The following is a 110,166-nucleotide window of genomic DNA, read 5'->3' on the forward strand; positions in this document are numbered from 1 at the left end:
TATGGCGGCCGCCTCTCCCGCATCCGAGCGGTCGATTACGAGCACATCCAGAAAATCGGCGTAAAGTCTGGCCACCTGGGTCGAAGAAGCCTCCATTCCGAGTCCTCTCATGAGCTTGTCCGCCGGACCTTTAAGGGGTTTTCCGCGCATAAGGGGGCTCACGGCGACCTTGAGTCCCGGCGCAGCGACTAGCCTTTCTCTCACTTCCTTTATCTCGAGTATGGGGCCTATGCTGATTATGGGATTGCTCGGGCATATGATCACCAGATCGGCGCCGTCTATCGAGTCAAGAAGCAGCGGGGCCGGAGAAGCCTCGCGCGCGCCCTTTATCTTGACTCCCCGCACCTCGGGGCGCATTGCGTGCTTTATGTAGTATTCCTGGAAGTGCATCTCGCCCGCGTCCGTCTCTATCCATGTCTCGACCCTGTCGTCGCTCATTGGCAGTATGCGCATTTCCCCGAGGCCGAAGCGCTGCGCTATCTTTGAAGTGGATTCGCTGAGGGTCCCACCCCCGTCGCTGACGGCTTTTCTGAACAGGTGAGTGGCGAGGTCCCTGTCCCCGAGCCCGAACCACGTCGGGAAACCGAACCTTGCGGCGGCGCCCAGAAACTCGAACGTGTCGCCGCGGAGTCCCCACCCTTTTTTTTCGTCTATGCTTCCCGAGAGCCTGTAGATTATGGTGTCTATGTCCGGAGAGACCCTCATTCCGTAAAGGTCCATGTCATCCGCAGTGTTAACTATTACGGTGAGTTCGGACAGGGGAATTATCCCCGTGAGTCCCTTGAGAAATTTCGCGGCTCCGCTTCCGCCGCCAAGCGCCGTTATCATCTGAGTTTCTCCGTGCCCCCGGATATTTCACCTGTAAGCTATTTGAGCCCCTTATCCGTGTCAAGCCGGGGACCGCACGGCCCCCTCCGGCAGCTTGAAAGTTGATACCGGCTCATATAGAGTTTAGTTCGTCTTTTCAAGGAAAACCCCGTTGGCATTCGATACCATAAAAAACAGACAGGGCCTTCTCACTAAAGCCCTGCTTCTTCTGCTCGCCCTTACCTTCGTTATCGGCTTCGGATACGTGGGAGGAATAAGCATAGGAGGGAGAGGCCCCAGCGGCGGAGCCGCGGTAGAGGTAAACGGGGACAAGGTTTCCCTCGCAGAGTTCTATAATCTCAGGGACTCGATGCTTGACCGCCTGCGCCGCAGCGACCAGGAGATCTCGGACGAGCTTTTCGAATACGTGAATTTTTCCGTGATCGACTCGCTGGTTAACAAGAAGCTTCTCGCCCAGAAGGCCGAGGAACTGGGGATCAAGGTAAGCCAGGAGGAGCTTTCAGACGCAATAAGAAACGATCCGGGGTTCCAGGTGGACGGCGCTTTCGTGGGGTTTGAACGCTACCGGGACTTTATTTCAAGGGGACTTAACCGCACCGTGAAGGATTTCGAGGATTCCTACAGGGAGGATCTCCTTGTGGAGAAGCTCGTTTCAGTTCTTGACAGTTCCGTAACGGCAAGCGACGAGGAGCTTTTAAGCATCTACAGGACGCGCGAGGAGAAAATCGACCTTCACTACGTCTCGTTTGCGGCCCGGGATTACCTTGAGGGCCAGAAACCGAGCGAAGAGGAAATCGCCCGGTATTACAGAAAAAACACCGATCTTTTCTGGGAGCCGGAGAAACGCGCGGCGCGCTACGTAAAACTCACTCCCGGGGATTTCACCGAGGATGCCGAGGTTTCCGACGAGGAAATCGAGGCCTACTACACTACTTACCCGGAGGAATTTCTTTCCAAAGGGACCCCGAAACCATTTGACGACGTAAAGGGGGAGATAAAAAAGCAGCTTGTAGAGGGCAAATCAAAGCTTCTCTACAACCAGTTCCTTGAGGAGTTTCTCCGGAAAAGACGTTCCTTCTCAGACCTTCTTTCCGAAAAAAGCTCGCTTGAGGTGAAAGAAACCGCGGAGTTTACTCTCGGAGGCGCGGGCGGAGACGTCCCCGGCGCCATAAGAAGAGAGGCCTTTTCTGTAAAGAAAAAGAAGCTTTCAAACGTGGTACTTCGGGATTTCACCTGGTTTTTCGAGGTAACCCGGGTTCAATCCTCGAAGCGGTCGGGAATTGAGTCCGTGCGCGGGGAGATTACCGAGGCCTTAAAAAGGGAAAAGGGCATCGATCGGGCCAGGGAATCCGCCGGGAACAGTCTCGCGAAAATAACCGCCTCGGGCAAAGGTTTCTCCGGGGTGACCAAGTCCATGGGTCTTTCGGTGGAGCGCACCGGTTTTTTCTCAAGGTCCGAGGATCCTCTGGACGTCGAATCGGGGGATTTCATTTCAGATGTATTCGGGCTGAGAAGCAACCGTCCTACCCCCAATCGTGTTTACAAGTCGGGGGAGACTTTCTACATAGTGTCGCTTGCGAAGACAAAGCCCGCCGACAGCGGGTACTTCGGGATCGAGAAGGATTCTCTTAGGCGCCAGGAGGTCTCGTTGCGAAAGATGCTTGTGGTTGAACGCCTGCTTGAGAACCTCAGAGAAAGCTCCAAGATCTCACCCAACAAGAACCTTCTTTCCCAAGGAGGATAATTCCCCGGGAAGTTTTCTTCCGAACGAGATGTAAATCCGGTATACTAAATCCTTAGTATTTTACTGTAGGCCTACCGTTATAATTCATGATAGTGAACCGCTGTCGAAGGAGAGCGAGTAGCTTCCCAGATCCGGTCGCGTGCTAGGAAAAACGGATCAAGAAACTTCAGATGAAAAGACAAATTTCTTTGGGGCCGTCTTTTTCCTGAACTTTCGCTGAACTCTTTAAGCCGATTTTTTATCATGGAGTTCCGGGATTATCGAAATCATTTTTTTGCGGTCACCGCCTCCTTCCATAAGATTTTTTTATTTTCTCTGAGAAAAAAAATTGACTTTTAGCAAATATCGTATAGCATTTAATCTTAACTGAACTAATAGTTCAGACGTTCTTTGACAACACCTTCAGGATTGGACTCGTCGAAGACCAAGCTTTTAGCTTGGTCGATGCGTACGCATCTTAACAGAAGCAGATGGCGAGGGTAGAGGGATCTTCATCTTTGAAACTTGTAGAAGATAGGTTCTCTCCCGGATCGTGTTATACCGGCGTTTAGGCGTGTGAGCCCTTGAGACCTGTGGAAGTATAGTTCGCATGATAGTATGCGACTGAAATAAGAGGATTGCGGAATTCGCTGTGTTTTTTTTCGGTCCAATCGCATGGCGACTGGGCGAGAATGCCCGAAAAATTTTGCCCAAGGAGGTGAGTAAAATGCTTTTAGATAAGCAGTTGTTAAAGAAGATGCTGAATACTCTCATAGAGCTAAAGGCGTCTATCCGTAACACAGCGGATTCCAGCGTTAATATCCGACTGGATGAGGTTATAGGCCAACTCCGGTCCATGATAGAAGGCAAAGAGCCTGAAGACGCGAACAAGATCTTGAATGGTCTTGGCAAGTTTTTGAAGATGCTACTAAGCATTGAGGCTTTGATAAGTTTCCTGTCTGATGATTAACGCAACAATCCTTTTTATTTTTTACAGCCTGATCATGAATCTTGGTGCAACTATAAAACAGTGTCGGAGTTTGCGTAAGATGACTCAGTCTCAGCTGGCCGATGCAGCCGGTCTGTCTGTTTCTCATCTTTGCCTTCTGGAAAAAAACGAGCGTCAGCCCAGTATTTCAGCTATAGAGTCAATAGCGCGAACTCTGGAAATACCTCTAAGCGTTCTTATTTTCTTGGCTGCGGAAAAAGAAGAAGTCCCCGAGTTAACAGCAAAGCATATTGAAGACCTGTCAAGACACATAATAGGTTTAATGAAATTACATGCCCAGAGATAGACATCCCGTTATAAACATTTCCCCTATCGCTAAGGTTTCCTCTCTGGCTTCATTACTTTCGATCAAGGAATCCGATTTGCTGTATATTGCCGCAAATGTGGATCGGTTTCACAGGCCGGGGAAGGAGCTTAAAAAAAGAAACGGGGAACCACGGCAAACCCATGACGCGGAGCAACGGCTGAAAATCATACATGGGAGAATTAACAACCGAATACTTAAAAAAGTCGATTACCCATACTATTTACAGGGTGGAATAGCAGACAAAAAACGGTCTCGAGGCTGTCGTGCTAACGCCATTATTCATTCCAGAAAGAAGTTGATTATCACTGAGGATATAAAGGATTTTTTCCCCTGTACAAGCAAAAGAATTGTTAAAGGAATTTGGCAATACTGCTTCCGATTTCATCCCGAAATAGCCGATATCCTGACCCGTCTGACCATCTACCAGAACCAACTCCCCCAAGGCTGGAAAACCAGTTCATACTTGGCGAACTTAGTATTTTGGGACAAAGAACCGGATTTGGTGTCTTTACTTGAGCAACGGGGTTATTCCTACAGCCGTTATATGGACGACATTACCGTATCAAGCGGGCATTATATAAACAACCACCAAAAGAACTACATAATATCAAAAGTTTACGAAATGCTTTTTTCCAAAGGGTTCGCACCAAAGCGCAGCAAGCATGAAATAGTCAGTCAGAGTCAGCGAATGGATATTACGGGCTTGGTGGTAAACAGGAAAAATCCGACGGTCTTAAAGAGCAAACGCAGGGGAGTGCGAGTAGGCGTATTCAAACTGGAGGAACTGCCAATAAATAATCGTTCAGATGCTGATTATCGTGAATGCTGGGAGCATTTGTCTGGATTGGTAAGTTATATAAGCGCTTACCATCCTAAAGAAGGTAAAAAGCTACGTGCTCGGTTACGTAATATAAAGCCGAATAGGTAGTATCTGCCAGAAGACTCTGTTTTCCTCCGAATTATTTTAGGGCATAATCAGCAGCAACTACCTTTCCTGCTATCTGTTTATGAATCAACATACTGCGTTCCTTTGTTTTTAACCTAGTACACAGCAATTAACTGTTCCCACCGGGAAGTTGTAAATCCTCTAGATATTGTGGTATAATTCAAACTGACCGGAAGGCCTTGATCGATAAGGAATCTTTTTCACGTACTGCCGAAAGCATCATCCCGGCAGCTTTCTTCAAGATTCTGGCCCTGTCAGGGCTTCTATAATACGCATGCGGGAGCTTTAACTTTCCCGGTTACGGCGAGGGGTTTGCGTAAAACGGGCGGCGGCGCGCGTGAACGCAGCGATGCCGGGCCGCGATTCTCCCATGAGAATTAAAGCACTTGAAATAGCAGGTTTTAAATCTTTTTACCTGAAGACGAGAATAGATTTCTCCGAGGGGATAACCGCGATAGTCGGTCCCAACGGCTGCGGAAAATCCAATATTCTCGATGCCATCAGGTGGGTAATCGGCGAACATAACCCGAGACAGCTGCGCGCGGGGGGCATGGAAGACGTTATCTCCAACGGGAGCGCCGAGCTCAAGCCCCTGGGCATGGCCGACGTGTCTCTGGTTCTCGAGGAGGTCGAGGGTTTCGGTTTCGAGGAAGTCAGAATCCGGAGGAAACTTTACCGCTCGGGAGAGAGCGAATACAGCATAAACGGGGTCAAATGCCGTCTCAAGGACATAACCGAGATGCTTCTTGACACCGGAGTGGGTGCGAGGGCCTATTCGATTGTCGAACAGGGCCAGGTTGAATCCTTCATACTGTCGAAGCCCGATGAGAAAAGAAAGTTCATAGAGGAAGTAGCGGGGATCGAGAAGTACAAACTCAGAAGAAAGGAAACCAGAAGCAGGATAGAGTCGACCAGGGAGAACCTCTCCCGCGTCCTTGATATGAAGCGCGAGGTCTCGGACCGTATTGAGGCCGTGGCGCTTCAGGCAAAGCGCGCCAGAGAATACGAGGAGCTTACCGGGCGGGCCCGCTCGCTTGAATTTGATGTTCTCTCGGCCAAGCTCTCAGGCTCGCGGCAGCGCAAAGAAGCGCTTCTTGAAAAAAAGCTCGGGGCGGAGCAGTTCGTTGTCTCGGCAGATACCGAGCTTGAGCAAAAGCGCGGACTGCTTCAAGAGGCGAAGGAGAAAAACTCCGTTTCAGGCCAGGATCTGGGTTCCCTTGAGAAGGAGATCTACGAGCTTCGGGCACAGAAAAGGGAAAACGAGTACCGCAGGGCCTCGATCGAACGGGAGATCACCGGGATTTCAAGCTACGTAGGGAACATTGAAGCCGAGATAGAGAGCCTCGGGCGCGAAGTTTCGGAGATGGAGGAGAGAAGCAGCCGCGCCGGGCTCCAGTCAGAGGAGCTTAAGAACACGCGTCTTTCTGCTTCCGAGGAAATTTTGCGCGAGGAACAGAACCTCGTGACCTTAAAAAGCGAATGGGAGCAGGACAAAAAGGAACTTGAAGAAACTGCAGACCTGGTCTCTGACGTGATGACCAGAAGAAGCTCGCTTGGAAGCACGATAGGCGCTTTCTCAAAGGAGCTTGAGGAGCTTGAGGAGAAAAAAGAGGCACTTGAGGGGGAGGCTTCCGCCTTGGGACTTGAAAAGCTCGAGTGCGAGAAAAGACTTGCTTCGCTTCGCCGCCGGGAAGGGGAAATAAAAGACGAATTCACCTCGGCCGTCAAGGAAAAAGAAGAAATCGATTCGCGTCTTTACGACCTCAGGGTTGAGCATGAGAAGAAACTCGGCGAACTGAGGGGTCTTGAAGGCAGGAAAAAAGACTGCGTCTCTAGGGTGGAGGCCCTTAACAAAATACAGAGCAACTACGAATGGCTTCCTGACGCCACGCGCAAGTTCGTGCTCGAGCGCAAGCAAAGAGGAGTGCTGGGGGTTGTTTCCGATTTCGTCTCCGTCCCGAGAAACTACGAAAGAGCGGTCGAGGCGGCCTTCGGGGAAAAACTCAACTGGATAGTGGTCGAAGGGAGCACGGAGGCGGTCGCCGCGGTCGAGCTTCTAAGGGAGTTTGATGCGGGAAGGGGAACCTTCATACCGGCAACCGACCGGTTCGCGGCAAACGGCTCGGGCAATGGAAACGGGAGTGTCAACGGAAGCGGCAAGCCGGATGCGACCTCCCTTAACAGCCTCCTTGACGTGAAAGTGATAGAGAAGAGCCTTGTTGACTCGATGCTGCAGGAAGTTTACATCACTTCCGATCTGCGGGAAGCCATCAGTCTTAAGGACCGGACGGGAAACGGCGCGTGCTTCGCCACCCTCGAAGGGGACTACGTCGATTCCCACGGGGCCGTGACGGGCGGAAAATCCCTGGCAGGGGTGTTTGAGAGAAAAAGGGAAATCGAGGAGCTTGAGGGGCAGACACAGACCCTTTTGGCCGACATAGAGAAACTGGAGTCTGTCTGCAGGACGCTTAGAGAGGAGATGGATGCGCTTGAGAGCCGCCGGGGGCAGGTAGAGGAACTTCTTCGGCGCTGCGAGATAAGCTCGGTTGAGAACGCAAAGGACCGCTCGAACGCAGAGACCAGGATAGAAGAGCTGGGGGCGAGAATCGGGAACCTTGAGGTGCAGCGCAACGAGCTCGAGCGCAAGCTGGGGAGCAAAAACCGCACCGTCGAGGAGATGGAGTCGCTTATAGAGCAGCTTGACGGTCAAAGAAGCGCCCTTGAATCAAAATACGGGGAAATCGAAAAACGGGCTCTCGGGTTTGCCGAGGAGGAAAAAGCTCTTCAGGAGAAAGTGACGAAGCTCAGGATAGAGAACGCCGGGGTTCTTGAAAGGGAAAAGGCCCTTGAGCACGAGATATCGGAAGCCGAGAGAATAAAGGCGGTTATAAACGAGAAGCTTTCCCTTAGAACAAAGGATGGGGAACTTAAAAAACAGGAGAGCGAAGCGCTTGCCCTGTCGAGACGCCAGGCGGAAGAGGAGTTTGAGAAGATCTGCAGCGACCTAGGCTTAAGAGAAGAGTCCTTCGGGGAACTTAGGGAAAGGGTGTCGCACTACGCAGAGGATCTCCGCAGAAGCGAAGAGGAATTCGAGGCCGCATCACAAGAACTTTCCTCGCGAAGAGAGCGGCTTGCCTCGGCCCAGGCGCAGCTTGAGCGTGCGGAGGATGAGTTTGAGTATCTGAGCGAACGGTACGCGGAGACATTCGGCGATGCTACGCCCGATGCCTCGCAAAGCCCGAATCTCTCCCATGTTTCGATACCCGATGCGGAGAGGGAACTTAAGACGCTTCGGCGGCGCGTAGAGAATTTCGGTCCCGTGAACCTGCTTGCGCCCGAGGAATACGAGCAGCTTGAAGAGAGAAACGGGTTTCTCCAGCGCCAGACCGATGACCTCGCCCGGGCGCTTGATTACCTCGAAGGCGCTATAAGGAAGCTTGACAGGGAGTCAGTTTCAAGGTTCCGGGAGGCGTTTGAGACCGTAAACGGGAAATTCAGTGAAACCTTCTGCAAGCTTTTCGAAAACGGAGAGGCTCGCCTTGAGCTTACAGACCCCAGGAACCTGCTTGAAACCGGAGTGGAGGTCATGATCAGGCCCGGAGGAAAGCGCTTCCAGCCGATAAACCTGCTCTCGGGAGGGGAAAAGGCGCTTTCGGCCATAGCGGTCATAATCTCCGCATGCCTGGTAAAGCCCGTTCCCTTTGTGTTCCTAGATGAAATAGATGCCGCGCTTGACGAAGTGAACACGGTAAGATTCAACAAGATCCTGAGCGAGATAGCGGCCCATTCCCAGGTGGCCGTCATCACGCACAACAGAAAAACCATGCACGAGGCTGACGCGCTTATAGGAATAACCGCGGACGGTACCGCCGCTTCGAGGGTCGTAAGCGTGAAGCTTGACGCCTGAATCCAGAAATTCCTTGTCTATTTCCCACGGATTATTAGACTGTTTTAGGAGGGTTGTTCCCGGACGTTCCGGGAACCGCTAGCTAAAGGAGACCGCTTCGGCGCATGATTTCTTACGTCCTGAAAAAGATAGTCGGCTCGCAGAACGAAAGAGAGGTAAAGAGGCTCGGCGTTCTGGCAGAGAGAATAAACACCCTTGAAGAAACGCTGGTTAAGGTTCCCACAGCGGAACTTCGCGCAAAGACCTCGCAACTCCGGGAACTGATACACTCCCGTGTCGGCACAAACGGAAACCCGTCCGACGAGAAATATTTTGCCGAGATGGAAAGGGTTCTTGAGGATATCCTGCCGGAGGCGTTCGCCGCTGTGAGGGAAGCGTCGAGAAGAACGATAGCCATGAGGCATTTCGACGTTCAGATGATAGGGGGGATGGTTCTTCACAGAGGCAGGATAGCCGAGATGAGAACCGGGGAAGGAAAGACACTGGTCGCCGTCCTGCCCCTTTACCTAAACGCCCTCACCGGGCTCGGTTCCCACCTTATCACCGTGAACGATTACCTGGCCGCCAGGGATGCCACCTGGATGTCGCCGATTTTTATGGTCCTGGACATGAAGGTGGGAGTTATAAATCACGACGCCTCCTACGTGCTTGCCTGGGAGGACCCCAAGCGGGCCGAAGAGTCGATAGAGAAAAACCTGACCGCGTGGCCAAACGAGTATCTGGCAAACGACGTTCTTCCCGAAAAAAACCTCGACATCATAAATTCCTTCAAGACCTGCCTTGAGCCTTCAACTAGGCAGGATTCCTATCAGGCGGATATTACCTACGGCACCAACAACGAGTTCGGTTTCGACTACTTGCGCGACAACATGAAGTTTTCCCTTGAGAGCTACGTTCAGCGCGGCCACAATTTCGCCATAGTGGACGAAGTCGACAGCATTCTCATAGACGAGGCTAGAACCCCGCTTATAATCTCGGGGCCTTCGGAAGACTCGACCGATCTTTACTACAAGGTGGACAAGGTGGTGAAGACGCTCTCCGGGAAGACCGATTTCACGGTGGACGAGAAAACAAGGCAGGTGGATCTTACCGAGGAGGGGGTTTCCAAGGTGGAGAGGGCGCTTGACGTCCCGAATCTCTACGACCCCGTCAATCTCAAGGTTCTCCACCATGTTAACCAGTCGCTTCGCGCCAATGCCCTTTTCAACCTCGACGTCGACTACATGATGCAGGACGGGAAGGTGGTGATAGTCGACGAGTTCACGGGAAGGCTCATGCCGGGGCGCAGATGGAGCGACGGGCTTCACCAGGCGGTTGAGGCCAAGGAAGGGGTGGAAATCGAAAGCGAGAACCAGACGATGGCTACCATAACCATCCAGAACTATTTCAGGATGTACAGAAAGCTTGCCGGCATGACGGGTACCGCCGACACGGAAGCGTTTGAGTTCAGCCACATATACGATCTTGACGTCACCGTGATACCGACCCACAAGCCGCTTATAAGGAAGGATTACGAAGATGTTGTCTACAGGACCGAGCGCGAGAAGTTCAACGCCGCGTGCGCTGAGATAAAGGAAATGAATTCCGCCGGCCGGCCGGTGCTTGTCGGCACATCATCGATCGAGCAGTCGGAAAAACTGGGCGCCTACCTTGAGAAGATGGGTCTTAGCCACAACGTGCTTAACGCCAAGCAGCATGGGAAAGAGGCCGAGATTGTCGCCCAGGCGGGCAGGATAGGAGCCATAACCATAGCGACCAACATGGCGGGGAGGGGAACTGACATACTGCTCGGCGGAAACCCCGAGTTCCTTGCAATGGATATTCTCAGGAAAGAGTTCAGGGTCCAGCCCGAGGAAGCAGATCCAAAGCAGTACGAGGAAGCGCTTTTCGAGGCGAAATCGATCTGCGATTCTGAAAAGGAGAAAGTTAAGGAACTCGGCGGGCTTCATATCCTTTCGGTCGAAAGACACGAGGCGAGGAGGATAGACAACCAGTTTAGGGGAAGAGCGGGAAGGCAGGGAGATGACGGATCTTCAAGATTCTATGTTTCCCTTGAAGACGACTTGATGCGCATTTTCGCCTCGGAGAGGATAACGGGTGTCATGGACAAGCTCGGGTGGGAGGAAGGAGAGCCGATTGAGCACTCGATGATAAGCAAGTCGATTGAGAACGCCCAGAAAAAGGTCGAGGGAAGGAATTTTGACATCCGCAAACATCTCCTGAGATACGATGATGTTCTCAACACTCAAAGGGACGTCGTCTACAGGCAGCGCCGCGAGATTCTCGAGGGCGGTGAGAGCCTGAGAGAGATAGTTTTTACGTCTTCAGAAGATATCGTTCGGGAATCCGTGGGCAGTTACCTGGCAGGGCGGGAAGACCGCCCGGAATCTGATTTCTCCGAACTCTGCGAAGTTATCGGGAGGATTTTCGGAACGGAGATCGAGATAGAGGCCTCCGGCAAGGCGGACGGCGAAGTCATAACGGAAGAAGTCACCGGAAAGCTGATCGCCGCATACCGGGAAAAAGAGGAGAGGATAGGTTCTGAAAACCTCTCGCAGGTCGAACGCTACGTCATGCTTCAGCACATAGACTATCTATGGAAGGACCATCTTCTTAACATGGATCACCTGAGAGAAGGGGTGGGACTCAGGGGATACGCGCAGAAAGACCCCCTCCGGGAATATACAAAAGAGGGCTTCGACATGTTTGCCCTCATGATGGACAAGTTCAGGATGGACGTTTGCTCCAATCTTTTCAGGATACAGCCCGCGAGCGAAGAGCAGATCGAGGAACTTGAGAGAAGAAGGGAGCTTGAGGAGAAGAAAATGGTGCTCGGGCGGGGAGAAGGGGCTGAAGAAAAGGCCAAGACCCCGGTCAGGAGAACGCAGAAGAAAGTCGGTCGGAACGACCCGTGCCCCTGTGGCAGCGGCAAGAAATACAAAAAGTGCTGCGGTCGATGATAATATTGGATAAGGTGTCTTAATGGCTGGAAAAATCTACATTCGCAGGGGAAGAGTTCCGTTTTTCTCCCTGCCCTTCATCGCGCTTTTCGTGATCGTGGCCGTTTGCCTTTTCGCGTTTTTCGGCGTTCTGGCACTGGTTGCGCTAGGAGTGCTCGGAGCGGGGGCCTCGCTTTTGAGGAAGCTGTTTCCGGGTAGGGGCAGAAAAGCCGATCCCCGCGTGGGCGGACCTGAAGGAGATACCATTACCCTCGGAGAGGATGATTACGAAATAAGAGATGCGGACTAGCTTTCCCGGACGGTGCGAGGAGCTCGCGTCAGAGTGCCTTTTCTATTTCCCCCGCCAGACTCAGGTCCTTTTCCGTGATTCCGCCTTCGCTATGGGTTGAAAGGGTGATGGAAACCTTGTTCCACCGTATGAGGATGTCGGGGTGGTGGTCTGCCCTTTCTGAGAGAAGCGCGACCTTGTTCACAAAACCCATGGAATCGACGAAATTTCTGAGAACAAACGTCTTTTCTATTTCTTCTCCCTTCTTCTGCCAGCCCTGAAGGCCCTCGAGCGCGGAAGAAATTTCTTTTTCGGTTAAAAGTGCCATATATTTTCTCATTATATATTAACCGGGAGGAGTATTCCATTGAGCGAACCCGAAGTTTCGCCGAGTGTCGTTTTCATAGGTGTCGGAGCCAACCTCGGCCCCGTGCGCGAGAATTTCACCCGCGCGCTGAGGAGTATAGAAAAGCGCGCGCGCGTGGTGGCAGTATCCTCCCTTTACGAATCGGATCCCGTGGGACCGCAGGATCAGCCGAAGTTCACAAACGCTGTCGTTAAGGCGGAAACGGAACTCTCTCCTTTTGAGCTTCTTGATTACCTCAAGACAATCGAAAGGGAGATCGGGAGGAAAAAAACGAAGAGGTGGGGACCCAGGGTGATAGATCTTGACATAATCTTCTACGGAGACCTTGTAATAACCACGGATTCCTTGGTAATTCCTCACCCGAGGGCCCACGAAAGAAGATTTGTCCTTGAGCCCATGCTCGAGATAGACCCGGCCGCCTGGCATCCTGCAAAGAACATGGCGGTAAGGGATATATGTTCCGGCCTCGGGGATTCGCAGGCGATTTCGAAAACCGATGGCCCCGAGGTGCTTCTCTGACCCGGGTTTGGGGCTACTCGCCCAGCACCAATATCTCCGCCGCCTCAAGCGTGTTCCAAAGAAGCATGGTTATGGTCATCGGACCCACCCCGCCGGGAACGGGGGTTATGTAAGAGGCTTTTTCCTTTACGTCCTCAAAGTCAATGTCGCCGATGATCTTTCCGCTCTCGTTCCTGTTGATTCCGACATCGATTAAAACGGCTCCGTCCTTTATCATCTCCTTTTTTATGAATTGCGGATCTCCTATTGCGACTATCAGTATGTCCGCCATGGTGGTTATAGACGAGAGGTTTTGAGTTTCGATATGGGCTATGGTGACGGTGGCGTCCCTGTTGAGCATCAAGGCCGCCGCGGGTTTTCCAACTATGTTGCTTTTTCCCACGACCACTACGTGCTTGCCCAATATCTCTATGCCGTAGTAATCGAGAATTTTTTCTATTCCGTACGGGGTGCAGGAGATAGCGCTAGGATTTTCCTGGAACAGTTTTCCGATGTTCTCGGGATGAAATCCGTCGACATCTTTGTCAGGAGACACCGTTCTTATCACTTTTGCTTGGTTCATATGGATCGGAAGGGGAAGCTGTACCAGTATGCCGTGAATCTTTTCATCCGAGTTGAGGCGCTCGATCAGCGAAAGAAGCTCCTCTTCAGTGGTTTCCTCCGGAAGATTGTATTCTTCTGAAAGCATTCCACATCTTCCGCACGCCCTTCTCTTGTTCCTCACGTATATTTCGGACGCGGGATCGTCGCCGACCAGAATGGAAGCAAGACCGGGCATTACTCCCGTGCGGTCTTTAAGTTCCTGGGTCCTTTGGATGATCCATTCTTTAATGTCTTGAGAGACCTTTTTGCCATCCATGATTTTAGACATGTTCAGTTTCCTTTTTTTCGAAAGATGGCTGGTTGGAAAGTTGTTAGTATAATCGACTCCAGCGGGTTAATCCACATTGGACCGGATTTATCTGGATAGTGTCTGCCGGAGAAGTCCTTGCAGCGCCCCGGCGGGAAGTCGGCCCGATCAGAGCCGAATCTTGGGAAACGTTATCAATAACCCAAAACGCTGTAGTCGCCGTTTATGATCAGACGAATGGAGACGTAGAGCCCCAGTAGCGCGAAAAGCACCCATGGAGAATTCATCCCCCAGATGTAGATGTACATATCCCCTCGGCTGATTCGGGTTTGTCGATTGGCCGAGAAGAAGCTGACCCAATAAACTGAGGTCATGTACGTCAACTGCCAGAACAGTATTACTCCGACGATGCCCGCAACAGGGGCGGACAAAATATCGAAGGTGAAGGCAGCGTAGAGAATCAACGTCGGGATCGGGGTCACGAAGCCGTTGGCAACATCCACGCTGTAACCGTATGTACGCCGGTCTGCGTAGGAACCGTCGAACTGGGAATACGTCGCCCAGACATCCGCCCATACCGTTGGCGACAATACCTTCGTCAACGGAATCTTTGTGGTAAGGAATTCGGTGGATGGTTTTCGGCTCGTTTCCCGCCAGCGCTTGCGCCAATATTCGGTGCGCTGCTCGATATAGTCGCGTCTGAGAAACAGGCACACTTCCCAATAGCAGATCACCAGATTAATCGAAAGGAACAGAATCAACAGGGCATGAATAACGTTGAAATCCCCGCGGGTCCAGTAACGTGCGCCAATGCCCGCTAAGGTCAGAATCGCGATAACCAGCACTGTGAACAGCATCGCCGAAATTGCCAGCCTGACCCGGCGTGCCTTGGGTTCGGAATGCGCTCGGTCGGTTCGGTTTTGGGGCATGTGTTCTGATCCTCGCAAAAAGTCCGGCGTTACAACTCGCCACATTATACCCTTCGAAGCGTCCCACGTCTTGGACAAATGTGCTGTGCTCCGGATGGACACTTTCTATAGGGAAATTATATACAATAGTCAAAAAAACTTGATTTCCCTGCTGAAATTGTTCATCCAGTGAGATTCATATGCTGAAACATTTTTTGTTAATCTGCCTGTTATGCATTCCTGCAACTGTCTGGATGCTCTACAAACCAATGCGGGTTATTGTCCCTGAATTAAATGGAGTTTCATGTATCGGTGAGGATATTTGCACTGACAATGCGTTGCGCTACGAGGAAGCGATTGCATTATATGAGGAAGCTTATGAATTCATGGACTTAAAGATGTAATTACCAATGGTTTCAATCAGTGGGAGGAGAAAATCTGTGGCAAAAGGCGGGAAAGCTGTAACGATGCGCAACAGGCAAAATCGTTTAGCCTTGTGGTTCAGGTTTTTCCGAGGTGATTAAGGGGCCCGTGGCCCTTTCCTATCTCCAGAGAGTTTCTTATCGCTTCCGTCACAAAGGCTTTTGAATTCTCAAGGGAAACCGGAAGAGACATTCCCTTCGCCAGAAAAGCGCACACGGCCGCCGAAAAGGTGCAGCCGGTTCCGTGGGTGTTCTTCGTCTCGATTCTCTCGCTAACCAGTTCTTTGAATGTTTCTCCGTCGAAAAAAAGATCTACCGCCGGGTGATCTTTTGCGAGATGGCCCCCTTTTACAAGAACCGCTTTCGCTCCAAACGAGTAGATCTTCTCGGCTGCGGTCTTCATATCGCTTATGCCGCTTATGCTAACAGAACTCAGTATTTCTGCCTCGGGTATGTTCGGAGTCACTATGAGCGCCCTTGGGATAATCTCTTTTTTTAGAAGTTCCGTTGAGTCTTTTAAAAGAGTGGTTCCGCCTTTTGAACTCATCACGGGATCGACAACGAGCTTTTCAATTCCATAGAGGTCTATTTTTTCCGCCACGATCTCAATGATTTTTTCATTGGAAAGCATTCCGAGCTTCGCCGCGTCGCAGCCTATATCGCTCATCACGGCGTCAAACTGCAGTCCCACAAACTGCTCGGGAAGATCATGGATCGCGCTTACCTCCAGGGTGTTCTGGGCGGTAACGGAGGTGAGCACGGAAAGTCCGTACACTCCCAAAGCAGTGAAAGTTTTAAGGTCAGCCTGGATCCCTGCCCCTCCTCCTGAATCGGACCCGGCAACGGTAAGCGCTCTTGGGATTTTTTCCGCCACGTAAGGATTCTACAAATTCACCTGTTTTTTTACAAACCCGGACAAGGGCTTCTCTGCCAAGGGTCTTTACTGGAATTGAAAACTGTTTTCAGTTGTATATAATTTCCCTTCACGCTAAACGATCGTTTAAGGAGATAGAGTCATGAGCGAAGATATTTTCAGACCGGATTTGTTTACAACCGACGATGAGGGCAGAGTGAGGCTGATTGCGGGTTACTGCAAGGAATCCGACAACTGGACCTTCCCTAGGTACCTTGCGGACCCAGTGAGTTTTTCAGATGACGTGGAAGAGAGACTTCTCAGCCCAACAGGCATTCTGCATTCCTTTACAGTTGTAAGAAGAAGCATGCCGGAATTCACGGTGCCCTATGTTCTAGCTCTTGTTGATTTTCCGGAAGGCGTGAGGGTCATGGCGCAGGTTGAAACCGAAGATCCTGATTCTCTTGAGTTCGGAGAGGAGATGGGCATTACGGTAGGGGTGATAAAGAAAGCGCCAGACGGAACGGATGTCAGTTCCTACAAGTTTATCCCGGTAAGGGAGAGCTCCTGATCAGCCGATCTCATTGATCGTTTCCCTAAGGGTTTTTTCCACGGTTTCCCTTATTTCCGCGAGTCTTGATTCCGTCTGAGCTTCAAAACGAAGCACCAGGGCTGGCTGGGTGTTGGATGCCCGGAGAAGGCCCCATCCGTCCGGATACTCAACCCTGACTCCATCTATGTCAACCACTTCGTTTTGCTCCCCGAGTTTTTTCTTTACCGCTTCCGTTACCTGAAACTTGATTTCATCGGGACAATCCACTCTTATCTCCGGGGTTGCGAAGGTCTTAGGTAGTCCTGTAAGCAGTTCCGAGGCCTTCTTTCCCGTTTTCGAGAGAATTTCAAGAAACCGAAGTCCAGCGTAAAGAGCGTCGTCGTATCCGAAAAACCTGTTTTTAAAGAAGATGTGGCCACTCATTTCTCCACCGAGTTCGGCACCCTCCTTTTTCATCTTGTCCTTGATTACCGAGTGGCCGGTTTTCCACATGATGGGATTTCCGCCGGCTTCCCGTATCTTGGAGAAAAGATTTCCTGAACACTTAACGTCCCCTATTATGGTCGCTCCCGGGTTCGTTTCGAGAAGATCGAGCGAATAGACAAGTAGCAGCATGTCTCCGCTCATTGAGTTTCCCTGCTCATCGACGATTCCTATCCTGTCCGCGTCCCCGTCAAACGCCAAGCCCACGTCGAGACCGGCTTCCACGATCTTTTTCTTTATGTCGGAGAGGTTCTCCTCGACCGTGGGGTCGGGGTGGTGGTTCGGAAAATCCCCGTCGGGGTCCATGTATAGCTCATGAACTTCGCAGCCGAATCTTCTGAGTATCTGCGGGCAGGCCACTCCGGCGGTTCCGTTGCCGCCGTCGGCCGCGACTTTTATCCCCGGTTCTATATGAAGATTCTCCTCGAAAAATTCAAGGTAGCTCTCAATTATATCTGCCTGTTTCTTTCTGCCCTTCCCTGTTTTGAACTTTCCCTCTTCGACCGATTCTCTTATTTTCTGTATGCCTTCGCCGAAAAGGGAGTTCTGCCCGACGCACATTTTAAGCCCGTTGTACTCAGAGGGATTGTGGCTGGCGGTTACCATCACCCCGCCGTCAACGCCTGAGGTAAAGGTGGAGAAATAAACCATCGGGGTCGTTACCATTCCTATGTCGACCACGCTAACGCCGGTTGACGTTATTCCTTCGCAGAGCGCGTCCCGAAATGCCGGGGAAGACTTCCTGCAGTCGTATCCAACGGAAACCTCCGATCCCCCGTCCTCGGCCACCATGGTTCCGTAGGCTTTTCCGATTCTCTCGACGACCTCTTCTGTGATGCTCTCCCCCGCTATGCCCCTTATGTCGTATTCTCTGAATATAGCTTTGTCGGGAATCAACGTTAACGTAACTCCTTTATTTTTTAAGCCCTTAATTATAATATCCCCGGGGATTTATAAAAGGCGTTCTTCTTGACTTTAGTTTTTCGAGTCTTATCATTTCCTTCCATGGTTTCTCCCTCCTATGAACAGTTCCTAGAGAACCTCGAACACGGGAATCTCGTACCCGTATGGGAGGAAGTTCTGGCCGATTACGACACTCCGGTTTCGGTTTTCAGGAAGATAGACTCGCCCGGTTACTCCTTTCTATTCGAAAGCGTGGAGGGCGGAGACAAGTGGGCGCGCTACAGCTTTCTGGGCACGGAACCCTCGGTGGTATTCCGCTCGAAGGGCCAAAGCATCGAGATAATGTACTCGGACGGGGAAACCGAAACGTTCACGGGCGACCCGATTCTGGCGTTGCGGGACCTGCTTTCACGATACAGGCCGGTTTCTTCGGAGGAACTTCCGAGATTTCACGGTGGGGCAGTCGGTTACTTCGGTTACGACATAATCAGATTTATAGAGGATATTCCCGATACCTCTCCTGATGAGCTCAAGGTCTGGGACTCCGTTTACATGGTAATGGATACCGTTTTGGCATTTGATAACGTTACGAGCAAGATAAAGATCATCTCAAATGCCTATGTTCCCGACATTAAAAATGCGAGGGAGGAGTACGAAAAATCCCTTACGAAAATAGCCGAGCTTAAAAGCAGGCTTAGAAATTCGCTTAGCGAAAGGTTTACCAACGGTATTCCTCAAGATGTTGGCGAGGAAAAATTCAAGATCGAATCCAATTTCGAACCCGCACACTTCAAAGATGCGGTTCTCAGAACCAAGGAGTACATAAAATCAGGGGACATAATACAGGCAGTGATCTCCCAGAGATGGAAGACGGACCTGAGGGTCGATCCTTTCGATCTCTACAGGGCGCTCAGGATACTAAACCCTTCTCCGTACATGTTTTTTCTGAGGATGGGTGACGAGATACTCACAGGATCTTCTCCGGAGGTGATGGTAAGGGTCGAGGGGGAAAGAATCGCAAGCCGTCCGATAGCCGGGACGCGGCCGAGAGGAAAAACCGTCTCCGAGGACGAAAGCCTCGCGGCCGAACTCATTGCGGACCCCAAGGAGAGGGCCGAGCACATAATGCTCGTTGATCTCGCGAGAAACGATCTGGGAAGAGTTTCCAACACGGGCTCGGTCAAAGTGGACGATTTCATGATCGTGGAGAGATATTCCCACGTGATGCATATAGTTTCGAACGTGACGGCTCTGATTGCCGAGGGAGTGGATGCCTTTGACGTCATAAAGGCGACTTTTCCCGCGGGCACTCTTTCCGGAGCGCCGAAGGTAAGGGCAATGGAGATAATCGAGGAAACCGAGCCGACGACGAGAGGAGCATACGGGGGATGCGTCTGCTACTTCAGTTTTTCGGGCAACATGGACAGTTGCATAACCATAAGAACGTTCGTGATAAAAGACGGCAAAATCTACATACAGGCGGGGGCTGGCATAGTGGCAGATTCGGATCCTGAAACCGAGTACCAGGAAACGGTTAACAAGGTAAAGGCCTTGGTGAATTCGGTTGAGCTTGCGGAGGAGGGACTCTGATGACCGGGAACAAAAGGAAAGTGATTCTGATGATTGATAATTACGATTCCTTTACCTACAACTTGGTCCACTATCTGGGGGAACTCGGTCAGCAGATCGAGGTGAGGAGAAACGACAGTCTTGATTTGGGTTTCGTGGATGATCTTGACCCCGACATAATCGTAATCTCTCCCGGGCCCTGCACTCCCAAAGAGGCCGGGCTTTCGGTCGACATAATAAAAAGGTATGTCGGGGAAAAACCCATTCTCGGCGTCTGCCTGGGTCACCAGGCGGTGGGCTATGCATACGGGGCGAACATAATCCGGGCAGAGAGGCTTCTGCACGGAAAAACTTCCCCGATCCTTCACGACGGAAAAACCATCTATAAGGATCTTCCAAATCCCTTTGAAGCTACGAGATACCATTCACTTCTGGTGGAAGAGGCATCCCTTCCGTCCGACTTCGAAATTTCCGCTTGGACCAAGGAGGGTGAAATCATGGGGATAAGGCACAGAGAACTTCCTGTTGAGGGCGTTCAGTTCCACCCCGAGTCCATCCTTACGGAGTGCGGGAAGGATCTTCTAAGAAACTTTATCGATTGCTATGGGTAAAGCCGATACGGCTTTCCCTTTTTTCCCTGCTTGAGAACCCCTTTCGACTTATTAACATATTTAGAGCATAAGACTGCATTTTGACCAGCTTTTTCCCCAAATGCGGTCCTGAACCGAAAAAGCGGTTTACGGTCTGTTTTTACTTGACCACATTTCAGTGTGAGCGCAAAGTTCTGAAGGAGTTAAGTCTGTTAAGCCATGTCTGAGTTGGTTAAACAAAGAGAAGTTTTAAGAGAGCGGGATTCGAGTCCGTTTCGCAGGAGGTCAGATGGGCCTTCTGGTTGAAGCTTTCATTTTTCTGCTGGCGACGATTGTTGTTGTTCCTGTCTGCCGTAAGTTCGGATTGAGCAGCGTGCTTGGCTACCTGCTTGTTGGATTGCTGATCGGTCCAGGCGTGTTCGGGCTTGTGGGCAATGCAACGGAAGTTCTGCACTTCGCTGAGTTTGGAATCGTTCTGTTGATGTTTCTCATCGGTCTCGAACTTCGTCCGCATCGTCTCTGGACCATGCGGAGATTTCTCTTCGGGCTGGGTACAACCCAGATCCTTATCACCTCAGTCGTCATTGCGGTGTTCTGTTTCATGTTGCTGGGGATGGGGACGCCTGCGTCAATACTGATCGGGTTCTCTCTTGCTCTTTCAAGTACGGCATTTGTCGTGCAGTGGCTCGGGGAGCACAGGGAATTCAACAGGCCCCATGGACGTGCGGCTTTCGGCACGCTGCTTATGCAGGATGTCGCCGTTATCCCTGCAATAGCCTTAATAGGCATCTTGTCTTCTAAGCCCGGGGATTCGGCGTCGTTGAACTTGCTGCTTCTTATCGCTGTTGTGGCTGGATTCGTGGTTGCTCGGTTTACGCTTCGCCCCGCCCTGCGTTTTGTTGCCTCCACGGGAATCCATGAACTTTTCACGGCCGCCGCGCTTACGCTTGTGACAGGCGCCGCCTTGGCGATGCATAGCATCGGTTTTTCAATGGGGCTCGGGGCTTTCGTGGCGGGCGTTATGGTTGCCGATTCTGAGTATCGCCACCAGCTTGAAGCGGACGTAATGCCCTTTAAGGGGCTGCTTGTGGGTCTTTTCTTCATTGCGGTCGGCATGTCGGCCAACCTGGGTTTGTTGATCAGCAAGCCGCTTTTGATCGTCGGACTGACTGCGGTTCTCATGGTCGTAAAGTCGCTCGTTATATACCCGCTTGCCAGATTGCAGGGTCTTAGGCACGATGAAGCGGTAAGGACAGGACTTGTGCTTTCCCAGGGCGGGGAGTTTGCCTTTATTCTGTTTACAATAGGCGTTTCGGCGCAGCTTGTAGATCAATTCGTGGTCGATATTGCCGTTTTGGTGGTAACGTTGTCAATGGCGGCAACACCTTTTCTCGTTGCGCTCGGTTCCCGGTTCGGTGCCGAAAAGGACAGTGCACCCGCTCCTTTAGAGGAAACCCATGGATCGCAAAATTCCGTTATCATCGTAGGGTTTGGTCCGTTCGGCCAGACCGTAGCTCGGATACTGACCATACTTGAAATTCCATTCACGGTGATTGAACTCGATCCCAAGAGGGTTGACTTCGTTCGTCAGTTTGCAAGCGAAACATACTATGGCAACGCGTCGAGCCTGCGGGTTCTGCTATCTGCTCATATTGACCGAGCTCCTGCGATCGTCGTGGCGATCGACGATGTCGAATCGTCTCTGAAAATAGTCAGTCAGGTATCTAATTCCTTTCCGAACCTTAAAATTATGGCGCGCGCTAGGAATCGTTTTCACGAAATAAAGCTCCGCGAGCTTGGAGTGACCTCCGTGATTCGCGAGACTCTGCTTTCAAGCCTTGCTCTTTCAACCCAACTGCTTGAGCATCTGGGGTTACCCCAGTCCGATGCGGCGGAGATAATCCAAGCTTTTCGGGAACACGATGCCCAAGCTCTGGATAATCAGATGGCGGTTTACCACGATAAAACCGGGTTTCCTGAAGATGTGTTTGATACGACGCAGGAACTAAAGGAATTGTTCAAGGAAGATAAAAAAACCAGTCTGCGCGTCGAAAAGAAAACTTGATTAGTTTTTTACAAACTTGGGTGTTAGGCACCTACCAGAGTTTGCATATGTTGCTTCAGTTTTTCGGGCAACATGGACAGCTGCATAATCATAAGAGCGTTAGTTATAAAAGACGGTAAAATCTACATATAGGCAGGAGCCGGTATAGTGGCAGATTCGAATCCAGAAACCGAGTACCAAGAAACGGTTAACAAGGTAAAGGCCTTGGTGAAGTTGGTTGAACTTGCGGAGAACGGACTCTGATGACCGGGAGCAAAAAAGGGGATAATTTTGAGTTCTTGGATGATCTTGCCTCTGACATAATCGTGATCCCCCCTCCCCGGCCCTTGCATCCTCAAAGAAGCTGGCTTTCGGTCGACATAATAAAAAGGTACGTCGGGGAAAAACCCATTCTCGGTGTTAATCTATACTTTCATCACATAGTTTTTGAGAATAGCCAGGATGCAAGTTTCCAAGGTGTTGTGGGCAAACATCCTGTTACGAGCGCTAAGGGCACAATAGAGTTCGTGACCTCACCGGAAGTGACAATTCTTGAGTTTTCAGCCCGGTCTTGTATCCTAATCGCTTCAACTTCTTGTATATATTTGAGGAAGATATCAATGGCTTCTAAGTTGCCCTATATGGTGTCAGTAGGATTGATTCCGAAGATACTAGAAAAAGTTCAAAATGCAAAGCGCCCTGAAAGGTTTACTCAAGATTTTCTGGAGACGAAACTCGGACACAGTGGGGGTAGTGCACGACCTATTATTCCGTTACTAAAACGTATGGGGCTTCTCGGTGCAGACGGAGTTCCAACGGTTCTATACGACCAATTTCGTAATCCTGAGACCCAAGGCTTCGCCGTTGCCAAAGGGATAAAGAATGCATTTACCGAACTTTTTGACCGGAATGAATATGTCTACGAATTGTCTCGTGAAAAGTTGACAGGACAGGTAATCGAGATCACAGGTGGAACAAAGGAAGACAGTCGCACCAGAGCCATTGTTGGCACCTTTTTGGCGCTGAAAGAGTTAGCGGACTTCGAGGCGGAGGATCCCCAAAATCTAGTCTCTGAACAAAAATCGGAAGCAACTTCTTTGGCACAGCCTTCGAGTGACGCTGAAAATGTATCTCCGATTACCGATAAAGACAACATTGAGTTGAGAGTAGGATACACAATCAATCTCAACCTCCCAGAGACCAAAGATCCCGAGGTCTTCAATGCTATTTTCAGAGCTCTTAGGGAGAATCTATTGAAAAACTGATGCGCGCAGAAGAAGCAATCAAATTATTTGGGTTAAACAACCTAACTATCGAGTCGGATATTCGACAGATAGAAAGGGAGTATGATATTGATCTTGGCCACAAGAAAGACCAAGAACAAAGCATAGATCAGACTTATTACCCTCAGTTCACTGAACGGCTTCGAACCGAGGCATCTCGTATGTCAACGAATTATGCAATCTTTTACTGTCTTGAGAATAGTATACGAGAAGTGATTGTCCAGCGTCTTGAGGAAGAGCACGGTACCAACTGGTGGAGTACTGCTGTACCGGAAATCGTTCGTAAGAACGCTGAGCGAAACCGAAAGAAAGAACTATCATCGGGAGTCACCCCCCGATCAGTAGAGCTAATAGATTTCACAACCTTTGGGGAGCTAGGCGAAATCATTAAGGCTAATTGGGATATCTTCGGTGATATGTTTTGCGATGTTCAGGCAGTCGAAAGGGTCCTAGCGACGCTTAATACATTGCGTGCGCCGATAGCACACTGCAAAGCACTCGCGGAGGACGAAGAATTGCGACTACATCTAAGTCTACGCGACTGGTTCCGGCAGATGGAATAATATATTGGACATCCGGTTCTATACATTCCCAGCACGCAAACTCCAGCGAATTTTATTCTCTAGGCTATTGCCGCATTTGAGTACCATACAGATGAGATAGATACAGCCCACCTGAAAGAAGATTTGTTGAGTAATCAGGTTTCTGGTTCCGGAGATTTTCTCTAGAGTAGTCATTTACGGAGAAGCGATCCATCAATCCCGTAGCACGGGTGAATTTGTTTCGTCTTTATAGGTTATGTGACGTGCTTGAACTCTTCGAAGCAAAGATAAATCGGCGAGAACTGAGCAGATAAACACTCTGCCTAAGCCATTTGCTTTTTTCAGGTAGACTAGGGCGGTCAGAATAAGCAAGAGCTTGAAACCGTCAAAGGCGGTGATTTATATTCTGAGACTAAAATACGCAAGAGGAGAAAAATGAAACTGCCTTTACGTCCGAGAGACGAAAAATACATAGGGAAAGGGACTCTTCCAAACGGCCCCTTAGACGATACCGACAAGTGGCTTCCGATAACCAGATACCTTGAAGCTGGGGCTGAGTCATACCCAGAAAAAACGATGTTCAGCCTCGGGGATTCAGACGGCAACGTGGCTGAAAGCTACAGTTACGGGGAAACCAACGCCTGGGCGAACAGGGTGGCAAACGGTCTTGTCGGGGAGTTCGGAATAAAAAAAGGGGACAAGGTCGGTATGTACATGCTCAACTGTTCAGAGTACGTCATATCGATTATCGCCGCGCACAAATCAGGCGCCGTTCAGGTCCCGATAAACAAGGATGAAAAAGGCGACAGGCTGGCTTACGTAATAAACTACTCCGAGATGCGGGTGCTCGTGGTCGACACCCAGAGCCTTCCCTACATAACTGAAATAGCGGACAAGCTCGAGAATCTCGAGGCGGTTTTTCTTGTCTCGGAGGATGCTCCGGCGGATATAGGGGGCATAAGAGCGCTTCCTTTTTCCACTTTTGATCAATACTCATCCGAAAACCCGGGAGTCGACGTGACGATTGCCGACAAGGAAAGGTGCATGTTCACTTCCGGCACCACGGGTATGCCCAAAGGTGTTATCCGCGATCACGGAGGGGTGATCATGACTGTACGCTCCTTCATACAGCAGCAAGGGCTAAGAAGCGAGGACGTCTTGATGACGGTTCTTTCCCTAGGACACGCAAACGCCCAGGTGATGTGCCTTTTTGTCTCAATAGCCGTTGGAGGTTCAGCCGTTTTCTTCCCGAGGTTCTCCGCCTCCAATTTCTGGAAGTGGGCGGCGGGCTGCGGTGCGACCGGGGCGAACATGCTGGGAGCGGTGCCAGAATACATATGGGCTTCTCCGCTGTCAGAGTGGGATTCAAAGCATGGGATAAGGATGATGCTCTCGGGGCCCGCGCCTAAAAAGCTTCGCGAGTTCGAGGAAAGATTCAACACGAAGATAGTTGAAGGCTACGGATCTACTGAGATGGGGATGCCGCTCTGGAAGGACCCCGAGGATGAAAACCCGGGTTCATGCGGATTTCCCGTCGAGGGGTACCACCTTGAGATAAGAGATCCCCTGAACACAGACGAGATCATAGACAAACTATGGGACGTGGACAAGAATCCCGCTCCCGCCGAGGAGGAAAAAGGACTTCTTTTCATAAAGCCCCTAGTTCCGCACACTACCCTCGATGAATATTTCAAGGACGAGAGAAGAACGAAAAACGCTTTTGACGACCAGGGATTTTTCAATTCGGATGACCTGTTTGCCGCGGGAACCGACGGGAGATACTACTTCATGGGCCGCTACAGCAGGATACGCGTGTCGGGAGAGAACGTTGATCCTGTAGCGGTAGCCGATGTCTCCGAGGAACATCCTTCAGTTCGGGAGGGGGTGGCCGTAGGCATTAGACTGCCCGACATATCGGATGACGAAATCAAACTCAACCTGATACTTAAGGAAGGGGCGAATTTCGATCCTGTGGAATTCTGCGAGTGGATGGCCGAGAAGGTGATGGTGGCCATGGTTCCAAGGTTCATTGAAGTCTACGAGGAGTTTCCGCTTACCTCAACCCAGAAAATCGCGGTTTCGGAACTAAAGGGCATATCCGGTTCCACATGGGACAGGCACGAAAGCGGACTCAAGCTAAGGTCAAGGAAGTGAGCTTGAGATAAAGTAGAGAAACGCTACGTAAATTATAAGCAGAAGAACCCCTTTCTTTTTTCCGACCCTGTTTTTACCAATCTGGGTTTTCCCGATTAGTAACACGAAAAGAACTGTAAGCAGGATAAGAAATGCGAATTCGGACGCGTATCCGAACATATCCCGGTTTACCTCTATGGGTCGGATAACCGCGACGAGACCCAGATACCCGAGATTAAAGAAATTGCTCCCTATTATGTTGCCAACGACTATGTTCTGCTCTTTTCTCCACGCGGCCACGAGCGAAGCGGCAAGTTCCGGAAGTGAAGTTCCGAAGGCAACTGCCACGACCCCTATGAAAAGTTCGCTTATTCCGAGCTGTTCGGCGATATCTATTGCGCTGCTAACCAAAAGATGGGCGCTGACAGCCAGAAGCACTGAACCCGAGACTACGTAAAGAAGGATCTTCCACCCGCCGTCATCTGGCGATACGGAAAAAGCCTCGTTTTCTTCTGTGGATTTTCCGTAGGGGATGACCAAAAGGACGCCGAGCAGGAGAAACAGCAGCACTCCTTCACCTCTTTCGAGAGAGAATTCCGTGAGGCTGAGGCCGAAAGCGGCAAAAGTCATAAGCCCCATAAAAACAAGCGGAAGCCACTGCTCTTTCCACGCTTCTCTGCTTATCACTATTGGACTTATAAGAACCGTCAGGCCAAAAATAAGCCCGGTGTTGGCGATATTGCTTCCGACCATGTTTCCGACTGCTATGTCGCTTGAGCCCTCTATGACCGCCACCAAGGAAACCATGAATTCGGGAACGGATGTTCCAAACGCAACCACGATAAGTCCCGCAAAAAAGGTGCCCATGCCGGTGAACGCAGCAACCCCGGAGGCGCCTCTAACGAGAAGACGGGCTCCCTTCCACAGAAGAGCGAAACTCACGGCAAAAATCAGCAGATTCAAAATTCCCATATATCAGAAGCGGATTTCAGGCCGTATGCGGTCGGCCAGAGATTTTTTTCAGGAACCGGAAAAAAACGGGGTTTGCAATGAGACACCGATTAACCTATAATAGTCCGGGTGTTTTTTTCATTTCCAAATGTTATAAGACTGTTCAGGAGGTTACAGTAAATGCAATTATTATTCAAACCGCGCGATGGCGTATATCTGGGAAGCGGAGATCTTCCCTTCGGTAAATTTGAAGACACTTCACTTTGGCAGCCGATAACCACAAATCTTGAGAAGGGTGCCGAGATGTTTCCCGACAAGGCAATGTTCAAGGTCGGAGACAGAGACGGAAACATCGTGGAGAGCTACACTTATGCGGAAACCAACGCGTGGGCCAACAGGGTGGCAAACGGTCTTGCCCAAGGGTTCGGAATAAATAAAGGGGACAAGGTCGGCATGTACATGCTCAATTGTTCTGAGCACGTGATATCTATTATCGCCATACACAAGTGCGGCGGCGTGCAGGTTCCGGTAAACAAGGACGAGAAGGGGGAAAGACTCGCTTACGTAATCAACTACTCGGACATGAGAGCCCTCATTATTGACGAGGGGAGCATTCCTTTCATAGAGGAAATCGGCGACAGTCTGGAGCATCTTGAAGCAGTTTTCGTGACGGTTGACAATCCACCTGAAAAAATCGGAGGCATAAAGACGCTTCCTTTCTCAGAATTTGACAGTTATGACGATACTAATCCCGGGGTGGACGTTACCACTGCAGACATGGAGAGATGTATGTTTACGTCCGGTACCACGGGGATGCCAAAAGGGGTTGCCAGAGACCACGGAGGAGTGATCATGACGGTCCGTTCTTATCTGCAGCAGCAGGGAATAAGGAACGACGACGTGCTCATGAGCATACTTTCACTCGGTCACGCCAACGCGCAGGTAATGTGCCTTTTCAGCGCCATGGCGTCCGGTGGGACTGCCGTGTTTTTCCCCAGATTCTCGGCTTCCAATTTCTGGAAATGGGCGGCCGGGTGCGGCGCGACATGCGTTAACATGCTGGGAGCGGTAGCCGAGTACCTCTGGGCCGCGCCTGAGAGCGAGTGGGATCAGAAGCACAACATAAGGATAATGCTGGGCTCCCCGGCTCCGAGGAACTTGAAGGAATTCCAGGAGAGGTTCGGAGTCAGGGTAATAGACGGATACGGTTCGACCGAGATGGGCATGGTTCTCTGGAAAGACCCCGAGGATCACCGCCCGGGTTCATCCGGTTTCCCCATGGAGGGATATTACGTCGAGCTCAGAAATCCCGAAGACATCGATACGGTGGTAAGACCGTTCTGGGATTCTACCGACGACATTACTCCTCCCGACGATGCCAAGGGGCTTCTTTTCGTAAAGCCGCTTGTTCCGCATACGACCCTGAATGAATATTTCAAGGATGAGAGAAGAACCAGAGAGGCTTTTGACGATGACGGCTTCTTCAATTCGGACGATCTCTTCGCCAGAGGTATCGATGGGAGATACTATTTTGTCGGAAGGTTCAGCCGCATCAGGGTTTCAGGCGAAAACGTGGATCCGGTAGCCGTCGGGGACGAGGCGATGCAATATCCCGCGATTCAGGAAGCCATTGCGGTCGGTATAAGGCTCCCGAACGTTTCGGATGACGAGATCAAGCTCTGCGTTACGCTCAAGGTGGGCGAAGAATTCGATCCGATTGAGTTTTCCAAATGGATGGCCGAAAGGGTTATAGTGGCCATGGTGCCCAGGTTCATAGAGGTTTACGAGGATGGATTCCCGGTAACCGCGACCCAGAAGGTCAAGGTCGCCGAAATAAAGGAAATCACCGAGAATACCTGGGACAGAAACGAGACGGGCCTCAAGTTCAGCGCCAGAAAGTAGATCAGATTTTTCTTTTATCCGTGACGGGGCAGTCCGATGAAATCATTATGGCCTTGGCTATCAGGGAGGCCGAGCGGGCCGCTTCGGCAGGTGAGGTTCCGGTAGGGGCGGTCATAGTTGACGGGGGAGGCACCGTAATTTCAGCCGCCCATAACCTGAGGGAATCAGCTTCGGACGCTACCGCCCACGCCGAAATTCTGGCTATACGCCGCGCATGCGAAGTTATCGGAAACTGGAGACTTTCCGGCACTTCTATCTACGTTACTCTTGAGCCCTGCGCCATGTGCATGGGAGCCATAATCAACGCGAGAATAGACAGGGTCGTGTTCGGCGCTCCCGATCCCAAGGGCGGGGCGCTTGTAAGCAACTTCGGAATCGGCGCGGGAAGGGAACTCAATCACTGTGTGGAATTCTCGGGGGGAGTCTGCGGCGAGCGGTGCGCGCGCATTCTTGAGGATTTTTTCAGGACGCTTCGGGATTCCTGAACTCAGGCCTGAGGGCTGACGACGATTTTTTTCGAGTTGCCCTTGCTTGGAACCGTCTCGTATTTTATGTCCTCTTGCTTCTTGAGTTCTATGTAGGCCATTTTCCTTTCGTAGGATGAAAGCCGCTCGATTGAGTGAGAATTTCCGCTCTCCTTTACTTTCTGTACGGTCTCCGCGACTTTTCTCGGCACATCGGTGTCCTTTTTCTTTCCGTCATGCCCGCCGATGTTTATGGCAACCCTTTTGTTTTTCCCCTCGTTGCTGTTTCTTGAAGCTATCTTCCCCACTATGTACTCAAGGGACTTTATTACTTCCCCGTTTCTCCCTATGAGGAATTTCTTGTCTTTAACGGGCCAAACCTCAAGTATTATCCTGTTTTCAGTCTCTTCGGCCTTTACGCTCTGCGGGGATGGAAACAGAAAACCCAAGAGGGTCTCAAGAGTTTTTTTCGCCCGAAACGCCTTTTCGCTCAATCCGCCAGTTTTTATTTCCACCCTCACTATGGCGTTTTTGCTTCCTATGCCCAGAACCCCTTTGGAGTCTTCTCTTATAACTTCGATTTCCACTTCGTCTTTTGAGACTCCGAGTTCTTCACAGGCGTTCACTACGGCTTCGGAAATTGTTTTTCCTTCCTTTTCTATTACGGTAGCCATTGCTATCCTCCTTCTGGCTCCGGGACCTGTCGATTGATGTATAGTTGCTGACCGACGGAGAGAATGTTGCTTACGGTCCAGTAAAGTATAAGACCGGAAGGCAGGCCCCAGAACATTACGGTAAAAATTATAGGCATAAACTGCATGAGCTTCATCTGCAGTTCCATCGTCTCGCTTCCTGGAGCAGTCATGGGGGTGAGTCTCTGCGAGAGAAACCACGAGACACCCATCAAAAGGGGCAGCACCCGAAACGGTATTCCCAGCACGTCAAATAGGTGTTCGGGCTGGGAGAGGTCGTTTACCCAGAGAAACGAGCTGTGTCTTAGATCTATCGAATACAGAAGCGCGAAATAAAGAGCTATGAAAACGGGAAGCTGTATGAGCAGGGGAAGACATCCCCCGAGACTGCTGAGCGGGTTTATGTCGTTACTTGTGTAAAGCTTCATCATCTCTGCCTGCTGAGTCGATTTGTCGTCCTTGTATTTTTCTTTGAGAGCGTCGATTTCAGGCTTCAGACTCTTCATCTTGTTCTGTATGGCTTTCATCGACTTCATGCTTTTCACGGTAAGGGGGAAGAATATCACCCTGAGAGCGATCGTAAGCACTATTATGGAGATTCCGAAGTTGCTGAAAAAGTCGTTGACGAACTTAAGAAGCACGACGGCAATCTTGGTAAGTACTCCTGCGTAGCCGTAGTCAATCGATTTCTCAAGGCTGTACCCGGCTTCCTTGAGGTCCGGTTCATTTTTCGGACCGAAATACGATTTCCACCCGACTTTGTAGCTTTTCCCCGCAGCTATTTTTTGCTCTGGATAGGAAAAACCCGCCCCGGCAAGACCTTTTTCATCAAGGGGCTGCAGGTAAACTCCCCGGTCTCCCCCTATTTCCGGCAGAAATGCGCTGAGAAAGTACTTGTCACCGAAACCGAACCAGTTTGTCTCTCCATTGTACGCCTTGGTTTCCTTAAGGGGTTTCTTGGTCCGTTTGACCTCGCCGCCGACCATTGAGATAAACTCGTAGAGACTATTTGAACCGCTCTCGTATACCGTATTTTCCCAGCCGACGTAAACTTTCTGGTTTATCTGTCTCCGCGTTCCGTTAAGAATCTCCAGATTTTCCTTGATAAAGTATTTCCCGGGATAAAAGGAGATGGTTTTACGTACCGTAAGTCCATCGGGTTTTCTCCAGACCAGATTGACATCAAGTCCCTCGGGACCCACGACCAGATTCGTACCTCCCTTGTAGGAAAACGGGATAAGTTCCGGCATTTTTTCGTTTTTGACTCTCAGTATGGTGTCAAACGACTTTTTCTCTTCACCTATTACCGCCACAGGCACCGAGTCCGTCTCGACCGTCTTTTTGTATTCCGAAAGATCCCAGCCGACAACTTTTCCTCCGAGGGTGTCTATCTCGGCAACATAAAGGTCGGATCTGACTTTTATGATCTTGGAAGCGTAGGAAGATTTTATCGGTTCAAATTCCGTGGGAAGTTCCTGTGGGGAACCCGGTTCTTCGGAAAGATTCCCTGCGGCGGGCGCCGATGCGGGCCGATCTATTTTTGCGGGCTGTTTTTCCTTGGGGGCTTCTGCAAAAAACGCCGAGTAACCGACGATTACCAGTACCGACAATACCAGAAATAAAATGTAGTTTCTCTTGAGGTCGCTGTTCATGTGTTGTTTCTTAGGGCTTTATTGAGGATGTGGGGCGCTATCGTGATTTCTGCGAGACACCTGTGAGACTGCTCCCGTTTTCTGTGCGTAGTTCTAGCATGTAGCAGGAAACCAAAGAGTAAGAATTCATGAAAGCAATGATACACGATAAGTTTTAATAGGAATAGGGAAGTCTTATTCACCCCTTCGCCCGTTTATCGCTTTTTTTCTTTACGGGGTCATATCCTCCTGCGCTTAACGGATGACATCGCAGTATTCTCCTGAGAGTCATCCAGATTCCTCTGAAAGCTCCGTGTTCCCGCAGGGCTTCAATTGAATACGCGGAGCAACTGGGGTGGAACCTGCAGGTTTGGGGAAGCAGGGGAGAAATGGTTCTCTGGTAGGTCCTTACCAGTAAAACAAGGAATCTGACTGCGGGATTTTCTTTCATTTGATACGGCCTGCGAGTTTTTTTATCTCTAGGTAAAGTTCAGAGAATTTCTTACCCGATACGTCGTTCTTTATTACGAACACCACGTCGTTTGAGGAAAACACGGGCTTGTTCCTCCTGAAAACTTCCCTCAGCACCCTTTTCATCCTGTTTCTTCTGACTGCGCTTGCCGACGCTTTTTTGCCCACGGACACCCCTAGGCGGGGAAACCCAAGAGAGTTGGGCTTTGCGTAGAGTATGAAGTTTTCCGAGTGGGTTTTAGTGCCTTCTGAGAGTGTGTTGCGAAAGTCGCGGGATGTTTTTATCTTGAATTTTGCGGGAAACGAGCTGTCGGACTCAAACGCTACTTTTTCCATCTCCCAACCGTGAGAACGTATCTTCCCTTGGCAGTCCTTCTCCTCAGTATGCTCCTGCCTCCCCTTGTGCTCAGCCTGGCGCGGAAGCCGTGTGTTCTGAGCCTCTTTTTTACGTGCGGTTGATAAGTCCTTTTCATAGTGGGGGGTCAGAATAACACGTAAGGATTTGAAGGTCAAGGGAAAACGGGGAACTCAGAAATCCGCGGCGTGCGCATGGCACCAGGGGTTTCGCCGCAGATTGACAATAAACGAGTTCTTGTAAATAATTGATACCCATTAAATTCAAACAGTTTTTGAGATTCTTCGTCCATATATGATCCTTGAAGGCGTAAAACTCATGGTCATTGGTATGGCCATAGTATATATTTTTCTGCTTGTATTGATGGTAAGCGTGATGCTGTCTGCGAAGCTTTTTAAAGACAGCGACGTGCGTGCGCCCTCGGGTCCCGGGGCGTCCAAAAAATCCGGAAGGGACGTCATTCCGGTTATAGCCGCGGCAGTTGCGGCCTACAAGGCGAAGCATGCCGGCGACGGCTAGATCTTGAAAACTTCAGGGTCTTGTCATGAAAAAAATCTTATTTCAGGATACATCCTTTCGCGACGGGTTTCAGTCCGTTTTCGGCGCGAGGGTGCTTACAGAAGACTTCATCCCGGCGGTTGAAGCCGCTAGGGAAGCCGGGATAACCCACTTCGAGGCTGGCGGGGGGGCCAGGTTCCAGAGTCTGTTTCTTTACTGCGGGGAGTCCGCTTTTGATATGATGGACCGCTTCCGCGAGGCAGCTGGACCGGATGCTAACCTGCAGACGCTTGCAAGAGGGATCAATGTTGTTGCCCTGTCCCAGCAGCCCAAGGACATGATAGATCTCCACGCCAGGATGTTCAAGAAACATGGCATAACTCACATAAGAAACTTCGACGCCTTAAATGACGTAAGAAACCTCGAGTACTCGGGTCAGTGCATAAAGAATGCGGGTCTGCACCACCAGGCGGTGGTAACACTGATGGAGCTTCCTCCGGGATGCGAAGGAGCCCACGATGTGGATTTCTATATAGACAGGCTGAGGAAAATACTTGATTCGGGGCTCCCCTATGATTCCATATGCTTCAAGGACGCTTCCGGAACCTCGAATCCCCAAAAGATTTACGAGACCGTGAAGGCCGCGAGAAAGCTCGTCGGAGAGAACGTCATTCTCTGGGTGCACACCCACGAGACGGCTGCCCAGGGAGTCAATCAGTACATGGCCGGCATAAACGGCGGGTGCGACGGGATCTGCGTCGCGAGAGCCCCGGTTTCCGGGGGAACTTCTCAGCCCGACCTTATATCCATGTGGAACGCCCTTAAGGGGACGGAGTACACCTTGGACGTGGACATAACCAAGGTTCTCGAGGCGAATTCCGTGTTCAAGGAATGCATGTCCGGCTATTATTTCCCGCCCGAAGCCCTTCGGGTCTCCTCGGAGGTTCTTCTCTCTCCGATGCCCGGCGGAGCACTTACCGCAAACACCATGATGATGAGAGACACGGGCACCCTTGATCTTTACCCGCAGGTGATCGAGGCGATGAGCGAATGTGTTGCGAAGGGTGGATTCGGAACATCGGTTACCCCGGTTTCCCAGTTCTATTTCCAGCAGGCCTACGCCAATGTCACTCAGGGAACTTGGAAGAAGATCACCGACGGTTACGGGAACATGGTACTAGGCTACTTCGGGCGTACGCCCGTTGAGCCCGACCCGGAAGTCGTGGCGATAGCGGAAGAGCAGATGGGCAAGCCCCGCTTTGAAGGCGACCCGCTCGATATACTTGAGCCCGGCATTCCGAAGGCGACCGAGATTCTCGAAAAAGAAGGACTTCCTGTCACCGAGGAAAACATATTCATAGTCGGGGCGCTTCAAACCCAGGGCGGAAACAAAGGACTTGACTTTCTCAAGGGGAATTTCAGCGTCAACGTAAGAAAAAACAAGCCTGAAGAGCAACCTCAGCAGAGACAAGGTCTCGGCACGAGCGTAGCATCGAAGGTGTCTGGTACCGGGGAGAACTTCGTTATTACGGTTGACGGGAGAAGCTACAATGTAACTGTAAAGGAAGGGACTTCGGAAGTTGCTTCAGTAACCGAAGCTCCAGCCCCGAAAACATCCTCTGCGATGGATGAAGATTCTCCCGATGTTGTGGCCGTTACGGCGAGCGTACCCGGCAACGTGTACAGGGTTCAGGTCGGCGTGGGGGACAAGATAAAGGAAAATCAGACGCTGATCATGCTTGAAGCCATGAAAATGGAAACTCCAGTTGCCTCTCCGTGCGACGGGGAAGTGGTGTCCATAGAGGTTGAACAGGGACAGGTAGTAGAGACGGGTCAGCTTATCCTGACCATTCTTCCCTCTTGAGCGCATGAAAAAATTCATACTTATTTTCGCAGTTCTTGCGGTTTCCCTTGGAATATTCGCTACCACTCCAGACTGTCTCGGGGAGACGGTAAGCGACGTGGCAGCCTCTGCGGAGCAAACCAAGGAGCTCGCATCTTTTTCCCAGCTTTTGAAAAACGTGGCTACCAGTACCGGCATCTACGGATTTATTGCGGGCAACGCAATTTCCTGGGTTAACGGATTCGGGATGTTTTTGATGATCCTGGTAGGATTCCTTCTTCTCTACCTGGGGATTGCGAAGAAATTCGAACCTCTTCTTCTGGTTACGATAGCTTTCGGGTGCATATTGGCCAACATTCCGCTTGCGGGGATAAATGACCCCGGCGGGGTACTTTACTACGTGTACGATGTCGGCATAAAGACCGGTATTTTTCCCCTTCTGATATTCATGGGAGTGGGGGCGCTTACCGATTTCGGTCCGCTTCTGGCCAACCCCAAGACGGTTCTTCTGGGAGGCGCTGCGCAGTTCGGTATTTTCTCGACGTTGCTCGGTGCGCTCGCGCTTTCCCAGTACGTGCCCGGGATCGATTTTTCCCTAAAAGACGCGGCGTCGATAGGAATAATAGGGTCAGCGGACGGACCGACCTCTATTTATATTTCTTCACAGCTCTCCCCGAGGCTTCTCGGTGCAGTCTCGGTCGCCGCGTATTCCTACATGGCTCTCGTGCCGATAATCCAGCCCCCGATAATGAAAGCTCTTACTTCCCCTGAAGAGAGAAAAATAAGGATGAACCAGCTTCGTCCGGTGGCGAAAAGAGAAAGAATAATGTTTCCGTTGATTGCTCTTACTCTCTGCCTTCTTTTTCTTCCATCTGCCGCGCCCCTAATAGGCTTTTTTGCTTTCGGCAATCTGATGAGGGAATGCGGAGTGGTCGACCGGCTCTCGGATACGACGAGAAACGCGCTTATCAACATCGTTACGATATTCCTCGGCCTCGGAGTCGGCTCGCAGCTTCTGGCCTCCGAATTTCTCTCCCTTGAGACTCTTGGCATACTTCTTCTGGGAATTGTGGCTTTCTGCATAGGCACGGCCTCTGGGGTGTTGATGGCCAAGCTTATGAATGTTTTCTCCGAAACCAAGATCAACCCCCTGATCGGTTCGGCAGGGGTTTCGGCGGTTCCAATGGCCGCTCGCGTCTCTCAGGATATGGGGGCCAGGGAAGATCCCCAGAATGTGCTTTTGATGCACGCTATGGGTCCGAACGTGGCCGGGGTTGTGGGTTCGGCCGTAGCGGCAGGAGTGCTGCTTGCGGTTTTTGCGTAAGTTTCTGATCTGTTACAAAGGATGTTTTTGCGGAGTCTTCTATGAGATTTAAAGGACGCTCAGCGATCATTACCGGTGGAGGAACGGGAATCGGTGAAGCGACGGCACTTTTGCTGGCGCGAAACGGAGCCAAGGTTCTGATTGTCGGAAGAAGGGAAGATAAGCTAAAAGAGCTATGCGGCAGGGCAGGGGAAGAAGGATTTTCTATAGAGTACAAGGTCTGTGACGTTTCAGTCGAGAGCGACTGCGCAGCCACCGTGGAGACCGCTTTTCGCGAGCACGGAAAGATCGACATTCTTTTTAACAACGCCGGTATCATTTTTTCCGGCCCCCTTCACGAAGTCGAGATCTCAAGGTTTCAGGAGATCTTCGATATAAACGTGAAGGGAGCGTTCATGATGTGCAAATATGCCATTCCTCATATGCTTTCTGCGGGCAGAGGTTTTATCGTCAATAACTCTTCTGTTATCGGGTTAAAGGGTTTTGCGGGGCTTTCAGCCTACTCGGCGTCCAAGGGAGCCCTTGTTCAGCTCACAAGAAGCATGGCCCTTGAGTATGCGGACAAGGGACTCAGAATAAATGCTGTTTGTCCTGGAGGGGTCTGGACACCGATGTTCGATTCCTATCTTGAGAGAGCCGAAGATGCCGAAGCGGCCCAAGCTTTTATGGAGTCGCTTCACCCCATGGGACGGCTGGCCGACCCGTACGAAATAGCTGAAGCGGTTCTGTTTCTCTGCGATGATAAGGTCATGTTCAACACGGGCTCAATGCTTTCAATCGACGGCGGCATTATAGCCAAGTGATTGCAGGGGAACGGTCTCGAAAAACAGCTTTTCTGCGTTCCTCGAAAATTTACGGAGTCTCGCTAGACGTTATTTCTTTTAAGCTTGGAACTTCGAAGATCTGCTTCATGCGCCCGCCCACGGCATCGTATGTGTAGACGGAATAGCACCCCGCTCCTATGTCTCCGTTCTGGTCAAACTCGATTGGTCCTGAAACTCCCTCGTAGTCGATGTCGTCGTTAGCTGCGGTCTCATCAGTAATGGCTGCGGCGCATTCCGCGTAGCTTAAGCACCGGTTTCCTCCTCCCGTAACACCTGCCATTTCGGAGACGTATTCGGAAGGGTCGTTGCTTCCGGCGCTCAAGGCCGCGAGTGCTATTGCTACCACTGCGTCATAGGCATGGACGGCGAATCGAAGGGAAGGGAACATCTCTCGGTCAAATCGTTTTTCAAACTCGTCTTTTCTCTCGGGAGGGTCCGGCAGGGAGCACGGAGTCGTGCTTTTGAAGCCATCAACCGCGGCCGGGTTGTCCGGGTCCACGCGTTCATACAGGTTCTCAACTGCGAATGAGTCGGAGATGTAGTATCTCGCGGCGGACGAAACGACCGTGGAGTCAATCATGCCCTTTATTATCTTTCCTCCTTCGTCTATCGACAGGATTAGTATTATGGAACCTATGTTGCCGATTCCGCCTACCGCCTCGATATCGTCAAGTACGGCCTGGGTTTTCTCCTCGAACATTGGGTCGTCAGAATAGTATCGCTCGTACCAGACGACCTTGGCAGCGGGACGGTTTCGGGAAAGGAATTCCCTGTTGATCAGTTCCGTGAGCTTCACTCCGTAGTTGTCGTTTCGATGGACTATCAGCACCTCGTCCCCGTTTCGGACTTCGGTCGCCAGAATTTTCGCCTGGAACGAATCCGTCGGAACGGTTCTGAAGAAAAAGTGCGCTTTCCCGGCTTGGGAAATTTCCCTGTTTTTTTCGGTCAGGGTAACGGAAGTTGCGGAGGGTGAAACCGCGACTAGGCCGTTCTCAACTAGGAAATCAAAAATTTCAACGGAACTCTGTGAAGTTCCAGGTCCGATTATCGCCTTCACGCCCATTTCCAGAAGTTCCATGGTCGAGGCAAGAGGAGTGGCACCGTCTCCGGCGATAAGCTTTATGTTTCCGCCGGCTTCGTTAATGTCATCCCTTGCGAGTTCCGCGGCCTTTATTACCGAGGAAGGAGAATCGGTTGTCCGGAAAAGTGTTCCTATGCAGAAGGCATCTTCGCAGCCAGCGTCGACTTGCTCGTCGGTTCCATCGTCACATCCTGTGGAAAGAAGAAAGGAGGCAAAGACAAGAAACGCAATCGAAAGTGCTCCTCTCAGAATTCTCATGATGAACCTAACTGCCTCCTGCGCATGTCAAATTGAAATCACTTTTCTGGAAATGGAAACCCGAATCCATCTTTATTCCGATGAGAGTATAACCCTGAATACTTATGGGAACAAACGCTGAATGCCCTTATTCACATGGATTTTCCGGTATGCAATCACCTCGCAAATAGGCTCCTTGTTTTCCGCGGTTGCGTCTTTTTAATTTCGGTTTTTGTTCTTGACGGTTCGTAACAAGCGATTTAGAATAAGAGCTAATTGAAAATCATTCTCATTTAATAATTCTCATGACGAAAGATTTTGAATGCACTCAGGAATCGTATGCCAGAGAAGTTCTGCGGGAAAAGGGACTCAAGTCCACAGCGCAGCGTCTAGCCGTCGTTCATGTTCTTCACACGAGCGGGAAATCGCTTTCGGTCGGCGAAATACACGACAGGGTGAAGGATATGCTCGGCACCACGGGGCTTGCCACCATCTACAGAACCCTTGAGATGTTCGAGGACTTGGGTATCGTGAACCGCCTTCATTTTCCCGACGGCCGTCACGGTTACGTGTTCTCCCAAGGCGAGCACGTTCATCATATGGTGTGCGTTGACTGCGGAGGGGTTTTCGATTTTCCAGAGTGTCCGGTGGAGAGCTTTGATTACGCTTCGATTGAAAAGCAGGGATTCAGAGTGAAGAATCATTTCGTACAGCTTTTCGGCCAGTGCTTAAAGTGTGCGGAGGCGGCTTAACGATACAATGAACCAGGTAAGAATTCAGAGGCTCACCGATTACACCTCGATATCCCTTGCGGGCATCTGCGCCATCCACTGTTTTTTTACGCCGGTGGCTCTCATACTGTTCCCGGTCGTGGGTTCGACATTTGTGTTTGAAGATATTTTCCACGAGTTGATGCTTTTTATGGTCATTCCCGCAAGCGTGGTCGCCATATTTCTCGGCTGCAGACGTCATAAGGATTTCAGCGTGATCATGCTGGGGGGCGTGGGACTCTATTTTCTCCTAGTCGGAGCTTTCGCCGCTACGGGCTACGTAGAATCGATTCTTACTCTTATCGGCGCTTTTATCATGATTTCCGGTCACCTGCGCAATTTCAGGCTTTGCAGGAAAGATGGCTGCGATCACTGATTCCCAAAGAAATTTAAATTTTTTCTTGAAAACAGTTTTTTTTCGTGGATAATAACCATTCACTTTTTCGGGGGTTGCAATGGGAAAGTCGTTAAACAGAGTACTTGTCAAGATGAAAAGCACCGAGAGTCCTTACATCTATTACACGAAGAAAAACAAGATGAATACTCCGGACCGTCTTGAACTGAAAAAGTACGACCCGGTGATAAGAAAGCACGTCGTCTTTAAGGAGACCAAGTAGTCAGAGGATATACCCATGGCACGTCGCTGCGCTATAACAGGAAAAAAACCCCTTTTCGGAAACAACGTCTCCCACGCGAACAACCACGTTAAAAGACGCCAGAATCCGAACCTGCACTGGAAGAGAATCTACGTTCCCGAGCTAGACAGGTACGTGAGAATAAGGATTTCTGCCCGCGCGCTGAGAACGATCACCAAAAAAGGCCTTATGCCTTACCTTAGGGACGAGGGTCTTACCCTCAGAGACATAACCCGCTGACCTCTCACTGATTTACCAGATACGAAATAACGAACGGAAGAACCAATAGGGAAACTGCCGTTCCGGCCACTATTATTGATGCGACCGTCTCGGAGTCCCTGCCGTATTTCTCCGCGAGCACGAAGTTAAAAACCGCGGGAGGCATTGCGCACTCCAAGATAACCACTTTTGCCTCCACTCCCTTCAGGCCGAATGCGTTTACGAACAGCGCTCCGAGAATTACGCCGAGAAATATTCTGGCGGAGCCGAAGAAAAAGGAAAGCCAAAGTCTGGAGACCTTCATTTCGGAGAGTTTGTACCCGAGCGAGAAGAGCATCGCGGGTATGGTGATATCCCCGAGAAGGGCTACGGGCCTCTCGATAACTACCGGGATCTGAAAGCCGACCGAGTTTATGATTATTCCGGCTACGGTGGCGTATATCAGGGGAAGCCTGAATATCTCGCGCAGATGATTCTTTCCGGACCCGAGGATCATAATTCCCACCGTGTAGTGAAGCAGCATGGTCGAAACGACACAGAGTATCGCGATGTTGAACCCATACTGTCCGAACGCGAAAAGACAAAGGGGAAGTCCCAGGTTTCCCGTGTTTGCGAAAACCACGGGAGGCAGATATACCCTCGAGTCAAGCCGGAGTGCTTTCGTAAGTGCCCCGCCGATTATTATGGTAGAGAAAATGACCGCCGATATCGAGAGAAACAGCTTCGCCGTCACAGACGGGTCCATTGTAAAATCAGAGAGGGACGAGATTATTAGACACGGCGTGGTCACGTAGACCACAAGATCGTTAATCGAGGATATGTCTATTTTTTTCGTCCTGCTGAAGAGAAAGCCCGCGGCGATTACAAGAAACGCCGGCAGGACGATGTTTGCAAGCTCTGGGATTGAGGAAAGAGTCATGTTCTGCGTTTTGCTGCGAAGAAAGCGAGCCGCATTCTTGACAAGCCCGATGCGGCGCCATGGAAAGTGCTCAGAATCTTACCACCGAAGCGGCCCAGGTGAAGCCGGCTCCGAAGGCTGCGAACAGCACAAGGCTTCCTTCTCCTACGCTTCCCTGGCGAACCGCCTCGTCAAGGGCGAGTGGAATGGATGCCCCAGAGGTGTTCCCGTATTTGTCGAGGTTCGCGAACACTTTTTCCTCCGGAAAATCAAGCCTTTTCCTTACGGCTTCCAAAATCCTGTAGTTTGCCTGGTGCGGAACGAAGAGATCAATGTCCTTGGGAGAGACGTTTGCCTTGGCTATGGCGTCCACGGTTGCTGACTCCATGCTCTTGACCGCGACTTTGAAAACGTCGTTTCCCTCCATCTTTATGTACTGCTCTCTGGTCTTAAGCACTTCCTCGTCAATCGGAGTTCTCGATCCTCCAGCCGGGACGTAGAGAAGGTCCCAGTGGCTTCCGTCCGAACTGAGAATGGATGAGAGAATTCCAGGTTCGTCAGAGGCAGTGAGGACAGCTGCGCCCGCCCCGTCACCGAAAAGTATGCAGGTTGAGCGGTCCTCGAAATCGGTGACTTTCGAGAGAACGTCCACTCCTATGGCGAGAATTTTCTCCGCGCCACCCGACTTTATTATTCCCTCGGCAACGTGAAGCGTGTAGAGAAATCCCGAGCAGCCGGCCATAAGATCGAAGGCATAAGCCTTCTTCGCTCCGAGGCGGTTCTGGAGAATGCAGCCGGTTGAGGGGAAGATGAAATCCGGGGTTATGGTTCCGACTATGATCACGTCGAGTTGCTGCGGGCTTACGCCGGCGGCCCTCAGCGCTTTTTCGGCGGCTCCATAGGCGACATCGGAGGAGGCGGTGTTTTTATCCGCGATTCTGCGTTCCTTTATTCCTGTTCTGGATGTGATCCATTCGTCAGAGGTTTCTACCATCTTTTCCAGATCTGAATTGGAAAGTACGGTTTCGGGAACCGAAGAACCGGTTCCTATGATCTTTGCGTATTTCAACTTGGAATCTCTCTCCGAAGCGGTAAGCGCAATAATAGTTTAAAGCCCTAATTTTGTCAACCAGTCTGTATTTGCGCGGCAACGATCTTTTTAAGCGGTTCTATCTCCGTCTCGGTCATCTCCGCCGTAATCGCACAATGCGTATCGTCGCAGAGAAAAATAAGGGAGAACATCCCGAGTCTCGCCAAGGTGGAGAGGAAAAAGGTCTCCTCCGAAGACTCGGTGAGGAAGAAGTACTCATACTTCAGCCTGAGATTTTTGCCCGTCGTTATTCTTATTTCCATGGCGACCGAGGGAAATTCCTCTTTCTCGACCGCAAAAAACCGAGTTGATATTTTCCGGATATCAGCAAGCGTGGCGATTTTTTCCGGGCTTTCCTTGAAAATCATCAAACATTCCTCTTCCGTTGCGTGCGGTACGCAGCCGTAGAGGATTTGGGAGAGCGCTATCTGCAGTTCTATATCCTGCTCAAGCGCATCATATGTTGTTTGAGGCGTTGAAAAGATGCTTGACATATTGTTTCATGAATCAGTATCATTAAAAGTAGGATTAGGGTTTTTGCGGGCTTTAGATTAGTGGGCCTGGCATAGTAGTATAAAGAGTATCAGGAGGATAGATAGTCTCATGACAATACAAGGCAATGAGTTAGTGCTGTTAGCTATCGTAATTCTTATCATAGGGATAGTCCTTATGTTAAATGAAGGAGGAGGAGGTGGGCAGCAGGCTGCCGAACCACCCGCTCCGCCTGAACCCCAAGAGGCCCAGAGCGATGTGGATCCTTTTCAGTCCGCACAGGGGGCGCCTCAGGAGGCGAGTGCCGCAGCTCCCGCAGCTCCCTCAGGAGACGCGGATCCCTTTCAGGCCCCGCAATAACCGAAAAAGTCTGCAGGTGGAAATGATTTTTCACGCTTAGAACCGAGTTGGCCTTCGGTCATTGCGTGAATATATGTGGGTGGGTGACACTCCCCAGTAGTTCAGTATTTTTAATCACAGGAGTGTTTGTTATGTCAAATGGAGGAGACGTAGATCCTTTTCGGTCTGCGGTAGCATCCGGAAGTGCTGAAGTTTCTTCAGATTCCGAGGCTGCCCCGGTTGAAATAGATCCTTTTCAGGCTCCGAAATCTTAACCGAGAAAAGTCTGCAGATAGAAATGATTTTTCACGTTTAGAACCGAGTTGGCCCTCGGCTGTTGCGTGAATATGTCGGAGTGGATTATTCTTGCCAGCAGTTCAATTCCGTCGACGATCCGGGGGGACGGTCTACTGAAATAGGAGTTAGCGTCCACTATGTAGCAGTGGCCTTTTTTTACCGCGCGTAGCGCATGCCATTGCCTTACCCCGCTTGTCACATCCTCTATTCCATCAAGCGTTTTCTCTACGTCAAACCCGCAGGGCATCAGGATCAGGTAGTCAGGCGATGACTCAAATATCTCATCCCAGGTTGTTTTAAACGAAGGTTCTCCCGCCCTTGAGATTAGCGGTTCTCCTCCCGCCATCTTTACCATCTCTGGCACCCAGTGCCCGGCGGCGTAAGGAGGGTCAAGCCACTCAAGGCAGAAAACCCCCGGCTGGTACCTTTCTCCCGAGAGCTTTTTCTCGACGCTCTCGATTCTTTTGCGAAGACCATCCACGATCTGTGAGGCCTTTTCCCTGGTTCCGGTGACTTCTCCCAGAAGCAGTATGGAATCCATTATTTCCCCGATGGTGGAGGGCTCGAGAGACAGTATTTCGGGGCTGTTCTCAAGAATCTCGCAGACTTCCGTTACCTCGTTTTCGGATACGGCGCAGACATCGCAAAGTCCTTGGGTTATGATAAGATCCGGCTTTATCTCTCTGAGGCGCTCTGAATCGATCAGGTAGACGCTTTTTCCCTCCAGGCGGCTTCGGCTTACAAATTCGTCTATGTGCGCGCTTGAGAGCTTTCCCTTTTCTTTGAGGATGCTGTTTACGACCACGGGCTTGCTGCGAGCTTGTGGCGGATAATCGCACTCGTGGGTTACTGCTACCAGGTCCTCCTCAAGTCCGAGGGCAAATACTATCTCAGTTGAGCTGGGAAGAAGCGAACATATTCTCATGGCAGTTATTATACAATCCACTGGCAAGGACCCCCAAGCCCTTCGCCGGCATTTCTTTTTTTGCTGCTTCGGCGTGTAAAATAGTATCCGTGAAGATCGTAACAAGATTCGCTCCCAGCCCCACCGGCGCTCTTCATGTGGGAGCGGCCCGCACCGCTATTTTCAACTGGCTTTTCTCCGCGAGTCGCGGAGGAGATTTCCTGCTCAGAATCGAGGATACCGACCGCGCCCGCTCCGAGGAGAAATTCGAACGGCAGATTATCGAATCTCTTAAGTGGCTCGGGCTTGAGTGGCAGGGGGAAATTGTCCGGCAGTCAGAGCGGCTCGATACTTACGGTCGGCTGGCCGAGCGGCTTATTGACGAGGACAAGGCTTACAGATGCTACGTTACTGCCGAGGAGCTTGGGAGGAGAAGGGAGGGGGCCAGGGAGAAAGGTGAGGTCTTCAGGTACAGAAGAGAATGGTCGCAGCTCGGCGCGGCTCCTGGAAAACCCTACGCCGTAAGGCTTTCTGTGCCCCCCGGAGAGAAGATTTCCGTTGAGGACCTTGTCCGCGGCGGGATAGTTTTTGACTCTTCTGAAATAGAAGACTTCGTGATACTGAAAGCCGACGGATTTCCGACCTATAACTTCGCCGCGGCGGTTGATGATGCGCAGATGGATATATCTCACGTCATAAGGGGCGATGACCACATAATAAACGCCCCGAGACAAATACTGATAGCCGAGGCACTTGGCTTCTCAAAGCCGAAGCTTGCCCATGTTCCGATGATACTCGGTGCGGACGGGAAAAAACTCTCAAAGCGCCATGGTGCGGAATCCGTTACGGAGTACCGACTGCGCGGATATCTTCCGGAGGCGGTGCTTAATTATCTTGTGAGGCTGGGTTGGTCTTTCGGGCACCAGGAGATCTTCACAGTGCAGGAGCTTATTGAAAAATTCAGCCTGAAAGGCATCGGAAAATCTCCCTCGGTGTTTGACCCTCAGAAATTTCTTTGGCTTAACGGGAAATACTTAAGGGACCTGCCCGAGGAGAGCATATCAGAGAAAATAGTTTCTCTTATCGCGCAAAAGGGACTTCCCCAGCCGCCTTCCGAACGGCTTTGTAAAATAGTCGCGCAGATGCGGGAGCGCTCAGAGACTCTTAACGCAATAGTGGATCAGTCCCTTTACTTTTTCACCGACGATTTCGAGTACGACGAAAAGGCGGCGGAGAAGTTTCTGGTGGAGAGAAACGGCGAGATTTTAACGCTTCTGGCCGAGGAACTCTCCAACGTGGAGGATTTTTCCCATGATAATATTCATGGGGGTTTCGAGCGCGTGATGCAGCGAACGGGCCTCGGGCTCGGGAAAATAGCTCAGCCCGCCAGGGTTGCGCTTACCGGTTCTACGAAGAGTCCCGGGATTTTTGATGTTATCGAGATACTGGGCAAAGACACCGTAGCGCTGCGCCTCGCGAGGGCAATTGACTTTATAAGCTCCCCCATCGCCTGAAGATGAAAATATACGGACTTACAGGAAATATAGGTTCGGGAAAATCGACTGTGGCGGGGATGCTGCGCGAGTTCGGGGCGTTCACCGTGGATGCAGACGAGGTGGCGAGGGAAATCGTGCGGCCTGGGGAGCCCGCGCTTTTGGAAATCGTCGACTGTTTCGGCCGGGAGGTTCTCTGCGCGGACGGGACGCTTGACCGTGGCGCCCTTGCCGAAATAGTGTTTGCAAACGAGGAGGACCGCAAGCGGCTTAACGGGATAACCCATCCGAGGATTCTTGAGCGGATAAAGGAGAAGATGTCCGCCCGAAGTAGCGAACCGATTGTGTTTGTTGAGGCGTCGCTTATAGATCGCGGGGGCGGTGGTCTTGATGAATTGATCGACGGTCTGGTGGTAGTTACGTGTCCCGAAGAATTGAGGGAACGCAGGGTGGCTATCCGTGACGGCATGTCGCCTGAGGAAATCCGCCGCCGCATGCACTCCCAGATGTCAGAAGAGGAAAAAACTTCTCAGGCCGATTTTCTCATAAAGAACTCCTCCGGCATGGAGAGTCTGCGCGCCCAGGTCCATGCTCTGTTCGAGATTCTTTGCGCTGGGGAACCTTGAAACGGCGCCTCTGCGTGTTATGATTCACTGATCCGTTTTTAACTGTGAGTGGGTCTGGAGTACATCCGATGAAAGAAAAAGTCAGAATTCTTGAAGATAAGGAAAAAGAGGCAAATCTGGGCGGCGGGGAAGCCAGAATCAAAAGACAGCATGATTCCGGCAAGCACACAGCCCGCGAACGAATAACCGAGCTTCTTGACAGAGATACCTTCGTTGAACTTGACAAGTTTGTCCTGCACGACTGCACGGACTTCGGCATGGAGAAAAGGAGAATCCTCGGCGACGGCGTGGTTACGGGCTACGGAAAGATTGAAGGACGCCAGGTGTTTGTCTACGCTCAGGACTTTACGGTTTTCGGCGGTTCCCTAGGTCTTGAGCAGGGAAAGAAGATATGCAAAATAATGGATCTGGCGCTTTCAACCGGGGCGCCGATCATTGGGCTTAATGATTCCGGCGGGGCAAGAATCCAGGAAGGGGTGAAGAGTCTAGGAGCGTACGGAGAGATATTTCTTCGGAACGTGATCTCCTCGGGAGTCATACCTCAGATATCCGCGATCATGGGTCCGTGCGCCGGGGGAGCGGTTTATTCCCCGGTAATGAACGATTTTACGATCATGTCGAAAAACACAAGCTATATGTTTGTTACAGGTCCCGACGTGATCAAGACCGTTACCCATGAAGAGGTATCCTCAGAAGAACTCGGCGGCGCCATGGTTCACAATTCCGTAAGCGGCGTCGCGCATTTTGCCTCGGAGGATGACGAGGACTCAATAGAGATAATAAAGGAACTCCTGGGTTTTCTCCCCTCAAACAACATGGAGGATCCTCCGGTGATTCCCTGCGATGACCCCGCGGACAGAAAAGAGACGAGCCTTCGCGGGCTTATCCCCGATAATCCCAACAAGCCTTATGACATACTGGATGTGATTCGGCCCATAGTTGATCATTCGTATTTCTTCGAGGTCCAGGAACACTACGCAAAGAACATAGTGGTAGGGTTTGCTAGGATGAACGGACAGCCGGTCGGTGTGGTTGGAAACCAGCCCAAAGTGCTTGCGGGATGCCTTGACATAGACGCTTCGGTTAAGGCTGCCAGATTTGTAAGGTTCTGCGATGCCTTCAATATCCCTCTCCTTACTTTTGTCGACGTGCCGGGTTTTCTCCCGGGAACCTCGCAGGAATGGGGAGGAATCATAAGGCACGGCGCGAAACTGCTTTACGCCTACTGCGAGGCAACGGTTCCGAGAATTACCGTGATAACCAGAAAAGCCTACGGAGGTGCTTACGACGTCATGTCCTCGAAACATATAAGAGGAGACGTCAATCTTGCCTATCCCACCGCGGAAATCGCGGTCATGGGACCTGACGGGGCCGTGAACATAATTTCCCGGGGGGAGATAGCCGCTGCGGATGACCCGGACACAGAGAGAATCAGGCTCATTGAGGAGTACAAAAAGAATTTCGCGAATCCTTACCGCGCTGCGAGCTTGGGTTACATAGACGAGGTCATAAAACCCGAGGACACGAGACCGAGAGTGATAGCGGCGCTTGAGATGCTGAACGGAAAAAGACAGACGCTTCCGCCGAAAAAGCATGGGAACATTCCCCTCTGAGCGGCCGGGTGAGAAAATGTTCAAAAAAATACTGATAGCAAACAGGGGAGAGATAGCGGTAAGAATCATCAGAGCCTGCCGGGAGCTTGGAATTGCTACGGTGGCAGTTTACTCGGACGCTGACAGAGACGCTCTTCACGTTATGCTTGCGGACGAGGCTTACCATATAGGACCGTCGAAACCCTCTGAGAGCTACTTGGTCGGGGAGAAGGTAGTTGCTGCAGCCAAGGAATCCGGGGCCGAAGCCATACACCCAGGATTCGGGTTTCTTTCCGAAAACGATTCCTTCGCCGAACTGTGCGAGAAAGAGGACGTGGTTTTCATAGGACCTTCCGCGGAAGCGATAAGGCTTATGGGGGATAAAGTAACCGCGAGAAAGATAGCCAGAGAAGCGAATTTGCCCCTTGTTCCCGGATCTGAGGGAGCCGTATCCGATGTTGAAGCCTCTAGGGTGGCGAAGAAAATTGGCTACCCGGTAATGATAAAGGCTTCTGCAGGCGGGGGCGGAAAGGGAATGAGACTCGTTAATTCCAAGGAGGAATTTGAATCATCCCTTCGTATGGCTAGGAGTGAGGCGTTTTCCTCTTTTGGAGACGATTCGGTATTCATAGAAAAATTCGTTCAGCAACCGAGACACGTCGAAGTCCAGGTTCTCGGAGACAGGCATGGAAACCTGCTGCACCTGTTCGAGCGCGAATGCTCGATACAGAGACGCCACCAGAAGGTGATAGAGGAAGCTCCCTCGGGATTCATAAGCCAGAAGACCAGAAAAAACATGTGCGAAGTTGCGCTTCGCATAGCAAAGGCGGTTGACTATTGCGGGGCCGGCACGGTCGAGTTCATAATGGACCAGGAGGAGAATTTCTACTTTCTTGAGATGAACACCAGGGTGCAGGTCGAGCACCCGGTTACGGAAATGATCACAGGGCTTGATATAGTGAAATGGATGATAAGGATAGCTTCGGGGGAAAAACTGCCTTTCAAGCAGTCTGCCATAAAAATGCAGGGGCATGCTCTTGAATGCAGGGTTTACGCGGAGGACCCCGCCACCAATTTTCTTCCCTCGCCGGGGCCCCTTCACTACGTGCGCGCTCCCAGCGGTCCGGGAGTGAGGGACGACTCGTCCGTTTACAGCGGCTGCGAGATAACGTCTTTTTACGATCCGATGCTCTCAAAGCTTGTCGTCTGGGGAAATTCCCGGGAAGATGCGGTAGACAGGATGCTTTCCGCCCTGAGGGAATACGTGGTTCTGGGAGTGAGAACCAACCTCGGATTTCTGATCAGGATGATGCGGGATCCGGAGTTCCGCAAGGCGCAGATTGACACGGGTTTTATAGAAAGACATCCAGAACTTCTTGTGCCCGAGGAATCCGATCCTGAAGTCATACTTATGGCCGCCGCCGTTGCCATGAACGGTGGTTCGAACCAAATTGTGCAGGGGAAAACCGCTGCTTCTTCGGGCTGGAAACTTTTTGCCAGAAGGGTCGGCGTATCCGGGAATCCACTGTTATGACTTATACTTTCAAACTGGGAAACAAAACCTACAAGGTAGCCTTCGAAGAGAAGGAAGGACTGAGCTTTTTCAGTATAGATGATGAGCAGAAGGAAATAGAATTTCTGCGTATAGATGAAAGCACCTATTCGATCCTAGTTGACAACAAGAGCATCACCGTAGGAGTATTCAGGGAAGGAAAGAAAATACAGATTTTCTACGAAGGCGATCTCTACGAACTGGAAGCCGTTTCCGGAAGGGACGCCTCCCAGGCAGAAGGCACAGGGAGTCTTAACATAACGGTGCCGATGCACAGCAGGGTGGTGAAGATCCTTAAAAAGCAGGGAGATAGCGTCGAGGTTGGGGATAGTGTCGTAGTGGTCGAAGCCATGAAAATGGAAAGCGAACTTAAGGCCTCCGCTTCGGGTGTCATAAAGGAAATAAGGGTTAAAGAAGGGGAGACGGTTGAGAAGGACTCTGTTCTGGTTGCCCTCTCCGATAGTGAATAACCATCAGAAAGTGAGATTGTTTTAAAATGAGAAAAGTAGTTGCGCTTTTATTTTTTGCCGTGGTGGCTGCGGTTGCGGTCCTCGGTCTTGTTTCCTGCCATGAGGATAGCGACGAGGAGGTTGCAGTCGGCGTCGCCTTTCCCCTTACGGGAGTGTCAGAGGGGCTCGGGGGAAACATGAAAAAAGGCGTCGAGCTCGCCGTGGAGGAGATCAACGCGTCGGCGCTTCTCGGCGGGATGGATCTCCGCCTGGTTTTTGAAGATACCGAAGGCACTCCGGACGGTGCGGAGAGGGCTTTCAGGAAGCTTCTCGGCGAGGACGCTGTGAGTGCGGTAATCGGTCCGTGGAGTTCCAGCTCGACAAGAAGAATTGCCCCGCTCGTGAACGAAAGCAATGTGGTGGCCATAAGTCCGACCTCCGCCGCGAGTCCAAGCGGGATCACCGCTCCTGGCGATTTCATATTCCGCACTTCCCTTACCGTGGACAAAATGGTGCCCGAAGGAGTAAAGGAAACCAAAGGCGCTCTGAAGTATTCAAAAGCGGCGACTATAGTCAACATAGACGACGCTTTCTCCATGAGCAGCAACGACAAGGTGCTTGAGGAACTTGCGAAGTGCCCGGACGTGGAAGTCGTGGAAGAGCAGAGTTTCAGCCGAGCAAAGAACGACTCCCTTCCCGATCTCACGGAGCAGTTACGCGCCATAAGGGACTCGGGTGCGGACGTGATATTCGTTTCGGCACTTTCGCCGGGGCGCCAGGGGGTAATAGTCAAGGCCCGCGAGATGGGCATAACAGTTCCCCTGATCGTAATTGGACTCACGGAGACGGATGTGGCGGAGGCTGAGAAGGTGCTGAGGGGGGCGACCGAAGGTGTCATTGCAGTTACGAACTGGGTAGACGACAGCACGCCCCGGAGCGTGGATTTCGTCGGGAAATACAAAGCGAAATACGAAGAGGACCCCGATGCGTACTCGGCCCGCTCCTACGCTTCCACCCAAATACTGGCTGCTACCATCACGCGCGCTTCAACAGCCAGTCCGGAGGATATCAGGGCGGCCCTGCAGATGATCGGTCCGGAATCTGCTCTGGACGACACTATTTTCGGGAAATTCTATTTTGACGAGAATGGGGATGGGGTCTACAGTCCCGTGGTAAGGATAGTCCGCGGCGGCAAGTTTGAAGCCCTCCAGTAATCTCGTTATTCAGGCCTGTCAGCACGGTTTTGATCCTGGGCGTTTGAACGGGTATCTTTCCCGAAAAGATGGATGGTTGTCGGAGGACTTTAACATAAAAAAAGTAACTGCATTTATGCTTGCTGCCGGAGCCGTTGTGTTGCTGCTTCTCGGTTCTTTCTCCTGTGGCCAGAACGAAACCGAAGAGATTGGCGTCGGTGTTGTTGTTCCCCTTACCGGTCCGCTTTCCTCAAACGGCCTGCAGATGAAAAACGGCATGGAGCTTGCCCTTGGGGAAATTAACGAATCGCCACTGCTTGGCGGAAAAGAAATCAGGTTCATAGTTGAGGATTCCGAGGGTACCCCGGACGGCGCCGAGAGAGCCTACAGAAAACTTATTGAGCAGGACGGAGTGGTCGCCGTTCTTGGTCCTTTTACGTCGAGTGCCACTGAAAGAATCATTCCGGTTGCGCAGCAAAACAAGGTTGTAGCTTTCAGTCCCACGTCCGCGGCGCGCGGTCTCAGCGCCAGAAGCGAATTTGCCTTCCGTGCATCCCTCACCGTCGACCCGCTTGTGCAGGCTGGCGTCATGGTTACCAGAGAGCAGTTGCGTTACGATAACGTAGCCACGATAGTGAATGAAGCTGATGCTTTTTCCTCAAGTAACCACGAAAAGGTAAAAGAGGAGCTTGAAAAGCATGGTGTCAGGGTCGTGAGCGAGCAAACTTATTCTCGACCAACCGGTGCACTTCCCGACCTGACTGGCCAGTTAACCGACATAATAAATGCTGTCCCTCTGCCCGAGGCTCTTTTCATATCGGCTCTGGCTCCGGGCCGCAGAGGAGTCATGACTCAGGCCCGGCGGCTCGGAATGGATATGAATATTCCTTTTCTCGTTACCCTGGCTACTCAGGATGATGTGAGAGAAGCCGCAGATGCGGCCGAGGGCGCTATTACCTTTACGACCTGGATTGCGGACATTGATACACCCGAAAACCGCAGGTTTCTTGAAAATTTCCGGGCAAAATACGGCGAGCCTGATGCTTTCGCCGCACTGTCCTACGCATCTACTTATATACTGGCCGAGGCCATCGCCGATGCCTCTTCAACCGACCCAGAGGCTATATACGCGACGCAATGGCCGATATCAGGGCGGACACGCTTTTAGGCGAGTTCTATTTTGACCGTTACGGGGACGCGGTTTACGAACCGATTGTAGGAATAGTAGAAAACGGAAGGTTCAAGGTCTTCGGGCAGTAATTAAACTAGAGGTTGAACCTGATTTTCGGCTTTCAGAAATTTTTATCAAGCAACCGGCACCATTGCGGGATTTTCAAACTGTCATTATGAAAAGATCGAAAGAATTTCTTCCGATTCTCTGCATTCTTCTTTTCATTTCCTGCGGTTCAGGGAACAGGGCCCCCGACGCCGTAGATATTTCCCGCAAGGACACGCTTAACATAAATATCGGCACCGAACCTCCCACGCTTGACTGGTCTCTGGCTACCGATGTCACATCTTTTACAATCATAGAGAACATAATGGACGGCCTCGCGGCGTTTGATGGAAAATACGAACCCGTACCCGCTCTCGCGCGAAGCTGGCGGGTAAGCGAGGATGGAAGGACTTATACCTTTAAAATAAGGGAAAAAGTCCTCTGGACAGACGGGGTGCCGCTTCGAGCCGGGGATTTCCTTTATTCATGGAAAAGGATTCTTAAACCCGAAACCGCCGGAAGCTACGCCTACTTTCTTTTTGACGTAAAAAACGCCAGGAAATTTAACTCAGGAGAGATAAAGGATTTTGCCAAAGTCGGGGTAAAAGCCCCGGATGAACATACTCTTATTGTTACCCTTGAAAAACCTAGGGCCTATTTTCTGAGCCTAGTGACTTTCATGTCCACTTTCCCGATGAGAAAAGATATTGTTGAGAGATACGGAACCAGGTGGACTGAAGCTGTGAACATAGTAACTCTGGGGCCTTATAGATTAAAGGAGTGGAAGCATCATAAGGAAGTTCTTATCGAGGAGTATGAAGGCTACTGGGGGGAGAAACCCAAAAGCGCTAAGAAGGTAAAGATGATAATGAACGAGAATCCCGTATCCACCCTTGCCCTTTATGAAAGCGGGGAGCTCGATTTTCTTGACAGCAAGGGAATTCCCCTGCTTGAGGTTCCAAGGGTTATGAAGCTGCCGGATTTTAAACAGAGCGTGGTTTTCAGAAACAACTACATAGGATTTAACACTAAAAAACCCCCGTTTGACAATCCTCTGGTGAGAAAGGCTTTCGCGAGTTCGATAGACAGGAAAAGCCTCGCGGGACTTCTCCAAGGGGCGGGAATGCCCGTAACTTCATGGATACCCATTGACATGCTTGCCCACAATCCCCGGATCGGTATTTCATTTGATGTGCAGAAGGCGAGGAAATTTCTTGAGATGGCTGGCTATCCGGGCGGAGAGAATTTTCCCAAGACCGCTTTTCTTTATCCGGATACCGGAAACAACAGAATTGTAGCCGAGGCGTTCCAGAGCATGTGGAAGGAGCATCTCGGCATCGAGGTGAAGCTCGTGAACCAGGAATGGACCGTATACCTTAGTACGCTCAGAACGGATCCTCCGCCCGTATTCAGGGCTGGATGGCAGGCGGATTTTCCGGATCCTCACAATTTCATGAATCTATTTGAATGTGGAAGCGGGAATAACCGTACTAGGTGGTGCAATCCGGAGTACGATCGATTAGTGGAGAAGGCAGCCGGGATTCTGGATCGCGGGCAAAGAACGGACCTTTACAACAGTGCCCAGAGAATTCTTACGGAAACCGACGTTCCGATAGTTCCTTATCTTAACTCGGTTCAGCAGAACATGATCAAACCGTACGTAAAAGGGCTTGAACCTGACCGTCTGAATTTCCTTTACTTCAGCAGAGTCGAGTTTGTGAACCATTTCACATCCGGCGAACGCTGAGGATCCGGGACGGACATCTCCGCGGGTTAATCAATAACACCTATCCTTAAGGTTACCTTTTTCGTATTTCTTGCGACCAGTTTTGCTATCATTAGTCCTGCCAGAAACCAGGCAATGAGACTGTCAATGACGATGACCGCTACGTAGAGAGTAGGAAAACCAAACCAGTTCCAGTAAGGAAAATGGCTTATAAGCCCTATTGCCGCCCCGATAGAGGCAACAAACCCCACCCGTCCCCAGTAACCCAGGCCAGCTGTCTGGGAGAGCAGATAGATAACGATCAGAACGCTTACGAGGTCGCCGAGGAACTGGGTCAGAAGCTGATTTGCCATGCTGGGGGGGTAGGCCTGAGGGAGGGCGTTTACGAAGGCAGCAGTTTCCCCCGCCTCGTGATCCTTATGGGAAAACGGCAGATAGTAAATGCCCGGTTTCGGGGCATTTGCCTCTATGACTTTGGCAACCTCGGGTTCGTTTGTAAATTTATTAGCTACCATCTGGTGCCATGGAAGAACCATCCATGACACTGAGCCCCAGGCCAAAAGAATTATTGCGGAAACTATAACAGCGGCCGTTTTCTTCAAAAGCGCTTTCCCTCCGGAGTTTTTAAACCCGGCTATTCCACCAACCGCACATTTCTATACTAACTAGGAGCTTTGACGATTGTCAATAAATTGAGGGAAATCGGGGAATTAGCAACTGTTCCTTCCTAGTCCGCTTAAGCCGTTATTATTACAGCTATAGCATCAAAACGAGATTCAAACACCTCAATGATTTTGTCAAAATCTGCGATCTTGAGGATTTTTTACGGAATCAGGCAAGCAACACAACACGAATCTCGTATTTCTACCTTGGAGAGTTTTTGCGGCAATCAGAATTGAACGCAATCCCGCTGAGAGCTTATTTGAAGTAAGGAATTATCTCTTTTGAGTAAGTTTCAAGAGCCAAGTCCGGATCGGGGCTGAACCTGTAGAACAACACGAAATTCCTTACCCCCGCATCTATGAACTTCTCGATTTTCTCTATGCAGTCCTTTTTCGATCCCGTAATGGTGAAGTCAAGTATGGCTTCTCTCGGGAAAAGCTGCCCGAGCTGCCTGAACCTCTGCCTTCCCTCTTCATCAGTCGGCACTATGTTGAAGTAGTTAAGACCGTGATATTCTTCGGGTATCTCGACGTCGTAGCCGGCTTTCAGCAACTGGTCTTGCATGACCAGCACGTACTTGAAAGGTTCTAGAGTCTCGTAGGCGGCGTCAACGCTTTCTCCAAGAGAGGTGAATACCCACAGGGCTGGGTCAAAACCGTCGTCAAGTGATCTTCCCACGTTATCCGCTGCGGCCTTTATCTCCCCGAGGTAGCCGGAATAGAGATCGGGATTCAGGTCTATCGGCAGCCATCCGTCGCCTTTTTCTCCCGTCAACTGAAGCCCCTTGGGCGTGTGGGTGGCCATGTAAAACGGCATCTTGTTTCTCTCGTAGGGCTTTATCTGCAAAAATGCGTTCTCAAGGTTGTAGAACTTTCCGTCAAAATCTACGGGTTCGTCGGTTTCCCAAAGAAGCTCCATGACTTCTATGGACTCTCTGAGTTTCGAAAGGGGTTTTCCCCAGTCGATTCCGAACGCGTCAAGATTCATCGATTCCCCGACTCCTAGGGAAAGCACTACCCTGCCCTTTGAAAGCTGATCAACGGTTGCGAGTCTCTGGGCGAAAACGGCGGGATGCATCCTGTGAGGATCGGAAACCGTTCCCAAAGCTATGTTTTCCGTTTTCATTGCCGCAGCCGCAGCCACGGTCCACGCCTCGGGAGCAATTGCTCCCGGCGCCACGAAAAGCAGATGGTCGGGGTACCATATGGTGTCGAATCCAAGCTGGTCGGCTTTTATCGAGAAATTTACGAGTCCGTCAACGTCAGCTCCTGGCATCGGAGCGGAAAGTCCAAATTTTATTTCTTTTCCCATTATATGGCACCTCGATTATGGTTTTGGAAGTAGATAGCGACCACGGTAGAATTATGGTTAATTTACGGTTTAAAGGCAAATAATTCAGTAAATATCCTGGAGGTGTGAAATGAAATTCGGAGTCGGACTCTTCAGCATGCAGACCCACAAGGATCTTGATTACCGCCATGTGGATCTTTACAGAAATTCCCTAGAGCACGTGAGACTTGCCGAAGCGGTGAATTTCGATTCGGTCTGGCTTTCCGAGCATCATTTTCTTGAGGATGGTTACTGCTCTTCACCCCTTGGGATGGCCGCCGCGATGGCCGCTGTGACTGAGAGGGTGAGAATAGGTACCGGAGCCTTTATACTCACGCTTCATAACCCCGTGAGGGTGGCCGAAGACGCTGCTACGGTCGATCTCATTTCCGGCGGAAGATTCGATCTGGGAGTTGCAATAGGATACAGAAAAGAAGAGTTCGAAGGGTTCGGAATTCCGGTGGCGCAAAGACCCTCGAGGATTGAAGAAGGCATAGAGATAATCGAGAAATGCTGGGAGGACGGCCCCTTTTCCTATGAAGGCAAGAGGTTCAGCTTCTCAAACATAGATGTTACTCCCAAGCCCGTGCAGAGACCCATACCTATATACATAGGAGCTTTCGAGGAACCCGCCGTACGGCGAGCCGGGCGCCTCGGGTACCCGCTTCTTATCGGCCCCGGCAGGACGGTTCCCATGATAATGGATACTCTAGGGTGGTATAACGATGAGGCTGAGAAAGCCGGTCGCGATCCGTCCGAAGCGGAGCACATACTGCTTCGGGAAACTTACGTGCGTGAGAGTACGGAAGAGGCCATTGCAGGTGGAACCGAGTACGTAATAAACATGTACAAGTTTTACCTAAGCCTAGGGGTCAAGATAGTGATAAGAGGGAAAACCATAACTGACCCTGATGATCCTTTCTTCGAATACATGGCGGAAGACCGCTTTATGATCGGCACCCCTGAGCACTGCGTTCAGGAGGTAAAGAAGTACGCAGAGAAAGCGGGAATCCGCAACATAATGTGCAGAATGGTGTTTCCCCAGGCTCCTGCCGAAGTCATAGCGCACTCGATTGAGCTTTTTGGAAAAGAGGTTATTCCCGAATTTAAACCTTAACCCGTAAAGACCTAAAAAGACGGTGGATGCGGACGCATCCGGGAAGCTGTCTTGCGGACTTTGCGTCTTGCACGGTTTCTTGACAGCCTCAACTCAAGCCACCACCCCGGCCAGTTGAGATCAGCCTCGATTTTTCTCCGCCAAGACAGCTTCTCGAACCCGCTTCGCTACCGGACTATTGAAACTCCGGAAATCATGCTGAACCCCGGGGATGAAAAACCGAAAACATTTTCATAATCTTCGTTGAACAAGTTATTGATTCTTGAAAACAGCTTGATTTTGTCAACAAATCTTTTCACGCTGATTTCGTAGGAAGTCGCTACGTCAACGAGAAAAAAAGAATCGTTTTTAACTCTGGTGCTTGGAAACCCGCTCCAGTCCACATCATCTCTACTGCCTACGTAATTTCCCGAAAGGCTAAAGTCAAAAGCATTTTTTGAATAACCTGTATTAAATGAGAACGAATGCTCAGGGATCCGTACGAGCCTTTCTCCCTTAGAGAAGGACGGAGACCCGAGGCCGCCGTCATCGTTTACTTCGGTTTTAACATACGTGTAGGCTGCGCTTAAGGTTAAAACGCTGCTCGGGTAAAAACGGATTGCAGCTTCTGCCCCCTCCGACTTCGCGCGGCTTATGTTCTCGTAATTGGTGCCGTTTTCAAACGGCGTGAAGCTGTATGCGATAATGTTTTTGAATTTGTTTTGGAAGAAACTCAAGTCAAGTTCGACTGTGTTATCAAACAGCGGCTGGTTAAAGCCTACTTCCGCAGTCAGGGCTTCTTCGGGTTTCAGATCCGGGTTGGGTATTGTTCCGAAAGCCGTGCTGAAATTTTCAAAAAAATTCGCTTCCTTGATTCCTCTGCTAATTCCTCCTCTTATCTCGGTTCCGGATTCTTTGATCTTCCACTTAGCAAAGACACTCGGACTCCACTCGCCCCCGAATGCCTCATTGTCGTCATATCTTATGCCCGCTGTTACGAAGAACATATTAAGCAACCCAAAGTTGTTCTGGGCGTAGAAGGCGTAGTTTTTTCTTGATTCATCCAGAGAGTCCGTCTCGAAACTTTCTTTTTCGTACTCGAAACCCGTTGAAGTTACGCTTGAGATCTGATCGAAGTCGACAAAAAAACTTGACCCGTACTCAAGCGATATTCTTTTATCAAGAGTATCAAACTCTGATTCGGACCCGTCCAGTTCAATGGGCTCGGGACCGTCATAGCTTTCCCGGTCAAGTTTCATATATCCGATCTTAAAAGAGTTCTCCCACCACTGCGTCGGGGAAAAAACAATGTCCGAGCCCGTGACGAGCGATTTTTCTTTCGTCTGGCTGTCGGGGTCAGCAAACGCATCAAGCCTGTCTCCCGCTCCCGCGGTCGGGAATTCGAACTTTGAATCTCTGTATATGGAGAAAAATGAGAGATTTAAATTGTCGCTTGCTTCCAAGCTCAGGTTCGCCGTGAAGTTATTGTTTTTGTAATCGTTATTGATTTCTAAGATGCCCTCATCGATGATTCTCTGGTGAGAAATAAAATAGCCCAGCTTCTCAAAACTGCCCGAGATGCTTGAGGAATGCTCAAGGATCATGGCGTCTTCGGCACGGAATCCTAAGGCCACGGAGCTTGCTTTTTTCATTTTTCCGCTTCCGCGTTTCGTTATTATGTTTATAACGGAAGATGCCGCGTCGGAACCGTAAAGAGATGAGTGTGCGCCCTTTATTATCTCTATTCTCTCTATGTTCTCAGTGGTAAGGGAAGAGATGTCAAAACCTCCTCCAGCTTGGTTTATCTGAACGCCGTTTATCATCACAAGGTTATAGTCCGACTGGCCTCCCCTTACAAAAATCGATGAGTTCCCTCCACGACTTCCCGTGCCGACCACGTTGAATCCTGCAACTCTCGAAAGTATCGATGAGATGTCTTTTTCCCCGCTCTTCTCGATTTCTTCTCTGTCAATGACGGTAACCGTAGATCCGAGACGCTCGGCGTCAATCCAGGTTTTTGTTCCCGTCACTACAATCTTTTCTGCTCTGTTTTCTTCCGAAAAACCCGCGGACGGAAACAAAGCTAGGATCAAAATAAAGGCGAAAAATATTTTAAGTCTGTTCATTCTTGACTCCTCCAGGTGCTGGTAGATAGCTTTCCCCGGAAGAGCGGCTAAATGAATGAACACATAGGGCGGAAATAAGAAAATGCGCGAATGCGCCGGAAATAAAAAATGTGTTTTTAATCGCCATACGCCTAACTCCCGAGGCAGAGCCACTAGATTGACTCAGGCAGGTCTTCCGACTTAAAGGGCCGCCTGTTATCAAAACAGAGCAACTTTTCCAGATACGGCCTTCCCGGCTGTATTAAAGCCAGTGACCCGAAGCGCAAGCACGCTTCGCATGGGCTGGAAAAAACCCTTATTACGGCTACGGGAACAGTTCGGGACTTTCACCCGATTCCCTTAACCTGAATCTAAATACAATGGTACAGGCTGGCTGTGGAGATGTCAAAGGCTCCCAGTCGACGGGAAGGCGTAATCAGGAATCGCCTTGTGTTTAGGAAGCAAGCATGCGGTCAAGTTCCCCTGAACGCTCAAGGGCCGCAAGGTCGTCATAACCGCCTATGAACTGCTCATTTACGAAGATCATGGGTACGGTTCTCCAGTTAAGGCTCTCAACGAGTTCCTTTCTTTTTTCTATGTCTTCATCAAGCCTTATCTCTTCGTAGTCCACTTGTTTTTTGTCAAGGAGCCTTTTTGCCCTTCTGCAGTAAATGCAATAAAAACTTGTGTATATGGTTACGGAACTCAATATAGCACCTCGGTTTGTTTTTGGGTCCTATGATGCTTGGTTTTTAGTATATATTCAAGTACGTTAAGCACTTACGTGTCCTTACTGGGCGATGGAGTTTTTGCACTATGCGGGAAAAGGTCTTTTTTTTCTTGGGGCTTTCGCTGATTTTCCTTATGAGTTCGTGCTCTGCCACGAAGTTTCTGGTGAACTATGCCTCGGGTGATGACAGGAAGTCTGGAAAGATGAAGGACTGGGTCTACACCACGGAACTAAACAGTTACCGTGTCGCACCTCTTTCGCAGAACTGGGAAAGAGTGTCGATAGAAGGTGGGGATATAGCTTTTTACAATCCGGCGAGTGACCTCGTCCTAACGGTAAGTTCGCTCTGCACGGACCGGGATTATAATCTTCAGACGCTCTCGGATTCCTTGGTGGTTGGCTTGAGCAAGAAGCGGATTAAACTGCGAGAGGATATAGAAGTCGACGGTGCCGCGGGGCTATACACAGAATACGAGGCGTCGCTTGACGATGAGAGTTTCATGCTTGCGACGGTAGTGCATAAGTCCGGCAAGTGCGATTATGACTTCAGTTATTCTGCAGGCTCGGCCGACTTCAAAGCGAATCTTGGGAAGTTCATTGATTTCGTTTCAGGTTTCGAGGAGATCTGGGCTAAATGAGCAGGTTTGTATCCGAGGTTTTCAACAGTTTTCTTAACTTTGTTCTCGGTGTTGGAGAGGTCTGTTTTTTCTTCTGGAATTCAATCGTAGCTACTGTTACTCCCCCATATGATTACGGTCTTCTGATGGCCCAGATATACGATATAGGTTATCGTTCCATCTCAATAGTAGTGGTTTCCGCCATGGCGATCGGAATGGTGATGGTGGTGCAGCTGGCGTGGGGATTCGCGTGGTTCGGGGCGAAGGGGCTTGTAGGTCCCGTGGTTACTCTCTCGTTCGTGAGGGAGCTCGGTCCCATAATAACCTCTCTTCTTGTGGGCGGTAGGGTTGGTTCCGGTATCACGGCCGAGATAAGCTCGATGAAGGTAACGGAGCAGATAGACGCCATAAAGACCCTTGGAGCCGATCCGATCAGAAAACTTGTCTCTCCGAGGCTTATGGCATGCATCATATCTTTTCCACTGCTTGCGGTAATATCTAACCTCGCGGGCATAGGAGGGGCGATGATCATCTCTCAGATGGAACTTAACGTGAAACCCACTCTTTTCATCGAAAGCATAAGAGGCTGGGTTTCTCTTGAAGACCTGATGACCGGTATTTCCAAGACGCTGTTTTTCGGAATCATAGTGGCGATCACGGGCTGCTATGTGGGAATGAAGGCCGAGGGGGGAACACGCGGGGTCGGAAACGCCACCACTAAAACTGTTGTGATCTCGCTTTTCCTGATAATACTTTTCGACTTCATTCTCTCGAAAATATTCGTCATTGCTTTTTATGACTTCTAAATCTTTTGTCCGACCCGCTTAAATTTCTTTGACTTTGAGCTTACATTCGGTAGAATCGATACCCTTAATTTATCCGAAGAGAGAATACTATGAAGTCATACATGGCCAGAAACGACGATTTTGAAAAGAAGTGGTACCTGATCGACGCTCGGGGAAAACCCGTCGGAAGGCTTGCAACCAAGGTGGTTTCGATTCTTAGGGGCAAGGGCAAACCGCAGTTTGCTCCTCATTCGGATATCGGAGATTTCGTCGTTATAGTCAACGCCGATAAAGCCACATTCTCTGGCAGGAAGTGGGAGCAGAAAACCTACTACAGCCATTCCCACTATCCCGGGGGACTTAAATCCGTTACTGCGCAAGAACTGGCCGAGAAAAAGCCGGGAGAGATAATCCGCAAGGCCGTCTGGGGGATGCTTCCCAAAAACAGGTGGCAGAAGAAACTCATACAGCGGATGAAAGTCTATGTCGGAGACAAGCATCCGCACATGGCCCAAAATCCCGAGGTTCTGGAGGTCTGATTCATTATGCCTGAAACCGTTATTTACAATGGCACGGGGAGAAGAAAAACGTCAATCGCAAGAGTCTGGCTTAGGAGAGGTAGCGGTTCCATTACCGTGAACAAAAAATCCGTGGAAGAGTACTTTCCCAGAGAAGTATGGCAGATAAAGGCCCGCGAACCACTTAGCGTCACCGATACTTCTATGGAGTATGACGTGATGGTCAGGGTGAAGGGAGGAGGACTTACCGGCCAGGCGGGAGCCATGAGCCACGGACTTGCCAGAGCCCTTCTCAAGGCCAACGAGTCGCTTCGCAAGAAACTCAAGGTTTCCGGACTGCTGAAACGCGATCCCAGGATGGTTGAGAGCAAAAAGTATGGGAAACGCAAGGCGAGAAGGGGACAGCAGTTCTCCAAAAGGTAATTCATACTTGACCGATCCAAACCAGAAGTTCCAGAGAAAATTCGACATCCGCCCGGCCAAGGGAAAGCTTGGGGTGCTGATCCCTGGGATGAGCGGGGCGGTAAGCACAACTTTCATAGCGGGCGTAAAGGCGGTGGTAAAGGGAGTGGGAAGGCCCATCGGCTCCCTGACGCAGATGGGGAAAATCAGGCTCGGCAAAAGAACCGAGAAGAACTTTCCTCTCATAAAAGATTTGGTTCCGCTGGCCGAAATCCAGGACATGGTGTTTGCCGGATGGGACATACACGATGAAGACTGCCACGCCTCGGCGCTTCGGGCCGGAGTGCTCAGTCCCGAACTTCTCGGGAAAATAAGACGGGATCTTGAAAAAGAGTCACCTATGCGGGCTGTTTTCGATAACAGGTACGTCCGTAATCTCAAGGGTTCCTACGTAAAAAGGGGCAAGACGAAGATGCATCTTGCCGAGGCCCTGATCAGGGACATAAAGAGATTCCAGAGGGAAAACGATATCGAAAGGTTGGTAATGCTCTGGTGCGGGAGTACCGAGGTATATCTTGAGCCGTCGGAAGTTCATGAAACCATAGAGAGTTTCGAGAAGGGGCTAAGGGAAAATCACGACGATATTCCCCCGAGCATGATCTACGCCTACGCGGCCATAAAATGCGGCGCCTCCTACGGGAACGGGGCCCCTAATCTATCCGTGGACATCCCCGCGCTTCAGCAGCTCGCGATTGAAAACGAGGTTCCAATAGCCGGCAAAGACTTCAAAACCGGCCAGACACTCATGAAGACTATTCTGGCTCCGGGTCTTAAAAGCAGGATGCTCGGGCTCAACGGGTGGTTTTCAACCAATATACTGGGTAACCGGGACGGAGAGGTGCTTGATGATCCCGGTTCTTTCAAAACCAAGGAAGAAAGCAAGCTGGGTGCACTTGAGTACATATTTCAGCCCGAGATAAATCCTGAGCTTTACTCGGATTACTACCACAAGGTAAGAATAAACTACTACCCGCCGCGCGGAGACGAAAAAGAGGCGTGGGACAATATAGATGTTTTCGGATGGCTTGATTATCCCATGCAGATAAAGATCAATTTTCTCTGCCGTGACAGTATACTCGCCGCACCGGTGGTTCTTGATCTCGTGCTGTTCCTAGATCTTGCGCATCGCGCCGGTATCTACGGGGTCCAGGAGTGGCTTTCCTTTTATTTCAAAAGTCCCATGGTCGATAAGAGGCTCTACCCAGAGCACGATCTTTTCGTTCAGTTCACCAAGCTGCAGAACACGCTTCGCTACCTGCAGGGCGAGGAACTGATAAGCCATCTGGGGATTGATTACTACGGTTTCGGCTAAGCGGGCCGCGGTTCTGCTCTACTGCTTGAGGAAGCTTTCTAGGTCTTTTCTCACGCCGGAACTTGCGAGTTTCCCGAGGGCGGCTTTTTCTATTTGTCTTATCCTTTCCCTGGTCAGATTGAATCTCTTGCCGATCTCATCGAGAGTGTAGGTGCTCTGGCGTCCTATGCCGAAGCGAAGCCTGATGATCTCCTCTTCTCTTTGATTCAGAAGGGTAAGAGCTTCCTTCAGTTTTTCCGCAAGGGACATCTTCGCTATTATCGTGTCGGGGATTTTAGCTTCCTTATCCGCGACCGAATCAAGAAGCGTGGTCTTCTCCCCGTCGAGAACCGGCGTGTCGAGGCTTATGGCGTCGTTTGTGGAATTGAGAATCCTGTTTATAACCTCTGCTGAGATTCCCGAAGCCTCGGCTATTTCCTTGGGCGTCGGCTTTCTTCCCATTTCCTTGCTAAGCTTTGCACTCGTCTTGTAAACCCTGTTTGCCTGCTCAAGCAAGTAGACAGGGACCTTTATGGTCCTGGTCTGTCCCTGCAGGGCCCTGAGTATGGCCTGGTGTATCCACCATGAGGCGTAGGTGGAGAACTTGTAGCCTTTTGTGTAATCAAATCTTTCGACCGCGCGCATTAGACCTAGGTTTCCTTCCTGGATGAGATCCGGAAGCGGCAGGCCTCTGCTCATGTACCTTCTCGAAATCGTTATTACGAGTCTCAGGTTGGCCTTTACGAACTTCTGCTTGAGTTTGAGTGCCCAGTCGACGTAAATTCTCTCCATAGCGCGCAGGACCGCTATTCTGTGTGCTATCGCACGCGCCTTGGCCGAGTTTTTTCTTGTGCGGATTTTCTCGTATTTTTCAATGCTCTTGGGAACCTTGGCCATCCTGATTTCGCACATCTTGATTCTCGCGGATATCTCGACTTCCTGTTTCGCGGCGAAAAGAGGCTCAACGGCCATGTCCTTAAAGTAGACGTAAAGAAGCCGGAGCTGTTCATCGGGGATCCATTTGTCCTTCTCTTTGTCCTTCCCCCTGGGTTTCAGTTCCTCTTCGTCCGAGCTGTCAAAACTCTCTTCGGTTTCGTTTTCCTCGATGTCGTCGTCAACATCATAGGATTCAAACCCAGAGTCGTGTTCCGCATTATCCTGAAAATCCTTGTATTTAATGTCCACCTTACTCTCTCACCAATTCCCTGATTGAAAAACGGAGGTAACAAAAAAGGTTTTCAAAGCCCGAGCGGGCAATGAAAATTAGCACCTTCCATCCCTATTAGGGAATTATAAGATTTTTCGTGCTAAAATGTAAGCGTTTTTTTTCCAAGTACGGTTTCGCGGGAATTACTTCGCCTCGGCGAAGTTCTCCGAAACCTGTTCCCAGTTCACCACATTCCACCACGCCTTCACGTAGTCGGGCCTTCTGTTCTGGTAGTTCAGATAATATGCATGCTCCCAGACGTCGAGGCCCAGAATGGGTTTCAGTCCCTCGGAAACCGGGTTATCCTGGTTTGGGGTGGATGTTACCACGAGCCCTCCGCCCTCGTCCACGCAAAGCCACGCCCAGCCGCTTCCGAATCTGGTGGCGGCTGCTTTGGAGAATGTCTCGGCGAAAGCGTCGAAGCTTCCGAACGCGGAATCTATGGCATCGGCAAGCTCACCCGAAGGCGTTCCTCCGGAACCGGGAGCCATGCACGGCCAGAAAAGGCTGTGATTCGCGTGCCCTCCGCCGTTGTTTCTTACCGCGGTTCTTATGTCTTCGGGAACGGAGTCAAGATCGCCGAGCAGTTCCTCAAGCGATTTGTCCGCCAACTCCGGATGTTTCTCCAGCGCTGCGTTTAAGTTGTTTACGTACCCTTGATGATGCTTTGAGTGATGTATTCTCATTGTTTCCGCGTCTATATGCGGTTCCAAAGCGTCATGATCATAAGGAAGATCAGGTAATTCGTGCGCCATTTTCCTCTCCTTTTAATCTCTCGAAATAAAAAGCCGAATTTGGGATTATATATACAACTGCGGACAGTTGCAAGTAGATTATACCAGAATGTCAGGGGAATCCTATGCTTGTTAGCGAATTCCGAAGCATACCAAGCCGGGGAGTCCACAGACCCTGGACACGGGCAGTTTCTACCGAAAGGCTGCTCTTTTTGCCTGTTTCGTCAGTACGTGCGACCCTCACGACAACCTCCCGCGCATTGAACTGCGGAAACCCAGCCTTTGAGGCTGACAGTACGAAACCCATGTCTACTGTTTATACCAGCTTCGGAGGGAAAAAGTCAGCGATTCTTTTTAACTTCCTGTGAATTTACGATTAAATCACTGACCAAGCATAGCGTGGAATCGCCCTGACCAGAAGGGTACTGGAAGTAAATTGAATTAACCGCCGTTTTGCAATGAATATAGATACGTTTCCATTCAGCCTGACTCAGACTCTCCCAGCAACCCTGCACTTGTCTCTATGTACGTAAAAATGGTGGCAACATGTCTTCGACCGTAAGCCAAGAAGCGGTCGAAAAGATGGAACAGATAAAATGGGACCGCCGGAATTAACCGTCTTTCTTACGGAATCAGAGAGACTCTAGCCGGAAAATTCGCTTTACTTCTTTGACCGGTCTCTCCACCAAAACGCAATACAGATTGAGAACACTACCAAAAACAGGTTAAAAACAGCACTCCAAGGCTTGCTGTCCGTCCCCGCAATGGCGCATCCGTCATCACCATCACTATCCATGTCGCCAGCGCCATCCGGCTCGAACGGTTCATAAGTTCCGGAACCAAAAATGAAAACTGTTCGCGGCCGGTGGTCGAATGTCACCGCTTCAACATAACTGGTCTTAAGCGATCTTCCGGGTGATCTCCCCTCCATATCAACATCGTCTTCCTCTATAGTCGGATTGTCCCATTTATACTTGACAAAACCCGACTCCCCGTGCTCTCCCGCAACTTTAAGAATCTCGGCACCGATGTCAACTTCATCCTCGTCAAGGATATTCTCAAAAGGACTCCCCGTAAACTCCGGATTGTTTCCGTTAAGGATCACAAAAGGAGCTCTATTCCCTATTTTAGCCATGATAAAGAGGTATATGGAGCCTTCCTTCCAATGTCCTCTTCCCAGACATGACGCCTTATTAAGGGCATCTTGGAGCCCCTGCGTACCTTGTGGTGTCTGCTCTAGCTTTAGCAAACCATCAATTCTCTTGATCGCCTCCTTTACAAAGTCCCTCAAGTCTTCGTCTGCTCCACTCTCGTTTACCTGTTGGGCCGTTACAGCAGGTTCATAATCTGGACAGTCAGGGGGTGTTATAGCCGGGTCGTCCTTTGCATGATTAAAACCACCGATTAAGATGCCCTTTAACTCTCGGTTGATAGAGTCATATTGAACTGCGCAACTCCACCTATCCATATCTCCGTACTGGACACAAGCTGCTTCCCCCGGAGCGACTTGTTCAAGCTTGGCAAGGAGCTCTCGTACAGTCTCAAGACCGGCTATGGAGTTTCCAAACAAGTCTTTGGTATAGATTCCATGATTTATTATGGTTCCACCACTTTTGCTAATTGTAATCAGGTATACAGAATCACTGTTCCATGTTTCCTGCGTTCTCATTTGCCTGTTGAAAGCCGAAAGCTCGGCACGTCCTCCCGCAACGGCCTCATCCATGTGCCGTTTTGCGTGCAATACAAAGCTTTTCATTGTAGGTTCATCGCTAGCAGAAGCCGCCTCGCTAGCCGTTGTTTGAGGATCGTCATGGGATCCATCGGCAAAAGCGGAAATGCCCGGGAAAAAAGTTATCATAGCAAACATCACGCCTAATGTGATTACAAAACCTCGAAAGCTCTTCATAATACCCCCTCCTGAATTACAATTCTGAAATAGGTTGCACCTTTATAAAAACAATTGAGGCTGTAAAAGAACGGAATGTTTAACTTAAGGGCTTTTAAATCTTGTAATTCGTAATTTTTTTCTCATCAAAAAGCCCTAGAAACCTCGTTATATCCAGCTTGATTTGTACATCGTTCCCGGGATGTTTTGGATCCGTCTTTGCCAGCTTAACCCGTTGTCCGTTTCCGCCCTTCCTCTGAAACACGATACAACCGCCTATCATGATATTTCCGCCTCGGCTTGTAAACTGGATGTCCGAGCCTATCAGCTTGAGAACATCCTTCATTTTCCATATCCGCATGACGCTCTCACACGCATCATAAAGCACAAGGATTTCTCTTGAGGGGTTAGCGGAGAAAGCATTAGAAACTATCCGCTTTGCCCGCACTTCAAAAATCTGTTTCCATCTCTGTCTTGTCTCTTGAGGAAACAAAAGCGATTTTGTGTTGGCGCTCTTGGACAATACCAAGTCCTTAAGTTCGCTTCTCTCCGCTTGCGACAGGTCAAACCTCTCGGCAAAGGTATCAATAGGCATTCGAGTTACCTGATTGTATCCCTTGCCCTTGTAAGCCTTCACATTGGCGTCCATAGTCCGGTCTCCGGCAAAGCTCATTTTCACATCGCACTTTGCCGTTTCTCCGCCTGTCTGCATTGATATCAGATACCTTCCCTCAATGCCGAAAGCGTCTTGTATAGTCTTAATCACGCGGGGATGGTCGCCTACACTGTTCTTGAACAGTATCTCCACATTGCTTCCCCTGTATGCGTTTCTGTTCCCTCTCATATCACTATGCTATCATAAGCCCTTGTTACCATGTCGGGAATAACGGCGTTGCCAAGTTGCCTGTAGCCTCTCGCTCCAACATCGGTAACATGATTAACATCAAAACCCATAAGCCTCTTACACTCGGAAATAGACAACCGCCTTACCACGCCGTCAACCAGATATAAGCCTGTTCTAGACCCTACGCCGCCACTATCCGCCGCAAGCGTAATGGCGTGTCCGTTAGGATGGTATATTCTCTCACCTTGCCCACCCTTGTTAAGATGTCCTATTCTGATCGGCTTGTGTGCAGGTTCGGGTTCACCATCTTTTTCAATCGTGATGTCATCCCTTCGGATTATCAAACGCTCATCCACAAAATCATCAAGCACATCCTTTAGAAATATATCTTTGCGGTCGGGTTTCGGTTCTTTATACCGCAACCCAGTACCTTTTCTCACACAAGCGAAATAGACCCTTTCTCTTTTCTGGGGAATGCCGTAATCGCTTGCGTCAAGTAGGGAATAGTGAACGGAATAACCCGCCTCGTCCAGCCTTGCTTCAATCGTTTTCATTACATCTCCGCCGTCCACTGTAAGGATGTTTCGTACATTCTCAAGCAGAAGCACTAACGGCTTGTGATATTCCACTACACGCAAGATTTCATAAAAGAGCCTCCCCCTGCGGTCATCCATACCGCCTTTTTTTCCGGCTATGCTGAAACTCTGACAGGGGAAACCGGCACAGAGAATATCATGCTTAGGTATCTCCCGGGCATTGATTTCACAAATATCGCCCCTGGGATTGTCATTGAAATTTCTTTGGTAAACCATCCGAGCGTGTTCGTCTATCTCTGAAGAAAAAACACACTTCATTCCCAGCCTTTCCATTGACACCCGGAAACCGCCTATGCCCGCAAACAGGTCTATGAAGTTATACACGCCCCGCCACCGCTCCGAGCATCGCATCAAAAACAACTTCCGGCTTTTCTTCTCGGGCATTGTACTTAAACACCGATTCCGCAATGTAGAGGGGAAGATACTTGACTGTGTAGTTATGGTGCGTTCCATACCAAGCCCGCTTTACAAGAGACCAGTAGCCTTCCACGCTGTTAGTGTGAACAGTCTTGTTTTTCACATATTCCTTAGCCGAGTGATTAACCCTCTTGTGCGGGGCAAGAGCTCCGATCCTGTTATAGATCGGGTATTCGTCAGTGTGTATTTCACTGTCTCCGAGCTTTACATTCTCAAGTATCATGTTTCTTACGAAACCTTGCCTGTATTGCCCTTTGGCAACCGGCTTGGCTATCACCCTGCCTTTCCGTTCAACCATGCCTACAACCATCGCCTTGTCCGTCCCTCTGCCCCTCTTGCGGATGTTTTCGGGGCCTTGATGACGGGGTTTTCCGCCGATATAGGTTTCGTCTATTTCTACGATTCCCTGAAGTATCGGAGAACGCATACCGAGTAAGCCTTTTCTTATCCTTTGTGAGAGCCTGTAAGCCGAAGGAACGCTTATTCCAAGATGTCGTGATAACTGACGGCTTGAGATTGATTTCTTTGCTTCGGCAAGCAGGGATATTGCCAAAAACCATTTCCAAAGCGGAATTTTGGTTTTGTGCATTATTGTGTTTACGGTCGGAGAGAAGGAATTACCGCAATCGTAGCAAGCAAGCCTTCTGCGTCTCCCTTTTTCCTTTGCCTTTATGCCCGTCTTGATGCTTCCGCAGTAGGGGCAGGCAGGTTCCTTGTCCCAGCGGAGCTTGCATAGGTAGTCCGTGCAGGCATCATCGTTATTGGCAAAGTGTTCTATAACCTTTATACTGTTTACTGTGTTTAACCTCCTAAGATGGTATAAGAATAACACAGTTTCAGTAAAATGTCAAGCCCTTAAGTTAAACATTCCGTAAAAGAATAATCTGGAATCTCTTTGGGCAAGTCCAGCGAAACCAGTTCTCGCATTCCCCCACTGCCTTCTTGGGTCTGGAAGCTTCGCCGGATAATGCAAAACCCCAAAATATCTTCACAGTCTTATATAATTTACTCTCTGCAGTAGATTATGCCAAAAATTGTCCCCCGTTTTTACATATAGTTACGATAAAGTAAATTTAAACTCCTGAGGTTTCCATGTCGGAAAACATAATCGAAATGACGGACGTGTGTAAGTCCTTTGACGGAAAGGTTGTTCACAGGGGAATAAATCTTTCCGTAAGAAGCGGAGAGATCATTACCGTCTTGGGGGAGAGTGGAGTCGGGAAAAGCGTTTTGCTAAAGGAGATAAACGGTCTCGTTAAACCCGACAGCGGAAAGGTCGTGGTTCTGGGAGAGGATACTGTGCAGATGGACGAGAAGCAGCTTGTGAAAATAAGAAAGGAAACGGGTATGCTGTTTCAGGGTTCCGCCCTTTTTGACTCGCTTAGCGTGGAGGAGAATATAGCTTATCCCCTGATTGAAAACTCGGATCTTCCCCCTGAGGAGATAAAAGAAGCAGTTGCCCGAAACCTCGAACTGGTCGATCTTCCGGGAATCGAAGACAAGTACCCCGGGGAACTGAGCGGAGGGATGAAAAAAAGAGTGGCTCTTGCAAGAGCAATCGCCACCCGTCCGAAGATTCTTCTCTACGACGAGCCCACGACCGGTCTTGATCCTCCCAATATAAAAAGGATTGCCAAGCTGATAAAGAGCATGAGAGACCGGCTCAGGATAACCGGGGTCGTCATTACCCACGACATAGGCACCGCCTACGAGGTTTCTGACAGGATAGCGTTTCTTTACGAGGGAGAAATTGTGTTCACGGGAACTGTGCCCGAGGCCCGCGAGAGCAACATTTCCACATTCAGGAATTTTCTCGATAGCAAGATGTAGAGGCATTAAAACCTGATTTTTGTCGGAGAATCTGCACCAACTCTTGAGTTGCAAGAGCGGAAAGGAGCTTTTCCAAAGAATTATGGTTTCGGTGGATCCGGGCTTAGGCACGCTGAAGCCATGGCTGCTATACCTTCTTTTCTTCCTGTAAAACCCAGGCCTTCGGCTGAAGTTCCCTTTACGTTTACGGCGTCGCTCGAAATTCCTAGGGCATCGGCGATTTTCTCCTCCATAGCGGATGAGTGAGGAGAAATTCTTGGCTCCTCGCACACCACCGTGCAATCAATATTTTCTATACGGTAGCCCTTGCCTGCCATCATCCGGGCGACCCGGGAGAGAATTGAGAGGCTTGAAGCATCCTTGTATTTTGGGTCGTTCGGCGGAAAGTGTTTTCCCAGGTCTCCCTCGCCGATAGCTCCCAAAATAGCGTCGGCAACCGCGTGGGAAAGCACGTCAGCGTCGGAATGACCGGCAAGCCCCCGGTAGCCCTGAATCTCAACGCCGCCCAGTATGAGCGCTCTTTCCTCGCAAAACGCGTGCGCGTCAAACCCCGTTCCTATTCTGTACATTGACCACTTCTCCTTTGCTTACGATAAGCTGAGCTATTTTGAAGTCGGCTGCGGTTGTGATTTTTATGTTAAGGTCGTCTCCCGCTACCACGCTTACCCTTATTCCCTTCGCTTCGGCAAGCGCCGATTCGTCGGTCGCGTCAAGATCCGCGATGCCGTCTGAGCAATAGATTTCCGCGAGTATCTCCCGGCGAAAAGCCTGCGGAGTCTGGGCTCTCCAGAGTTTCTCCCTTGGAACCGTTTCCGAAATAAACGGTCCGGGCTCATGTGCCCGCTTCAACGTGTCCGTAACGGGAACGGCGCATATGCAAGCGCCTGTGCGGGCGCATCCCTCTATGACTCTTTTGATCGTGTCGTTATCAACGAAAGGTCTCGCAGCATCGTGAATTAGCACCATGTCACTGTCCGGTGGTGTGGCGCGAAAACCGTTTCTTACGGATACATGCCTTTTTTCGCCCCCGGCGACTATCGAGGTGATTTTTTCAAACCCGAAGCTCTCGAGCAGTTCCCTTGAGCGCGAAATTTCGTCCTCGGGCACTACGACCACTACGCTTGTTATGAGTCCGCTCGACTCGAAAGTCGAAAGGCAGTAGGTAAAAAGAGGTTTTCCGCCGAGTGCGGCGAACTGCTTTTTCCCATGAGTGGAGAATCTTTTAGAAAGACCGGCGGCCGCCACTACGGCTGAGACTTTTGGGGTACTCACAGGGTCAGCCCTCTTTTTTCAGTTTTGCGAAAACTATCCTTCCGGTCGGTGTCTGAACCATGCTTCTCGCTGAAACGTCCACGTCTTTTCCTATCTGCCTTGAGGCGTTGTCCGTTACCACCATTGTTCCGTCGTCGAGATAGCCGACTGCCTGATGCTGTTCCTTTCCGGGTTTCACGAGGCTTATTCTTATTGTCTGCCCCTGCTCCACAACGGGTCTCAGAGCGTGGTTCAGGTTGTTTATGTTAAGCACGGTGATTTTCTCGAGATCGGCGATCTTCTTTAGGTTGTAGTCGTTGGTGACCAGTATTCCGTTCAATTTCTTCGAGAGTTCAATGAGTTTTATGTCCGCGTCTTTTATGTGTTCGAAATCATGATCGGTGATGCTGACGCTTATCGAGGGGATGTCGTTTTGCATCCTGTTTATGATGTCAAGCCCCCTTCTGCCGCGAGTTTTTCTTGCGGGGTCCGAGGAATCCGCTATGTACTGAAGTTCCTGGATGATGAATTTGGGTATTATTAGTTCTCCTTGGAGAAATCCCGTTTCGGCGATGTCGGCGATGCGCCCGTCTATTATGACGCTCGTGTCAAGTATTTTCGGGGCAAGTGCCTCCGGCTGCCTGAAAAACGAGTCGGATGCTGCCGTGGCAAGGGAGGTTTTGTCAAAACCTATTACCGCGCCTACGCAAAGGAGAAGCAGGAAGATTCCCGCTTTTACATGGGGAAGCAGGGGCCCGGCTAACGGAAAGCTGTTAAGAATAGTGAGCACCGCAAGGTATATGAAAGTGGCTGTGAGCATTCCGACTGACATTCCGAGTGCCTGGCGAAGCGAGATTTTCCTGAAAAGCATCCGGAAACCCGCAAGAACCACAAAAGCGAATATCCCGCAGCCGACGGCCGTGAGAACCGAGCGGGAAAGAGAAAGGTAGTCGGGACCGAGGGCAAACGCAACAAGTGCAAACGCTATGGAAAGTGTAATAGAGAGTCTCATTAATAATCCGGCCCTTCCGAGGGAGCAAACTATAGAATATATGAAGGCTTGAGTTTTAACAAGTTCTCCGTTGCGGGCTTGGGGATACGGTCGGCGGTTTTTCACCGATTTCTACTGGTCAGTTATAATTATTGTATTCCGGGCGAAATGAACCGGTTTTTTTGATTTTCCACACAGCCGGGTTTTCGCGTGGACGAAATATGATGAAATTCTGCACTCTTGCCAGCGGCAGTTCTGGCAACTCGCTTTATCTTGAGTCGAAATACTCGAAAATACTGATTGACGCGGGAATTAGCTTCCGAAGGATCTCGCGGAGTCTCGGGGATATGGGTATAGTCGTGTCCGATCTTGACGCTGTGGTGCTTTCGCACGAGCACGAGGACCACTCAAGAGCTGTCGGGAGAATGTCCGCAGTGCCTGTTTACGTGTCAGGTGAAACTGTTGGTTTCTGGGAAGGAAAAAGAAACGGACGCAGTAACGGAAACGGCGCCAAGACTTCACATTTGCCCAATGGTGGGATAGAGGAACTGAGGGAATTTAACTCAGAAGAGCCGTTTCGTATAAACGACCTTACCCTTACTCCCTTCTCGGTGGCGCACGACGCCATCGATCCGGTCGGTTTCACCGTAACCGATGGCTGCGTCAAGGTAGGCATAGTTACCGACATAGGGAAACCTACGGCGCTTGTGAGGGAGAGCCTTAAAAACTGCGACGCCCTAGTGCTCGAATCGAATCATGACAGGGAAATGCTTTTTTCGGGTTCCTACCCGCCGTACCTCAAGCAGAGAATAAGCGGGGGGCACGGGCACCTGTCGAATGATCAGTCAGCATCCCTTCTGGGCGATGTTCTGCACGACGGGTTAAAATACGTTCTGCTGGCGCACCTAAGTGCGAGTAACAACACTCCCGAGATGGCGCTTGGGTGCTCGCTTGAAGTTCTGCGCCGAAGAGGTGCTGAAGGCCGTGTTGCTTTGGCTGTGGCTCCGCGAAGCGCGGCCGGGGAGGTTATAACGATTTGATCTCAAGGTACTCCAGAGAGGAAATGTCGCGGATATGGTCGGACGAGAACCGCTACCGCACCTGGCTCGAGGTGGAGCTGGCCGTGTGCGAAGCGTGGGCGCACTACGGGGAGATCCCTGCCGACTCTCTCGCCGGCATAAAGAAAAAAGCCGCCTTTGACGTAGAAAGAATTGCCGAGCTTGAAAGGGAACTTAAACACGACGTTCTGGCCTTTCTCACCTGCGTTTCCGAGTACGTCGGAGATGATTCGAGGTTCATTCATCTCGGAATGACCTCTTCAGATGTTCTTGATACCGCTTTTTCTATACAGCTTCGCAATGCGGGCGGACTGATAGTCGGGGGTCTTGAGAAACTGCTCGGGACTCTCCGCAAAAAGGCGTTTGACTACAAGGATACTCCGATGATCGGGCGCTCCCACGGCATACACGCCGAACCCAGAACTCTGGGCTTGGTGTTTGCCCTGTGGTATGACGAGATGAGAAGAAACCTTGAGAGAATGAATTCAGCGCGGGACGCCGTGAGCGTGGGGATGATGTCGGGCGCCGTCGGCACCTATGCCAATATAACTCCGGAGGTTGAGCGTTACGCATGCGAGCTGCTTGGGCTCCGTCCTGCGGGAATATCGACGCAGGTGATACAAAGAGACATTTACGCGCAGTATTTTCTCTGTCTTTCTCTCATAGCGGCTTCGGTGGAGAAAATCGCTACCGAGATAAGACATTACCAGAGAACCGAGGTAGGAGAGATGGAAGAGCCTTTTACCGAGGGGCAGAAGGGATCTTCCGCAATGCCGCACAAGAGAAACCCTGTGCTTTCGGAAAACCTCTGCGGACTCTCAAGGATAGTAAGATCCCACTCTGCCGCAGCTCTTGAAAACATAGCTCTCTGGCACGAAAGGGACATAAGTCACTCCTCCGTCGAGAGGGTCATAGGTCCCGACGGAACAATACTTGTTGATTTCATGCTTGAGAGACTCTGCGGCCTGATCGAGGGCCTGCGGGTCTATCCCGACAAACTCGAGAGCAACATCTGGATTACCCGGGGACTTGTTTTTTCCCAGAAGATTCTCCTTAAACTTGTAAAAAAGGGCCTTTCAAGGGAGGAGGCCTACTTGCTCGTGCAGCGAAACGCCATGAAGTGCTGGGAGGAACAAAAGGATTTTCGGGACCTGCTGAAAACCGACTCGCAGATAACGGGTATCCTTTCGGACAAAGAGATCGATTCGTGTTTTGAACTTGAAGAAGATCTAAAAAACATAGACCATATCTTCGCCGCCGTTTTCGGCGAATCATAACTGGCAAGGAGTTTCCACAAAATGAGAAAAGAAGTATTCTCCCGAAAGGCGAGAGAGTCTGTTTTTGCAACGGCTGTTTTAACGATCCTGGCGGCAGTTTTTCTTTCCCCCGCGACTCTCTTTGCGCTCGATAATGTTGACCCCGGAAAACTTGAGTACCACTTCAAGAACCGCTATGGGGTTTATCTTCCATCTGGTTTTACGGTAAAGGCGGTTAAAGGGAAAGATTCTGAGATGAGAGAATTCAAGGAGGGCAAATACGAAGTCGGATTTCCTGACGGTAAAAGTCGAAGCTTCCCGTTTCTTGTAAGTCGTGACGGGAAGTTTTTGATAATGGGCAACCCGCCCATCGTAAAGGTGAATGAGATGGAGGAAACGGGTGTTAAGGGAGTCAAGCAAGGGTCTCTTGCCTCAGAAGGTGGACAGGTTCCGATTCTGGTTTCAGGAGACCGCAAAACAATAATGGTCGGCAGGCTTGAAAATCTCGACAAAGATCCAGCAGCCGAGACCGCCCAGAAGATCTCCCTTGAGAATGTTCCTTCAAAAGGAAATCCTGATGCCCAGGTAACCGTGGTTGAGTACTCGGATTTTCAATGTGGCTACTGTGCCAAGGCCGCAAACGAGGTCGCAGACTTTCTCAAGGACTACCAAGGCAAAGTCAGATTGTTTTACAAACAGTTCCCGCTTTCGTTTCACAAGTGGGCCGAGGATGCCTCGATCGCCTCTCTTTGCGTGTATGACCAAGCAAACGACAAATTCTGGGAGATCCACGACACTATTTTCGAAAAGCAGGGAGAAATAAAGGTTGCCGACGCCAAAGAGACCTTTGCCGAGATGGCGCGCAAACTCGGGGTCGACATGAAAAAATACAATCAATGTGTTGAATCCGAGGAAACCAAGCGGAGGGTCGCTTCGGAAATGGATGAGGGCAGATCGATCGGGGTAAGCGGCACTCCGACATTCGTGGTTGACGGCTTCGTGATTTCGGGAGGGGCCAACATGAAAGCGATTAGAAACGCCGTGGATTATCGACTTTCCCTGAAGTCTGAAAGTTCCGGGATGTAGCTTTGGCGGGGTTCCGACCATGAAATGTCCTGAGTGCGGCTACACGAGCTTTGATTATCTTGAGGAGTGCAAGAAATGCGGGGCCGCCCTGTCTCCCGTACCTATTTTCAAGTATCTCTATGAAGACGAGTTGAGCACGGAGGTGGTTATTGAAAGGAGCGTGCAGCCCGTTGCCGACGATGTTCTAGCCGGGGTCAAGACAGTTGGGGCGATGTTTGAACTCAGCCCTGCGAGCGATCCTCAAGACGAAGGGTTGCCCGAAGGTGAACTTGAGGATTTTCTTGTTTTTGAAAGAGATCTGGGCGAGGAGATCACGGAGCAAGAAGAGCAGCAGGAACAGGAAGATCAAATAGAAAAAGAGAGTCCACCGCTCCTGCCCCACGGGATGGTTCCCGCGGCTTTCGGGGAGAGACTTTTCGCATTTTCCGTCGATTTTCTGTTTACTCTTTGCGTTGCCGCAGCCGCGCTTTTCTCGGGGGCGAATCTCATCGGGGAAACTTTTTTCCCGGGCTTCGGAGAATTTGTTTCCATATGGGGGTGGGTATGTCTTTCTGCTTACGTGCTGGCGACCACGTATTTCATTTTTCTTCCCTCCTGGTGCGGGACGACTCTTGGAAACTCGCTTGCGGGTATCCGCGTGGTGATGCGGGATGGCTCTGCTGCCGGGTTTCAGACGAATTTGCTCAGATGGGTCGGCTGGATTTTTTCTGTGACCACTGTTTTCACGGGTTTTGCGCTTTCGGTGTTTGACCCGCAACGTAAGACTCTCAGCGACCGTCTCTGCGGAACTTTCGTCGTGAGGGCCTGATCTGGCGTACGATGCTTATAGAGCAGCTTGAAAGAAATATCGCTAGCAAACGCGGGGAGATTTCCCGCTGGATAGAGTTTCATTGCGAGAAGGTGATGGTACCGCTTTACAGCTCCGTTGACCTGCGTTTCTCCGAGCATAAGATTGCCCCTATAGACACCAACGTTTTTCCCGCAGGCTTCAACAACCTTTCTGCGGGATTCAGGAAAAACGCAGGGAAGCTTTTCAGGGAATATCTTTTTTCCAAGTACCCGAGTGCTGAAAAAATCCTTTTGGTTCCCGAGCTCAACACCAAAAACGCCTACTACTGGGAAAATGTCTGGGTAATAAAGTCCGTTTTGGAGGACCAGGGCTACGAGGTGTGCGTCGGCATTGCGAACGAGGAATTTCGAAGGGAGACTGTCTCGTTCAGTTCGGCAAGCGGTCAGGTAATCGAGGCGAAGCGGGTTTTTCAGGAGGAAGGCTCGGCGATGATAGACGGATTCGTGCCCGATATCATAATGATAAACAACGATTTTTCGGAGAAGTGTCCGAAAACCCTGCACAATTTGCGCCAGCCCGTCTTGCCGCCCGTTGAAATAGGATGGCATGCGAGAAAAAAGGACGTGCATTTTGAGTTTTATAATCGTCTCTGTAGCGAACTTGCCGAGATACTGGAGGTGGATCCCTGGGTGATGTCGGTTGAAACCGTCTTGGAAAGCGGGGTAGATTTCGATTTTCCCGAGGACAGGGAGCGGGTTTCCCAAAAAGCCGGAGAAATTCTTTCAATAGTTAAAGACGAGTATTCGAAAAGAGGCATAGACTACGAGCCCTCGCTTTTCGTTAAAAGCAATTCTGGGACCTACGGCATGGCCGTTGCTAGCGTCAGCGACCCGCAAAGCATATTAGGGATGAACTCGCGCGACAGGAAGAGAATGCGGGTTTCAAAAGGGGGAGTGCCTGTTCGGGACGTGGTCATACAGGAGGGTGTGCCGACATCGCTTCGCGTCGGGGACGGTCTTGTCGGCGAGCCCGTCGTTTACCTTGTCGAATCCCAGGTGGCGGGGATGTTCTACAGGGTTAACCCTCTTCGGGGCGAACTTGAGAACCTTAATTCAAAGGGGATGGAGTTTCTGCCGTGTGAAGACTCTTTCGCAAACGGGATTCCATCGGCGTTTGATCTTGTTTCCAAGGTTGCAACCATCGCCGCGGGTTACGAGATAGAAAAGGTGCTAAGAGACGTGGATTGCTGAGATGTGCGGAAAAAAACAGTTTCCGACCAGCGGGCTTCCTCTTTTTTTTCTCGTCGCCGGTCCAGTTTTGGGCGCAATTCTTTTTTTCACGTTAAAATCCCTTGGGTGGGGGAGTGATGCGTGCTGGACTGCTGCGGTTTCCGCCGTATGTGCGGTGTGGTGGATTTTTGAACCCGTGCCGATCCCGGTGACTTCCCTTTTGCCGTTTGCACTGTTTCCGATTCTGGGTGTTCTTTCTCCGAGGGAAATCAGCGAATCCTACGGGGCTCCTCTTAATATTGCTCCTTCTCGGCGGATTCATACTGTCGACGGCAATGGCGGGCAGCGGAGCCCACAGGCGCATAGCGCTCACCATGGTTAATTTTTTCGGGGGGTCAAGCAACAGGCGGCTGGTGTTTGGTTTCATGGCCGCCTCAACGGTGCTAAGCATGTGGATTTCAAACACCGCCACCACTCTTATGATGCTCCCCGTGGCCATAGCTGTGCTGGAAAAAGCCAAGGACAAAACGCTAGCGGTGCCGCTGTTGCTCGGCATAGCACACGCGGCGAGTGTCGGAGGGATCGGGACGCCAATAGGAACTCCTCCCAACTTGGTATTCAGCGAGATTTATTTCCAGAATACCGGGGTGGAAATCCCGTTTCTCACCTGGATGAGCTGGGGAATTCCGGTTGTCGTGATTTTCGTCCCCATAATCGGGTTCTACCTAACTCGGCATCTTAGCGGTTCAGGAAGCTTCACTATGCCGGAAGTGGGGAAGTGGAGTGCTCACGAGGTGCGCGTGCTGGCCGTGTTTTTACTCACGGCGCTTGCCTGGATGACGCGTAGCGAGCCGTTCGGTGGTTGGAAAACTTGGTTTGGAGTTCCTGGAGCGACCGATGCCAGCGTGGCGCTTACGGCCGTCATAGTGATGTTTCTTGTCCCAAACGGCAAGGGAGGCAGGTTGCTTGACTGGGATACCGCAAGCAACATCCCTTGGGGAATGCTCATTTTGTTCGGTGGCGGTATCGCGATTGCAAAGGCTTTTATCTCGTCCGGGTTAAGCATCGCGCTTGGCGAAGCTCTCTCCGGTCTTGGTGTTTTGCACATCGTTTTGATACTGGCCATTATCTGCCTTGCGATTACTTTTCTCACGGAACTCACAAGCAATACCGCAACCACAACTCTGATGATGCCGATTCTGGCTGCTACCGCGATGGCGATGGACATTGAACCGGCTCTGCTTATGGTACCCGCGGCGATGAGCGCAAGCTGCGCGTTCATGCTTCCGGTTGCCACTGCGCCGAACGTTGTGGTATTCAGTACAGGAGCCTTCCCGGCTAGGGTGATGGCGAGGAAGGGGGTAGTGCTTAATTTTATCGGTGCGTTTATTATTACGGCTGTGTGCGCGATTATGCTTTAGGCGGAATTAAGGGTTTTTATCCTATTTCTCGTAACTGGATTGAATCTATGCCGGCAGTCGTGATAACGTCGGATACAAGCACGACCTGATCCCCCAAATTTAGTACCCGTTTTCTCTTCAGAAGCTCGAATGCTTCTTGGATCCTTCCCTCGGGATCCTCGGATTCATCCATGCGATGCGCGATTACGGCTCTGTTCAGAGACAGTTGCCGTTTTATTCTGCTATCGAAGGTTACCGCATGAATAGTTGTCTTGGCAGGCCTGCAATTGGTTGTCAGCTGAGCCATTAGTCCTTTTTTCGTTATTACGATCAGGCATTTGGCGTCAATTGATTCAGCGAGTTCAACCGCTGAAGCTGCTATATGCTGCTTGAGATCCTGCTTAACAAGAAGCTTGCCCATTTGCAGACTTGTGAGACTTTCCGCCTTTAGGGCTATCTTGTCGAGATGCTCTATTGACCTTATGGGATGTTTTCCGGTTGTTGTTTCACCCGAGAGCATAAGTGCGTCGATTTCCTCGTAGACCGCGTTTGAGACGTCCGTTACTTCCGCCCGGGTAGGAATCGGGTTATCGATCATTGATTCGAGAAGATGGGTGGCGACTATCACTCTTTTGCCTTTCTCTTGGCATTTGCCGACTATCACTCTCTGTACGTCCGGCAATTCCTCAATGCTCATCTCGATACCGAGATCTCCCCTAGCAACCATAACCGCGTCCGATTCCTCGACGATTTCCTCTACGTTTCGCACCCCTTCTTGGTCCTCGATCTTAGAGATGACCTTAATTCCCTCTCCGTCGGCTCCCAGCAGTTCTCTGAGTTCCAGAACATCCTGTGCTTCCCTCACAAAGGAAAGGGCTATGTAATCGACTTCGTTTCTGACTCCAAACTCTATATCCGCCTTGTCCTTGTCCGTTATTGAAGGAAGATTGACTTTTACCCCGGGCAGATTGACATGGCGTTTGCTCTTCATGGTTCCGCCGTCGATAACTCTGCATTTCATGGTTCCGTGGTCCTTCTCAAGCACTTCAAGGTTTATGAGACCGTTGTCCACGGTTATTTTCTCTCCTATCTGAACTTCGTTGATAATATCTTCGTAATTGATATGAATTGAAGACTCCTCAACGTCATCAGGTCTTACGGACACTGTAATTACATCTCCCTGGTTTATATGCAGGTCGCTTTGCAGAACCCCGGTTCTGATCTCCGGTCCCTGAGTGTCAAGTATCAGGGCGATTGAGTCTCCAACTTCCCTGTTTATGGATTTCACCGTCTTGATTACTTCAAGGTGGCTTTCGTGAGTGCCGTGCGACATATTGAGGCGCACGGCGTCCATACCCGCCTCGTACATTTTCATCAGCATTTCGTACGAACTTGTGGAGGGGCCTACGGTGCAGATTATTTTCGTTTTTCTAAATGGTTTCATAAACGGGGAAATATGTCGGTAAATTCGGAAAATGCAAAGTTCTTTTAACACTAAGCTGATATGTGGGGATCACCTGGGGTGAGAACTTGGAATATTCGTCGTGCGCCGGTTGTATCGTAGCGATCGGATTTCCCGAGATTTTGTAAGAGCAGGCAAATCTTTTTGACAGTGTGCCCGTTTTGTGATAGTAAACTGCTTTTTAATCTGACAGAACCCTCAAATCTCCCCAAGATGAGACAATGGAATACGTACAGCATTTATCAGTAGAAAATTTCATCCTTTATCTCCTGATAATCCTTGTTTTCGCCAAGGCCTTCGGTCGGCTGGCAGAAAAAATCGGACAGCCCTCGGTTCTCGGGGAACTTCTCGCCGGGGTAGTTCTGAGCGCAAGTGTTCTGGCGCTCATTCCTTCTACAGAAGGCATGGTCGGATACGATGTGTTTCACCTGCTGGCTGAAATAGGGGTTATCCTTCTTCTTTTCGAGATAGGTCTTGAGACCAGGATTGCAGATCTGATAAAAGTGGGTCCGGTCTCGGCGCTAGTAGCCATAGTCGGTGTGGTGCTTCCGTTTGTACTGGGATATTTTTGCGTAATTTATTTCCAGAAGTTCGCGATACTCAATCTTGAAGCCGGTATGGTCGGGCTTGTGGCCATAGTAATGGGTGCAACGCTCACCGCCACGAGCGTTGGAATCACGGCCAGGGTTCTAGCGGACCTTGACCAGCTCCAGACAAAAGAGGCCAGAATAGTTCTTACCGCAGCTATAATAGACGATGTCATCGGGCTTATTATTCTCGGGGTCGTAAGCGGCATAGTGAGTTCTTTTCAATCGGGCGGTGGAACAGAGCAGCTGACCCTCTCCTCGATCTCATTTATAACAGCTAAAGCTTTCGGTTTTCTCGCCGTTTCAATACTTCTGGGCAGGATTATCGCTCCTAGAATTTTCGAGTTTTTCGCCCGGATCGATAAGAGCAATCTAGTCTGGATCATGGGAATAGCCTTCTGCTTTGTCTATGCGTACTGTTCAAATCTTTTTTCTCTTGCCCCAATAGTCGGGGCGTTTGCGGCCGGTCTGGTTCTTCGAGAAACTGATCAGTTCAAAACGATAGAGGGAGGAGTGAAACCCGTTTCGCACTTTTTTACTCCCATATTTTTTGTGATGGTGGGTGCCGCCGTGGATGTTTCTGTGTTCAACCCCTTTGTATCTGAAAATATTATGGTAATATCAATCGCTTTAATTCTTTTCGTGGTGGCGGTTATAGGTAAGTACGCGAGCGGTTACGTGGTCTATGAAAAAGACGTGAGAAAAAGTATAATTGGCGTCGGAATGATCCCAAGGGGTGAGGTTGGGCTTATTTTCGCGAAGATCGGTCTTGCGTACGGCGTTTTCAAAACCGATCTTTTCTCCGCCGTCACGGCTATGGTAATACTGACAACCTTTATAGTGCCTCCGCTTTTAAAATGGATGTTCGAAAACGAAAGCAAGGAGTATGAGTCGACCGAAAGCACGGTCTAGCAAATAATCTTGAAGCTAGGTTAATCATGAGATTCTACGGTCTTAGGACATTTTTATATGCTGCGATCTTCGCCCTGACGGTTGTTCCTTCGGCAGATGCCGCTGAGAACATGCTGAGTGTCGATGAAACCCTGATAATCCAACTTGTTATTTTTCTGGTAGGGCTTTTTCTGCTGAACAGGCTCGTGTTCCGCCCGCTTATCGGGGTTTGGGACAGAAGAGAGGAACTTACCGCGGGCACGCTTAGAGAAGCCGAGGAGATGACTCGCAAGGCCGAGGGTGCTATTGCCGAGTACAACGAGAAAATCGCTGAGGCGAGGGTACAGGCTACCGAGACAAGAAACGAACTCCGCCAGCAGGGGCAGGGTGAATCTTCAAGGATGCTTCTTTCGGCGAGGGAGGCCGCCCAGGCGGAACTCGAGGGCGCGAGAGGGACTCTTGAGAGCGAGACTGCGAAGATAAGGGCGGATCTGCAGGGCGAGATAGAATCGCTTGCGGCGGAGATAAGCAACCGTGTCTTGAGGAAGGGGGCGTAGGGATGATGCCGACTGCGGATCTTAATTTTCCGGGGGAACCACTAATTGGATAGCCATTTCAACTGGGCGTTCGTAATAAAACATGCCCTTAACCTGGGTCTTCTTATGGCCCTTATCATATATCTTATCAGAAAGCCTTTTCTGTCTTTTCTGAAAAACAGGAAGGAAAGACTCCGCTCGGAGGTGGACCGTGCTGCTGCTGCTGCCGAGCAGGCCGAAATAACGCTTGAGGAATACTCGGCGAAACTTGACGCGGTCGCCTCGGAGATAGCAGCTCTTCAGGAAAATATAAGAAAACAGGGTGAAAATGAGAGGGATGAGCTTGTCTCCGCGGCGGAGAAAAGCTGCGAGATGATAAAAAAAGAGGTTGAGGACACGATTCGTCTTGAGACCACAAAGGCGGTCTCCGAGATACAGTCCGAAGTGGTCGACTCGGCGCTTGCGCTTGCCGAAAAGATGATAAAGGAGCGGGTGGACACGGATTTTACGACCGATTCGGTCGACGATTTTGTAAAAATGATTGAGGAAGGAAAATGGCAACAGTTGCGACACTGAGAGATCTCGTCTCGGCGCTTGTGGATTCCGCGGCGGATCAAAGCGAACTTTCGGGTGTAAGAGCCAATATGGGGAGTTTCTTTGAGCGGGTCGCCGATTCGGGCGAGCTTCGAGATGTTCTTTTAAGCACGGTGTTTTCGATAGAGGAGAAAAAGGCGGTCTTGGGGGATTTCCTCGAGGCGGTGTCTTCTCTTGAGATTACGAGAAGATTTTTTCTGCTGGTTTTGGAGATGGGAAAAGTCTCGGCGCTTCTCGGCTCAAGGGAAGCCGTGCTCGCGAGACTTGACGAAGCGGTTGGAAAAGTAACGGCCGAAATTACCTCGGCCAGAGATCTTAGTCAAAACGACGTCGAGAGACTCAGTGCGGCGCTTCGTGCGGCGACCGGAAAAACGGTTGAGGTGTCGCTTAAGGTTGATCCTTCCATGATAGGCGGAATAAAAGCCCAGGTGGGTGACAAGGTTTACGATAACAGCGTCAGGACGCAGCTTGAGAGAATAAGAGGCGTTCTTTCTCCGTCCTGACCCGAATAATTCCAAAGGAGCTAGTAATGCAGGAACTAAGAGCAGAGAGTATAGGCGAGATTCTGAGAAACAGGATAAAGGGCTATGAACGGAAAGTTGATACCGAAGAAGTCGGGACGGTTATTTCCGTCGGCGACGGTATCGCTAGGGTTTACGGTCTTGATCAGGCGGTAGCGGGAGAGCTCGTCGAGTTTGACGGCGGAATCACCGGACTTGTTCTTAACCTTGAAGAGGATAATGTCGGTGTCGCTCTTTTCGGAGAGGATTCCCACCTGAGCGAAGGAGGAATGGTAAAGCGAACGGGACGCATCGCCGAGGTGCCTGTCGGAGACGCTCTCGGCGGAAGGGTGGTCGATGCTCTCGGAAGACCGATTGACGGTCTCGGAGAAATAGCCGCCGCTGAAACAAGGCAGATCGAGGTGAAGGCCCCCGGAGTTATTTACCGCCAGTCGGTAAACGAGCCCCTTCAGACGGGACTTAAGGCCGTTGATTCCATGATACCGATAGGAAGAGGCCAGAGAGAACTTATTCTGGGAGACCGTCAGGTCGGAAAGACCGCTATCGCGATCGATACGATAATAAACCAAAAAGAAGAGAATGTTCACTGCATATACGTTGCCGTAGGACAGAAACAGTCAACCGTGGCTCAGGTAGTCGATAAGCTCAAGGAGCACGACGCCATGAAGTACACGACAATAGTTTCCGCCACGGCCAGCACTCCGGCTCCTTTTCAGTTCCTCGCTCCTTTTTCCGGCTGTGCCATGGGAGAATATTTCAGAGACACCGGCCGACACGCGCTCATAATATACGATGATCTGACGAAACACGCGTGGTCCTACCGCCAGCTTTCGCTTCTTCTAAAGAGACCGCCGGGACGCGAGGCTTACCCCGGAGATGTTTTCTATCTTCACTCGAGGCTCCTTGAGCGCGCCGCCAAAATGAGAGACGAGGACGGAGGCGGCTCCCTTACGGCGCTTCCGATAATCGAAACCCAGGCGGGTGACGTGTCCGCCTACATTCCCACGAACGTGATTTCCATCACCGACGGGCAGATATACCTTGAGAGCGATCTTTTCTACTCGGGTGTGCGACCCGCCATTAACGTCGGTCTTTCGGTTTCAAGGGTGGGAGGAAGCGCTCAGATAAAGGCGATGAAAAACATCGCCGGAACACTGAGGCTTGAGCTTGCCCAGTACAGGGAAGTCGAGGCGTTTGCGCAGTTCGCTTCCGACCTTGACAGGGTAACACAGAACCAGCTTGCCCGCGGAAGCAGGCTTGTCGAAGCCCTCAAACAGGATCAGTACGAACCACAGGCGGTTGAAAAGCAGATCCTGATCATATTTGCAGTTACAAACGGCTATGTTGACGACTATCCGGTATCCGCAGTGAGAAAATACGAGAGGGAGCTTTCTTCTTTCATGGAATCGAAGCATCCTCAGCATCTTGCGGAGATAAAAGAGAAGAAAGTTGTTTCGGACGAACTTGAGGAAAAGCTCGCAGTAGCGCTTGACGAGCTTAAAAACCAGTTGGGCGAGCTTGCCTGATATAGCAACGGGAAAGGATAATGCCGAGCCTTAAACAGATAACGACAAAAATAAAGAGCGTAAGAAGCACGCGGCGGATAATGGGTGCCATGAAGCTCATAGCCGCTGTGCGTCTGCAGAAGGCCCAGGCCGCTCTTATGGCCTACAGGCCTTATTCTGATGCGTACCGCGATGTGGTTTTAAACGTGGCGGCGCTTTCAGAATCGGAGGACCATCCCCTTCTTCGGGTCCCGGAGGAAAAAGCGAACCTGCACGTTCTGTTCTTTACTTCCGACAGGGGACTGTGCGGAAGTTTTAACAGTGCCCTGATAAGGAACATGCAACGCTATATCGAGGAGCAGAACGAAGTTTTCGGGAACATAAAGCTGAGTTTCGTCGGAAGACGGGGACGGGATTACTTCTCGAGAAGCGGGGTTGGCACAGGCAAATACTACACAGGAGTCAATGAAAGGAACTCCCGGAAATTCTCGGAGGAACTGGCCGCGGCACTCACAGAGGAGTTCAGGGTCGGGGAGAGCGACGAAGTAGTGCTTGCGTATAACCACTTTGTTTCCGCTATTTCCCAGAGGATGACTTTTGAGAGACTTCTTCCGCTTTCGGCCCGGGAAACCGACGATGGTGGTGCGGAGAGTTCATCAGATTACATATTCGAGCCGGAGAAAGAACGGATAATAGGTTCGATTCTTCCGAAATATGTTCAGGTGAGAATCGAGCGCGCCATGAACGAGTCGCTCACGAGCGAGCACGCGGCGCGCATGACCGCGATGGAAAACGCAACCAGCAACGCGGACGAGGTAATAGCAAAACTTACCCTGCTTTTTAACAAGACCAGGCAGGCAATCATTACAACGGAGCTTATGGATATCGTTAACGGTACGGAAGCTCAAAGGAAAGGAGGCAACGAGTAGAGATGAGTATTGAATCAGCGTTTACAACAGGCGGCAGAGATGCCGAAGCGGCAAACGGTGCCGACCCGGGAATCGGGAAAATAATTCAGGTAACGGGTCCGGTGGTGGATATCGAATTCTCGGAGGGAGCTCTTCCCACCGTGTTTACGGCTCTTAAGGTAACGAATCCGGCCCTTGGGGAAACCGAGTGGAACCTGATTCTGGAAGTTGCCCAGCAGCTGGGGGGAGGCCGCGTAAGATGCATCGCCATGGACTCGACCGAGGGGCTTAAAAGAGGACAGGATGCCCTTAACACCGGCGATGGAATAACAATCCCGGTCGGCAAGGAAGCTCTCGGGAGACTGCTTAACGTGGTCGGAGAACCGATAGATGAAGCTGGCCCCGTAGAGACTGAGGAGCGCTGGCCCATTCACCGTCCCGCGCCCGAGTTCGTCGAACAAAGCACCAAAATGGAGCTTTTCGAGACGGGCATAAAGGTTATCGATCTTCTTGCTCCTTTTCTTAAGGGCGGGAAAATCGGTCTTTTCGGCGGAGCAGGAGTAGGCAAGACCGTTTTGCTGATGGAGCTCATCCATAACATAGCCAAGGAATACGGCGGTTACTCGGTTTTCGGCGGAGTGGGAGAGAGAACCAGGGAAGGAAACGACCTTTACTGGGAGATGAAGGAATCTGGGGTTCTTGGAAACACGGGACTCATATTCGGACAGATGAACGAGCCTCCGGGAGCGAGAGCCAGGGTTGCCCTTACGGCGCTTACGCTCGCCGAGTATTTCCGCGACACCCAGGGTCAGGATGTCCTTCTTTTCATCGACAACATTTTCCGCTTTACCCAGGCGGGCTCCGAAGTGTCGGCCCTTCTAGGAAGAACACCTTCTGCTGTTGGTTACCAGCCGACTCTCTCGACTGACCTCGGGGAACTCCAGGAGAGAATCACTTCGACCGTAAAAGGCTCGATCACCTCCGTGCAGGCGATTTACGTTCCTGCGGACGACCTTACGGACCCTGCTCCCGCAACTACCTTTGCGCACCTTGACGGAACCATCGTTCTCTCAAGGCAGTTGACCGAACTTGGAATATATCCTGCTGTTGATCCACTTGACTCGGCCTCGAACATTCTTGATCCGAGAATAGTCGGAGACGAGCATTACGGGGTCGCCAGGGAAGTCCAGGAAGTTCTGCAGCGCTACAAGCAGCTCCAGGAGATAATCGCGATTCTCGGTATGGACGAACTCTCAGAAGAGGATAAGCTCACGGTTGCACGCGCCAGAAAGGTCCAGAGGTATCTCTCGCAGCCTTTCCACGTGGCCGAGCAGTTTACGGGCACCCCAGGAAAGTACGTTCCCATCAAACAGACTATAGAAGCTTTCGGCGAGATTATCTCGGGCAACATGGATGATATTCCCGAGCAGGCTTTCTACATGGTGGGTAATCTTGACGAAGTACGCGAGAAGGCGACGGCAATCGCCTCCTGACGGGAGATCTGAAAATTGGCTGAAAAACTGCAACTCAAGATAATAACCTCCAAGAGGCTCGTGTTTGACGGCGAGGTCGAGGAACTGGTAGCCCCCGGCCAGATGGGGGAATTCGGTGTTTTGCCGGGTCACGTGCCTTTTCTTTCTGTGCTTTTTCCGGGGAGACTCAGGTTCAAAACCGAGGAGTCGGGAGAAAGCACTCTCATAATCCATGGTGGCCTCGCGGATGTAAAGGATGACACCATCAGTATTCTTACCGACCAGTCGGAGAATCCCGGAGAGGTTGACGTCACGGCCGCCAGAAAAGACGCCGAGGTCTTTCAGAAGGAACTTGATGAGCTTCAGGACACAGAAGCTTCGGAAAGAGAAGAGCTTGACAAGAAGCTCAAAATAGCTCGGGCCCGAGCGGGAGAGTAGGTTTTTTCGCCTGAATCTGCCGTGGCGGAGTGTTCTTGTCCCGGCGGTCTGAACCCGTAGTCTGTCATGTTTTTGTTGTGAACTGTCCTGCTTTGAGATAACGAGGCGGGAAACCGGCCATCGTAAATACGGGAAGCGTTCTTTTGGAAAATCTAGATACTGACTGCGGATGCCCGTTCAGCTAAAGTGCAGTATCTGATCTCGAAGTTGTCTTGAAAACACCTGTTTCGTTCTTTATCATTTAGAAATATTAAGTTGTTTTTGGCGTGAGGTCTATTATGGATGCTAAAGAAGCTGTGAGATTAGCGAAAAACTATGTAAAGGATATTTTCGTTGAAGAGCAGATTACGAATGTTGGACTTGAAGAGATCAAATTTAATGACGACCAGGACTGCTGGGAAATCACCGTAGGATTTTCCAGACCGTGGGATTATCATGCTTGGAACCTGTTTGAAGATGTCCATTCTGCCTTTGAGAAGCAAAGACGGCCGAAGACGCGGTCCTTTAAGGTAGTTAACATAGACGCCAGTAACGCTAAAGTTTTGTCTGTCAGGAATCATGAACTGACCGGAATGCAATGACTTCAGCACCGACTCGGCTTTTCCTTGACTCCAGCCTTCTAGTGTTACTTGTCGTCGGTATGGTTGATCCCGGACTGATTGCCAAACATAAGCGGACCAAGCAGTTTCCGGCTGAGGCATACGACCTACTAAACGAACACCTTTCGCACTTTGACTGCGTGTTAGTTACGCCGAACACCCTGACCGAAGCATCCAACCTGCTCGGGCAACATGGGGAGCCCATGCGCTCGGATCTTTTCCAGATGCTTCACAACCTGATCAAAAGAACCGAAGAAACCGTAGTTGCAAGTGCGGATGCCTCGCAAAACAGCGCTTTTCCGCGCTTGGGCTTGACCGACGCGGTGCTTCTGGAAGTTGTCTCGGTCGAAACTCCCTTGCTCACGACGGACCTCAAATTACATGTTGCCGCCTTGGAGAGGAAAGGAGAGAAGTCTGCATTCAACTTTATGCATTTGTTTGATTACTGAGTCTTTCACTGTAATGTCGTTTCCCGGTTTTTCTTACCAGAAAACAAACTCGTTTGGTCTGTTTCCGCTGATATCAATCGGCAGTATATGAAGAGTTGTCGGAACTTCTTCATGTTCCTTGAGAAGCGTTAGTTTAATTCGTTCCGTTAATTTTTCCTGCATAGGATAAAACAGGGCAAGATTCCTGACTCCGTACCTTGAAGCGTAGCTTCCTATCTGATACATATCTGACTGCGTTATCCCCAGTTTCTGTTCTTCGCTGTCCAGTACTTTCCATTTTGCATCGGCGATGGCAACCGGATTTCCAGATTTGTTCAGAAATGAGAAATCAGGCTTCATCATGAAAATCGACTTACCGGAATCTTCCCGTCTGGCGAAAGATCTTTGAGGTCCTTGTTCTCTTATGCTGATATCTTTTTCCCTTGTCTCTTTGCGAAGCTCCACTCCGACATAAGCCTCAAACAGCCTGTTCATATCGAACAGAAGTGCAAGACAGTCTTTCTCCCCCGTGGTAACGCCTGGATAGAATCCTCTGAGGAAAAATCCGCACTGCTCGAATACCTGTTTGTACCTGTCAGTTATGCGGTCAAAACTCAGAGAGTTAACCGCCGCCGTGACGTCCGTGGCGAAGTCGCTTATGGGTTCGAATCGCGCAAGAAGTTCCGAGACATGCCGTTGCGGTCGGCTTCCTTTAGCTTTTTTAAGCATTACCTCCAGTACATGTTTCAGAACTTGGTTGTAAACGTTATCCGCGCTTAATTCGTCGTACTGGCAGAAAAGCCGTTCCCCGTGGGCGAGATTCCGTTTGAGATGCTCCCCGATTTTAAGCTTCCCACGCAGCACGTTCAGATTTTCTTCGCGACGGATATATTTCTGGATCATTCCGCGCGTCAGCTGGGCATGAAGCTGGTCGCAGAAGTGCAGTATGAATATGTCGAGGAGGAATCGCTTCTGGAGATTAATTCCCGCAGTACCCGCCCTAGTGAGTTTCAGGTACCGCGCTCTGTAGAGCATGCGAACAAGAACTTCCCGGCTAGATTCGACATCATCCGCTTTTATGTCATGAATCTTGAGCAGAATCTCTATGGATAAATCCCCAAGAGAAATTACTCCACAGTATGATGCGAATTTTATTTCCCTGTCTCCCCACGACCAGGCTTTTGTCGGTAGTTTTCCTTCGAGTTTTCCGAGAAGCTCTGCGTGTTTTTCTCCAAGCTCGTTTTGTCTACCTGCGGGGGAGCGGACGATGGGGACCGATTTGTGCTCAATGACGGTAATTACTTCAGACATTAGGTGTTGTTTTTTTCTTCGTATACTTTCCTGATTGCGTCTGGAGTAATCTCGTCTTTAGTGGCTACCCGATATTCAGTTGAGTCTTCAAAATCATTCTCAAACCCGAAGACTTTTTTTCCTTCTACTATTTCGTGTTTTATAATCTGCGTTTCCTGCGGCTCGGGTTTTTCTCCACCTGTTTTTACATCTCTGAATACGAGTTGAATCTTGTGCCAGTCATCGTAAAAATACTCTTGGAGAAGAGGAATAATCCGGGAAAGCAGCACATCTTTAAGCTGGTCAAAATTACGTACCCTGATAAGGTAAGAATGACCGATGGTCATATCCCTGCTCAGGAGAAAGCGTATCCGGCTGTTTATCGCTTCAAGCAGCTTGCGAAGATCAATTTCCCCTCCCTTGTCGTCTTTTATCCTGCCATCAGATGAGCCTTCAATCACGCTTGTATCCGGCATCATTTCCTGGAACTGAAATCTGCGCCGAAGCGCAGTGTCAAGAAGAGCTATCGAGCGGTCAGCCGTATTCATGGTGCCGTAAACATCCAGATTGGCCGGGACCCCGAATTTTTCCCCCGAATAAGGAAGAGTCAGAATCATACCTGACTGGGGCGAACCATCTTTTCCGTATGTCACTCTTTTGTCCGTTTCAAGCAGGGTGATGAGTTCTCCGAATATGCTGGCGATATTTCCCCTGTTTATCTCGTCAATAAAAATTGCGTATTGCTGTTTAGGGTCCACTTTTGCTTTCTGACAGATTCGCTTGAATACGCCAGGAACGACCCCGTATTTCACGTTTCCGTCTTTATCTGACTTAGGTCTTATACCCTCGACGAAGTCTTCGTAGCTGTACGCCTGATGAAAGGTCACAAACTCGAATCGCTGATCATGCTTTTTGGGCTCATGATCCTGTTCACATTCGAATCGTTCGTCGGGCAATTCCCGCTTTGGTCCGGCTTTCCATTTTTTGGCAAGTTCCACATGCCGTCTCCACTTGTGATCCTTATCGCATTCCTCTTCCCAGTCATTGACAAGATACCATCTCTTGTTGGAATCCTGATCAAATACAAAAGGTGGACGGTCGTATTTGGTTGCCTGAATGACTTCTGAATTTTCAGCAGCATGTTCTCTGAGGTATGTAGATATTGAGTTGCGGATGTTTTTGTTGTTCGTCATAGGTTTTCTTATACGAATGTACTCATGTTCTGAGATTTCGGTGAGTGTTGCATTTGTTTCCAAGTACAGTACTCCGATGATTATGCTTAGCCACTGTGGGTTAGATGACTCAAATTCTTGACGAAGCCAATTTTCTCTAGTTTGGTCTTGCTTTCTGCTTAGAGTTTCTGCCGACGGAGTTTGTTTTTTGCCAGAATATTCTTCAGTTCGACTATTGAGCCAATGGGTTTTTCCGGTTCCGGGGGGGCCGTAAAGAATCAGATTGAGGGGGTTTCCACCATTTGAATTTTCATTTTGCCATTCATTCAAAGGCGGGTTATAAAAATCAAGTTCGGAAGTTCTGTGCTCTTTTTCTTTCTCGCGTCGTATTTCAAGAAGAAGGCGGTCTATCTCCACCGGCGACAGTTTCCGGCCCGCTTCTCCCTTCTTAAACTTGCTGACAATTTTTTCTCGATGCTCTGCGCTGAATATGCGTTCAAAGCTATCAGGGAAGAGTAAAAACAGGATCATGTGACGTGACTGGCGGGTAGCACTTCCTGGAATCTGTTCAATCCACTCGGCAAAATCCCATCCATCGGAGAGAAGCAGTTCCTTGCGCCTCGTTACCGGAAACTTTTTCAATTCAATCATAAGCAGAATGAAAAATTCCCATTCCCACGCAAGTCTGGAAAAAATGCCTGCGCCAACATTACCTATTCCGGCCAGAACATCGTCCTCAAGCCATTTGGAGTTTTCGGGAAGTGGCTTGCTCGATCTCTCCCAGATAGTCTTGATGCTTTCGCGTTTTGTTTGGATTTTGTACTTGTCGTGGCACAAAGACATCAGCCACGATATTTCCACAGCCAGTTGTTTGATTTCAGGTGGTCTTGCTTGAAGGAGATTTCCCAGCTGTTCGGTGAACTTGTCTTCGTTCTTATCGAGTTGCTTTATGAGATGTTGGTTGAGTTCTTCAAAATAACCAATCTTCCATATCTCTGTATCTTCAAATATCCCATTGTCTGATATCAGGGATGTGTGTTTCCAGTGCTCGGCAGCCTCTAATATGGGCCCGGCGACATTGTTCTTGCCTACATAACGGCTCATTTGGCGATTGCTTCTTTTCGGATTAGTAAAAGACTAGGTATCGCTACTGTTTGCCTTCGGGGCATTGAAACTGTGACAAAAAAGTTCAAGTAAAAAAAAGCCGCCTAGTTGCACTTCGAGAATCCGCATTCCCTGCAGGTAAAGCAGCCGGATTCATACGCAAGTGCTCTGCTTCCGCATTCGGGGCACTGCTCAAACATAAGGTCCGTTGAAACCTTCTGGGTAGAGCCGTTTGCCTCCGCGACAGGATTGGCTTCGTCGCTGGCTTTCTCTTTTGTTACGAAGTGGCTTCTCAGCACCTTCGCTATGGCGTCGGGGACGGACATTATGACCCTTCCCCCTGAAAAAACTGGCGAGGAACCTCCAATGGCCTCCAGCTGTTCCACGACATCTCTGACATCAACCCCAGACCTCAGAGACAGAGATATCAGCCTTCCAGTTGCCTCGGCATCCGCCATCGTGGTAAATCCAGATTTTCCAATCTGGACGAAAACTTCAAACGGCTTGCCTTCGTAACTGTTGACAGTCACGTAGAGATTCCCGTACCCAGTTTTTATCGCCTCGGTAAAACCTTCCAGGACTCTTGGTCTCGTGACGGGTTTTACCGCTTCTTTTTGAGAGGGATGAGGGGATGGTGTGAGGTTGGAGTGGGTGGTTGACATCCCTTCATCCCAGGGTGGAGAGTTTGTTTTATCTTTCGCTTGTTCTTCCGTTATCAGCACCCCTTCTCTGGAGCCTTCCCTGTAAACGGTTACCCCCTTGCAGCCGAGCTTCCAAGAGAGGAAGTATATCTTCTCGACCTCTTCGAGGCTTATGTCCTTGGGGAGGTTAACGGTACTTGATATGCATGAATCTATGTGCTTTTGAATAGCGGCCTGCATGCGGACCCGCTGTTCCGGCTTTATCTCGTGTGAGGTGACGAACGTGTCCGGAAGATCCGCCTCATCGTCCAGCCCGAATTTCTCCATGTACTCAGACACCAGAGGGTGGTAGACCTTGAATTCCTCTTCCGACAAGGATTCCGAGCGCCGCAAGTAGGACAGGGCGAACATGGGCTCAACACCGCTTGTTGTTCCAGCGAGAACCGAACCGCTTCCGACGGGTGGAACCGTGAGTATGCATGCGTTTCTGAGGCCCTGCTTCTTTATCTTGCTCATCACGTTATCGCGCATGCTTTTTACAAATGGATTAGCTATATGAGTTTTCAGATCAAACACGGGGAAAGTTCCCTTCTCCTTGGCAAGGTCTGAACTGGCCTCGTAAACTATGTTCTTTACATGTTCAAAAAGCTCGTCGGTGAATTTTATGCCTTCAGACGTGTCATATTTTATGTTGAGCTTGGTAAGCATGTCTCCAAGGCCCGTGAACCCGACCCCTATTCTCCTCGACCTCAAAGACGCTTTTGTCTGGAAGCTTAGGGAGTGCTTTTCAATGTTGTAATCCAGTATGTCGTCAAGGAATCTGACGCTGTATCGAAAAGCCTTTTCAAGCTCTTCCCATTCTATCGCGGCGGTTTCTTCGAAAGCGTTTTTGACGAACATGGAGAGATTCACGTTCCCGAGGCAGCAGTTCCCGTAGTCCTCAAGCGCCTGCTCGCTGCAGGGGTTCACGCCATTTACTTCCATGTTGGCGTATTCGGTCGGGGAGTATCTTTTAACTGTGTCCCAGAATATAAGTCCGGGTTCGGCCGAGGACCATGCTGACTGAACGAGCTTGTCCCATATCTTGCGGGCCCGCACGGTTCTTTTTATTTCGGTTTTCTCGTTTGAGAAGCTGAGTTCGTAGTCAGTGTCTCTTTCCACGGCTTCCATGAACTTGTCATCAACCTTCACCGAGATATTGGCAAACTGCACCTTTGATCTTGCCTCATCGTTTTTTATGTCGAGGAAGTCCATTATGTCGGGGTGATCGACTTTCATGGTTATCATGAGGGCCCCTCTTCTTCCCGCCTGCCCTATGGTTCCGGTAGTTGTGGAGAGAAGATCCATGAACGATACCGCCCCCGTTGAGTATATGGCCGAATTGTTCACCGGCGAGCCTTTCGGTCTCAGGATAGATATATCGGTTCCGACTCCTCCGCCGAAAGAGTAAGTCCTGGCGGCCTCCTTGCACCACTCGAATATTCCCTCTATGGAATCTTCCTTTATCGGCATGTAGTAGCAGTTAAGGAGCGTGGCCCTTCTGTTCTGGCCGGCACCGAACAGTATTCTCCCGCCGGGTATGAACTTGAAATCGGAGAGGAGCCAGTAGAAGTTTTCCTCCCACTGCTTTCTCAGTTCCTTTTCTTCCTCGGGGGACGCTATTTCCCTGGCCACCCTTCGCCACATCTGCTCCGGAGTTTTCTCTGTTATTTCTCCTTTTTCGTTGCGAAGAGCGTATTTCTCGTAGAAAACGCGCGCCCTGAGCGTGTCTCCGCCGAAGGCGTCGATGGTTTTCGCGGGAATTTCTATGGTGTCGCTTGGAGCTTTGACATGCTCCGGAGAGGGTTCTTGGATCTGGGTTTCTTGTTCATCGACGGCTGCAGTTTTAAGATCGGATGTTCCATTCGCAACGATTTCAGGGTGGTTTTTATCTCCAGGCACACTTTCCTCCTTTTCTGTTCCTTATAAACACTTCCTTCCGGTCTATGTACAAGATGTATTGCCTATCTTGTGCACGGAATCTATTTAAACACAATATATTGATGCTTGTCAAGGAACTATTTTGTTTTCGTTAAATAAAATTAAAAGGGTTTTTGCAAAGAGAGATCATCGGACCATGAAATTCAAGTGAGATCAGGTGCTTGCCTCTTCACCTTGAAAATTTTTCGGTAACTATGAAACGATAAAATTTTTCTTCACAAGTGTGGCAGGGAAAGATTCAGGGTCGGATAGTACGGTTCTTGTGAGGAGCCTGTTTCCCTGTGTTATACTCTCGGGATATGAAAAGGGAGGAAGTTTTTGCCGCGGGGGGAACCGAAGCAGTCTCCGAGGTGCTGGATTTCTGGTTCGGCGATCTGCGCGAGGGAGAGCTGCCGGATGAAGAGAAGCAGATGACTTGGTGGGCGAAGTCAGAGGAGTTTGACGATCTCGTAAGGCGGAGATTCGAGAAATATGTCCTGTTTGCCGAAAAAGGGGAACTTTCCCGCTGGCTCGAAACCCCCTTGGGCACAGTGGCGTTTATAGTCGTCGTCGATCAGTTTCCAAGGAACATCTACCGCGACACACCGGGAGCGTTTTCAACGGACTCGCTGGCTCTTCGCGCCTGTCTTCGGGGCATTGAGAAGGGATTTGACAGGGACCTTCACCCGGCGCACAGGACATTTTTCTACCTGCCGCTTATGCACTCGGAGGACCTTGAGATCCAGGAGATGAGTGTTCTTAAGTACTCCGCTCTTGAAAACGAATATGCCTCGCACCCGCAAATCAAGGAAACCCTTGCCTGTTCAACGGATTTTGCGGGACGGCACTTTGACATAATAAAGAGATTCGGAAGATATCCCCACAGAAACGCGGCTTTGGGAAGAGAATCAACCCCGGAAGAAACCGAGTTTCTAAAAGAGCCTGGAAGCTCTTTCTAATTCTTTCCACTGACTTTTTTTGTTGTTTAAGGTTATTCAAGCGGGTATTTATATGATGGCCGCAGCGTAGGGCGGGTGTATTTTATATCAGGGAGAACGTTTGATTGAATATCGAGGAAATATTTAGCCGGACTTACTTGGGCAATCCCGCCGAATCGTGGCTCTGGGCTCTGGGAGCGGCGATTGTTTTAGCCTTAGTTTTTAATTTCATCCTGAAAAGGTTCGTAAGGGGGTTTGCCAATCTTGCCGAGAAGACCGAGACAGATCTCGACGATCTGGTTTCAGCACTCTTAGAAAAAACCAGCATAGTGCTGATCATAATTTTTTCGGTCTACGTGGCTACCTTCTTCCTTGACCTCACCCAGCAGGTAAGGGAATTCCGGAAAAGCGTAATAATTATCTGCCTTCTCGTTCAGGTCGGTTTATGGGGAAGCGGTTTCATTGATTATTACGTTTCGAAGAAACTCGCGAATATCGATGTCGGCGTCGGCGCCACCGTAACACACCTAAGAAGTCTCGGATTTTTCGCGAAAGTAGTTCTCTGGGTGATTCTGGTAATTCTGACGATCGACAATCTGGGTTTTGACCCTACCACGATAATTGCGGGACTTGGAGTCGGGGGCATAGCCGTAGCGCTTGCTCTCCAGAACGTTCTCGGCGATGTGATAGCTTCGCTCTCCATTATTTTCGACAAGCCTTTTGAAGTCGGGGATTTCATAGTGGTAGACGATATAATGGGGGATGTCGAGCACATAGGGCTTAAGACCACGCGCCTCAGGAGCCTTTCCGGCGAGCAGCTTGTTTTATCGAATAACGATCTGCTTCAAAGCCGCATAAAAAACTACAAGAGGATGGACTCCCGCAGGATTGATTTTTCTTTAGGTGTCATTTACGAAACGTCCTACGATAATCTTGAGAAAATCCCCGGGCTGATAAAAGATATAATAGAGTCGGAACAGAAAACGAGATTCGTCAGAGCGCATTTCAGCAGTTACGGTGATTTTTCCCTTAACTACGACATAGTCTACTTTGTCCTTAGTCCTTTATTTGATGATTATATGGATATACAGCAGAGAATTAACCTAAAGATATTTAAAAGGTTCTCCGATGAGGGAATAGAGTTTGCCTATCCCACACGCAAGATCTTTCTTGATTCGGTAGAAGCTGCGTCGACCGGCGCAGGGGCGGGAGACTGAATTGGCCAAAAAAGCGTGGGGAGGTCGCTTTGCTTCCCAGACACACAATATCGCCGAGAAGTTCTCGGAATCGGTAAGTTTCGACAGGCGTCTTTACAAAGAAGACATAAGGGGGAGTATCGCCCACGTGAAAATGCTTCGCGAGACCGGGATTATTTCTCGTAAAGATGCATCCCGAATAACCAAAGGCCTGCGGGAGATCGAAAAGGAAATAGACCGCGGGGAGTTTGCTTTCAGCGAGAGCTACGAGGATATCCATCTCAACATAGAGAAGAGGCTTATCGAGAAAACGGGGTCTTCGGGTGCCATGGTACACACCGCCAGGAGCAGGAACGACCAAGTTCTAACCGACACGAGGCTTTACCTGAGGGGGGAGACAGAAGAGATAATTTCACTTGTGTGCGCCTTGGCGGAGCAGTTCGTTGAACTTTCCGCAAAGAATCTGGGGGTGATTGTTCCTCTCTACACCCACATGCAGCGTGCGCAGCCGGTGCTTCTATCCCACCATCTTCTGGCTTACTACGAAATGCTAAAGCGCGACCGCGAGAGGTTTATTAACTGCCTTGCCAGGGTGAATGTGAGCCCGCTTGGAAGCTGTGCCGGGGCGGGAACCTCGTTTCCGATAGACAGGGAGATGACCGCCGAGGGTCTGGGGTTTAAATCGGTTTCCAGAAACAGCATTGATTCTGTAAGCGACCGTGATTTCTGCGCGGAGTTCGTATTCTGCTGCTCGATTCTGATGATGCACCTGAGCAGGCTTTCCGAGGAACTTGTTTTGTGGAGCGCAAAGGAGTTTGACTTCGTTGACCTCGGGGACGGGTTCACCACGGGGTCTAGCATAATGCCCCAGAAAAAAAATCCAGACATGTCGGAGCTCACCCGGGGAAAAACCGCCAGGGTCTACGGAAACCTGAGTGCATTTCTGACTTTGATGAAAGGACTTCCGCTTTCCTACAACAGGGACATGCAGGAGGACAAAGAGCCTCTTTTCGATACGGTTGACACGGTAAAGCTTTGCCTTCAGGTTAATGTCGAAATGCTGAAGACGCTTGAATTCAAGGAAGAAAACATGAAGAAGGCCCTTCAGGGAGGCTTCGTTACCGCGACCGACGTGGCGGACTATCTGGCCCGCAAGGGTGTCCCGTTCCGTTCGGCCCACGAAACCGTGGGGAAGATAGTTTCTTACGCCGAGCGGGGGGGAAAGGAGCTTTCAGATCTTAAGCTCTCCGAATTCCGCAGGTTTTCCAAAAAAATCGACGAGGACATTTTTCAGGTGATAACATTCTCGGGTTCCGTTGAGAGCAGGAATTCCCTAGGCGGCACTTCAACCTCGAACGTGAGAAAAGAGATAGCAAACGCCAGAAGGTTCCTCAAAAGATGCATGTAGCCGTTTTTCCGGAAGAGTCGGCAATGATTTTCATCCTGTTTGCGGTGCGCCATGGGTTTTAAGCTTGGGGGACTTTACGTGATTACCGACGAGGGGCTGATTCCGCGCGGTTCTTTCTGCGAAACAGTTGAGAAATCGTTAGTGGGGGGAGCTGACATCGTTCAGTTAAGGGATAAAACTTCTCCGCGCTCGGAAGTCGTCGCCTTGGGCAGGGAACTTCTCGGTATTACGAAGAGATACGGCGTGCCACTTATAATAAATGACTCCCCGGAACTCATGATGGAAATAAAGGCCGACGGAGTGCATCTGGGCGAGGACGACCCGAACATAATACCCACGAGAAAGAAACTGGGTAACGGCGCTATCATAGGCGTTTCCTGTTACGGTTCTCTTCCAAGAGGTATACACGCCGAGAGAATGGGTGCCAATTACGTTGTTTTCGGAACTCCTTGGGCCACTCCGACAAAACCCGGCAGAATCCCCACCCCTTTTGAGACTCTAATCGAGGCAAAAACCGCTATCACGGGGATTCCAATATTTGCCATAGGGGGAATATTCTCCCATAATGCGGCACAGGTACTTGCTACCGGGGTGGACGGCGCAGCCGTCATAACGAGTGTTTTTGGATCAGATGACCCGGAGGGTGCTTCGAGGGATCTTCGCTCTGTTCTTAAGGATCACCCGGTCGTGTGACCATGCGGGGAAACCCTATTCGGGCTTTGAGCATATGACGAGATGATTTGAGGCTCTTCCCTCGTCAACCAGTCCCAGATACGTATCGAAATACTCAATGTGATAGCGGGTGTTTTCCTCGCCCTGCTCTTCGGCAATCACGGCGGAATGCTTTTTGTAAGCGTCTCCCCAGTTTTTAACCTGAACCCGGAAATCTGCCACGTACTCGGTTATTTCCTCGATACGAAATCCGGCCGATTCAAGCTTTCCCCTGTAACTTTCAAGCGAATCGTAATATTGCGGGAGAAGATAGCCTCTCGCCATTTTCTGCTTTGTTTCCTCGTCACCGGATATCTCGAAGGTGCCGCTTAGAAACGCCCACGTTCCGGAAGGCTTAAGTACCCTGAGAATTTCCTTGAAAAGTCCCGTCTTGTCAGAAAACACGTTCATCACGTTAAGACTTATTGCCAGGTCAAACGTGTTTTCGGTAAACGGCATTTCCATTGCGTCGCCCAGATGAAATTCTGTTTGTTCCTCAAGCCCGGAGTTTTTCGCGAGTTTTCCTGATACGTCGACTCCCACTTCGTTAATTTCTATTCCGGATACCCTGCATCCGGTCCTGTCGGCTATGTATATCGCGGGACCGCCCGCTCCGCTTCCCACGTCAAGAACATGCGTTGTTTTCTCTATGCCGAGCCTGGGGATCAGCTGGTCAAGATAACGGGGAGTAATGAAGGACTGCTGTCCTATGTCGTCCTCTATTCCCCAGATGGATTCTCTTATGAGCCTGTTTGCGGGGCTGTCGAGCTGGTGAAGCTCGGAATAATCTACTCCTATCCGTTTTTCGTTCATCTGCAGTATGGTGCCTCCGATTGAATTTTAGGGAATTTTCGTAATTGAATCTACACTCTAATTGGCTAAACGCAATAAACGGTCCTTGAGCAGAGTGTCATTTGCTGCTAGGTGCGCAATGGAACTGAATTTCTGAGATGTTGCGACGTGTTTCGGCCGGACCGGCATCTCATCATTAACGGCGGAGAACTCTCTTTAGGAGGGCACAGAAAAAAATTTTCGGAATTGACCGACGACGGGGTGAAAAAAAAGAGGAGGTACTAAAGAGAACCTTTCGGATCCCCTTCAAATACCTCCTCAATTAAACTGATCAAAACGCTAAAGATTCTAAAACAGCAAACCCAAGTCCGACAGACTAGAATATCTGAACGTCAAAGTCATAACGGAAACCGAGGCTTAAAGTATTTACGTCATCGCCCCCATCCTCGTCAGCTAATACCCATTCGGCAAAGACGTCTAAGGCGGGATGTACCTCTTTAATCAAAGTAACGTTATAGATCATCCTTTCGCTTCCGTCGTCTGGGTCGGACATGAAAAAGCCCGCGAGCAATTTAACGCTACCAAAAGTGTAGGCGGAGGCTATGTCGAGAGTAAAGGGGTTCATTTCAGTGCCGTCATCGTAATTGTCCGTTATGTACTGGTAAGTAACGGCGAGGTACAGGTTCTCGATTACATTCAGGCTGCCGCCGACACCGAAGAAATTCCTCTCAACGTTGTCATCGTCCCTGTTCTGCCGCAAGTAGGATGCGCCGATGTAAATCGGGCCAGAACTGAAGCCCGCGCCGATCGAAGCTGCGTCAACGCTGTCGGCATTAGAGGCGGAGGCATCGGAGCCATAGTAAGCATCGTTCTCGACCTCACCATCTACCTGCATGCCTGCGTTTACTTTTAAACCCGCAATACTGTGTGAGTATGTTACCAGATTGCTGCTCCGGAAAGGACCCTGATGATCATATCCGAAGGGGCTTCCGCGATGGTAAAAAATGTCGGTTACTTCTGCTACAGTGTTAAAATAGGGGTCCCACTGCTTACCGATAGCTACCATTCCCAGGTCATCGCTTTTAATACCCACGTAAGCCTGGCGCGCGTCGCCGAAATTGCCGTTTTGCTCAATATCAACGTCCCACTCCCCGTGCAACACTGCGGACAGACCTTCGGTTATCTGCGTGGTGGCTTTGAGGCCGACTCGTGAAAGCGCGTCGGTGATGTCGGCTGAGCTCCCGTCACTGTTTTCATAGGTAAGCCTCGGCCAGAACCTGCCGTAGATTGAAACATCGGTATCCTTAACCAGTGCTTCCCCAGGCATTGCCTCTTCGGCCATCGGTTCCTCAGCCATTGCTTCTTCGGCTATCGGTTCCTCGGCCTCTCCCCCGCCTGCAAATGCTGAAAGCGGTACTGCCAACATCCCGGATGCCAGCAGACAAATCATTAAAACCCTTTTGATAAAGTAATTCATTTTTCTCCTCCTTTTATCATAAGGTGCAATATATTCACTCAGTTAAAAATCTATTATGTCCAACTCTTCAAGGCGAAACAATGCAGATGGCTTTGAAAACCATCTGGGGGCAACAGCAATAAATCTGTTTAGGCTCGGTACTGCAATCGACCCATATAATTGCCGTTGACGACTCGATGCAATCATAACAGCATCCCGTTCGTCTTTATTAAGTAATAGGTTCATCTGATATATCGATTTCTATTCTATCATAAATAGCAGATGTTTTTAAAGGGATTTTTCGAAGCAAGCCGTCAAAACCAGAATATCGGGGATTTTAACATTATGGTTTGATCTTCATGTTTTCAGGCGTCCGGTTATGTTGAAGACTCTGAAACTTTTCTGGTTAAGGAAGTCGAATCATGACGTCTAAAAATCAGTTCAAGTAAAACCCAGAACCGGATTCCGAAAAACTTCTGCATTTATATTCCGCGGGAAATATGGGCTAATCATCAAACTTAAGAAGGGTTCCTTTCCTTTTTAGCTGGGTTTTTTCCGAAAGAGCATGAGAGACGATGGGAAGAGCTATGGTGGCGTCGCAGTAGCACTGAACCAAGCTGCCTTCGGGATTTTCCTTTCCCCAGGAAACCGCCTCTTCGAACGTGCACCCCGAAAGTCCCCCCCATTGGGGAGAATCGGTCGTGATCTGGATTGCGTATCTATGAGGATAGTAGGTTTCCTGCTCCCCGGTTCCCTTGCGGTTAAGCCCAAGCGCTCTTCCTGGAATCTTCCTGTCTTCGTAAAGAAGGTCGCCCGTGACGGCAAAGAGCTGAATAAAGTCTTTCGGAACCCCGCCACCTATGTAAACCACTCCCGTGTCAACCACGCTCTCGCCCATTCCCATAAACTCTACGTAGTCCTGTATGGCGTCGATCGTGAGATGATGTCCCTTGCTTTCGGCTATGAGCGCCGCGTCTCCGTAAGGGCTGTCCGCTATGGCGGGGCAGAAGACCGGAACTTCGTTTCTGGCGGCCGTGGCTACGATGCAGTTTATGTTTTTCTTGTCGAGCCACTGTCCGCATCTTTTTAGGAATTCTCTTGAGGAATAGCTTCGGGATTTGTCAAGAGTCATTATGAATTCGGCTAAAAGTTCGGTCATCTCAAGGTAGTCGGGCTCGGTTCCGTAAACGTCGTAGTAGCGGTTTATCCCCTCGGAGAAAAGCTTTGAGTCGTCTTCGTTAGGAGTTCCCTGCCAGTACGAAAAACCCATCGCTTCCACTATGTCCTCGGAGATATTCGCGCCCGTGGGTATCAGAACGTCAATATACTTGTTTTCGATTAGCCAGTTTATTACTTTCCACTGTCCGGTTGTTGAAAGGGAGCCCGCGTATCCGAAAAAGATGGTGAGATTCTCAGCTTCCACCATCTTGCAGAGAACGTCCACTACCCTGCCCAGATTTCTACCCTGAAATCCCGTCTGCGCCATCTCCTCGAGCAGTCTTGAGATCGGCTTCTCGGGAGAAACCTCTATCGCTTTTACTTTTTCCCCAAGATAGCCTGATTCTTCCTTCACGTTCTTTTTCTCCTTGCTAAACTCTTATGTCCACGAGTCTTTTCGGTACGTAGACGAAGTTTTTTATCTCCCGCCCCGCTATGTACTCCTTTACCCGGCTGTCGGAAAGGGCGATTTCCCTAACGGTTTCCTCGTCTGCGTCCGCGCTTAAGGAGATCTGGTTTCTCACTCTGGAGTTAACTCTTACGGGTATGGTTATCTCCGCGCTCTCAAAAGCGCTCTCGTCCCACTTTATCCACTCCTTGTCAACTAGGCTTCCGCTTTCTCCTGAAAGTTCCCAGAGTTCCTCCGCGAAATGGGGAGCCATAGGGTAGATAAGCCTCGTTATCGCGAGTAGCGACGCGCGGGCGTGCTCTCTTTCCACGCTTTTTTCTTTCCAGAGTGTGCTGAGTTCATTGAAAAGCTCCATTACGGCCGATATTGCGGTGTTGAACTTGAAACTCTCTATGTCTTCTGTGACTTTTTTTATCGCCCGGTTGGTCGTGGCGGCGAGAACAGCCGATTTCCCCCCTGCCGGCAGTTCCCGTATCTGCTCTTTATTTTCCGGTTCGGCGAAAAACCCGGTGGCGAAACGCCAGACCCTGCCGAGGAACCTGAACATTCCGTTTACTCCTTGTTCGCTCCACTCAAGATCTTTTTCCACGGGGGCGGCGAAGAGCATGAACATCCTTACGGTGTCAGCCCCGTAGCGAACTATCATGTCGTCGGGGTCCACGGTGTTCCCGAGAGACTTTGACATTTTTGCCCCGTCTTTAACCACCATCCCCTGGGTGAGAAGATTTTCAAAGGGTTCGTCGAGTTGGAAAACGCCGATGTCCCTGAGCACCTTCGTGAAGAACCTCGAGTAAAGCAGGTGAAGTATGGCGTGCTCTATTCCGCCTATGTACTGATCCACGGGAAGCCAGTAAGAAGTTTTTTCAGGCTCGAACATGCCGCCTTTAAAATCGGGAGAGGCGTACCTAAGGAAATACCAGGAGGACTCGACAAACGTATCCATTGTGTCGGTTTCTCGCTTCGCAGGTTCCCCGCAGGCGGGACAGCTTGTCGCGATGAAGCTTTCGATCTTGGAAAGAGCGGGGATTCGCTCTCCGTCAATATCTATCTCAAGCGGGAGTTCCACTGGAAGATCGGAGTCTGGAACCGGAACCTCTCCGCACTGCTCGCAGTAAACTATAGGTATCGGTGCTCCCCAGTAGCGCTGCCTTGAGATTCCCCAGTCCCGAAGCCGGTAGTTGATCTTGGTTCCGCCCGTGGCGTTTTTCTGGAGAAATTCTGCTATTTCCCCGAAGGCTTCCTGGGAGGTGAGACCCGAGAGCCATTCAGAATCCCCGAGAACACCTTTTTCCGTAAATGCTTCTTTTTCGATGTCAAAGACGCTTCCGTCGTCAGGGAAAATCACCTGTTTTATCTGAAGACCGTATTTTTTCGCAAACTCCCAGTCTCTCTGATCGTGCGCGGGAACACTCATTACCGCACCCGTTCCGTAGCTCATGAGGACGAAGTTCGCGGTCCATACAGGTATTTTCTCCCCGCTTATGGGGTGGATGGCCTCTATTCCCAGAGGGACGCCGCTTTTTTCCATGGTTTCAATCTCAGCTTCGGAGACAGGCGCCTTGCGACACCGGGCGAGAAAGTCCGCCACCTCGGAGTTTTTCTTAGCCGTCTCCTCTACAAGCGGATGCTCGGGGGCCAGGGCTAGATAAGTCACCCCCATAATAGTGTCCGGGCGCGTGGTAAATATCTTCAAAACGCTCTTTTCCCCGTCCACGCGGAATTCGGCCTCAACTCCCTCGGATCTCCCTATCCAGTTCCTCTGCATGGTTTTAACCGCGTCGGGCCAACCCTTCATCTTTTCAAGTTCGTCCAGCAGCTCTTCTGAGTAATCACTTACCCTTAGGAACCACTGCGGTATTTCCTTTTTTTCGACAACAGCCCCTGAGCGCCATCCCTTCCCGTCAATCACCTGCTCATTTGCGAGCACTGTCTGGTCAACCGGATCCCAGTTGACAACGGAAGTCTTTCTGTACGCTAGCCCCTCGCGGTGAAGTCTGGTGAAAAGCCACTGTTCCCAGCGGTAGTATTCAACGTCGCACGTTGCGATCTCCCGGTTCCAGTCGTAGCTGAACCCGAGGCGCATGAGCTGCTGTTTCATCTGTGCTATGTTGGCCCGTGTCCAGGTCGAGGGATGTATGGCGTTTTGTATCGCCGCATTTTCGGCAGGCAGTCCGAAAGCGTCCCACCCGATTGGGTGAAGAACGTTAAAGCCCCTTGCCCTTTTGAATCTCGAGACAACGTCCCCGATCGTGTAGTTCCTCACGTGCCCCATGTGGATTCTCCCTGACGGGTATGGGAACATTTCAAGAACGTAGTATTTTTCCCCGGAGGTCTCCTCGGAGACCTTGTAGGTGCCTTTTTCCGCCCAGAAATCCTGCCACTTTTTCTCGATTTCCTGCGGTTTGTATTCTCTCTCCATTCCGAGGGGAAAGCGTTTGACGGGTTTAGGTCTGGGGTTTTTGCAAACGCGGTCTTATTCTAATTAAAACCCGCCTTGCTTTCAAACCCCTTCGCTACCTACTGCCGTTTGTGTTAAACTTCCTTTCCGGCGAGCAATGAGTTCCAGTGAATTTTACGAGACGGCGCGGGCGCTTGAGAACTATCTTCGGTTCTGCAAGGAGATCGGTATAGAGGAATTGCCGGCTGAGTTTGCCGCTGGAGGCACCGAAATAGCGGATACGGAGAGAAACGGAACCGTTCTTTTAAGTGATCGCAGGAAATCTAGGGATTCATCTGCGGTCAAGACGCTTTCCGAGATAAGAGAGGAACTAGGGGACTGCACGAGGTGCCGTCTCTGCGAGACCAGAAAGAGCATAGTGTTTGGCGAGGGGAATCCCAAGGCAAGGCTCGTGTTTGTGGGTGAAGGTCCCGGAAGGGACGAGGACATTCAGGGAAGGCCCTTTGTCGGAAGGGCGGGACAGTTGCTTACGAAGATAACCCAGGCGATGAAGCTTGAGAGAAAGGACGTGTACATATGCAACGTTGTAAAGTGCCGTCCTCCGGGGAACAGGAACCCGCAACCGGACGAAGTGGCAAGCTGCGAGCCTTTTCTTATGAAACAGATAGAAAGCATAAACCCCGAGGTAATAGTTTCTCTCGGAAGCGTCGCTACTGGATTGATGCTCAAGCTTAAGAACTTCAAGATGGGGCAGTTAAGAGGCACTTTTCACCAGTACGGGGACTCAAAGCTTATGATTACGTACCACCCAGCCGCGCTTCTGCGAAACCCGTCTCTTAAAAAACCCGTCTGGGAAGACATGAAGCTTGTAATGAAGGAACTTGGGATACCTGTCAGCGGGTGATTAGCTCAGTGGATTAGAGCACAGGCCTCCGGAGCCTGGGGTCGGGGGTTCGAATCCCCCATCGCCCGCCACAATGTTAACCCAAACGCAGCCAAACGTACTCCAGAGTTATTTCCTAAGGACGGTGTACATGGTTTTCTCATCGGACCAGTTGATCTTGTCGGGATCTTCGTAGGATTCACGGATGTTTTTCCTGAACTCCGCAAGGGATCTTTCAAACTTCTGGCTCTCATAGAGATAAAAAGTCGAGTAGTGCTTGCTCTGCGCCCTCTCAACCAGTTCCTGCAGGGAATTCTCCCTGGCGAGAATAAATGTTTTCGTCTCAATAAGCTCAAGCCCCTCTGTGCTTTTGATCTCTGCCTCAAGCTTTTCGGTGTTGTAAAAATCCGATTCCTTCTGGTTAAACGACGGGAAGTGTTTTCCCCATATGCTTTTCATGCTCTGGGTCTTGGTTCTTGTGTAGATAAAAAGAAACGATCCCTCTTTGAGCACCCTTGCACTTTCCCTCAGGAATTTCGGGGCGTTGAAAAAATGTATGGCGTTGAAGCAGAATACGGCGTCAAGGGCACTGTCCCCGATTGGAAGTTCCTGGGCCATGGCGATTTTGGTCACGTAGTTTCGGATGTCGTGATCCTCAAGGTACTGCTCGAGGCTCTCAAGCATGAACTCGTTTGTGTCATAGCAGTAAAGAAACAGGTCCTCCTTGCCCAGATGCTCGAAGAAAAGTCTTGCGTATCTTCCTGCTCCGGCCCCCACGTCGGCAGCCTTTATTTTCCCCTTGTCCCCTATTATTCCCTTTATGTAGAGCACGGGTTCTGAGTCTGTGACTCTCAGGGACCTGTAGATGGCCGCTACCCGCGCGTAGTGATTCTGTGTCTTCTTTATAAACTGTTGGCTTTTCATTTGTTCCTCTCCGGTGTGAGTATGAAGTTGCGATTGCTGCTTGGTCGATTAAGGCTTCAGCTCCGGGACTGAGAGCCTAGGATATTTTTCTGAAAACTTTCCGCGACTTCCCGAAACAGGTAAGCGACCGTGTCGGGAAGGTCGTCAACCCCGCACCATTTTCTTTTTCTATCCCTTTCGTAATCCCCCGTATCTTCAATGGCCCTGGCGCGGAAAAAAGTGTAGAGAACGTGCCTTTTTCCTCCTTCAATGACCATTATGTCGAGAGGCTGCTCTATTTCCACTTTGTATCCGCTTTCCTCAAGACATTCCCTCTCCGCCGCCTCGGCGGGAGTTTCCCCGTAATCGACTCCTCCGGCGGGAAAGACCCATGAATCATTGAGCTTTCTTGAACTCACTAGAATGACTTCAATCTCCCCGAGGTTGTTTTCCCTGTAAGCTACGACGCCTGCCTTCTGTACGGGTTTACGCATTTAGGTGAGAATGTTAGCCTAAAAATAGAATATGAACAGAAAGAAATTATTATTTTTTCCGAGCGGAGGAAATTTCTCAGACGGGTTCCTCAAGGCTGGAAACATCTTACGTTGCATGGAACTTATTTTTGATCGGACTATATGATTCTCCCATTCCCCGAAGAGGAGGTTTGAGTGTCAAACAGACTTAAAAACGAAAAGAGCCCCTATCTTCTCCAGCACGCGGAGAACCCGGTTGACTGGTATCCGTGGGGAGAGGAGGCGTTCGAGAAAGCCCGGGAACTTGGAAGGCCGATATTTCTTTCCATAGGATACTCGACCTGTCACTGGTGCCACGTTATGGAACGCGAATCCTTTGAGGACGCAGAGGTAGCGGGGCTTATGAACGAGAACTTCGTCTCGATCAAGGTTGACAGGGAGGAACGTCCCGACATTGACAATATCTACATGACTGTCTGTCACGTGATTTCAAGGAAAGGCTGCGGCTGGCCTCTTAACATAGTCATGACGCCCGAGGGGGAACCTTTTTTTGCCGGAACCTATATACCTAGGGAGAACCGTTACGGTAGAGTCGGGATGAAGGAGCTTGTGCCGGCGATAAAGGAACTCTGGGAGAACAAGAGGGAAGAGGTTCTGGAGTCGGCCCGGCAGATAACCGACGCTGTTTGCAGCTTGGGGGATTCTCTCCGAAGAGTAGGTACTTCCCTGCTTAGCGAGAAGACTCTTGATCAGACCTACAGTTACTTTCTTTCGACTTTCGATCCCGATGAAGGCGGCTTCGGGAAAGCTCCGAAATTTCCGACTCCCCACAACCTGATGTTTCTGATGAGGTATTACGGGCGCACCGGGAAAGATGCTTCCTTGAGGATGGTTGAGAGGGCGCTTCTTGCTATGGGAAGGGGTGGCATATACGACCATGTGGGCTTCGGTTTTCACAGGTACTCGACCGATTCACAATGGCTTGTCCCCCATTTCGAGAAGATGCTTTACGATCAAGCCCTTTTGGCGATCACTTACACAGAAGCGTGGCAGATCACGAAAAACCCGTTTTACGAAAAAAAAGCGAGGGAGATACTTGAATACCTGATTCGGGACATGACCTCTCCCGAAGGAGGTATTTACTCGGCCGAGGATGCCGACAGCGAAGGGGAGGAAGGCAAGTTCTATCTTTGGACCGTAGGGGAGATAGAGGAACTCGTGGGAGCGGAGGGTGCAGAACTTCTCTCGGACGTCTACAATCTCTCTCGCGACGGAAATTTCAGGGACGAGGCGACGGGAGAGCAAACCGACAGGAATATATTTCACCTGAAAGAGCCTTTGGACGACGCGGCCGCTCGGCTCGGACTCCATAC

Annotated in this window: 102 protein-coding genes, 1 tRNA gene, 2 pseudogenes and 1 riboswitch (1 of these 106 cut by a window edge); of the genes and pseudogenes, 65 read left to right on the plus strand and 40 right to left on the minus strand. The window is 50.3% G+C overall.

The window, feature by feature from the left end:
- Positions 1-828, minus strand: partial view of a 2-phospho-L-lactate transferase gene (locus tag F4Z13_04715; GenBank protein ID MXZ48539.1) — the 5' portion only. 126 nt of this gene lie to the left of the window's left edge; only the first 828 of its 954 coding nucleotides appear in the window; its start codon is at positions 826-828; its stop codon lies off the left edge, out of view.
- A gap of 151 nt (positions 829-979) precedes the next feature.
- Between F4Z13_04715 and F4Z13_04720 the strand changes: the two genes are divergently transcribed.
- From F4Z13_04720 to F4Z13_04750, 7 genes are all read left to right on the plus strand, one after another.
- Entirely contained in the window at positions 980-2,572 is a 1,593-nt protein-coding gene (locus F4Z13_04720) for a hypothetical protein (protein MXZ48540.1), read from the plus strand.
- A 706-nt stretch (positions 2,573-3,278) separates the two neighbouring features.
- Complete coding sequence (locus F4Z13_04725) at positions 3,279-3,521, plus strand: hypothetical protein (protein MXZ48541.1); 243 nt, start codon at positions 3,279-3,281, stop codon at positions 3,519-3,521.
- Positions 3,514-3,846: a helix-turn-helix transcriptional regulator gene (locus tag F4Z13_04730; GenBank protein ID MXZ48542.1), complete on the plus strand. Its 333-nt coding sequence runs from the start codon at positions 3,514-3,516 to the stop codon at positions 3,844-3,846. Before F4Z13_04725 ends, F4Z13_04730 begins: the two co-directional genes overlap by 8 nt.
- Positions 3,833-4,795, plus strand: coding sequence for an RNA-directed DNA polymerase (locus F4Z13_04735; GenBank protein MXZ48543.1), 963 nt, complete (start codon positions 3,833-3,835; stop codon positions 4,793-4,795). The genes F4Z13_04730 and F4Z13_04735 overlap by 14 nt, the downstream gene beginning before the upstream one ends.
- Positions 4,796-5,150: 355 nt before the next feature.
- Positions 5,151-8,720 (plus strand): chromosome segregation protein SMC, encoded by a 3,570-nt coding sequence (smc, locus tag F4Z13_04740; protein ID MXZ48544.1) that lies wholly within the window; start codon positions 5,151-5,153, stop codon positions 8,718-8,720.
- A gap of 104 nt (positions 8,721-8,824) precedes the next feature.
- Positions 8,825-11,680, plus strand: coding sequence for a preprotein translocase subunit SecA (gene secA / locus F4Z13_04745; protein MXZ48545.1), 2,856 nt, complete (start codon positions 8,825-8,827; stop codon positions 11,678-11,680).
- Positions 11,681-11,702: 22 nt separating this feature from the next.
- On the plus strand, positions 11,703-11,969 hold the full coding sequence (locus F4Z13_04750) for a hypothetical protein (GenBank protein ID MXZ48546.1): 267 nt from the start codon (positions 11,703-11,705) through the stop codon (positions 11,967-11,969).
- Positions 11,970-11,997: 28 nt separating this feature from the next.
- Here the strand turns inward: F4Z13_04750 and F4Z13_04755 are convergent, their stop codons facing one another.
- Positions 11,998-12,276 carry a 4a-hydroxytetrahydrobiopterin dehydratase gene (locus F4Z13_04755; GenBank protein ID MXZ48547.1) on the minus strand — a complete coding sequence of 93 codons (279 nt, stop codon included), beginning with the start codon at positions 12,274-12,276 and terminating at the stop codon, positions 11,998-12,000.
- A 39-nt stretch (positions 12,277-12,315) separates the two neighbouring features.
- Here F4Z13_04755 and folK point away from each other — a divergent pair, with 39 nt between their 5' ends.
- Positions 12,316-12,834, plus strand: a complete 519-nt coding sequence (gene folK / locus F4Z13_04760; GenBank protein MXZ48548.1) for a 2-amino-4-hydroxy-6-hydroxymethyldihydropteridine diphosphokinase — start codon at positions 12,316-12,318, stop codon at positions 12,832-12,834.
- 13 nt (positions 12,835-12,847) lie between these two features.
- On the opposite strand, the gene folD is transcribed toward folK, so the two are convergent.
- The 3 genes from folD to thiD form a co-directional block, all read right to left on the minus strand.
- Positions 12,848-13,705, minus strand: coding sequence for a bifunctional methylenetetrahydrofolate dehydrogenase/methenyltetrahydrofolate cyclohydrolase FolD (gene folD, locus F4Z13_04765; protein MXZ48549.1), 858 nt, complete (start codon positions 13,703-13,705; stop codon positions 12,848-12,850).
- Positions 13,706-13,878: 173 nt separating this feature from the next.
- Positions 13,879-14,613, minus strand: coding sequence for a hypothetical protein (locus F4Z13_04770; GenBank protein MXZ48550.1), 735 nt, complete (start codon positions 14,611-14,613; stop codon positions 13,879-13,881).
- 480 nt (positions 14,614-15,093) lie between these two features.
- The gene (gene thiD, locus F4Z13_04775; GenBank protein ID MXZ48551.1) at positions 15,094-15,876 is read right to left on the minus strand and encodes a bifunctional hydroxymethylpyrimidine kinase/phosphomethylpyrimidine kinase; all 783 of its coding nucleotides are present in this window, start codon (positions 15,874-15,876) and stop codon (positions 15,094-15,096) included.
- A 154-nt stretch (positions 15,877-16,030) separates the two neighbouring features.
- On the opposite strand from thiD, the gene F4Z13_04780 reads away from it, so the two are divergent.
- Positions 16,031-16,438 (plus strand): hypothetical protein, encoded by a 408-nt coding sequence (locus F4Z13_04780; GenBank protein MXZ48552.1) that lies wholly within the window; start codon positions 16,031-16,033, stop codon positions 16,436-16,438.
- On the opposite strand, the gene F4Z13_04785 is transcribed toward F4Z13_04780, so the two are convergent.
- A complete protein-coding gene (locus tag F4Z13_04785) occupies positions 16,439-17,797 on the minus strand; it encodes a phosphomannomutase/phosphoglucomutase (protein ID MXZ48553.1) in 1,359 nt (452 codons plus the stop codon).
- Between the two features lie 111 nt (positions 17,798-17,908).
- Here F4Z13_04785 and trpE point away from each other — a divergent pair, with 111 nt between their 5' ends.
- The 7 genes and pseudogenes from trpE to F4Z13_04820 all read left to right on the plus strand — a co-directional run bounded on the left by trpE (position 17,909) and on the right by F4Z13_04820 (position 25,988).
- The gene (trpE, locus tag F4Z13_04790; protein ID MXZ48554.1) at positions 17,909-19,396 is read left to right on the plus strand and encodes an anthranilate synthase component I; all 1,488 of its coding nucleotides are present in this window, start codon (positions 17,909-17,911) and stop codon (positions 19,394-19,396) included.
- A gap of 20 nt (positions 19,397-19,416) precedes the next feature.
- Positions 19,417-19,986, plus strand: a complete 570-nt coding sequence (locus tag F4Z13_04795; protein MXZ48555.1) for an aminodeoxychorismate/anthranilate synthase component II — start codon at positions 19,417-19,419, stop codon at positions 19,984-19,986.
- 268 nt (positions 19,987-20,254) lie between these two features.
- Entirely contained in the window at positions 20,255-22,030 is a 1,776-nt protein-coding gene (locus F4Z13_04800) for a glutathione-regulated potassium-efflux system protein KefB (GenBank protein MXZ48556.1), read from the plus strand.
- A 72-nt stretch (positions 22,031-22,102) separates the two neighbouring features.
- A pseudogene (locus F4Z13_04805) lies at positions 22,103-22,273 on the plus strand (hypothetical protein).
- Positions 22,273-23,274, plus strand: coding sequence for a hypothetical protein (locus tag F4Z13_04810; GenBank protein MXZ48557.1), 1,002 nt, complete (start codon positions 22,273-22,275; stop codon positions 23,272-23,274). Before F4Z13_04805 ends, F4Z13_04810 begins: the two are co-directional and overlap by 1 nt.
- A complete protein-coding gene (locus tag F4Z13_04815; GenBank protein MXZ48558.1) occupies positions 23,274-23,855 on the plus strand; it encodes a hypothetical protein in 582 nt (193 codons plus the stop codon). The genes F4Z13_04810 and F4Z13_04815 overlap by 1 nt, the downstream gene beginning before the upstream one ends.
- 414 nt (positions 23,856-24,269) lie before the next feature.
- Positions 24,270-25,988 carry an AMP-binding protein gene (locus F4Z13_04820; GenBank protein MXZ48559.1) on the plus strand — a complete coding sequence of 573 codons (1,719 nt, stop codon included), beginning with the start codon at positions 24,270-24,272 and terminating at the stop codon, positions 25,986-25,988.
- Here the strand turns inward: F4Z13_04820 and F4Z13_04825 are convergent.
- On the minus strand, positions 25,977-26,939 hold the full coding sequence (locus F4Z13_04825; GenBank protein ID MXZ48560.1) for a sodium:calcium antiporter: 963 nt from the start codon (positions 26,937-26,939) through the stop codon (positions 25,977-25,979). The genes F4Z13_04820 and F4Z13_04825 overlap by 12 nt on opposite strands.
- Before the next feature lie 159 nt (positions 26,940-27,098).
- On the opposite strand from F4Z13_04825, the gene F4Z13_04830 reads away from it, so the two are divergent.
- Both F4Z13_04830 and F4Z13_04835 read left to right on the plus strand, forming a co-directional pair.
- Positions 27,099-28,820 (plus strand): ATP-dependent acyl-CoA ligase, encoded by a 1,722-nt coding sequence (locus tag F4Z13_04830; GenBank protein ID MXZ48561.1) that lies wholly within the window; start codon positions 27,099-27,101, stop codon positions 28,818-28,820.
- Between the two features lie 47 nt (positions 28,821-28,867).
- Positions 28,868-29,305, plus strand: a complete 438-nt coding sequence (locus F4Z13_04835) for a nucleoside deaminase (protein MXZ48562.1) — start codon at positions 28,868-28,870, stop codon at positions 29,303-29,305.
- A gap of 2 nt (positions 29,306-29,307) precedes the next feature.
- Here the strand turns inward: F4Z13_04835 and F4Z13_04840 are convergent, their stop codons facing one another.
- The 5 genes from F4Z13_04840 to rpmH form a co-directional block, all read right to left on the minus strand.
- A complete protein-coding gene (locus F4Z13_04840; GenBank protein ID MXZ48563.1) occupies positions 29,308-29,958 on the minus strand; it encodes a hypothetical protein in 651 nt (216 codons plus the stop codon).
- A gap of 2 nt (positions 29,959-29,960) precedes the next feature.
- The gene (gene yidC, locus F4Z13_04845; GenBank protein ID MXZ48564.1) at positions 29,961-31,628 is read right to left on the minus strand and encodes a membrane protein insertase YidC; all 1,668 of its coding nucleotides are present in this window, start codon (positions 31,626-31,628) and stop codon (positions 29,961-29,963) included.
- Positions 31,629-31,806: 178 nt separating this feature from the next.
- Positions 31,807-32,058, minus strand: coding sequence for a membrane protein insertion efficiency factor YidD (yidD, locus tag F4Z13_04850; GenBank protein MXZ48565.1), 252 nt, complete (start codon positions 32,056-32,058; stop codon positions 31,807-31,809).
- A complete protein-coding gene (gene rnpA / locus F4Z13_04855; protein ID MXZ48566.1) occupies positions 32,055-32,414 on the minus strand; it encodes a ribonuclease P protein component in 360 nt (119 codons plus the stop codon). The genes yidD and rnpA overlap by 4 nt, the downstream gene beginning before the upstream one ends.
- A complete protein-coding gene (rpmH, locus tag F4Z13_04860) occupies positions 32,402-32,551 on the minus strand; it encodes a 50S ribosomal protein L34 (protein MXZ48567.1) in 150 nt (49 codons plus the stop codon). The genes rnpA and rpmH overlap by 13 nt, the downstream gene beginning before the upstream one ends.
- 176 nt (positions 32,552-32,727) lie before the next feature.
- Between rpmH and F4Z13_04865 the strand changes: the two genes are divergently transcribed.
- The 4 genes from F4Z13_04865 to F4Z13_04880 are packed head-to-tail and all read left to right on the plus strand — an operon-like array spanning position 32,728 to position 36,901.
- Positions 32,728-32,952, plus strand: a complete 225-nt coding sequence (locus tag F4Z13_04865; GenBank protein MXZ48568.1) for a hypothetical protein — start codon at positions 32,728-32,730, stop codon at positions 32,950-32,952.
- A 25-nt stretch (positions 32,953-32,977) separates the two neighbouring features.
- Positions 32,978-34,795 (plus strand): biotin/lipoyl-binding protein, encoded by a 1,818-nt coding sequence (locus F4Z13_04870; protein ID MXZ48569.1) that lies wholly within the window; start codon positions 32,978-32,980, stop codon positions 34,793-34,795.
- 4 nt (positions 34,796-34,799) lie between these two features.
- Complete coding sequence (locus tag F4Z13_04875; protein MXZ48570.1) at positions 34,800-36,098, plus strand: sodium ion-translocating decarboxylase subunit beta; 1,299 nt, start codon at positions 34,800-34,802, stop codon at positions 36,096-36,098.
- A gap of 41 nt (positions 36,099-36,139) precedes the next feature.
- Positions 36,140-36,901: an SDR family oxidoreductase gene (locus F4Z13_04880; GenBank protein MXZ48571.1), complete on the plus strand. Its 762-nt coding sequence runs from the start codon at positions 36,140-36,142 to the stop codon at positions 36,899-36,901.
- A gap of 49 nt (positions 36,902-36,950) precedes the next feature.
- Here F4Z13_04880 and F4Z13_04885 read toward each other — a convergent pair whose 3' ends face one another.
- Positions 36,951-38,261 (minus strand): ABC transporter substrate-binding protein, encoded by a 1,311-nt coding sequence (locus F4Z13_04885; GenBank protein MXZ48572.1) that lies wholly within the window; start codon positions 38,259-38,261, stop codon positions 36,951-36,953.
- A 284-nt stretch (positions 38,262-38,545) separates the two neighbouring features.
- Between F4Z13_04885 and F4Z13_04890 the strand changes: the two genes are divergently transcribed.
- From F4Z13_04890 to rpmB, 4 genes are all read left to right on the plus strand, one after another.
- Positions 38,546-38,992, plus strand: a complete 447-nt coding sequence (locus F4Z13_04890) for a transcriptional repressor (protein MXZ48573.1) — start codon at positions 38,546-38,548, stop codon at positions 38,990-38,992.
- A 7-nt stretch (positions 38,993-38,999) separates the two neighbouring features.
- Positions 39,000-39,386 (plus strand): MerC domain-containing protein, encoded by a 387-nt coding sequence (locus tag F4Z13_04895; GenBank protein ID MXZ48574.1) that lies wholly within the window; start codon positions 39,000-39,002, stop codon positions 39,384-39,386.
- Between the two features lie 79 nt (positions 39,387-39,465).
- Complete coding sequence (gene rpmG, locus F4Z13_04900; protein MXZ48575.1) at positions 39,466-39,627, plus strand: 50S ribosomal protein L33; 162 nt, start codon at positions 39,466-39,468, stop codon at positions 39,625-39,627.
- A gap of 15 nt (positions 39,628-39,642) precedes the next feature.
- Positions 39,643-39,885 (plus strand): 50S ribosomal protein L28, encoded by a 243-nt coding sequence (gene rpmB, locus F4Z13_04905; protein MXZ48576.1) that lies wholly within the window; start codon positions 39,643-39,645, stop codon positions 39,883-39,885.
- 4 nt (positions 39,886-39,889) lie between these two features.
- Here the strand turns inward: rpmB and F4Z13_04910 are convergent, their stop codons facing one another.
- The 3 genes from F4Z13_04910 to F4Z13_04920 form a co-directional block, all read right to left on the minus strand.
- Positions 39,890-40,783 carry an AEC family transporter gene (locus F4Z13_04910; protein MXZ48577.1) on the minus strand — a complete coding sequence of 298 codons (894 nt, stop codon included), beginning with the start codon at positions 40,781-40,783 and terminating at the stop codon, positions 39,890-39,892.
- 70 nt (positions 40,784-40,853) lie between these two features.
- On the minus strand, positions 40,854-41,831 hold the full coding sequence (locus tag F4Z13_04915) for a ketoacyl-ACP synthase III (GenBank protein MXZ48578.1): 978 nt from the start codon (positions 41,829-41,831) through the stop codon (positions 40,854-40,856).
- A 56-nt stretch (positions 41,832-41,887) separates the two neighbouring features.
- Positions 41,888-42,346, minus strand: coding sequence for a hypothetical protein (locus tag F4Z13_04920; GenBank protein ID MXZ48579.1), 459 nt, complete (start codon positions 42,344-42,346; stop codon positions 41,888-41,890).
- A 109-nt stretch (positions 42,347-42,455) separates the two neighbouring features.
- On the opposite strand from F4Z13_04920, the gene F4Z13_04925 reads away from it, so the two are divergent.
- Positions 42,456-42,704: a hypothetical protein gene (locus tag F4Z13_04925; GenBank protein ID MXZ48580.1), complete on the plus strand. Its 249-nt coding sequence runs from the start codon at positions 42,456-42,458 to the stop codon at positions 42,702-42,704.
- A 250-nt stretch (positions 42,705-42,954) separates the two neighbouring features.
- Here the strand turns inward: F4Z13_04925 and F4Z13_04930 are convergent, their stop codons facing one another.
- Positions 42,955-43,905, minus strand: coding sequence for a cobalamin-binding protein (locus tag F4Z13_04930; GenBank protein MXZ48581.1), 951 nt, complete (start codon positions 43,903-43,905; stop codon positions 42,955-42,957).
- Here F4Z13_04930 and F4Z13_04935 point away from each other — a divergent pair.
- The 8 genes from F4Z13_04935 to F4Z13_04970 all read left to right on the plus strand — a co-directional run bounded on the left by F4Z13_04935 (position 43,803) and on the right by F4Z13_04970 (position 53,752).
- Complete coding sequence (locus F4Z13_04935) at positions 43,803-45,398, plus strand: glutamate--tRNA ligase (protein MXZ48582.1); 1,596 nt, start codon at positions 43,803-43,805, stop codon at positions 45,396-45,398. The genes F4Z13_04930 and F4Z13_04935 overlap by 103 nt on opposite strands.
- Before the next feature lie 2 nt (positions 45,399-45,400).
- Positions 45,401-46,003, plus strand: coding sequence for a dephospho-CoA kinase (locus tag F4Z13_04940; GenBank protein ID MXZ48583.1), 603 nt, complete (start codon positions 45,401-45,403; stop codon positions 46,001-46,003).
- A 68-nt stretch (positions 46,004-46,071) separates the two neighbouring features.
- Positions 46,072-47,616 (plus strand): acyl-CoA carboxylase subunit beta, encoded by a 1,545-nt coding sequence (locus F4Z13_04945; protein ID MXZ48584.1) that lies wholly within the window; start codon positions 46,072-46,074, stop codon positions 47,614-47,616.
- Positions 47,597-49,129 (plus strand): acetyl-CoA carboxylase biotin carboxylase subunit, encoded by a 1,533-nt coding sequence (gene accC / locus F4Z13_04950; protein ID MXZ48585.1) that lies wholly within the window; start codon positions 47,597-47,599, stop codon positions 49,127-49,129. Before F4Z13_04945 ends, accC begins: the two co-directional genes overlap by 20 nt.
- Positions 49,126-49,617, plus strand: a complete 492-nt coding sequence (locus F4Z13_04955) for a hypothetical protein (protein ID MXZ48586.1) — start codon at positions 49,126-49,128, stop codon at positions 49,615-49,617. Before accC ends, F4Z13_04955 begins: the two co-directional genes overlap by 4 nt.
- Positions 49,618-49,643: 26 nt before the next feature.
- Positions 49,644-50,810, plus strand: a complete 1,167-nt coding sequence (locus F4Z13_04960) for an ABC transporter substrate-binding protein (protein MXZ48587.1) — start codon at positions 49,644-49,646, stop codon at positions 50,808-50,810.
- A 76-nt stretch (positions 50,811-50,886) separates the two neighbouring features.
- Positions 50,887-51,957 carry an ABC transporter substrate-binding protein gene (locus tag F4Z13_04965; protein MXZ48588.1) on the plus strand — a complete coding sequence of 357 codons (1,071 nt, stop codon included), beginning with the start codon at positions 50,887-50,889 and terminating at the stop codon, positions 51,955-51,957.
- A 178-nt stretch (positions 51,958-52,135) separates the two neighbouring features.
- On the plus strand, positions 52,136-53,752 hold the full coding sequence (locus F4Z13_04970; protein ID MXZ48589.1) for a peptide ABC transporter substrate-binding protein: 1,617 nt from the start codon (positions 52,136-52,138) through the stop codon (positions 53,750-53,752).
- Positions 53,753-53,778: 26 nt separating this feature from the next.
- Here the strand turns inward: F4Z13_04970 and F4Z13_04975 are convergent, their stop codons facing one another.
- Together F4Z13_04975 and F4Z13_04980 are read right to left on the minus strand one after the other, a co-directional pair.
- A complete protein-coding gene (locus tag F4Z13_04975; protein MXZ48590.1) occupies positions 53,779-54,333 on the minus strand; it encodes a hypothetical protein in 555 nt (184 codons plus the stop codon).
- Between the two features lie 316 nt (positions 54,334-54,649).
- Positions 54,650-55,705 (minus strand): LLM class flavin-dependent oxidoreductase, encoded by a 1,056-nt coding sequence (locus F4Z13_04980; GenBank protein MXZ48591.1) that lies wholly within the window; start codon positions 55,703-55,705, stop codon positions 54,650-54,652.
- A 109-nt stretch (positions 55,706-55,814) separates the two neighbouring features.
- Between F4Z13_04980 and F4Z13_04985 the strand changes: the two genes are divergently transcribed.
- Complete coding sequence (locus F4Z13_04985) at positions 55,815-56,840, plus strand: LLM class flavin-dependent oxidoreductase (protein ID MXZ48592.1); 1,026 nt, start codon at positions 55,815-55,817, stop codon at positions 56,838-56,840.
- 167 nt (positions 56,841-57,007) lie between these two features.
- Here the strand turns inward: F4Z13_04985 and F4Z13_04990 are convergent, their stop codons facing one another.
- Together F4Z13_04990 and grxC are read right to left on the minus strand one after the other, a co-directional pair.
- On the minus strand, positions 57,008-58,945 hold the full coding sequence (locus tag F4Z13_04990; protein MXZ48593.1) for a TonB-dependent receptor: 1,938 nt from the start codon (positions 58,943-58,945) through the stop codon (positions 57,008-57,010).
- Between the two features lie 147 nt (positions 58,946-59,092).
- A riboswitch (cobalamin riboswitch) is annotated at positions 59,093-59,308 on the minus strand.
- A 70-nt stretch (positions 59,309-59,378) separates the two neighbouring features.
- Positions 59,379-59,633: a glutaredoxin 3 gene (gene grxC / locus F4Z13_04995; GenBank protein ID MXZ48594.1), complete on the minus strand. Its 255-nt coding sequence runs from the start codon at positions 59,631-59,633 to the stop codon at positions 59,379-59,381.
- A 107-nt stretch (positions 59,634-59,740) separates the two neighbouring features.
- Here grxC and F4Z13_05000 point away from each other — a divergent pair, with 107 nt between their 5' ends.
- From F4Z13_05000 to F4Z13_05020, 5 genes are all read left to right on the plus strand, one after another.
- On the plus strand, positions 59,741-60,292 hold the full coding sequence (locus F4Z13_05000; protein MXZ48595.1) for a hypothetical protein: 552 nt from the start codon (positions 59,741-59,743) through the stop codon (positions 60,290-60,292).
- Complete coding sequence (locus tag F4Z13_05005) at positions 60,289-61,077, plus strand: ABC transporter permease (protein ID MXZ48596.1); 789 nt, start codon at positions 60,289-60,291, stop codon at positions 61,075-61,077. Before F4Z13_05000 ends, F4Z13_05005 begins: the two co-directional genes overlap by 4 nt.
- Positions 61,078-61,166: 89 nt before the next feature.
- Positions 61,167-61,595, plus strand: coding sequence for a 50S ribosomal protein L13 (gene rplM, locus F4Z13_05010; GenBank protein ID MXZ48597.1), 429 nt, complete (start codon positions 61,167-61,169; stop codon positions 61,593-61,595).
- A gap of 6 nt (positions 61,596-61,601) precedes the next feature.
- Positions 61,602-61,997, plus strand: a complete 396-nt coding sequence (rpsI, locus tag F4Z13_05015; protein ID MXZ48598.1) for a 30S ribosomal protein S9 — start codon at positions 61,602-61,604, stop codon at positions 61,995-61,997.
- Complete coding sequence (locus F4Z13_05020; GenBank protein ID MXZ48599.1) at positions 61,951-63,348, plus strand: inositol-3-phosphate synthase; 1,398 nt, start codon at positions 61,951-61,953, stop codon at positions 63,346-63,348. The genes rpsI and F4Z13_05020 overlap by 47 nt, the downstream gene beginning before the upstream one ends.
- Before the next feature lie 18 nt (positions 63,349-63,366).
- Here F4Z13_05020 and F4Z13_05025 read toward each other — a convergent pair whose 3' ends face one another.
- From F4Z13_05025 to F4Z13_05050, 6 genes are all read right to left on the minus strand, one after another.
- Positions 63,367-64,512: a sigma-70 family RNA polymerase sigma factor gene (locus F4Z13_05025; GenBank protein ID MXZ48600.1), complete on the minus strand. Its 1,146-nt coding sequence runs from the start codon at positions 64,510-64,512 to the stop codon at positions 63,367-63,369.
- 165 nt (positions 64,513-64,677) lie between these two features.
- On the minus strand, positions 64,678-65,289 hold the full coding sequence (locus tag F4Z13_05030) for a superoxide dismutase (protein MXZ48601.1): 612 nt from the start codon (positions 65,287-65,289) through the stop codon (positions 64,678-64,680).
- A gap of 640 nt (positions 65,290-65,929) precedes the next feature.
- Positions 65,930-67,174, minus strand: coding sequence for a hypothetical protein (locus F4Z13_05035; protein ID MXZ48602.1), 1,245 nt, complete (start codon positions 67,172-67,174; stop codon positions 65,930-65,932).
- Between the two features lie 94 nt (positions 67,175-67,268).
- Positions 67,269-67,997, minus strand: a complete 729-nt coding sequence (locus F4Z13_05040; protein MXZ48603.1) for a hypothetical protein — start codon at positions 67,995-67,997, stop codon at positions 67,269-67,271.
- Complete coding sequence (locus tag F4Z13_05045) at positions 67,994-68,917, minus strand: DNA cytosine methyltransferase (protein MXZ48604.1); 924 nt, start codon at positions 68,915-68,917, stop codon at positions 67,994-67,996. Before F4Z13_05045 ends, F4Z13_05040 begins: the two co-directional genes overlap by 4 nt.
- Entirely contained in the window at positions 68,910-69,842 is a 933-nt protein-coding gene (locus F4Z13_05050) for an IS1595 family transposase (protein ID MXZ48605.1), read from the minus strand. Before F4Z13_05050 ends, F4Z13_05045 begins: the two co-directional genes overlap by 8 nt.
- Before the next feature lie 260 nt (positions 69,843-70,102).
- On the opposite strand from F4Z13_05050, the gene F4Z13_05055 reads away from it, so the two are divergent.
- Positions 70,103-70,840, plus strand: a complete 738-nt coding sequence (locus tag F4Z13_05055) for an ATP-binding cassette domain-containing protein (protein ID MXZ48606.1) — start codon at positions 70,103-70,105, stop codon at positions 70,838-70,840.
- Between the two features lie 80 nt (positions 70,841-70,920).
- On the opposite strand, the gene F4Z13_05060 is transcribed toward F4Z13_05055, so the two are convergent.
- From F4Z13_05060 to F4Z13_05070, 3 genes are read right to left on the minus strand one after another with little or no spacing between them, the layout of a single operon-like run.
- On the minus strand, positions 70,921-71,409 hold the full coding sequence (locus tag F4Z13_05060; protein ID MXZ48607.1) for a 2-C-methyl-D-erythritol 2,4-cyclodiphosphate synthase: 489 nt from the start codon (positions 71,407-71,409) through the stop codon (positions 70,921-70,923).
- The gene (gene ispD, locus F4Z13_05065; GenBank protein ID MXZ48608.1) at positions 71,384-72,112 is read right to left on the minus strand and encodes a 2-C-methyl-D-erythritol 4-phosphate cytidylyltransferase; all 729 of its coding nucleotides are present in this window, start codon (positions 72,110-72,112) and stop codon (positions 71,384-71,386) included. The genes F4Z13_05060 and ispD overlap by 26 nt, the downstream gene beginning before the upstream one ends.
- 4 nt (positions 72,113-72,116) lie before the next feature.
- Complete coding sequence (locus F4Z13_05070; GenBank protein MXZ48609.1) at positions 72,117-73,103, minus strand: PIN domain nuclease; 987 nt, start codon at positions 73,101-73,103, stop codon at positions 72,117-72,119.
- A gap of 200 nt (positions 73,104-73,303) precedes the next feature.
- Here F4Z13_05070 and F4Z13_05075 point away from each other — a divergent pair, with 200 nt between their 5' ends.
- The 6 genes and pseudogenes from F4Z13_05075 (at position 73,304) to F4Z13_05100 (ending at position 79,922) form a co-directional block, all read left to right on the plus strand.
- The gene (locus F4Z13_05075; GenBank protein ID MXZ48610.1) at positions 73,304-74,122 is read left to right on the plus strand and encodes an MBL fold metallo-hydrolase; all 819 of its coding nucleotides are present in this window, start codon (positions 73,304-73,306) and stop codon (positions 74,120-74,122) included.
- Complete coding sequence (locus F4Z13_05080) at positions 74,119-75,417, plus strand: adenylosuccinate lyase (GenBank protein ID MXZ48611.1); 1,299 nt, start codon at positions 74,119-74,121, stop codon at positions 75,415-75,417. The genes F4Z13_05075 and F4Z13_05080 overlap by 4 nt, the downstream gene beginning before the upstream one ends.
- Positions 75,418-75,438: 21 nt before the next feature.
- Positions 75,439-76,482, plus strand: a complete 1,044-nt coding sequence (locus F4Z13_05085) for a DsbA family protein (protein MXZ48612.1) — start codon at positions 75,439-75,441, stop codon at positions 76,480-76,482.
- 19 nt (positions 76,483-76,501) lie between these two features.
- Positions 76,502-77,290, plus strand: coding sequence for an RDD family protein (locus tag F4Z13_05090; protein ID MXZ48613.1), 789 nt, complete (start codon positions 76,502-76,504; stop codon positions 77,288-77,290).
- An 11-nt stretch (positions 77,291-77,301) separates the two neighbouring features.
- Positions 77,302-78,522, plus strand: a complete 1,221-nt coding sequence (gene gshA / locus F4Z13_05095) for a glutamate--cysteine ligase (GenBank protein MXZ48614.1) — start codon at positions 77,302-77,304, stop codon at positions 78,520-78,522.
- Position 78,523: 1 nt separating this feature from the next.
- Positions 78,524-79,922, plus strand: a pseudogene (locus F4Z13_05100) (SLC13/DASS family transporter).
- Positions 79,923-79,938: 16 nt separating this feature from the next.
- Here F4Z13_05100 and pyk read toward each other — a convergent pair.
- Positions 79,939-81,345 carry a pyruvate kinase gene (gene pyk / locus F4Z13_05105; protein MXZ48615.1) on the minus strand — a complete coding sequence of 469 codons (1,407 nt, stop codon included), beginning with the start codon at positions 81,343-81,345 and terminating at the stop codon, positions 79,939-79,941.
- A 239-nt stretch (positions 81,346-81,584) separates the two neighbouring features.
- Between pyk and F4Z13_05110 the strand changes: the two genes are divergently transcribed.
- From F4Z13_05110 to F4Z13_05155, 10 genes are all read left to right on the plus strand, one after another.
- Complete coding sequence (locus F4Z13_05110; protein MXZ48616.1) at positions 81,585-82,862, plus strand: cation:proton antiporter; 1,278 nt, start codon at positions 81,585-81,587, stop codon at positions 82,860-82,862.
- Between the two features lie 26 nt (positions 82,863-82,888).
- Entirely contained in the window at positions 82,889-83,398 is a 510-nt protein-coding gene (locus F4Z13_05115) for an ATP synthase F0 subunit B (GenBank protein ID MXZ48617.1), read from the plus strand.
- Positions 83,399-83,443: 45 nt separating this feature from the next.
- Positions 83,444-83,953 (plus strand): ATP synthase F0 subunit B, encoded by a 510-nt coding sequence (locus F4Z13_05120; GenBank protein MXZ48618.1) that lies wholly within the window; start codon positions 83,444-83,446, stop codon positions 83,951-83,953.
- Positions 83,932-84,474, plus strand: coding sequence for an ATP synthase F1 subunit delta (gene atpH / locus F4Z13_05125; protein MXZ48619.1), 543 nt, complete (start codon positions 83,932-83,934; stop codon positions 84,472-84,474). The genes F4Z13_05120 and atpH overlap by 22 nt, the downstream gene beginning before the upstream one ends.
- Positions 84,475-84,500: 26 nt before the next feature.
- Positions 84,501-86,018: a F0F1 ATP synthase subunit alpha gene (locus F4Z13_05130; GenBank protein ID MXZ48620.1), complete on the plus strand. Its 1,518-nt coding sequence runs from the start codon at positions 84,501-84,503 to the stop codon at positions 86,016-86,018.
- A gap of 20 nt (positions 86,019-86,038) precedes the next feature.
- A complete protein-coding gene (gene atpG, locus F4Z13_05135; protein MXZ48621.1) occupies positions 86,039-86,926 on the plus strand; it encodes an ATP synthase F1 subunit gamma in 888 nt (295 codons plus the stop codon).
- 2 nt (positions 86,927-86,928) lie between these two features.
- A complete protein-coding gene (gene atpD, locus F4Z13_05140; protein MXZ48622.1) occupies positions 86,929-88,398 on the plus strand; it encodes a F0F1 ATP synthase subunit beta in 1,470 nt (489 codons plus the stop codon).
- 15 nt (positions 88,399-88,413) lie between these two features.
- Entirely contained in the window at positions 88,414-88,815 is a 402-nt protein-coding gene (atpC, locus tag F4Z13_05145; protein MXZ48623.1) for an ATP synthase F1 subunit epsilon, read from the plus strand.
- A gap of 278 nt (positions 88,816-89,093) precedes the next feature.
- Entirely contained in the window at positions 89,094-89,396 is a 303-nt protein-coding gene (locus F4Z13_05150) for a hypothetical protein (protein MXZ48624.1), read from the plus strand.
- Positions 89,397-89,455: 59 nt separating this feature from the next.
- Positions 89,456-89,863: a hypothetical protein gene (locus tag F4Z13_05155; GenBank protein MXZ48625.1), complete on the plus strand. Its 408-nt coding sequence runs from the start codon at positions 89,456-89,458 to the stop codon at positions 89,861-89,863.
- A 33-nt stretch (positions 89,864-89,896) separates the two neighbouring features.
- Here F4Z13_05155 and F4Z13_05160 read toward each other — a convergent pair whose 3' ends face one another.
- From F4Z13_05160 to F4Z13_05170, 3 genes are all read right to left on the minus strand, one after another.
- The gene (locus F4Z13_05160) at positions 89,897-91,153 is read right to left on the minus strand and encodes a restriction endonuclease (protein MXZ48626.1); all 1,257 of its coding nucleotides are present in this window, start codon (positions 91,151-91,153) and stop codon (positions 89,897-89,899) included.
- Complete coding sequence (locus F4Z13_05165; GenBank protein MXZ48627.1) at positions 91,153-93,408, minus strand: AAA domain-containing protein; 2,256 nt, start codon at positions 93,406-93,408, stop codon at positions 91,153-91,155. Before F4Z13_05165 ends, F4Z13_05160 begins: the two co-directional genes overlap by 1 nt.
- Before the next feature lie 104 nt (positions 93,409-93,512).
- A complete protein-coding gene (locus F4Z13_05170) occupies positions 93,513-95,990 on the minus strand; it encodes an adenosylcobalamin-dependent ribonucleoside-diphosphate reductase (protein ID MXZ48628.1) in 2,478 nt (825 codons plus the stop codon).
- A gap of 338 nt (positions 95,991-96,328) precedes the next feature.
- On the opposite strand from F4Z13_05170, the gene F4Z13_05175 reads away from it, so the two are divergent.
- The 4 genes from F4Z13_05175 (at position 96,329) to thiE (ending at position 100,243) form a co-directional block, all read left to right on the plus strand.
- Positions 96,329-96,967, plus strand: coding sequence for a DUF924 domain-containing protein (locus F4Z13_05175; protein ID MXZ48629.1), 639 nt, complete (start codon positions 96,329-96,331; stop codon positions 96,965-96,967).
- 104 nt (positions 96,968-97,071) lie between these two features.
- Entirely contained in the window at positions 97,072-98,163 is a 1,092-nt protein-coding gene (locus tag F4Z13_05180; protein MXZ48630.1) for a mechanosensitive ion channel family protein, read from the plus strand.
- 1 nt (position 98,164) lies between these two features.
- Positions 98,165-99,550 (plus strand): argininosuccinate lyase, encoded by a 1,386-nt coding sequence (gene argH, locus F4Z13_05185; protein ID MXZ48631.1) that lies wholly within the window; start codon positions 98,165-98,167, stop codon positions 99,548-99,550.
- Positions 99,551-99,601: 51 nt separating this feature from the next.
- Complete coding sequence (thiE, locus tag F4Z13_05190; GenBank protein MXZ48632.1) at positions 99,602-100,243, plus strand: thiamine phosphate synthase; 642 nt, start codon at positions 99,602-99,604, stop codon at positions 100,241-100,243.
- A gap of 15 nt (positions 100,244-100,258) precedes the next feature.
- Here the strand turns inward: thiE and F4Z13_05195 are convergent, their stop codons facing one another.
- The 4 genes from F4Z13_05195 to F4Z13_05210 form a co-directional block, all read right to left on the minus strand.
- The gene (locus tag F4Z13_05195) at positions 100,259-101,074 is read right to left on the minus strand and encodes a methyltransferase domain-containing protein (GenBank protein ID MXZ48633.1); all 816 of its coding nucleotides are present in this window, start codon (positions 101,072-101,074) and stop codon (positions 100,259-100,261) included.
- A gap of 355 nt (positions 101,075-101,429) precedes the next feature.
- Complete coding sequence (locus tag F4Z13_05200; protein ID MXZ48634.1) at positions 101,430-102,530, minus strand: porin; 1,101 nt, start codon at positions 102,528-102,530, stop codon at positions 101,430-101,432.
- Positions 102,531-103,014: 484 nt separating this feature from the next.
- Entirely contained in the window at positions 103,015-103,995 is a 981-nt protein-coding gene (locus F4Z13_05205) for a deoxyhypusine synthase (GenBank protein ID MXZ48635.1), read from the minus strand.
- Between the two features lie 103 nt (positions 103,996-104,098).
- Positions 104,099-106,555 (minus strand): leucine--tRNA ligase, encoded by a 2,457-nt coding sequence (locus F4Z13_05210; protein MXZ48636.1) that lies wholly within the window; start codon positions 106,553-106,555, stop codon positions 104,099-104,101.
- A 136-nt stretch (positions 106,556-106,691) separates the two neighbouring features.
- Here F4Z13_05210 and F4Z13_05215 point away from each other — a divergent pair, with 136 nt between their 5' ends.
- Positions 106,692-107,438: a uracil-DNA glycosylase gene (locus tag F4Z13_05215; GenBank protein ID MXZ48637.1), complete on the plus strand. Its 747-nt coding sequence runs from the start codon at positions 106,692-106,694 to the stop codon at positions 107,436-107,438.
- Positions 107,433-107,509: transfer RNA gene (locus tag F4Z13_05220), tRNA-Arg, on the plus strand. The genes F4Z13_05215 and F4Z13_05220 overlap by 6 nt, the downstream gene beginning before the upstream one ends.
- A gap of 37 nt (positions 107,510-107,546) precedes the next feature.
- Here F4Z13_05220 and F4Z13_05225 read toward each other — a convergent pair.
- Positions 107,547-108,341, minus strand: a complete 795-nt coding sequence (locus tag F4Z13_05225) for a class I SAM-dependent methyltransferase (GenBank protein ID MXZ48638.1) — start codon at positions 108,339-108,341, stop codon at positions 107,547-107,549.
- A gap of 56 nt (positions 108,342-108,397) precedes the next feature.
- Positions 108,398-108,814 carry an NUDIX domain-containing protein gene (locus F4Z13_05230; protein ID MXZ48639.1) on the minus strand — a complete coding sequence of 139 codons (417 nt, stop codon included), beginning with the start codon at positions 108,812-108,814 and terminating at the stop codon, positions 108,398-108,400.
- A 174-nt stretch (positions 108,815-108,988) separates the two neighbouring features.
- Here F4Z13_05230 and F4Z13_05235 point away from each other — a divergent pair.
- The coding region (locus F4Z13_05235; GenBank protein MXZ48640.1) for a thioredoxin domain-containing protein at positions 108,989-110,166 on the plus strand (1,178 nt) is incomplete at its 3' end.

The sequence above is a fragment of the Candidatus Dadabacteria bacterium genome (assembly GCA_009837205.1).
Taxonomy (GTDB): domain Bacteria; phylum Desulfobacterota_D; class UBA1144; order Nemesobacterales; family Nemesobacteraceae; genus Nemesobacter.

Excerpts from the sequence above, each read along its gene's own strand:
- F4Z13_04725 (MXZ48541.1), top strand. The coding sequence starts at position 3,279 with ATGCTTTTAGATAAGCAGTTGTTAAAGAAGATGCTGAATACTCTCATA.
- F4Z13_04730 (MXZ48542.1), top strand. The coding sequence starts at position 3,514 with ATGATTAACGCAACAATCCTTTTTATTTTTTACAGCCTGATCATGAAT.
- F4Z13_04735 (MXZ48543.1), top strand. The coding sequence starts at position 3,833 with ATGCCCAGAGATAGACATCCCGTTATAAACATTTCCCCTATCGCTAAG.
- secA (MXZ48545.1), top strand. The coding sequence starts at position 8,825 with ATGATTTCTTACGTCCTGAAAAAGATAGTCGGCTCGCAGAACGAAAGA.
- F4Z13_04750 (MXZ48546.1), top strand. The coding sequence starts at position 11,703 with ATGGCTGGAAAAATCTACATTCGCAGGGGAAGAGTTCCGTTTTTCTCC.
- F4Z13_04755 (MXZ48547.1), bottom strand. The coding sequence starts at position 12,276 with ATGGCACTTTTAACCGAAAAAGAAATTTCTTCCGCGCTCGAGGGCCTT.
- folD (MXZ48549.1), bottom strand. The coding sequence starts at position 13,705 with ATGTCTAAAATCATGGATGGCAAAAAGGTCTCTCAAGACATTAAAGAA.
- F4Z13_04770 (MXZ48550.1), bottom strand. The coding sequence starts at position 14,613 with ATGCCCCAAAACCGAACCGACCGAGCGCATTCCGAACCCAAGGCACGC.
- F4Z13_04780 (MXZ48552.1), top strand. The coding sequence starts at position 16,031 with ATGAGCGAAGATATTTTCAGACCGGATTTGTTTACAACCGACGATGAG.
- trpE (MXZ48554.1), top strand. The coding sequence starts at position 17,909 with ATGGTTTCTCCCTCCTATGAACAGTTCCTAGAGAACCTCGAACACGGG.
- F4Z13_04800 (MXZ48556.1), top strand. The coding sequence starts at position 20,255 with ATGGGCCTTCTGGTTGAAGCTTTCATTTTTCTGCTGGCGACGATTGTT.
- F4Z13_04810 (MXZ48557.1), top strand. The coding sequence starts at position 22,273 with ATGACCGGGAGCAAAAAAGGGGATAATTTTGAGTTCTTGGATGATCTT.
- F4Z13_04815 (MXZ48558.1), top strand. The coding sequence starts at position 23,274 with ATGCGCGCAGAAGAAGCAATCAAATTATTTGGGTTAAACAACCTAACT.
- F4Z13_04820 (MXZ48559.1), top strand. The coding sequence starts at position 24,270 with ATGAAACTGCCTTTACGTCCGAGAGACGAAAAATACATAGGGAAAGGG.
- F4Z13_04825 (MXZ48560.1), bottom strand. The coding sequence starts at position 26,939 with ATGGGAATTTTGAATCTGCTGATTTTTGCCGTGAGTTTCGCTCTTCTG.
- F4Z13_04830 (MXZ48561.1), top strand. The coding sequence starts at position 27,099 with ATGCAATTATTATTCAAACCGCGCGATGGCGTATATCTGGGAAGCGGA.
- F4Z13_04835 (MXZ48562.1), top strand. The coding sequence starts at position 28,868 with ATGGCCTTGGCTATCAGGGAGGCCGAGCGGGCCGCTTCGGCAGGTGAG.
- F4Z13_04840 (MXZ48563.1), bottom strand. The coding sequence starts at position 29,958 with ATGGCTACCGTAATAGAAAAGGAAGGAAAAACAATTTCCGAAGCCGTA.
- yidC (MXZ48564.1), bottom strand. The coding sequence starts at position 31,628 with ATGAACAGCGACCTCAAGAGAAACTACATTTTATTTCTGGTATTGTCG.
- yidD (MXZ48565.1), bottom strand. The coding sequence starts at position 32,058 with ATGAAAGAAAATCCCGCAGTCAGATTCCTTGTTTTACTGGTAAGGACC.
- rnpA (MXZ48566.1), bottom strand. The coding sequence starts at position 32,414 with ATGGAAAAAGTAGCGTTTGAGTCCGACAGCTCGTTTCCCGCAAAATTC.
- rpmH (MXZ48567.1), bottom strand. The coding sequence starts at position 32,551 with ATGAAAAGGACTTATCAACCGCACGTAAAAAAGAGGCTCAGAACACAC.
- F4Z13_04865 (MXZ48568.1), top strand. The coding sequence starts at position 32,728 with ATGATCCTTGAAGGCGTAAAACTCATGGTCATTGGTATGGCCATAGTA.
- F4Z13_04870 (MXZ48569.1), top strand. The coding sequence starts at position 32,978 with ATGAAAAAAATCTTATTTCAGGATACATCCTTTCGCGACGGGTTTCAG.
- F4Z13_04875 (MXZ48570.1), top strand. The coding sequence starts at position 34,800 with ATGAAAAAATTCATACTTATTTTCGCAGTTCTTGCGGTTTCCCTTGGA.
- F4Z13_04880 (MXZ48571.1), top strand. The coding sequence starts at position 36,140 with ATGAGATTTAAAGGACGCTCAGCGATCATTACCGGTGGAGGAACGGGA.
- F4Z13_04885 (MXZ48572.1), bottom strand. The coding sequence starts at position 38,261 with ATGAGAATTCTGAGAGGAGCACTTTCGATTGCGTTTCTTGTCTTTGCC.
- F4Z13_04890 (MXZ48573.1), top strand. The coding sequence starts at position 38,546 with ATGACGAAAGATTTTGAATGCACTCAGGAATCGTATGCCAGAGAAGTT.
- F4Z13_04895 (MXZ48574.1), top strand. The coding sequence starts at position 39,000 with ATGAACCAGGTAAGAATTCAGAGGCTCACCGATTACACCTCGATATCC.
- rpmG (MXZ48575.1), top strand. The coding sequence starts at position 39,466 with ATGGGAAAGTCGTTAAACAGAGTACTTGTCAAGATGAAAAGCACCGAG.
- rpmB (MXZ48576.1), top strand. The coding sequence starts at position 39,643 with ATGGCACGTCGCTGCGCTATAACAGGAAAAAAACCCCTTTTCGGAAAC.
- F4Z13_04910 (MXZ48577.1), bottom strand. The coding sequence starts at position 40,783 with ATGACTCTTTCCTCAATCCCAGAGCTTGCAAACATCGTCCTGCCGGCG.
- F4Z13_04920 (MXZ48579.1), bottom strand. The coding sequence starts at position 42,346 with ATGTCAAGCATCTTTTCAACGCCTCAAACAACATATGATGCGCTTGAG.
- F4Z13_04925 (MXZ48580.1), top strand. The coding sequence starts at position 42,456 with ATGACAATACAAGGCAATGAGTTAGTGCTGTTAGCTATCGTAATTCTT.
- F4Z13_04930 (MXZ48581.1), bottom strand. The coding sequence starts at position 43,905 with ATGAGAATATGTTCGCTTCTTCCCAGCTCAACTGAGATAGTATTTGCC.
- F4Z13_04940 (MXZ48583.1), top strand. The coding sequence starts at position 45,401 with ATGAAAATATACGGACTTACAGGAAATATAGGTTCGGGAAAATCGACT.
- F4Z13_04945 (MXZ48584.1), top strand. The coding sequence starts at position 46,072 with ATGAAAGAAAAAGTCAGAATTCTTGAAGATAAGGAAAAAGAGGCAAAT.
- accC (MXZ48585.1), top strand. The coding sequence starts at position 47,597 with ATGGGAACATTCCCCTCTGAGCGGCCGGGTGAGAAAATGTTCAAAAAA.
- F4Z13_04955 (MXZ48586.1), top strand. The coding sequence starts at position 49,126 with ATGACTTATACTTTCAAACTGGGAAACAAAACCTACAAGGTAGCCTTC.
- F4Z13_04960 (MXZ48587.1), top strand. The coding sequence starts at position 49,644 with ATGAGAAAAGTAGTTGCGCTTTTATTTTTTGCCGTGGTGGCTGCGGTT.
- F4Z13_04970 (MXZ48589.1), top strand. The coding sequence starts at position 52,136 with ATGAAAAGATCGAAAGAATTTCTTCCGATTCTCTGCATTCTTCTTTTC.
- F4Z13_04980 (MXZ48591.1), bottom strand. The coding sequence starts at position 55,705 with ATGGGAAAAGAAATAAAATTTGGACTTTCCGCTCCGATGCCAGGAGCT.
- F4Z13_04985 (MXZ48592.1), top strand. The coding sequence starts at position 55,815 with ATGAAATTCGGAGTCGGACTCTTCAGCATGCAGACCCACAAGGATCTT.
- F4Z13_04990 (MXZ48593.1), bottom strand. The coding sequence starts at position 58,945 with ATGAACAGACTTAAAATATTTTTCGCCTTTATTTTGATCCTAGCTTTG.
- F4Z13_05000 (MXZ48595.1), top strand. The coding sequence starts at position 59,741 with ATGCGGGAAAAGGTCTTTTTTTTCTTGGGGCTTTCGCTGATTTTCCTT.
- F4Z13_05005 (MXZ48596.1), top strand. The coding sequence starts at position 60,289 with ATGAGCAGGTTTGTATCCGAGGTTTTCAACAGTTTTCTTAACTTTGTT.
- rplM (MXZ48597.1), top strand. The coding sequence starts at position 61,167 with ATGAAGTCATACATGGCCAGAAACGACGATTTTGAAAAGAAGTGGTAC.
- rpsI (MXZ48598.1), top strand. The coding sequence starts at position 61,602 with ATGCCTGAAACCGTTATTTACAATGGCACGGGGAGAAGAAAAACGTCA.
- F4Z13_05020 (MXZ48599.1), top strand. The coding sequence starts at position 61,951 with ATGGGAAACGCAAGGCGAGAAGGGGACAGCAGTTCTCCAAAAGGTAAT.
- F4Z13_05030 (MXZ48601.1), bottom strand. The coding sequence starts at position 65,289 with ATGGCGCACGAATTACCTGATCTTCCTTATGATCATGACGCTTTGGAA.
- F4Z13_05035 (MXZ48602.1), bottom strand. The coding sequence starts at position 67,174 with ATGAAGAGCTTTCGAGGTTTTGTAATCACATTAGGCGTGATGTTTGCT.
- F4Z13_05040 (MXZ48603.1), bottom strand. The coding sequence starts at position 67,997 with ATGAGAGGGAACAGAAACGCATACAGGGGAAGCAATGTGGAGATACTG.
- F4Z13_05055 (MXZ48606.1), top strand. The coding sequence starts at position 70,103 with ATGTCGGAAAACATAATCGAAATGACGGACGTGTGTAAGTCCTTTGAC.
- F4Z13_05060 (MXZ48607.1), bottom strand. The coding sequence starts at position 71,409 with ATGTACAGAATAGGAACGGGGTTTGACGCGCACGCGTTTTGCGAGGAA.
- F4Z13_05070 (MXZ48609.1), bottom strand. The coding sequence starts at position 73,103 with ATGAGACTCTCTATTACACTTTCCATAGCGTTTGCACTTGTTGCGTTT.
- F4Z13_05075 (MXZ48610.1), top strand. The coding sequence starts at position 73,304 with ATGATGAAATTCTGCACTCTTGCCAGCGGCAGTTCTGGCAACTCGCTT.
- F4Z13_05085 (MXZ48612.1), top strand. The coding sequence starts at position 75,439 with ATGAGAAAAGAAGTATTCTCCCGAAAGGCGAGAGAGTCTGTTTTTGCA.
- F4Z13_05090 (MXZ48613.1), top strand. The coding sequence starts at position 76,502 with ATGAAATGTCCTGAGTGCGGCTACACGAGCTTTGATTATCTTGAGGAG.
- gshA (MXZ48614.1), top strand. The coding sequence starts at position 77,302 with ATGCTTATAGAGCAGCTTGAAAGAAATATCGCTAGCAAACGCGGGGAG.
- pyk (MXZ48615.1), bottom strand. The coding sequence starts at position 81,345 with ATGAAACCATTTAGAAAAACGAAAATAATCTGCACCGTAGGCCCCTCC.
- F4Z13_05110 (MXZ48616.1), top strand. The coding sequence starts at position 81,585 with ATGGAATACGTACAGCATTTATCAGTAGAAAATTTCATCCTTTATCTC.
- F4Z13_05115 (MXZ48617.1), top strand. The coding sequence starts at position 82,889 with ATGAGATTCTACGGTCTTAGGACATTTTTATATGCTGCGATCTTCGCC.
- atpH (MXZ48619.1), top strand. The coding sequence starts at position 83,932 with ATGGCAACAGTTGCGACACTGAGAGATCTCGTCTCGGCGCTTGTGGAT.
- F4Z13_05130 (MXZ48620.1), top strand. The coding sequence starts at position 84,501 with ATGCAGGAACTAAGAGCAGAGAGTATAGGCGAGATTCTGAGAAACAGG.
- atpG (MXZ48621.1), top strand. The coding sequence starts at position 86,039 with ATGCCGAGCCTTAAACAGATAACGACAAAAATAAAGAGCGTAAGAAGC.
- atpD (MXZ48622.1), top strand. The coding sequence starts at position 86,929 with ATGAGTATTGAATCAGCGTTTACAACAGGCGGCAGAGATGCCGAAGCG.
- F4Z13_05150 (MXZ48624.1), top strand. The coding sequence starts at position 89,094 with ATGGATGCTAAAGAAGCTGTGAGATTAGCGAAAAACTATGTAAAGGAT.
- F4Z13_05155 (MXZ48625.1), top strand. The coding sequence starts at position 89,456 with ATGGTTGATCCCGGACTGATTGCCAAACATAAGCGGACCAAGCAGTTT.
- F4Z13_05160 (MXZ48626.1), bottom strand. The coding sequence starts at position 91,153 with ATGTCTGAAGTAATTACCGTCATTGAGCACAAATCGGTCCCCATCGTC.
- F4Z13_05165 (MXZ48627.1), bottom strand. The coding sequence starts at position 93,408 with ATGAGCCGTTATGTAGGCAAGAACAATGTCGCCGGGCCCATATTAGAG.
- F4Z13_05175 (MXZ48629.1), top strand. The coding sequence starts at position 96,329 with ATGAAAAGGGAGGAAGTTTTTGCCGCGGGGGGAACCGAAGCAGTCTCC.
- thiE (MXZ48632.1), top strand. The coding sequence starts at position 99,602 with ATGGGTTTTAAGCTTGGGGGACTTTACGTGATTACCGACGAGGGGCTG.
- F4Z13_05195 (MXZ48633.1), bottom strand. The coding sequence starts at position 101,074 with ATGAACGAAAAACGGATAGGAGTAGATTATTCCGAGCTTCACCAGCTC.
- F4Z13_05200 (MXZ48634.1), bottom strand. The coding sequence starts at position 102,530 with ATGAATTACTTTATCAAAAGGGTTTTAATGATTTGTCTGCTGGCATCC.
- F4Z13_05205 (MXZ48635.1), bottom strand. The coding sequence starts at position 103,995 with ATGGCGCAGACGGGATTTCAGGGTAGAAATCTGGGCAGGGTAGTGGAC.
- F4Z13_05210 (MXZ48636.1), bottom strand. The coding sequence starts at position 106,555 with ATGGAGAGAGAATACAAACCGCAGGAAATCGAGAAAAAGTGGCAGGAT.
- F4Z13_05215 (MXZ48637.1), top strand. The coding sequence starts at position 106,692 with ATGAGTTCCAGTGAATTTTACGAGACGGCGCGGGCGCTTGAGAACTAT.
- F4Z13_05225 (MXZ48638.1), bottom strand. The coding sequence starts at position 108,341 with ATGAAAAGCCAACAGTTTATAAAGAAGACACAGAATCACTACGCGCGG.
- F4Z13_05230 (MXZ48639.1), bottom strand. The coding sequence starts at position 108,814 with ATGCGTAAACCCGTACAGAAGGCAGGCGTCGTAGCTTACAGGGAAAAC.